The 115,343-nt window shown below is 60.5% G+C and carries 99 protein-coding genes (2 of these 99 running past the window's edge); 48 read left to right on the top strand and 51 right to left on the bottom strand.

Translation table 11 applies throughout. The annotated features are described in order from the left end of the window. From LOY50_RS22665 to LOY50_RS22700, 8 genes are all read left to right on the top strand, one after another. Positions 1 to 83, top strand: partial view of an EAL domain-containing protein gene (locus LOY50_RS22665; RefSeq protein WP_258689244.1) — the 3' end only. The gene continues 2,209 nt to the left of window position 1, outside the view; 83 of the gene's 2,292 nt are visible here — the last part of the coding sequence; its start codon lies beyond the left edge, outside the window; it ends in the stop codon at positions 81 to 83. Continuing rightward, a complete protein-coding gene (locus tag LOY50_RS22670; RefSeq protein WP_258689245.1) occupies positions 80 to 1,954 on the top strand; it encodes a bifunctional diguanylate cyclase/phosphodiesterase in 1,875 nt (624 codons plus the stop codon). Before LOY50_RS22665 ends, LOY50_RS22670 begins: the two co-directional genes overlap by 4 nt. A 42-nt stretch (positions 1,955 to 1,996) precedes the next feature. Continuing rightward, positions 1,997 to 2,956, top strand: coding sequence for a cytochrome-c peroxidase (locus LOY50_RS22675; RefSeq protein ID WP_253477675.1), 960 nt, complete (start codon positions 1,997 to 1,999; stop codon positions 2,954 to 2,956). Next, positions 2,953 to 4,755 (top strand): DAHL domain-containing protein, encoded by a 1,803-nt coding sequence (locus LOY50_RS22680; protein WP_253477678.1) that lies wholly within the window; start codon positions 2,953 to 2,955, stop codon positions 4,753 to 4,755. Before LOY50_RS22675 ends, LOY50_RS22680 begins: the two co-directional genes overlap by 4 nt. Further along, positions 4,752 to 6,158: an ATP-binding protein gene (locus tag LOY50_RS22685; protein WP_253477681.1), complete on the top strand. Its 1,407-nt coding sequence runs from the start codon at positions 4,752 to 4,754 to the stop codon at positions 6,156 to 6,158. Before LOY50_RS22680 ends, LOY50_RS22685 begins: the two co-directional genes overlap by 4 nt. A 1,661-nt stretch (positions 6,159 to 7,819) precedes the next feature. Next, on the top strand, positions 7,820 to 8,767 hold the full coding sequence (locus LOY50_RS22690; RefSeq protein ID WP_258688304.1) for an IS110 family transposase: 948 nt from the start codon (positions 7,820 to 7,822) through the stop codon (positions 8,765 to 8,767). Between the two features lie 602 nt (positions 8,768 to 9,369). Continuing rightward, positions 9,370 to 10,989 carry an FMN-binding glutamate synthase family protein gene (locus LOY50_RS22695; protein WP_253477684.1) on the top strand — a complete coding sequence of 540 codons (1,620 nt, stop codon included), beginning with the start codon at positions 9,370 to 9,372 and terminating at the stop codon, positions 10,987 to 10,989. 337 nt (positions 10,990 to 11,326) lie between these two features. Beyond that, positions 11,327 to 13,744, top strand: coding sequence for a glycoside hydrolase family 3 N-terminal domain-containing protein (locus LOY50_RS22700; RefSeq protein ID WP_258689247.1), 2,418 nt, complete (start codon positions 11,327 to 11,329; stop codon positions 13,742 to 13,744). Positions 13,745 to 13,790: 46 nt separating this feature from the next. Here LOY50_RS22700 and LOY50_RS22705 read toward each other — a convergent pair whose 3' ends face one another. The 6 genes from LOY50_RS22705 to LOY50_RS22730 form a co-directional block, all read right to left on the bottom strand. Beyond that, positions 13,791 to 15,350: a glycosyltransferase family 39 protein gene (locus LOY50_RS22705; protein ID WP_258689249.1), complete on the bottom strand. Its 1,560-nt coding sequence runs from the start codon at positions 15,348 to 15,350 to the stop codon at positions 13,791 to 13,793. Beyond that, entirely contained in the window at positions 15,347 to 16,327 is a 981-nt protein-coding gene (locus LOY50_RS22710; protein ID WP_258689251.1) for a glycosyltransferase family 2 protein, read from the bottom strand. The genes LOY50_RS22705 and LOY50_RS22710 overlap by 4 nt, the downstream gene beginning before the upstream one ends. Next, entirely contained in the window at positions 16,324 to 16,710 is a 387-nt protein-coding gene (locus tag LOY50_RS22715; protein WP_253477696.1) for a GtrA family protein, read from the bottom strand. The genes LOY50_RS22710 and LOY50_RS22715 overlap by 4 nt, the downstream gene beginning before the upstream one ends. Then, positions 16,707 to 17,072: a GtrA family protein gene (locus LOY50_RS22720; RefSeq protein ID WP_253477699.1), complete on the bottom strand. Its 366-nt coding sequence runs from the start codon at positions 17,070 to 17,072 to the stop codon at positions 16,707 to 16,709. The genes LOY50_RS22715 and LOY50_RS22720 overlap by 4 nt, the downstream gene beginning before the upstream one ends. A gap of 175 nt (positions 17,073 to 17,247) precedes the next feature. Further along, on the bottom strand, positions 17,248 to 18,669 hold the full coding sequence (locus LOY50_RS22725; protein WP_253477702.1) for an amino acid permease: 1,422 nt from the start codon (positions 18,667 to 18,669) through the stop codon (positions 17,248 to 17,250). Positions 18,670 to 19,138: 469 nt separating this feature from the next. Further along, on the bottom strand, positions 19,139 to 19,600 hold the full coding sequence (locus LOY50_RS22730) for an REP-associated tyrosine transposase (RefSeq protein ID WP_253477705.1): 462 nt from the start codon (positions 19,598 to 19,600) through the stop codon (positions 19,139 to 19,141). A 992-nt stretch (positions 19,601 to 20,592) separates the two neighbouring features. Here LOY50_RS22730 and LOY50_RS22735 point away from each other — a divergent pair. Next, on the top strand, positions 20,593 to 23,700 hold the full coding sequence (locus LOY50_RS22735; protein ID WP_253477708.1) for a transglycosylase domain-containing protein: 3,108 nt from the start codon (positions 20,593 to 20,595) through the stop codon (positions 23,698 to 23,700). Between the two features lie 19 nt (positions 23,701 to 23,719). Here LOY50_RS22735 and LOY50_RS22740 read toward each other — a convergent pair whose 3' ends face one another. The 7 genes from LOY50_RS22740 to LOY50_RS22770 all read right to left on the bottom strand — a co-directional run bounded on the left by LOY50_RS22740 (position 23,720) and on the right by LOY50_RS22770 (position 31,548). Then, entirely contained in the window at positions 23,720 to 24,214 is a 495-nt protein-coding gene (locus LOY50_RS22740) for a CS1 type fimbrial major subunit (RefSeq protein ID WP_253477711.1), read from the bottom strand. Between the two features lie 149 nt (positions 24,215 to 24,363). Continuing rightward, the gene (locus tag LOY50_RS22745; protein WP_253477713.1) at positions 24,364 to 24,846 is read right to left on the bottom strand and encodes a CS1 type fimbrial major subunit; all 483 of its coding nucleotides are present in this window, start codon (positions 24,844 to 24,846) and stop codon (positions 24,364 to 24,366) included. 44 nt (positions 24,847 to 24,890) lie between these two features. Beyond that, on the bottom strand, positions 24,891 to 25,634 hold the full coding sequence (locus tag LOY50_RS22750) for a molecular chaperone (protein WP_258689252.1): 744 nt from the start codon (positions 25,632 to 25,634) through the stop codon (positions 24,891 to 24,893). A 59-nt stretch (positions 25,635 to 25,693) separates the two neighbouring features. Further along, positions 25,694 to 26,938, bottom strand: a complete 1,245-nt coding sequence (locus tag LOY50_RS22755; protein ID WP_258689253.1) for a hypothetical protein — start codon at positions 26,936 to 26,938, stop codon at positions 25,694 to 25,696. Between the two features lie 42 nt (positions 26,939 to 26,980). Continuing rightward, positions 26,981 to 28,228, bottom strand: a complete 1,248-nt coding sequence (locus LOY50_RS22760) for a hypothetical protein (protein WP_258689254.1) — start codon at positions 28,226 to 28,228, stop codon at positions 26,981 to 26,983. Between the two features lie 177 nt (positions 28,229 to 28,405). After that, positions 28,406 to 30,937, bottom strand: coding sequence for a CS1-pili formation C-terminal domain-containing protein (locus LOY50_RS22765; protein WP_253477720.1), 2,532 nt, complete (start codon positions 30,935 to 30,937; stop codon positions 28,406 to 28,408). A 125-nt stretch (positions 30,938 to 31,062) separates the two neighbouring features. After that, positions 31,063 to 31,548: a CS1 type fimbrial major subunit gene (locus LOY50_RS22770; RefSeq protein WP_253477722.1), complete on the bottom strand. Its 486-nt coding sequence runs from the start codon at positions 31,546 to 31,548 to the stop codon at positions 31,063 to 31,065. A gap of 433 nt (positions 31,549 to 31,981) precedes the next feature. On the opposite strand from LOY50_RS22770, the gene LOY50_RS22775 reads away from it, so the two are divergent. The 4 genes from LOY50_RS22775 (at position 31,982) to purT (ending at position 35,280) form a co-directional block, all read left to right on the top strand. Then, on the top strand, positions 31,982 to 32,557 hold the full coding sequence (locus tag LOY50_RS22775; RefSeq protein WP_258689255.1) for a helix-turn-helix transcriptional regulator: 576 nt from the start codon (positions 31,982 to 31,984) through the stop codon (positions 32,555 to 32,557). Continuing rightward, complete coding sequence (locus LOY50_RS22780; RefSeq protein WP_024618488.1) at positions 32,554 to 33,339, top strand: siderophore-interacting protein; 786 nt, start codon at positions 32,554 to 32,556, stop codon at positions 33,337 to 33,339. Before LOY50_RS22775 ends, LOY50_RS22780 begins: the two co-directional genes overlap by 4 nt. Before the next feature lie 205 nt (positions 33,340 to 33,544). After that, positions 33,545 to 34,021 (top strand): VUT family protein, encoded by a 477-nt coding sequence (locus tag LOY50_RS22785; RefSeq protein WP_024618489.1) that lies wholly within the window; start codon positions 33,545 to 33,547, stop codon positions 34,019 to 34,021. A gap of 77 nt (positions 34,022 to 34,098) precedes the next feature. Further along, complete coding sequence (gene purT / locus LOY50_RS22790; protein ID WP_018603333.1) at positions 34,099 to 35,280, top strand: formate-dependent phosphoribosylglycinamide formyltransferase; 1,182 nt, start codon at positions 34,099 to 34,101, stop codon at positions 35,278 to 35,280. Positions 35,281 to 35,488: 208 nt separating this feature from the next. On the opposite strand, the gene LOY50_RS22795 is transcribed toward purT, so the two are convergent. Continuing rightward, positions 35,489 to 37,903, bottom strand: coding sequence for a glucose/quinate/shikimate family membrane-bound PQQ-dependent dehydrogenase (locus LOY50_RS22795; RefSeq protein ID WP_258689258.1), 2,415 nt, complete (start codon positions 37,901 to 37,903; stop codon positions 35,489 to 35,491). Between the two features lie 497 nt (positions 37,904 to 38,400). Between LOY50_RS22795 and LOY50_RS22800 the strand changes: the two genes are divergently transcribed. Then, positions 38,401 to 38,631, top strand: a complete 231-nt coding sequence (locus tag LOY50_RS22800) for a VF530 family DNA-binding protein (protein WP_003205228.1) — start codon at positions 38,401 to 38,403, stop codon at positions 38,629 to 38,631. 3 nt (positions 38,632 to 38,634) lie between these two features. Next, positions 38,635 to 39,288, top strand: coding sequence for a Pr6Pr family membrane protein (locus tag LOY50_RS22805; RefSeq protein WP_258689260.1), 654 nt, complete (start codon positions 38,635 to 38,637; stop codon positions 39,286 to 39,288). Between the two features lie 162 nt (positions 39,289 to 39,450). Here LOY50_RS22805 and LOY50_RS22810 read toward each other — a convergent pair whose 3' ends face one another. The 3 genes from LOY50_RS22810 to LOY50_RS22820 are packed head-to-tail and all read right to left on the bottom strand — an operon-like array spanning position 39,451 to position 40,797. Continuing rightward, a complete protein-coding gene (locus LOY50_RS22810; RefSeq protein WP_258689262.1) occupies positions 39,451 to 39,660 on the bottom strand; it encodes a DUF1289 domain-containing protein in 210 nt (69 codons plus the stop codon). After that, on the bottom strand, positions 39,657 to 40,181 hold the full coding sequence (locus LOY50_RS22815; protein ID WP_214512414.1) for a gamma carbonic anhydrase family protein: 525 nt from the start codon (positions 40,179 to 40,181) through the stop codon (positions 39,657 to 39,659). The genes LOY50_RS22810 and LOY50_RS22815 overlap by 4 nt, the downstream gene beginning before the upstream one ends. A 16-nt stretch (positions 40,182 to 40,197) precedes the next feature. Beyond that, positions 40,198 to 40,797: a CoA pyrophosphatase gene (locus tag LOY50_RS22820; RefSeq protein WP_214512413.1), complete on the bottom strand. Its 600-nt coding sequence runs from the start codon at positions 40,795 to 40,797 to the stop codon at positions 40,198 to 40,200. Between the two features lie 145 nt (positions 40,798 to 40,942). Between LOY50_RS22820 and LOY50_RS22825 the strand changes: the two genes are divergently transcribed. The 3 genes from LOY50_RS22825 to LOY50_RS22835 all read left to right on the top strand — a co-directional run bounded on the left by LOY50_RS22825 (position 40,943) and on the right by LOY50_RS22835 (position 43,510). Further along, positions 40,943 to 41,494, top strand: coding sequence for an NUDIX hydrolase (locus tag LOY50_RS22825; protein WP_258689264.1), 552 nt, complete (start codon positions 40,943 to 40,945; stop codon positions 41,492 to 41,494). Between the two features lie 48 nt (positions 41,495 to 41,542). After that, positions 41,543 to 42,049, top strand: coding sequence for a murein L,D-transpeptidase family protein (locus tag LOY50_RS22830; protein WP_253477741.1), 507 nt, complete (start codon positions 41,543 to 41,545; stop codon positions 42,047 to 42,049). Positions 42,050 to 42,439: 390 nt separating this feature from the next. Then, positions 42,440 to 43,510, top strand: coding sequence for a hypothetical protein (locus tag LOY50_RS22835; RefSeq protein ID WP_258689265.1), 1,071 nt, complete (start codon positions 42,440 to 42,442; stop codon positions 43,508 to 43,510). 120 nt (positions 43,511 to 43,630) lie between these two features. Here LOY50_RS22835 and LOY50_RS22840 read toward each other — a convergent pair whose 3' ends face one another. The 5 genes from LOY50_RS22840 to purL form a co-directional block, all read right to left on the bottom strand. Beyond that, positions 43,631 to 43,969, bottom strand: a complete 339-nt coding sequence (locus tag LOY50_RS22840; protein ID WP_258691267.1) for a DUF6124 family protein — start codon at positions 43,967 to 43,969, stop codon at positions 43,631 to 43,633. 261 nt (positions 43,970 to 44,230) lie between these two features. Next, on the bottom strand, positions 44,231 to 44,683 hold the full coding sequence (locus tag LOY50_RS22845; protein ID WP_186652437.1) for a hypothetical protein: 453 nt from the start codon (positions 44,681 to 44,683) through the stop codon (positions 44,231 to 44,233). Further along, positions 44,667 to 45,305 carry a DUF6036 family nucleotidyltransferase gene (locus tag LOY50_RS22850; RefSeq protein ID WP_258689266.1) on the bottom strand — a complete coding sequence of 213 codons (639 nt, stop codon included), beginning with the start codon at positions 45,303 to 45,305 and terminating at the stop codon, positions 44,667 to 44,669. The genes LOY50_RS22845 and LOY50_RS22850 overlap by 17 nt, the downstream gene beginning before the upstream one ends. A 1,313-nt stretch (positions 45,306 to 46,618) precedes the next feature. After that, on the bottom strand, positions 46,619 to 46,930 hold the full coding sequence (locus tag LOY50_RS22855) for a YqfO family protein (RefSeq protein WP_046064858.1): 312 nt from the start codon (positions 46,928 to 46,930) through the stop codon (positions 46,619 to 46,621). Between the two features lie 4 nt (positions 46,931 to 46,934). Further along, on the bottom strand, positions 46,935 to 50,831 hold the full coding sequence (purL, locus tag LOY50_RS22860) for a phosphoribosylformylglycinamidine synthase (protein ID WP_258689267.1): 3,897 nt from the start codon (positions 50,829 to 50,831) through the stop codon (positions 46,935 to 46,937). A gap of 287 nt (positions 50,832 to 51,118) precedes the next feature. On the opposite strand from purL, the gene mltF reads away from it, so the two are divergent. Next, entirely contained in the window at positions 51,119 to 52,579 is a 1,461-nt protein-coding gene (gene mltF, locus LOY50_RS22865) for a membrane-bound lytic murein transglycosylase MltF (RefSeq protein WP_072345608.1), read from the top strand. Positions 52,580 to 52,761: 182 nt separating this feature from the next. Here mltF and pdxJ read toward each other — a convergent pair whose 3' ends face one another. From pdxJ to lptF, 8 genes are all read right to left on the bottom strand, one after another. Next, positions 52,762 to 53,505 carry a pyridoxine 5'-phosphate synthase gene (gene pdxJ / locus LOY50_RS22870; protein WP_046064861.1) on the bottom strand — a complete coding sequence of 248 codons (744 nt, stop codon included), beginning with the start codon at positions 53,503 to 53,505 and terminating at the stop codon, positions 52,762 to 52,764. Positions 53,506 to 53,554: 49 nt separating this feature from the next. Continuing rightward, positions 53,555 to 54,244 carry a DNA repair protein RecO gene (recO, locus tag LOY50_RS22875; RefSeq protein ID WP_003205262.1) on the bottom strand — a complete coding sequence of 230 codons (690 nt, stop codon included), beginning with the start codon at positions 54,242 to 54,244 and terminating at the stop codon, positions 53,555 to 53,557. Between the two features lie 170 nt (positions 54,245 to 54,414). Next, positions 54,415 to 55,317 carry a GTPase Era gene (gene era, locus LOY50_RS22880; RefSeq protein WP_253477758.1) on the bottom strand — a complete coding sequence of 301 codons (903 nt, stop codon included), beginning with the start codon at positions 55,315 to 55,317 and terminating at the stop codon, positions 54,415 to 54,417. After that, entirely contained in the window at positions 55,310 to 55,999 is a 690-nt protein-coding gene (rnc, locus tag LOY50_RS22885) for a ribonuclease III (RefSeq protein ID WP_003205268.1), read from the bottom strand. Before rnc ends, era begins: the two co-directional genes overlap by 8 nt. 183 nt (positions 56,000 to 56,182) lie before the next feature. Continuing rightward, positions 56,183 to 57,037: a signal peptidase I gene (gene lepB / locus LOY50_RS22890; protein ID WP_003205272.1), complete on the bottom strand. Its 855-nt coding sequence runs from the start codon at positions 57,035 to 57,037 to the stop codon at positions 56,183 to 56,185. A 5-nt stretch (positions 57,038 to 57,042) separates the two neighbouring features. Next, on the bottom strand, positions 57,043 to 58,842 hold the full coding sequence (gene lepA / locus LOY50_RS22895) for a translation elongation factor 4 (protein ID WP_003205274.1): 1,800 nt from the start codon (positions 58,840 to 58,842) through the stop codon (positions 57,043 to 57,045). A gap of 208 nt (positions 58,843 to 59,050) precedes the next feature. Next, complete coding sequence (lptG, locus tag LOY50_RS22900) at positions 59,051 to 60,112, bottom strand: LPS export ABC transporter permease LptG (protein WP_060740808.1); 1,062 nt, start codon at positions 60,110 to 60,112, stop codon at positions 59,051 to 59,053. Next, positions 60,105 to 61,226 carry an LPS export ABC transporter permease LptF gene (lptF, locus tag LOY50_RS22905; RefSeq protein ID WP_214512406.1) on the bottom strand — a complete coding sequence of 374 codons (1,122 nt, stop codon included), beginning with the start codon at positions 61,224 to 61,226 and terminating at the stop codon, positions 60,105 to 60,107. Before lptF ends, lptG begins: the two co-directional genes overlap by 8 nt. Positions 61,227 to 61,538: 312 nt before the next feature. Here lptF and LOY50_RS22910 point away from each other — a divergent pair, with 312 nt between their 5' ends. The 5 genes from LOY50_RS22910 (at position 61,539) to rlmF (ending at position 68,260) form a co-directional block, all read left to right on the top strand. Then, positions 61,539 to 63,029, top strand: coding sequence for a leucyl aminopeptidase (locus tag LOY50_RS22910; RefSeq protein WP_253477761.1), 1,491 nt, complete (start codon positions 61,539 to 61,541; stop codon positions 63,027 to 63,029). A 60-nt stretch (positions 63,030 to 63,089) separates the two neighbouring features. Further along, on the top strand, positions 63,090 to 63,518 hold the full coding sequence (locus LOY50_RS22915; protein WP_014340012.1) for a DNA polymerase III subunit chi: 429 nt from the start codon (positions 63,090 to 63,092) through the stop codon (positions 63,516 to 63,518). Between the two features lie 8 nt (positions 63,519 to 63,526). Then, entirely contained in the window at positions 63,527 to 63,892 is a 366-nt protein-coding gene (locus LOY50_RS22920; protein ID WP_253477768.1) for a DNA polymerase III subunit chi, read from the top strand. A gap of 241 nt (positions 63,893 to 64,133) precedes the next feature. Next, positions 64,134 to 66,980 carry a valine--tRNA ligase gene (locus LOY50_RS22925; protein ID WP_253477785.1) on the top strand — a complete coding sequence of 949 codons (2,847 nt, stop codon included), beginning with the start codon at positions 64,134 to 64,136 and terminating at the stop codon, positions 66,978 to 66,980. 254 nt (positions 66,981 to 67,234) lie between these two features. After that, a complete protein-coding gene (gene rlmF / locus LOY50_RS22930; protein WP_258689272.1) occupies positions 67,235 to 68,260 on the top strand; it encodes a 23S rRNA (adenine(1618)-N(6))-methyltransferase RlmF in 1,026 nt (341 codons plus the stop codon). Between the two features lie 189 nt (positions 68,261 to 68,449). On the opposite strand, the gene LOY50_RS22935 is transcribed toward rlmF, so the two are convergent. Further along, positions 68,450 to 68,731, bottom strand: coding sequence for an HU family DNA-binding protein (locus LOY50_RS22935; RefSeq protein ID WP_003205289.1), 282 nt, complete (start codon positions 68,729 to 68,731; stop codon positions 68,450 to 68,452). Between the two features lie 396 nt (positions 68,732 to 69,127). Between LOY50_RS22935 and yejK the strand changes: the two genes are divergently transcribed. Next, entirely contained in the window at positions 69,128 to 70,132 is a 1,005-nt protein-coding gene (yejK, locus tag LOY50_RS22940; RefSeq protein WP_253477790.1) for a nucleoid-associated protein YejK, read from the top strand. Beyond that, on the top strand, positions 70,132 to 70,488 hold the full coding sequence (locus LOY50_RS22945) for a glutaredoxin family protein (protein ID WP_253477794.1): 357 nt from the start codon (positions 70,132 to 70,134) through the stop codon (positions 70,486 to 70,488). Before yejK ends, LOY50_RS22945 begins: the two co-directional genes overlap by 1 nt. Before the next feature lie 187 nt (positions 70,489 to 70,675). Here LOY50_RS22945 and LOY50_RS22950 read toward each other — a convergent pair whose 3' ends face one another. The 5 genes from LOY50_RS22950 to LOY50_RS22970 all read right to left on the bottom strand — a co-directional run bounded on the left by LOY50_RS22950 (position 70,676) and on the right by LOY50_RS22970 (position 74,590). After that, positions 70,676 to 71,611, bottom strand: coding sequence for a glutathione S-transferase family protein (locus tag LOY50_RS22950; protein WP_253477797.1), 936 nt, complete (start codon positions 71,609 to 71,611; stop codon positions 70,676 to 70,678). 79 nt (positions 71,612 to 71,690) lie between these two features. Further along, entirely contained in the window at positions 71,691 to 72,014 is a 324-nt protein-coding gene (locus LOY50_RS22955; RefSeq protein ID WP_258689273.1) for a GIY-YIG nuclease family protein, read from the bottom strand. Positions 72,015 to 72,054: 40 nt separating this feature from the next. Next, entirely contained in the window at positions 72,055 to 72,525 is a 471-nt protein-coding gene (locus tag LOY50_RS22960) for a nuclear transport factor 2 family protein (protein WP_063324522.1), read from the bottom strand. Between the two features lie 87 nt (positions 72,526 to 72,612). Continuing rightward, positions 72,613 to 73,941, bottom strand: a complete 1,329-nt coding sequence (locus tag LOY50_RS22965; RefSeq protein ID WP_408980819.1) for a CynX/NimT family MFS transporter — start codon at positions 73,939 to 73,941, stop codon at positions 72,613 to 72,615. Further along, on the bottom strand, positions 73,931 to 74,590 hold the full coding sequence (locus tag LOY50_RS22970) for a FadR/GntR family transcriptional regulator (RefSeq protein ID WP_258689274.1): 660 nt from the start codon (positions 74,588 to 74,590) through the stop codon (positions 73,931 to 73,933). Before LOY50_RS22970 ends, LOY50_RS22965 begins: the two co-directional genes overlap by 11 nt. 156 nt (positions 74,591 to 74,746) lie before the next feature. Between LOY50_RS22970 and LOY50_RS22975 the strand changes: the two genes are divergently transcribed. Both LOY50_RS22975 and LOY50_RS22980 read left to right on the top strand, forming a co-directional pair. Further along, entirely contained in the window at positions 74,747 to 75,058 is a 312-nt protein-coding gene (locus LOY50_RS22975; protein ID WP_253477810.1) for a type II toxin-antitoxin system MqsR family toxin, read from the top strand. Next, positions 75,055 to 75,537, top strand: a complete 483-nt coding sequence (locus tag LOY50_RS22980; RefSeq protein WP_253477813.1) for a type II toxin-antitoxin system MqsA family antitoxin — start codon at positions 75,055 to 75,057, stop codon at positions 75,535 to 75,537. Before LOY50_RS22975 ends, LOY50_RS22980 begins: the two co-directional genes overlap by 4 nt. A gap of 60 nt (positions 75,538 to 75,597) precedes the next feature. On the opposite strand, the gene LOY50_RS22985 is transcribed toward LOY50_RS22980, so the two are convergent. From LOY50_RS22985 to LOY50_RS23000, 4 genes are all read right to left on the bottom strand, one after another. Further along, on the bottom strand, positions 75,598 to 76,362 hold the full coding sequence (locus tag LOY50_RS22985) for an amino acid ABC transporter ATP-binding protein (RefSeq protein WP_003205299.1): 765 nt from the start codon (positions 76,360 to 76,362) through the stop codon (positions 75,598 to 75,600). A gap of 11 nt (positions 76,363 to 76,373) precedes the next feature. Continuing rightward, positions 76,374 to 77,471: an amino acid ABC transporter permease gene (locus LOY50_RS22990; RefSeq protein ID WP_214512393.1), complete on the bottom strand. Its 1,098-nt coding sequence runs from the start codon at positions 77,469 to 77,471 to the stop codon at positions 76,374 to 76,376. A 10-nt stretch (positions 77,472 to 77,481) separates the two neighbouring features. Beyond that, the gene (locus tag LOY50_RS22995) at positions 77,482 to 78,663 is read right to left on the bottom strand and encodes an amino acid ABC transporter permease (RefSeq protein ID WP_214512392.1); all 1,182 of its coding nucleotides are present in this window, start codon (positions 78,661 to 78,663) and stop codon (positions 77,482 to 77,484) included. A 65-nt stretch (positions 78,664 to 78,728) separates the two neighbouring features. Continuing rightward, positions 78,729 to 79,760, bottom strand: a complete 1,032-nt coding sequence (locus LOY50_RS23000; protein ID WP_253477816.1) for an amino acid ABC transporter substrate-binding protein — start codon at positions 79,758 to 79,760, stop codon at positions 78,729 to 78,731. 473 nt (positions 79,761 to 80,233) lie between these two features. Between LOY50_RS23000 and LOY50_RS23005 the strand changes: the two genes are divergently transcribed. The 5 genes from LOY50_RS23005 to LOY50_RS23025 all read left to right on the top strand — a co-directional run bounded on the left by LOY50_RS23005 (position 80,234) and on the right by LOY50_RS23025 (position 85,865). After that, entirely contained in the window at positions 80,234 to 80,890 is a 657-nt protein-coding gene (locus LOY50_RS23005; protein WP_258689276.1) for an alpha/beta hydrolase, read from the top strand. A 98-nt stretch (positions 80,891 to 80,988) separates the two neighbouring features. Then, complete coding sequence (gene rhlB, locus LOY50_RS23010) at positions 80,989 to 82,452, top strand: ATP-dependent RNA helicase RhlB (RefSeq protein ID WP_258689277.1); 1,464 nt, start codon at positions 80,989 to 80,991, stop codon at positions 82,450 to 82,452. A gap of 473 nt (positions 82,453 to 82,925) precedes the next feature. Beyond that, positions 82,926 to 83,873, top strand: coding sequence for an ornithine cyclodeaminase family protein (locus LOY50_RS23015; protein ID WP_258689279.1), 948 nt, complete (start codon positions 82,926 to 82,928; stop codon positions 83,871 to 83,873). Between the two features lie 148 nt (positions 83,874 to 84,021). Continuing rightward, on the top strand, positions 84,022 to 85,149 hold the full coding sequence (locus tag LOY50_RS23020; protein ID WP_253477837.1) for an FAD-binding oxidoreductase: 1,128 nt from the start codon (positions 84,022 to 84,024) through the stop codon (positions 85,147 to 85,149). A gap of 89 nt (positions 85,150 to 85,238) precedes the next feature. Beyond that, entirely contained in the window at positions 85,239 to 85,865 is a 627-nt protein-coding gene (locus LOY50_RS23025) for a transcriptional regulator (protein ID WP_253477839.1), read from the top strand. Positions 85,866 to 85,971: 106 nt separating this feature from the next. Here the strand turns inward: LOY50_RS23025 and LOY50_RS23030 are convergent, their stop codons facing one another. From LOY50_RS23030 to LOY50_RS23060, 7 genes are all read right to left on the bottom strand, one after another. Continuing rightward, positions 85,972 to 86,748 (bottom strand): ABC transporter substrate-binding protein, encoded by a 777-nt coding sequence (locus tag LOY50_RS23030; protein ID WP_253477842.1) that lies wholly within the window; start codon positions 86,746 to 86,748, stop codon positions 85,972 to 85,974. A 267-nt stretch (positions 86,749 to 87,015) separates the two neighbouring features. After that, positions 87,016 to 87,468 (bottom strand): molybdopterin synthase catalytic subunit MoaE, encoded by a 453-nt coding sequence (moaE, locus tag LOY50_RS23035; protein ID WP_077505778.1) that lies wholly within the window; start codon positions 87,466 to 87,468, stop codon positions 87,016 to 87,018. 3 nt (positions 87,469 to 87,471) lie between these two features. Then, the gene (gene moaD, locus LOY50_RS23040) at positions 87,472 to 87,714 is read right to left on the bottom strand and encodes a molybdopterin converting factor subunit 1 (protein ID WP_053189805.1); all 243 of its coding nucleotides are present in this window, start codon (positions 87,712 to 87,714) and stop codon (positions 87,472 to 87,474) included. Beyond that, positions 87,711 to 88,184 (bottom strand): cyclic pyranopterin monophosphate synthase MoaC, encoded by a 474-nt coding sequence (moaC, locus tag LOY50_RS23045; protein WP_003205311.1) that lies wholly within the window; start codon positions 88,182 to 88,184, stop codon positions 87,711 to 87,713. Before moaC ends, moaD begins: the two co-directional genes overlap by 4 nt. A 248-nt stretch (positions 88,185 to 88,432) precedes the next feature. Beyond that, positions 88,433 to 89,827 (bottom strand): PhoH family protein, encoded by a 1,395-nt coding sequence (locus tag LOY50_RS23050; protein ID WP_018606162.1) that lies wholly within the window; start codon positions 89,825 to 89,827, stop codon positions 88,433 to 88,435. 86 nt (positions 89,828 to 89,913) lie between these two features. Further along, positions 89,914 to 90,135 (bottom strand): hypothetical protein, encoded by a 222-nt coding sequence (locus LOY50_RS23055; RefSeq protein ID WP_253477845.1) that lies wholly within the window; start codon positions 90,133 to 90,135, stop codon positions 89,914 to 89,916. Between the two features lie 28 nt (positions 90,136 to 90,163). After that, positions 90,164 to 91,294, bottom strand: a complete 1,131-nt coding sequence (locus LOY50_RS23060) for a polysaccharide deacetylase family protein (RefSeq protein WP_258689280.1) — start codon at positions 91,292 to 91,294, stop codon at positions 90,164 to 90,166. Between the two features lie 298 nt (positions 91,295 to 91,592). Between LOY50_RS23060 and yaaA the strand changes: the two genes are divergently transcribed. From yaaA to LOY50_RS23135, 15 genes are all read left to right on the top strand, one after another. After that, positions 91,593 to 92,372 carry a peroxide stress protein YaaA gene (gene yaaA, locus LOY50_RS23065; protein WP_253477851.1) on the top strand — a complete coding sequence of 260 codons (780 nt, stop codon included), beginning with the start codon at positions 91,593 to 91,595 and terminating at the stop codon, positions 92,370 to 92,372. 810 nt (positions 92,373 to 93,182) lie between these two features. Then, positions 93,183 to 94,499, top strand: coding sequence for a nucleotide sugar dehydrogenase (locus tag LOY50_RS23070; protein ID WP_214512381.1), 1,317 nt, complete (start codon positions 93,183 to 93,185; stop codon positions 94,497 to 94,499). A gap of 100 nt (positions 94,500 to 94,599) precedes the next feature. Further along, positions 94,600 to 96,081 carry a mannuronan synthase gene (gene alg8, locus LOY50_RS23075; protein WP_003205316.1) on the top strand — a complete coding sequence of 494 codons (1,482 nt, stop codon included), beginning with the start codon at positions 94,600 to 94,602 and terminating at the stop codon, positions 96,079 to 96,081. 35 nt (positions 96,082 to 96,116) lie between these two features. Then, positions 96,117 to 97,286: an alginate biosynthesis protein Alg44 gene (locus LOY50_RS23080; RefSeq protein WP_214512380.1), complete on the top strand. Its 1,170-nt coding sequence runs from the start codon at positions 96,117 to 96,119 to the stop codon at positions 97,284 to 97,286. Between the two features lie 15 nt (positions 97,287 to 97,301). Beyond that, complete coding sequence (gene algK, locus LOY50_RS23085; protein ID WP_309475803.1) at positions 97,302 to 98,786, top strand: alginate biosynthesis TPR repeat lipoprotein AlgK; 1,485 nt, start codon at positions 97,302 to 97,304, stop codon at positions 98,784 to 98,786. A 5-nt stretch (positions 98,787 to 98,791) separates the two neighbouring features. Beyond that, positions 98,792 to 100,282 (top strand): alginate export family protein, encoded by a 1,491-nt coding sequence (locus LOY50_RS23090; RefSeq protein WP_253478657.1) that lies wholly within the window; start codon positions 98,792 to 98,794, stop codon positions 100,280 to 100,282. A 26-nt stretch (positions 100,283 to 100,308) separates the two neighbouring features. Further along, positions 100,309 to 101,898 carry a mannuronan 5-epimerase AlgG gene (algG, locus tag LOY50_RS23095; RefSeq protein WP_253477854.1) on the top strand — a complete coding sequence of 530 codons (1,590 nt, stop codon included), beginning with the start codon at positions 100,309 to 100,311 and terminating at the stop codon, positions 101,896 to 101,898. An 11-nt stretch (positions 101,899 to 101,909) separates the two neighbouring features. Beyond that, entirely contained in the window at positions 101,910 to 103,358 is a 1,449-nt protein-coding gene (locus LOY50_RS23100; protein WP_214512377.1) for an alginate O-acetyltransferase, read from the top strand. Positions 103,359 to 103,369: 11 nt separating this feature from the next. After that, positions 103,370 to 104,506, top strand: a complete 1,137-nt coding sequence (locus tag LOY50_RS23105; protein ID WP_258689283.1) for a mannuronate-specific alginate lyase — start codon at positions 103,370 to 103,372, stop codon at positions 104,504 to 104,506. A gap of 219 nt (positions 104,507 to 104,725) precedes the next feature. Continuing rightward, complete coding sequence (locus LOY50_RS23110) at positions 104,726 to 106,291, top strand: MBOAT family protein (RefSeq protein WP_253477856.1); 1,566 nt, start codon at positions 104,726 to 104,728, stop codon at positions 106,289 to 106,291. A gap of 11 nt (positions 106,292 to 106,302) precedes the next feature. After that, positions 106,303 to 107,478 carry an alginate O-acetyltransferase gene (locus LOY50_RS23115; RefSeq protein WP_258689284.1) on the top strand — a complete coding sequence of 392 codons (1,176 nt, stop codon included), beginning with the start codon at positions 106,303 to 106,305 and terminating at the stop codon, positions 107,476 to 107,478. Between the two features lie 14 nt (positions 107,479 to 107,492). After that, complete coding sequence (locus LOY50_RS23120; RefSeq protein WP_258689285.1) at positions 107,493 to 108,158, top strand: alginate O-acetyltransferase AlgF; 666 nt, start codon at positions 107,493 to 107,495, stop codon at positions 108,156 to 108,158. 232 nt (positions 108,159 to 108,390) lie between these two features. Continuing rightward, positions 108,391 to 109,842 carry a mannose-1-phosphate guanylyltransferase/mannose-6-phosphate isomerase gene (locus tag LOY50_RS23125; RefSeq protein WP_253477864.1) on the top strand — a complete coding sequence of 484 codons (1,452 nt, stop codon included), beginning with the start codon at positions 108,391 to 108,393 and terminating at the stop codon, positions 109,840 to 109,842. Between the two features lie 172 nt (positions 109,843 to 110,014). Then, the gene (locus LOY50_RS23130) at positions 110,015 to 110,479 is read left to right on the top strand and encodes a multidrug transporter (RefSeq protein WP_258689286.1); all 465 of its coding nucleotides are present in this window, start codon (positions 110,015 to 110,017) and stop codon (positions 110,477 to 110,479) included. Between the two features lie 35 nt (positions 110,480 to 110,514). Beyond that, positions 110,515 to 111,339: an SDR family oxidoreductase gene (locus LOY50_RS23135; protein WP_258689287.1), complete on the top strand. Its 825-nt coding sequence runs from the start codon at positions 110,515 to 110,517 to the stop codon at positions 111,337 to 111,339. Between the two features lie 206 nt (positions 111,340 to 111,545). Here the strand turns inward: LOY50_RS23135 and LOY50_RS23140 are convergent, their stop codons facing one another. The 4 genes in view from LOY50_RS23140 to LOY50_RS23155 are tightly spaced (at most 10 nt apart) and all read right to left on the bottom strand, a layout consistent with a single transcriptional unit that may run on beyond the window. Next, complete coding sequence (locus tag LOY50_RS23140; RefSeq protein WP_253477873.1) at positions 111,546 to 112,409, bottom strand: HlyD family secretion protein; 864 nt, start codon at positions 112,407 to 112,409, stop codon at positions 111,546 to 111,548. Positions 112,410 to 112,419: 10 nt separating this feature from the next. Then, complete coding sequence (locus LOY50_RS23145) at positions 112,420 to 112,620, bottom strand: DUF1656 domain-containing protein (RefSeq protein ID WP_258689288.1); 201 nt, start codon at positions 112,618 to 112,620, stop codon at positions 112,420 to 112,422. Beyond that, positions 112,610 to 114,814, bottom strand: coding sequence for an FUSC family protein (locus LOY50_RS23150; protein WP_258689289.1), 2,205 nt, complete (start codon positions 114,812 to 114,814; stop codon positions 112,610 to 112,612). Before LOY50_RS23150 ends, LOY50_RS23145 begins: the two co-directional genes overlap by 11 nt. Positions 114,815 to 114,821: 7 nt before the next feature. After that, positions 114,822 to 115,343, bottom strand: partial view of an efflux transporter outer membrane subunit gene (locus LOY50_RS23155; protein WP_258689291.1) — the 3' portion only. 1,074 nt of this gene lie beyond the right edge of the window; the window shows 522 of its 1,596 coding nt (coding positions 1,075–1,596); the start codon falls outside the window, past its right edge; the stop codon is at positions 114,822 to 114,824.

The following is a 115,343-nucleotide window of genomic DNA, read 5'->3' on the forward strand; positions in this document are numbered from 1 at the left end:
AACTGCTCAAGGCCGGCACCATCATTCCCGCGACAGACCACTGGACCCGACCGGCGAGCCAGCTATCGGAGAGCAATCCATGAACCCCATGTCGGTACCTGCCAACCGGCGAATCCTGGTGGTGGACGACACGCCCGCGATCCACCAGGACTTTCGCAAGATCCTCAGCCCCAGCGCCGGCAGCGATGACTCACTGGACGACACCGAGAGCCTGCTGTTCGGCACCCCGCAGGTCAGCCGGCTGCAATTCCAGATCGACTCGGCCTACCAGGGCGAGGAGGCGCTGGAACTGGTCAAGCGCGCCCAGGCCGAAGGCCAGCCCTATGCGCTGGTGTTCGCCGACATGCGCATGCCACCGGGCTGGGACGGCCTGCAAACCATCGAGGCGCTGTGGGAGGCCGACCCGCGCCTGCAAATCGCCCTGTGCACGGCGTTTTCTGACTATTCCTGGGAAACCATGTCCGAACGGATCGAATTCGACGATCAGTTGCTGATCCTCAAGAAACCCTTCGACACCCTGGAAATCCGCCAGATGGCCAGTGCCATGACCTGGAAATGGCAGCTGGCCCAGGATGCGGCGAGGAAAATGCGCAGCCTGGAACGTACGATCGAAGAGCGCGTCCAGGAATTGCTCAAGGTGTCCCACCTGCTGCAATACGACGTGCTCACCGAGCTGCCCAACAGCATGTTGCTCGGCGATCGGCTGACCCAGGCCATGGCCCAGTGCCGCCGGCACGATCGGCAGCTGGCGGTGATGTTCATCGGCCTGGACCGCTTCAAGCGCATCAATAACGCGCTGGGCCATCCCGTGGGCGATGAAATGCTCAAGCGCGTGGCCCGGGCACTGGCGACCGTGGTGCGCGAATCCGATTCGGTGTTTCGCTACGGTTCCGATGAATTCGTGGTGGTACTGGGAGATGTGGTCGACCCGCAACAGACCAAAGGCGTGGCCGACAAACTGCTGGCGGCCATCAGTTCCCCGCAACCCATCGACGGCCATGACCTGACCGTCACCGCGAGCCTGGGCATCAGCGTGTATCCCTCCGACGGTTTCGACGCCGTGGCGCTGATCAAGAAAGCCGAGACAGCGATGCGTAACGTCAAGGAAACCGGCCCCAACGACTACCGGTTTTTCACCGAAGACATGAACCGCCGGGCCCGTCAGCAACAGACCATCGAATCCGGCCTGCGCCTGGGCCTGCAACGCAAGGAATTCGTGCTGCATTACCAACCCAAGCTCGACCTCAAGAGCGGCAAGGTGGTCGGCGTCGAGGCGCTGGTGCGCTGGAACAGGCCGGATCATGGCCTGGTCTATCCCTCGGATTTCATTCCGGTGGCCGAGGACAGCGGCCTGATCGTTCCGCTGAGCCAATGGGTGTTGCAGGAAGCCTGCCAGCAGGCCTGCCGTTGGCAAGCCCAGGGCATGCGCCCGCTGTACCTGTCGGTGAACGTCTCGGCCATCGATTTTCGCCAGCGCGGCTTCGTCGAAGGCATCGCCCGCACCCTCAAGGAAACCGGCCTGGCTCCGACACAGTTGGAACTGGAGATCACCGAAAGCGTCCTGATGCAGAACGTCGATACCACGGTCGCCATCCTCAAGGCCATCAAGCAGCAGGGGATTCGCCTGGCCATCGACGACTTCGGCACCGGCTATTCGAGCCTGAGCTATTTGCAGAAATTTCCGGTGGATGTGTTGAAGATCGACCAGTCGTTCGTCGGTGACCTGAGCATCGACAGCAACGACGCCAAGCTGGTGAGCACCATCATCAGCCTGGGCAAGAGCCTGAACCTGCACATCATTGCCGAAGGGGTGGAAACCCGTGAGCAGCTTGAGTTTCTCAAACAGCACCACTGCGAGGAGGTCCAGGGTTATTACTTCAGCAAGGCCGTCGAACCTCAGGCCTTCGCCGATTGGATGACCGAGTGGGAAAAACGCCAGAACCCGTTTTCGTGAACACCTGAGTGTTATCAACCAAAGTTTCAAGGAAAGCATCCCATGGCGTTACATGGACTGATTCTGGCTCTCGGCCTGCTCGTGGGATCAAGCGTGACCGCTCACGCCGAACCACTGGACGAACCCCTCAAACCCCTGCCCCCGATTCCGGCCCTGGACCCCAAGCGCGTCCAACTGGGGCTTCGGCTGTTCAATGACCCGCGACTGTCGGTCAACAACACCCTGTCCTGCGCCAGTTGCCATCACCTGGACAAGGGCGGCGCCGACGACAAGCCGTTTTCCCTGGGGTTCGACGGCAAGCCCGTGGAGGTCAATACACCCACCGTGTTCAATGCCGGGCTGAACTTCCATCAGTTCTGGGATGGCCGCGTCGAAACGTTGGAAGAACAGGTGCACTTCGTGGTGATCAGCCCCACGGAGATGGCCAATACCTGGGAATCGGTGGTCAAGCGCATCGCCGATGACCCGGGCTATGCCAAGGACTTCAAGGCGGCCTACCCCGACGGGGTGAACGAGCCCAATATCCGCAGTGCCCTGGCCGACTACGAGCGCACCTTGCAGACACCCAATTCGCGCTTCGACCAATACCTGCAGGGCAATACCGACATCCTCACGCCCCGGGAAAAGTTCGGTTACCAGCGCTTCAAGGAGTACGGCTGCATCGCCTGCCACCAAGGCGTGAACATCGGCGGCAACATGTTCCAGAAGTTCGGGGTCATGGGCGACTACATCAAGGACCGTGGCAACCCCACCCGAGCCGACGAAGGACGCTACAACATCACTGGCGATGAAGCCGACCGCCAGGTCTTCAAGGTGCCGAGCCTGCGCAACGTGGCCGTCACCGCCCCGTATTTCCATGACGCGTCGGCGCCGACCCTGGAACACGCGGTGGAGGTCATGTTCAAGTACCAACTGGGCCGTGAACCCCTCAAGAACGATACGACCCTGATCGTCGAGTTCCTCAAGACCCTGACCGGCGAATCGGAGGGCAAGCCTCTATGACCACTCTCCGTCGCCTCGGTCTTGCATTCATCGGTCTGTTGCTGGCATCGGTCCTGCTGTTCATGTACATCAATTCAGGGGCCCAGCAGGCTGCCTCGTACATTGAGTCCCGGGACCTGATCCGCCTGCTCAAGCAACAGGACGCCATCTGGGACAACGAAGTGCTCAAGTCGCGGATCGCCCTGACCCACAACTACGACCCCCTGGTCTCCCCCCTGCACGAAATGTCGCGCCTGTGGCAGCGCCTGGACGCCATCGAATCGGAACCGGGGCGCCATGGGCCGTCACTCTGGGAGGCCCAGCGCGACGAATACCTCAAGGCGGTCAAGGAAAAAACCCGTCTGGTAGAACAGTTCAAATCCCATAACGCGGTGTTGCGCAACTCCCTGGCCTTCCTGCCCACCGGCGAGGACGACATCCAGGGCCAGTTCGCCCGGCTGCCCGACACGTACAAACTGGAGTTGCAGAGCGTTGCCATCGACACTTACGACCTGCTGCTCAGCGCCATGGAGTTCGCGCAGCTCAGCTCCCCTGAGATCGCAGCCCAGGTCCTGTTGGGCTTGAACCAGCTGGATATCAACAAGGAGCGCCTGCCTGAGGGGTTGCTCAACTCCGTCGAAGTCCTGCGTAGGCACATCGGGGTGATCCTGCGCGAACAGCCACGGGTCAATGAGTTGTTACTGGGCATCGAAGCGATCCCCTTGGCCAATCGCCTGGACACCATCACCCAACTGCTTGAGAAAGACCAGGCAAAAGCCGCCGCCAAATACGAGCGCAACCACGTTTACCTCCTGGTGTTCGCCACGGTCCTGGTGCTGATCCTGATCTGGCTGGCAATCCGGCTGATACGCAGCTTCGCCGAGATCAAGCGGGTCAACAACGCCCTGCAAACCGCCAACGACGAGCTGGAGCAACGGGTCGAGGAGCGTACCCGCCAGCTCAAGGACACCCAGAGTGAATTGATGGACACCGCCCGCCAGGCCGGCATGGCGGAAATCGCGACCAACGTGTTGCACAACGTCGGCAACGTCCTCAACAGCGTGAACATCTCCGCCGACCTGGTCAGCCGTAAACTGCGCAGCAGCAAGGCCCTGGGGCTGGGCAAGGCGATGCAACTGTTCAACGAGCACGCCGATGACCTCGGGCACTTTCTCACCGAGGACGCCAAAGGCAAGCTGCTGCCCGGCTACCTCAACCAACTGGTCGAGGCCATCGCGCTCGAGCAACAGGGCCTGACCGACGAACTGGCCCAGTTGAGCAAGAGCGTGGACCACATCAAGGACATCGTCTCCACCCAGCAATCCTATGCCGGGGCCAACAGCCTGCTGGAACCTTTGGTAGTCAGCGAGCTGCTTGAAGATGCCCTGCGCATGAACTCCGGCGCACTGACCCGCCATCATGTTACGGTGATCAAGGAATACGGCGAAGTGCCGCGGATCATGGGTGACAAACACCGCTTGCTGTTGATCCTGATCAACCTGATCAGCAACGCTAAATACGCCATGGCCGGAGTGTCCAACCATGCGCGGAACATGACCCTGAAGGCTGCCGTCGTCGATGGCCAGACCCTGCAAATCAGTGTCAAGGATGAAGGCGAAGGCATCCCGGAGGAAAACATGACGCGTATCTTCGCCCACGGTTTTACCACGCGTAAGGAAGGCCACGGCTTTGGCCTGCACAGCTGCGCATTGGCGGCCATTGAAATGAACGGCCAACTCACCGCCCATAGTGAGGGGCCAGGCACGGGGGCAACGTTCCAACTGCAACTGCCCCTGAAACTTGCAGAAGGTGAGCCATGAATAGCATGAGTAACCGCCGTATCCTATTGATCGACGATACACCCGCCATTCATGAAGATTTCCGCAAGATCCTCACCCCGGAGGATGACAGCAACGCTGACTTGCTGGACATGGAAAGCGCGCTGTTCGGCGATGCGCCAAAACCTGCCGCCACGGTGTTCGAACTCGACTCGGCCTATGGCGGGCAGGAAGGCCTGAACAAGTTGCTGGAGGCATCGGCAAAAGGGCGTCCTTATGCCCTGGCCTTTGTCGACATGCGCATGCCCGAAGGCTGGGATGGCGCCAAGACCATCGAAGAACTGTGGAAACGCGACCCGTTGCTGCAAGTGGTGGTCTGCACCGCCTATTCGGATTATTCCTGGGATGAACTGCTCGACCGTCTGAACGGCCACGACCGTTTGCTGATCCTGAAAAAGCCGTTCGACAACATCGAAGTCCAGCAGATGGCCAACACCCTGACCACCAAGTGGGAAATGACCTCCCGTGCGCAACTGAAAATGAACAAGCTCGAAGACCTGGTGGAACAACGCACCCAGGCGTTCAAACAGGCCAGCGAGCTGCTGCAAATGGAGATCGACGAACGCAAGATGCTGGAAACCCAACTGGTGCAATCGGAAAAGCTCGCCTCGCTGGGCCAGTTGGCGGCCGGGGTGGCCCACGAAATCAACAACCCGATCGGTTTCATTTCTTCCAACCTGGGAGCGTTGGACGGCTACTTCGGCAAACTCCAGGAAATGCTCAGCGCCTACGGCAGCGCCGAGGAGGCCATCGCCTCGCCGGAACTGGTGGTGAGTTTGCGCAAGCTGCGTGAACAGGTGGAGCTGGACTTTCTCGTCGAGGACATCCCCCTGCTGATCAAGGAGTCCAAGGATGGCATTGGCCGGGTCGGGCAGATCGTCAAGGACCTGAAGGACTTCTCCCGCGTCGATTCCAGGCAGGAATGGCAGATGGCCAATTTGCAGCAGGGCATGGACTCGACGCTGAACATCGTCGCCAATGAAATCAAGTACAAGGCCGACGTGGTCAAGGAATACACGCCGTTGCCGGAAGTGGAATGCCTGCCGTCGCAGATCAACCAGGTGATCATGAACCTGATCGTCAACGCCGCCCAGGCCATCGGCCCCGAGCGCGGCACCATCACCCTGCGCAACGGCGTTGGTGACGAAACCGTCTGGATCGAAGTCGCCGACAACGGCTCGGGCATCCCCCCCGAGACCCTGCAGAAAATCTTCGACCCGTTCTTCACCACCAAACCCATCGGCCAGGGCACGGGGCTCGGGCTGTCGTTGTCCTACGGCATCGTGAAAAAACACAACGGCGAAATCACGGTACGCAGCGAAGTCGGCGTCGGCACTACCTTCCGCGTGGAATTGCCGGTGCGGCAGATGAAGCAGGCGAGCTGAACACGCCGGCAGTTCAAATTGTGGGAGCGAGCTTGCTCGCGATAGCAGTGGGTCAGTCAATGCAGGTGTTGAGTGTGCGACTGCCATCGCGAGCAAGCTCGCTCCCACAGGTTTTTCTGGCGCTCATAAACTGTGATTCCAGCCAAACGCAGCCCCTGTGGCGAGGGAGCTTGCTCCCGCTCGGCGGCGCAGCCGTCGCAAACCGGCTGACGCGGTCTACCTTAATGATCGCAGCGATCCAATTGGGGCCGCTTCGCAGCCCAGCGGGAGCAAGCTCCCTCGCCACAACGGCCCGCGTTTCACCACAAAACCAATTGTGGGATGAAGCAGGCGAGCTGAGCCCCCGGCAGTTCAAATTGTGGGAGCGAGCTTGCTCGCGATAGCGGTGGGTCAGTCAATGCAGGTGTTGAGTGTGCGACTGCCATCGCGAGCAAGCTCGCTCCCACAGGTTTTTCTGGCGCTCATAAACTGTGATTCCAGCCAATACGCAGCCCCTGTGGCGAGGGAGCTTGCTCCCGCTCGGCGGCGCAGCCGTCGCAAAACGGCTGACGCGGTCTACCTGAATGATCGCAGCGATCCAATTGGGGCCGCTTCGCAGCCCAGCGGGAGCAAGCTCCCTCGCCACAACGGCACGCGTTTCACCACAAAACCAATTGTGGGATGAAGCAGGCGAACTGAGCCCCCGGCAGTTCAAATTGTGGGAGCGAGCTTGCTCGCGATAGCGGTGGGTCAGTCGATGAAGGAGTTGAGTGTGCGACTGCCATCGCGAGCAAGCTCGCTCCCACAGGTTTTTCTGGCGCTCATAAACTGTGATTCCAGCCAATACGAAGCCCCTGTGGCGAGGGAGCTTGCTCCCGCTCGGCGGCGCAGCCGTCGCAAACCGGCTGACGCGGTCTACCTGAATGATCGCAGCGATCCAATTGGGGCCGCTTCGCAGCCCAGCGGGAGCAAGCTCCCTCGCCACAACGGCCCGCGTTTCACCACAAAACCAATTGTGGGATGAAGCAGGCGAGCTGAGCCCCCGGTAGTTCAAATTGGGGGAGCGAGCTTGCTCGCGATAGCGGTGGGTCAGTCAATGCAGGTGTTGAGTGTGCAACCGCCATCGCGAGCAAGCTCGCTCCCACAGGTTTTTCTGGCGCTCATAAACTGTGATTCCAGCCAATACGCAGCCCCTGTGGCGAGGGAGCTTGCTCCCGCTCGGCGGCGCAGCCGTCGCAAAACGGCTGACGCGGTCTACCTGAATGATCGCAGCGATCCAATTGGGGCCGCTTCGCAGCCCAGCGGGAGCAAGCTCCCTCGCCACAACGGCCGGCGTTTCACCACAAAACCAATTGTGGGATGAAGCAGGCGAGCTCACCCCCCGGCAGTTCAAATTGTAGGAGCGAGCTTGCTCGCGATAGCGGTGGGTCAGTCAATGCAGGTGTTGAGTGTGCAACCGCCATCGCGAGCAAGCTCGCTTGTATGGTAGGACTTGAAGGGAGGAAGAGGGACAAAGCTCGATTCTGACTGTTCGCGCAGTACAGACCGTGGGAGATTTCACCCCTCCTCCTTTCACCCAAGCGCCGATAAAGAATGCATCTGGCCTAGACCGACGATAGGAACAAGCCTGCGCCTCTGGGTGAACCCTTCAAGTGTTCAAACCTTAGCCCGGAGGATTTTCAATGGCAATGCCGGTTTCTGTCGCAAAGCCGATCGTGGGTGTTGATGTCGCCAAAGATGAGTTGGTGATTTATCACGCAGAAACAGATCGACTGGAAGCGATCCCCAACACCAAAGCTGCGATCAAGAAGTGGCTCAAGGAGCTGCCCGCGCCAGTGGATGTCGCCATCGAAGCCACCAATATCTATCACCAGGAATTCGCCGACCTGGCTTATGCGCAAGGTTGTGTGATCTACATGATTGGCGGCTACGAGCTCAGCCATTACCGCAAAGGTGTGAAAGTTCGCGCTAAAACCGATGCGCTGGATGCTCGGTTGTTGGCTCGCTACTTGAACAACGAAGGCCACCAGTTGCACCCGTGGACCCCGCCATCGCCCCTGTATTGCCGGCTTATAAGCCTTTTCCGGCGCCGGGCAGCCTTGGTTCAGGCGCGTGTCAGCCTCAAGCAAAGCTGGTCAAACGAACCGTTGCTCAAAAGTGCCTTTGAGAACCAGATAAAGGCCATGCAACGACTGGAGGTCTTGCTTGAAAAAACAATCCAGACGCAGTTGGAAGCAGCGGGCTTGGGTGCTCAACTCAAGCGTTGCATGAAAGTCGAAGGCATTGGCCTGTTGAACGGTGCTCGTTTGCTCACGTCGTTTCAGCGTGGGGATTTCAGAAACGCCGATGCCTTCATCGCTTTTCTGGGCCTAGACCTGCGTATATCGGATTCAGGGAAAAAGAAGGGCCGCCGCTGCCTGTCTAAGCGAGGTGACCCAGAGGCACGTCGACTGATGCACAACGCCGCAATGTCGGCGAGGCGCACAGCGGCATGGAAGGGTTTTTATGAGGCACTGAGGGCCCGGGGACTCAGCACAACCGAAGCATTAGTGGCACTGGCCCGCAAGCTTGCTCGAGTGGTATTCGCCCTGCTGAAGAACCAGAGCGAATACTTACCGAAAGGCATTTAAGGGGTAGCCCCGCACCATAGAATCTCCCACAGGTTTTTCTGGCGCTCATAAACTGTGATTCCAGCCAATACGCAGCCCCTGTGGCGAGGGAGCTTGCTCCCGCTCGGCGGCGCAGCCGTCGCAAAACGGCTGATGCCGTCTGCCTGACCCACCGCGGTGAACCAACTGGGGCCGCTTCGCAGCCCAGCGGGAGCAAGCTCCCTCGCCACAACGGCCCGCGTTTCACCACAAAACCAATTGTGGGATGAAGCAGGCGAGCTGAACACGCCGGCAGTCCAAATTGTGGGAGCGAGCTTGCTCGCGATAGCGGTGGCACAGTCGATGAAGGAGTTGAGTGTGCAACCGCCATCGCGAGCAAGCTCGCTCCCACAGGTTTTTCTGGCGCTCATAAACTGTGATTCCAGCCAATACGCAGCCCCTGTGGCGAGGGAGCTTGCTCCCGCTCGGCGGCGCAGCCGTCGTAAAACCGGCTGACGCGGTCTACCTGAATGATCGCAGCGATCCAATTGGGGCCGCTTCGCAGCCCAGCGGGAGCAAGCTCCCTCGCCACAAGCTGCATTCCAAGCTAATGTCTCGCCAATCGCTCCCCCCAAGGAAACCGTATGAGCCTGTCTTTGCTGAGTCGTTACGCCTTCTTTGCCGGCTGTGTCATCTTCACCCTGGCCAGCCTGCCGTTCCTGCAACACGACTGGCTTTGGCCGCTCGCGCTGGTGACCGGGCTGTTGAGTCTGCTGGGGCTGTTCGACCTGCTGCAAAGCCGTCACGCCGTGCGTCGCAACTATCCGATCCTGGGCAATATCCGCTACCTGGTCGAAGGCATTCGCCCGGAGATCCGCCAGTACCTGCTCGAATCCGACAGCGATGCCCTGCCCTTCTCCCGGGCCCAGCGCTCGCTGGTGTATTCCCGGGCCAAGAACGAAAGCGCCGACAAACCGTTCGGCACCTTGATCGACGTCTACCAGACCGGCTTCGAATTCATCGGCCATTCCATGCGTCCGGCACCGTTGAGCGATCCCAGCGGTTTTCGCGTGACGGTCGGCGGCCCGCAGTGCACCCAGCCGTACTCAGCGTCGGTGTTCAACATTTCGGCCATGAGTTTCGGCTCCCTGAGCGCCAACGCCATCCGGGCGCTGAACCAGGGGGCCAAGCTGGGCAACTTCGCCCACGACACAGGTGAAGGCAGTATCAGCCCCTACCATCGCGAACACGGTGGCGACCTGACCTGGGAACTGGGCAGCGGTTATTTCGGCTGCCGCACCAGCGACGGGCGCTTCGACCCGGAGCGCTTCGCCGCCCAGGCGCAGGACCCGCAGGTGCGGATGATTGAAATCAAGATGAGCCAGGGCGCCAAACCCGGCCACGGCGGGATCCTGCCCAAGCACAAGGTCACCCGGGAAATCGCCGAGACCCGGGGCATCCTCATGGGCGAGGATTGTGTTTCGCCGTCACGTCACAGCGCGTTTTCCACGCCGATCGAACTGATGCAGTTCGTCCAGCAACTGCGCGAACTGTCCGGCGGCAAACCGGTGGGCTTCAAGTTCTGCCTGGGGCATCCGTGGGAATTCATGGGTATCGCCAAGGCCATGCTGGAAACCGGGATCCTGCCCGACTTCATCGTGGTCGACGGCAAGGAAGGCGGTACGGGCGCGGCGCCAGTGGAATTCACCGACCACATCGGCGTGCCGTTGCGCGAGGGCCTGCTGTTCGTGCACAACACCCTGGTGGGCCTGAACCTGCGGGACAAGATCAAGCTCGGCGCCAGCGGCAAGATCGTCAGCGCCTTCGACATCGCCAGCGTCCTGGCCATCGGCGCCGACTGGGCCAACGCCGCGCGCGGCTTCATGTTCGCCATCGGCTGCATCCAGTCGCAAAGCTGCCACACCAACAAATGCCCCACCGGCGTCGCCACCCAGGACACCCTGCGCCAGCGCGCACTGGTCGTCCCGGATAAAGCCCAACGGGTCTACAACTTCCACCGCAACACCCTCAAGGCCCTGGCCGAAATGCTCGCCGCCGCCGGGCTTGAGCATCCGTCGCAATTGCAGCCCAAGCATCTGGTACGGCGCATGTCGGCCACCGAGGTGAAGTTGTTCTCTCAGTTGCATGTGTTTTTGAAGCCGGGGGAATTGCTGACGGGTGAGGTCAATGGGGCGTTTTATTCGCGGATGTGGCAGATGGCGCGGGCGGATAGTTTTGAGCCGCTGGAAATAGCCGCGGCTTAAGCACCGGATATCTGCCGGTGCGCACTAGCTTTTGTGGCGAGGGAGCTTGCTCCCGCTGGGTTGCGCGTAGGAGCTGCCGAAGGCTGCGATCTTTTGATCTTTCGCTCAGGACTCAATAGTCTGGGGAAAGATCGCAGCCTCGTTGCACTCGACAGCTCCTACAGAGCCGAGCGGGAGCAAGCTCCCTCACCACAAGGTCCTTACGCCTCTCAAGTGCACTGCATTACCCGACTTTTTACGCCGAACCCACAACGCACCTGTAAGTTCTGACAGTAGACGCCAACTTCCTCACGATTGACCATCCACCCCGATGGTTCGCTCGTCATGGAAGGTGCTTATGTTGACCCGACGCGATCTGGTTGGTTTTGCTTCGCTTTTTGTGGCATTGGGTTCGGTGAGGTTTGCCGTGCGGCGGCCGGACAATCGTCGCCAAGCGTACCTAAGGTCTAATCCCATGGACTGGACCCACCTGGTCTCGGCAATCTTGCTTGGTATGTTGATTGTCGCCACATGGCTTGCTTCCATTGCCCAAGCCAATGAACGCACTCAAAAATCACAAGAGGACGCGGCATTCATCGAACGGTTGATCGGGCAAATGACCCTTGAAGAAAAGGCCGATCAACTGACCCAACTGAGTGTACTCACCATACCCACCGGCCCAATCGAAGACGCCAATGACCCCAAAAAAATCGGCACCTCAAAGGCCGGTTCGCTATTAGGTGCCTATGGCGCCGAAAACACTCGAAGATTGCAGCACGAAGCAGTCCAAGGCTCGCGCCTGCATATTCCGCAGTTGTTCTCGTTCGATGTGATCCACGGTTTCCGCACGATATTTCCCGTCCCATTGGCCGAAGCGTCGGCCTGGGACCCAGACCTGTCGCAACGAACCGCCAGGGCCGCCGCAGTCGAAGCAACGGCCAGCGGCCTTCATTGGACCTTCGCCCCTATGGTCGATATCGCACGGGATTCGCGTTGGGGTCGAGTGATAGAGGGCGCCGGTGAAGATCCATTCCTGGGGGCTGCCCTCGCCGCTTCGCGTGTACGAGGATTTCGTGGTAAAGGTCCCCCCGACACCTCGTCAATACTGTCTACAGCCAAGCATTTCGTCGCTTATGGCGCGGCCGAAGGCGGCCTTGACTACAACATTTCCGACCTGTCCGAGCGCACATTGGAAGAAGTCTATCTCACGCCCTTTCGGGCCGCTGTCGAAGCGGGCGTCGATACGATCATGCCCGGTTTCAATGAAGTGGACAGTATGCCGATGCACGCCAACAGGAAACTGCTCAAACAGAAGCTGCGCGATGAATGGGGCTTCCAGGGAGTCGTCGTCAGTGATTGGGCGGGCATAAGGGAATTGATACCGCACGGCGTTGCCTCCGTTCCCCGAGAGGCTGCGAGACTTGCTCTCAATGCGACTGTTGATATCGACATGGTCAGCGGTGACTACAACGCTGAACTACCGGCACTGGTGCGCAGCGGTCAACTTTCACAAGACGCTATTGATGGAGCCGTGCGTCGAGTGCTTCAAGCGAAGCAGCGTCTGGGCCTGTTCGACGACCCATATCGCTACAGCGACCCTACCCGCGAAAAAACGCAGTTGCTCCAGCCCCCCACACGCGCGCTGGCACGAGAGGCCGCGCAAAAATCCATCGTATTGCTAAAAAACGACGATGCGTTGCTGCCACTCTCAAAGAATCTACGCAAGCTCGTCGTGGTGGGAGCTCTCGCAAATGACGGTGTGTCCAGCTTGGGCTCCTGGAGCGCTGACGGTCGTGCCAGCGAATCAATCACCGTACTGGAGGGGATAAAGCGCGCCGTATCGCCCATGACGGAGGTTGTCTATGTCCCGGCGGCCTCTCCCGGCAGTACGGACACCTCCGGCATTGAAGAGGTTCAGCGTGCGGTCGTGGATGCCGATGTGATCGTGGCTGCGCTGGGAGAAACGGCAGACATGAGCGGCGAAGCACGAAGCCGTACTTCCCTTGGCCTGCCAGGAGCGCAAGATGCACTGGTCGCGCAACTGATCAAAACAGGCAAGCCTGTGGTAGTCGTCCTAATGAATGGACGTCCGCTGGCCATTCCCACCGTGGACGAACATGTTCCCGCGATACTCGAGGCTTGGTTTTTGGGTACCGAAATGGGCCACGCAGTGGCGGACGTACTTTTCGGTGATGTGAACCCCAGCGGAAAGCTACCTATTACCTTCCCGCGCACGGTGGGGCAAGTTCCTATCTATCTAGCCCGCAAAAACACTGGGCGACCGCCGAGCGGCACCAATGCATACGCCTCAAGCTACATCGATTCCAAGTGGACGGCTCTCTACCCGTTTGGTCATGGCCTGAGCTACACCACATTCACCTATGAAACCCCGAGACTCAGTAAACAGCGCTTGGCCTTCGATGAAACATTGACCGTCCAAGTAGATGTTCAGAACAGCGGTCAACGAGCCGGAGAGGAAACCGTGCAGTTGTATCTACGGCAAGACGTCGCAAGCATCACGCGCCCGGTGCGCATGCTGCGCGGTTTTTCCAAAGTCAGACTCGCTCCAGGAGAAAGCACAACCGTCAGCTTTCTGCTCGATCAGGACGACTGGGCGTTGCTCAACCATGACCTCTTGCGATTCGTGGAGTCAGGCATTTTTACGGTGTTCATCGGCGGCACTTCTGCCACTGATAATCAGGCGAAGTTTGAAGTCATCACCAGTGCACAACTGACCGGCCCCGGTCCAGCCATCCCACGCACCTTGCGTGATTAATCGATGCGCTGAATGAGCCATCACGGCGTTTGCTGAGTTGCACGAACTAGTGACCGGCTGAACTCGTCTCGACCTGGGCGGGTGCCGCTTTAAGGGTAAACAGAGAGGCATTCATCCGCCCATCCACAAAGGTAACGGTCTTTTCCCAATCTTTTTCCGGGAGTGGGCTGGCATCAACTGACATCCCTACCCACCAAACCCTGTTTCCACCTTGAGTTAACACCTTCAACTGATTGAAATATATCCACTGACTTCCTTCGGAAATGAGCGCGTTCCCCCCCTGTTCCAAGGCGTCCAGATCATTGGCTTTGAATGATGAGATATAGAACTTCGGCTGTATGCCCGTGTGATTGTAATAAGCGAATGGCAAATACCAGATGGCATTATCCAATACGATCTGGTCGCCCGGCCGAGCCGCTTGCCTAACCTCAGCTGCCAATCCGTCAAGTCGGAAATCCGTTCTTAATTCAGTTCCATTCAGGCCGTCCGCTTGCCGATACACCGTCAGCAGTCCCTGTACTTCTGCTGCTGCCATAATCATGATGGCCAAGCACAAGGTCGTAGGTCGCAGCCCCACTGCATCCAGCGCGGCTGAGAGCAGAAGCGACAACCCGACTGCAGCGAAGACCAAGTAGCGCGGAATGAATAGCGGGGCAATCAACGACATGAAGGCCAGCGCGAGGACGGGAATAAAAAAGTAACCGGTCAATAACACACTGAAGCGATGCAGACCGGTGTCTTTCCAGACCAGCAGCGCTGCGCAGGCGATCACCACCAACCAAGGCAAAACGCGAGTAAGCGACGATTGCCCCTCCCAGATTGTCATCACAGTGAACTGCCAGACAACATTCACAACCGCCTGCCAAGTGATAGCCGGTATCCAACCAAGCCCCGGCCGGCCTGAGAGATGATCGATGAAATGAGGTAGCCAGGGCAGAAACAGGACAAGGATTGCACAGCAGACCAAAATCCAGAGGCGCGCGGAGAGTAAATTTGGACCCGCCTTCAAGCGACTCAGCCAATAGCACCCATGAACCAGCACGCCCAATGCGGCGAAATAATGCGTGTAAAAAGCGGCCGTCATCAACAGCACATAAATGGCTGGGAACCGCTTTTTTTCTGGTTCTTTAACCCAGCACACCAACGCCACGGTTGCGCCCATCAGCCAGAATCCGAGCAGGGTGTACATGCGCGCTTCCTGGCTGTAACGAATCGAAATCGGCAGCAACACCAATAGCAACGCAGCCATCCAGGTTGCTCTTCGCGTGGCAACCAGGCTCATCAACTTTATGCTCAGCAAAACCGAGCCCACGTCGGCTATCACACTGAGCGATCTAACAGCCAAGACCCCGTCGCCAAACAAAATCATCCAGTAGTGCAGCGCGAGGTAATAAAGCGGTGGGTGAATATCTCGTGCCGTAATAGACCAGATCTGCCACGGCTCGTGCCTGGCAAGCAGGATGCTAAAGGCCTCGTCGTACCAGATCGCCGGTGTTGTGATGCCGTAAAAACGTACGCACAGCGCCAGGACCACAACGGCTGCCAAGGCTGCGCCGTCGACGAATCGGCTGGGAGGCTTTCCTGAATAGGCTCGAAAGTTAGTCACGAATAATCACCGACCCGTTCGCCAATGCTCTCGTCAGTTCCACGCACGCCCGACTCTCCCCGAACTATTTCCCTGATGACGTACCTCGGACGATGCTTTGTCTCTAAATAGATCCGTCCGACGTACTCACCCAACACACCAATACCAATCAGCTGCACACCACCCAAAAACAAAATCGCGGTCATCAAGGATGGATAACCGGGCAGATCGTTTCCAAAGATCAGCTTGTCCAGCACCATGTACCCGGCATACACCAGCGAAACCAATGAAATGAAACCGCCGAGGTAAGTCCACAACCGCAACGGCACAGTGCTGAACGACGTGATGCCTTCGAGCGCCAAATTCCATAACTTCCAGCCGTTGAATTTGCTGCTACCAGCGGCGCGACCGGCGCGGTCGTATTCGACAATGACAGTGGTAAAACCGGCCCACGACAGCACACCCTTCATGAACAATTGATATTCGGGAAGGGTCTTGATCACCTCCACTACCTTACGGTCCATCAATCGGAAGTCCCCTACGTTACGCTCGATATGGGGAGAAGCGATCCGATCCAGCAAGCGATAAAACAGCGCAGCACATCCACGCTTCAGGTAACTGTCGGACGAGCGATCACGACGCTTGGCCAGCACTACCTCGGCGCCCTTTTCCCATTCGGCAACAAGCTTGGGAATAACCTCGATGGGGTCTTGCAGGTCGACGTCCATTGGAATGACCACGTCCCCGCTGGCGTGCTCGATCCCGGCAAACAAGGCGGGCTCCTTGCCGAAATTTCGGGAAAAACTGATCAACACAACCAGGTTATCGACCAGCACGATGTCACGGGCAAGCGCATCCGTCTGGTCAGCGCTGCCATCGTTTATGAATATGATTTCGACGCTGTAGCCGGCCAACGCCGGATGCTGACGGACACTCTTGTAGAACAGTCCCAGGGTCTGCTCTTCATTGAACACCGGAACGATCAGCGAGATCTTCATGGACGGTATCCACGAAACACCACGAACCGGGAGAGCAAAAATCCGAACACCAAGCTCAACAGCGAAAATACCGCCACCGTCAGCAATCCATGGAGCCGCCAGCGGTCTCCCAGATAACCCACGGCATAACTGAGCGCTCCAATGACACATAGGAAAGTGACATACCCCGTTACCGAGAGTTTGGCCTCGAAGGTATAGAGCGCATTGAGGTAATAGGAAAAGGAAGCCGCCACACAGAACGCAGCAAGATTGCTGGTCGACTGATCGAGACCGACCGCTACGCGCAGCACAAAAAATATCTGCCAATGAAGCAGCGTATTGGCGAGGCCGACCAGTGAATAAGTAAAAAAAGTGCTCCATCTTGCTTTTCGGGATTCGTTCATGGCTGCTGAGAGGCACGAAGCGGTTTGAACCGGAACAAGCTGTACCCCATCGCCAGGTTCAATAGGCAATACAAAGCCACCGTCACCCATCCAGGCGAACCCAGGCCATCGCCCATCGAGCCGACCGCGTAACTCAATATCCCCATCAAACCATTGCACAGCAAATAGCTGCGCCATGACTCTCCGGGCTCGAAGATGTACAACGCATTCACATAAAACGAAAACGCCGCCGCCACGCCGAACGCCGCGAGGTTACTGCTTCCCTGAGTCAGTCCAACAGCGCCATACAGCACGAAAAAAACCTGGCAATGAATCAATCCATTGACCAGTGCGATAACCATCAACGCAGAAAAACCGTTCATTGTGCAGCCTTGCCATTCGCCAATTGGCGGGCTTCCAAGCTAGGCCAGGGTCCTGCGGTGGTCTACTGTCAGATCTTACAGGTCGGGTACTGACTCCGACGGACGGTCAGGCTGACGCCTACAAAAAAGCCCCGGTCATCTGACCAGGGCTTTCTTTTTTACCTCGCGCTTTATCTTACGAAACCGAACGCACACCTCCCCGCACATCCTCAGTCGGTTGCAACTTGAAGGTATAAAACAACACCGTCAGCAACACCAGGAACGCCGGGCCGACATACAACGCCACGCGGGTATCCGGGAAGTACGCCATCAGGCCCACCACCAGCACCAGGAAGGCCAGCGCCAGGTACGAGCTGACCGGGTACAGCCACATGCGGTATTTCAGCGCCGCACGCTCTGAAGCGTTCAGGCTTTTACGGAACTTGAGTTGGGCCAGCAAGATCATCACCCAGGTCCAGATCGCGCCGAAGGTGGCAATGGACGTCACCCAGACGAAGACTTTCTCCGGCACCAGGTAGTTGAGCAGCACGCCCAGCAGCAACGCGGCGATGGACAGCAGCAATGCGCGGCGCGGTACACCGTTGGTAGAGGTCTTGGCGAAACCGGCCGGGGCCTGGCCGTTCTGCGCCAGGCTGTAGAGCATCCGCCCGGTGCTGAAGATCCCGCCGTTGCAGGACGACAGCGCGGCAGTGATCACTACGAAATTGATGATGCCGGCGGCGGTCTTGATGCCCAGGCGCTCGAAGGTCATCACGAACGGGCTGCCCTGGGTGCCAATTTCGTTCCACGGGTAGATCGACAGGATCACGAACAGCGCGCCGACGTAGAACAGCAGGATCCGCCAGAACACCGAGCCGATGGCGTTGGGGATGGTTTTCTGCGGGTTCTTCGCCTCACCGGCAGTCAGGCCGATCATCTCCACGCCCAGGTAGGCGAACATGACCATTTGCAGCGACATCAACACGCCTTGCACGCCATTGGGCATGAAGCCGCCGTGGGTCCAGAGGTTGGAAATGCCCAGGGCCACGCCGTCGTTACCAAAGCCGAAGGCGATAATGCCGACGCCGCCGATGACCATGGCGATGATGGTGACGATCTTGATCAGGGCGAACCAGAATTCGAACTCACCGAAGGCCTTGACCGCGATCAGGTTGATCGAGCCCATGCTGACCAGCGCGGCCAGGGCCCAGATCCAGCGGGGTACATCGGGGAACCAGATGCCCATGTACACCGCCACCGCGGTGATTTCCGCCACGCAGGTCACCAGCCACAGGAACCAGTAGTTCCAGCCGGTCAGGAAGCCTGCCAGTGGGCCGAGGTAGTCCTGGGCATAGCGGCTGAACGAACCGGCCACCGGGTTATGCACGGCCATTTCGCCGAGGGCGCGCATGATCACCAGGATCGCCAGGCCGCCAATGATGTAGGACAGCATGATCGCCGGACCGGCCATTTCAATGGCCTTGGCCGAACCGAGGAACAGCCCGACACCGATGCAGGCGCCGAGCGCCATCAGGCGGATATGCCGCTCACCGAGTTCACGTTTGAGCGGACCGCCCTGAGCGGTCTCGCCATGGGGCAGATGATTGCCGACAGGCATAGGGATACAACCTCGTCTTGTTATTGGATTAGCCCCCGAGCGTCCAAAGCCACAGGCCGATAGGCCTGCCACCTTGCCGAAGCCGGGTCTGTCTTGTGGACAGACCGTCCTGTGGAACGACAACCTCAGGATCAGCGGGCCATGCAGTATAAAAAGCCAGGGATAGAGAGTTTCACTGTAAAACCTGTGAAATTCAGGGATAAGCCTGCGCCACGAGTGGCTTTTGGAGAGGCGTTGTCTGGGATGACAGGTCATACGGAAACGGCGCCGAGTATTGCACAGCATTGGTGCAGCGTCATGTACGGACGCAGACCGATGGCTCTAGCACAAGGCTTTCAGGCACCACTTCACCTTGTGGCGAGGGAGCTTGCTCCCGCTCGACTGCGCAGCAGTCGCCAACTTTTAAAAGCTCAAAAACGAGGGCGGCTTCGCCACCCAGCGGGAGCAAGCTCCCTCGCCACAAGAGCTGCTAGAGCCATACTGTGTCCCAGAGCGGGTAATCGCCAATGCGATCCACCAGCCCCGCCCGAAGCGGATTGGCGATGATGTAGCGGGCGGAGGGCTTCAGATCTTCGTTGTCGCGGATCGCGCGGTCATGGAAGCCGCTTTGCCAGAAGGCGCCTTTTCTATTCATTGCTCGATTGATTGTGAGGGTGCTGCGGGATTTGACTACCTGCATCACATGCGTGAGCTGAGCTTGCTCTAGCTGCACCAACCAATGCAAGTGGTCCGGCATCACAACCCAGGCCAGCGAATTGACCTGACCTCGCTCATGAACCAGGCGCATTTCTGCCACCAATAAGCGGCCCAGTTGCAAGTCGTTGAAGATCGGTGTGCGTTGGTGAACGACCGCAGTGACGAGGTAGCCTCGCCCCGGTTCCGAAGAGCGTCCGTGACGCAAGCGATGAGAGTTTGGGCGTGAAGGATGCATTCCTTGGCTTCCTACGCTTGGGGGATCTACCTACGGTAGCTTCGCCTGCGACGATCCGACGCGATGATGGTTGAGCGACTTTTCCGAAAACGACGTAATCCCCGTGGCGAGGGAGCTTGCTCCCGCTGGGGGGCGAAGCCGCCCTCGCTTTTCAACCGCTGAAGCTCTTCAACCATGCCACCGTTGCGTCTGCTGCGCAGCCGAGCGGGAGCAAGCTCCCTCGCCACAAAAGCGCCTCAGACCAGGACAGCCGCAAGCACCTGTGCATTCTTCGCACAAGGCTGGCAACTCCCCATCCTGAAGGCACACCGACCGTGGCGAGGGAGCTTGCTCCCGCTGGGGGGCGAAGCCGCCCTCGCTTTTCAACCGCTGAAGCTCTTCAACCATGCCACCGTTGCGTCTGCTGCGCAGCCGAGCGGGAGCAAGCTCCCTCGCCACAAAAGCGCCTCAGACCAGGACAGCCGCAAGCACCTGTGCATTCTTCGCGCAAGGCTGGCAACTCCCCATCCTGAAGGCAGACCGACCGTGGCGAGGGAGCTTGCTCCCGCTGGGGGGCGAAGCCGCCCTCGCTTTCAACCACTGAAACTCTTCAACCGTGCCACCGTTGCGTCTGCTGCGCAGCCGAGCGGGAGCAAGCTCCCTCGCCACAAAAACTCCTCAGACCAGGACAGCCGCAAGCACCTGTGCATTCTTCGCGCAAGGCTGGCAACTCCCCATCCTGAAGGCAGACCGACCGTGGCGAGGGAGCTTGCTCCCGCTGGGGGGCGAAGCCGCCCTCGCTTTTCAACCGCTGAAGCTCTTCAGCCATACCGCCGTTGCGTCTGCTGCGCAGCCGAGCGGGAGCAAGCTCTCTCGCCACAAAAGCTCGTTGGCCAATGGCATCTCACAAATGCTCGTGTATGGGCTTCCCCATAATTTCCCCTCCTCCCACGCCAACCACCGTCTAAGCTTCAAGCAAGTCCGATCAATCTGCGTGAATGGATCAGTCGACTATGGGCGCTTTGTGGCAAACCGATTCGAATGAACCTGTGGTCCCGACTGAACGTATGGAAGAAGCGCCTTTACCTCAAAAAAAACGCCGCGCACGGCATGGCTGGCGGGCATTCTGGTTGTTGCTGCTGATTATCGTGGTGGTGGTCGGCCTGGCGGTGGCCAAGGAAATGCGCACCTCGCGGTTTCAGGCCCGGGAGATCAGCAAGTACGCCACGGCCCTGAGCTATGCGGTGCAGCCGGGGCCCAGCGATGCCATCGTCTATCCGGGCGCAGGCCCGTTCGACCGGCGCTTGGGCTACAGCGCGCTGGGGGAATTCCTGCCGCGCCTGCTCAAGCGCGACTACGTGATCCAGGCCCAGGCGCGGTTCTCGCCGGCCTTGATGGGCTACGTCGAGAAAGGCCTGTTCGTGCCCTATTCGGAAAAGATCCAGGCCGGCCTGACCATCACCGACTGCCGCGCCGCGCCGGTCTATCAGTTCAAGTACCCGCAGCAACTGTATGCGAACTTCGAAGCGATCCCGCCGGTGGTGGTGCAGAGCCTGTTGTTTATCGAGAACCGCTTCCTGCTCGACCCCAAGCAACCTCTGGCCAACCCGGCAGTGGACTGGCCGCGTTTCGGCATGGCGGCCTGGTCGCAAGTCGCCAAGCTGTTGAGCCTGCCGGGGCAGTCCGCCGGGGGCAGCACGTTGGCGACACAACTGGAGAAGTACCGTCACTCGCCTGAGGGCCTGACCGTGTCCGGCGCGGAAAAAATCCGCCAGATGATTTCCGCCAGTGTCCGCGCTTACCAACCCGGCCCGCAAACCCTCGAGGCGCGGCAGCGGATCATCCGCGACTACCTCAACAGCGTGCCGCTCTCCGCCGTGCCCGGGCATGGTGAAGTCCATGGCATGGCTGAAGGCTTGCGGGTCTGGTACGGCGCCGATTTCAAGCGGGCCAATGAACAGCTGTTCAGTACCGCCACCGACCCCAAGAGCCTGGCGGAAAAAGGCTTGGCCCTGCGGGAAATGCTGTCGTTGATGATCGCCCAGCGCCGCCCCTCCCATTACCTGTCCAAGGGTCACGATGAACTGGCGCGCCTGACCGACAGCCACATCCGGCTGTTGGCGCAGAACGGCGTGATCGATGCGGCGTTGTCCGAGGCGGCCCTGGCGAGCCAGGTCAGTTATCGCGACTGGATCCAGGACCCGACCGTCCAGCCCAACGAAACCAACAAAGGCATCAGCGCCGCCCGCAGTCGCCTCGCCGCCCTGCTCAATCGTCCGCTGTACGACCTCGATCGCCTCGACCTCTCCGCCACCAGCACCTTGCAAAGCGACTTGCAGGCCCAGGCCACCGACTACCTCAAGCGCTTGGCCGACCCGGCCTTCGCGACCGAGATCGGCCTGATGGGCGAACGCCTGCTGACCCCCACCAGCACCACCCAGGTGCGGTACAGCTTCACCCTGCTGGAACTGACCCCCGACGGCTCGCGCGTGCGAGTGCAGACCGACAGCACCGACCAGCCCTTCGACATCAACGAAGGCAGCAAGCTGGAACTGGGCTCCACCGCCAAGTTGCGGGTGCTCACCACGTATCTGCAGATCATCGCCGAGCTGCACGAGCGCTATGCCCAGCAAACCCCGGCGGCATTGAATAAAGTCGACATCGCCGAGCCGGACCGCCTCTCCCGCTGGGCCGTGGACTACCTGATCCAGAACACCGACCGCAGCCTGCCGAAAATGCTCGAGGCCGCGCTGGACCGGACCTATTCAGCCAGCCCCGGAGAAGCGTTCTTTACCGGTGGCGGGCTGCACACCTTCCACAACTTCCGTAACGAGGACAACGGCCGCATCCCCACGCTGCGCGACGCCCTGCGTGAATCGATCAACCTGCCGTTCATCCGCCTGATGCGCGACCTGGTGCGCTACGCCACCTATGCCGGCCCCAATAACAGTTCCGAGCTGCTCAAGGACGACAAGGACCCGCGCCGCCAGGAATACCTGGCCCAGTTCGCCGACCGCGAAGGCACCTCGTTCCTGCTCAGGTTCTGGAAGAAGTACCAGAAAAAGGACACCGGCCAACGCCTGGAAACCTTCCTCGACGGCATGCGCCCTACGGCGATCCGCCTGGCCGCCGTACACCGTTATTTCTTTCCCAACGACAGCCAGGAAAATTTCAACCGCTTCGTACGCGCGCACTTGAAATCGGCCAAGAGCGCCGAAAAACTCACCGACGAACGCCTGGAACGGCTCTACCAGAGTTACGGCCCCGGCGCCTATGACCTGCCGGACCAAGGCTTTATCGCCAAGGTCCACCCGCTGGACCTGTGGTTGATGGGTTACCTGCTGAACAACCCCGACGCCAAGTTCAGCCAGATCGTCAAGGCCAGTGAGTTCGAGCGCCAGGAAGTCTACAGCTGGCTGTTCAAGAGCCGGCACAAGAGCGCCCGCGACAGTCGTATCCGCACCATGCTGGAGATCGAAGCCTTCCTGGATATACACCAGCGCTGGCAACAAGTCGGCTACCCCTTCGACCACCTGGTGCCGTCGCTGGCCACCGCCATTGGTAGCTCCGGCGACCGCCCCGCTGCGTTGGCGGAACTGGTCGGCACTATCCTCAACGATGGCATCCGCAAGCCCGCGCTGCGCGTCGACAGCCTGGACTTTGCCGTCGGTACGCCTTACGAGACACGGCTGGTGAGCAATCCGGATAACGGCAAGCGCGTGATGCCGGTGGAAGTGGCCCAGGCCTTGCGCGGTGCGCTGTCCCAGGTGGTGGATGCCGGCACCGCGAAACGCGTGGCCGGCAGTTTCAAACTGGCCGATGGGACACCGTTGGCCATGGGTGGCAAGACCGGTACCGGCGACAACCGCATCGAAGCCATCGGCTCCGGTGGGCGGGTGATCAGTTCCAAGTCGATCAACCGCACCGCCACCTTCGTGTTCTACATCGGCGACAGCCATTTCGGCACCCTCACCGCCTTCGTGCCAGGCGCCTCGGCGCAGAACTTCAAGTTCACCTCGGCCTTGCCGGTGCAGGTTCTCAAAGGCATGGCGCCGTTTCTCTCGCCCTACTTGCAGCCGGGGACTCATACCCAGTGCAAGCCGTTGGTGGCGAGCGAATGACGTGTACAGGGATCCTGGATTAAAGAGTTACGCGAGGAACTGCATCGAAGATGACAGTGAAGTTCGCGGTGTACAGCCCCCCGGACCAGTGAGGGATGCCATAATTAACCGGGTTGATGACCATTTCCACCTGAGTCCCTGGCGTAGACGTGGCATCATCTACTACTTCTTGAGGCGCATAGCCCAACAATACGTTATTGAACCAGACGCGCAAAGGTCTGATCACGCTACCATTAGACAGATCAGGGCGTCCCTCAAGGTAAGCATGAACCGAGCCGTCGGTATTCTTTACATCAAAGGTATGGCGTATGGAACTCAACTCGTAGGTTACAGGGTTGTAATACATGTACTCATCGTTACCAAAATCCGGATTGCGTGGCTGCACATGAAACTGTTTATTAGGAATGTTCGCTGTAATATGAATAGCCGTCTGTGCGTTATCGGCAGCGAATATTAAAGAGGTATTCAAGGCCGCGACGCCAAGTACGGTCGCGCAGAGCAATTTTCCAAACATGTTTAACTCCTGTTGATAATATTTTAAACAATGAAAGGTACACACCCGCCTAAACGGCCAGCACCTTTTAGTTTTGACCTGCTTTGCAGGCCGGCGGGAGCAAGTGCTCTCGCCACGTGGGGCCAGATAGGCCAACGTTCTTCAAAGGGCTACGGCGCCACCGCATCGAACACCATGTGCACCGTGCCGTAATAGTCACCCGGTTTGTATTCATCGTCGGGCTTGATGGCGGCGATTTCCAACGGCACCTGACGTCCAGGCCGGGCCTCGATGGCCGATACGACCTGGGTCGAATCCAGGGTCAGTTCAACGTTGTTGAACTTCACCCGCAGGTCGATTCGTTCACGGCCATTGGACAAATACGCCTCTTCACTCAAGCGTGCGCCGATGGAGCCATTGCTGTTCTTCACCTCGTAGGTCGCCCGCAGTGGGCTGAGCTCATTGGTGATGGTGCTGAACGGCAAGCGTTGTTCGCGCTGGACTAGCTGCGGGTCGAGGGGCAGCACATAAAAATCCGCCGTCGGAATGGTCACGTAGAGCTCGAACGTCTCCCGCTCCACCGCCCCCCAAGCCGAAACCCAGGGTAACGTCAACGCCATCACTGCAAGAGGGCATACCGTTTTCTTGAACATTTTGATTACCTTTGGCATCAGCCTGGGTTCGACGAAGGTGATCGTCACCCCTTGATCTCGATGTTTTTGGTCACGCCGCCTTCGATCAACGTGAAGCGATATTCACGGCCCGCCTCCTTGTCGAACGAAAACGTGCGCCCGGCCATGACGTGGTGTTTGGTGGTGGGCCGGCAGTCGTTTTCCTGCTTCGCGACACAATCCTTGAACTCATCGATAATCAGGACGCTATTGCCGTTGTTGCGCATCAGGTAACGATCGGGGTTGTCATCGATCACGGTCTCGAAACGGGTATCCTTGGGCCGCACGAAAAACACCGTGCCGTAGCCCGCCAGGACCTTGACCCCCGCCTCCACGCGTTCCTTCTTGTACGCTTCGCGCTCTTGCTCGCTGACCGCGAACTCATCCTCCGCCTCCGGCACTACCGGCACAAAACGCACGCGGAAATAGCGCTCCTTGTCGCGGTTGCCCATGAACAGCAACCGCGTGCCCTGCACCCCGTTGGCCGGTACGATCAGCCGCGCCGGGCTGGCCATCAGGCCGTCCCTGGCCGTGACGCTGGCCTGGTTCTGCAAGGGAACTTCCTGATAGGTGCCATCCTGGTTGTAGATGATTTCCAGGATGTTGACCTTGACGAACGCCGTGGACGTCCCGCCGTTGAACACCCGTTTCATGTAGGTGCTTTTGTCGCCGTCGAGGTAGTCGTAGACCACCCCGACACCGATCTGCGGCCCGGCCTGGGCCACGCCGCAAAACAAAAAAACACCCATCCATGCCAATAACCGTTTCATCACTTTTTCAACCTCTGCACTAAACACAATTCACTGAATATTGCCGGCCCGCGGGCCCATCAAACTTCCGAATCCCAGATCACCGTGATATTGCCGATGTAGGTCCTGGCGCCACCGTCCAGCATCTCCTCGACACTCGCTTGGGCGATCTCGAAAGAAAGATTTCCCGGCTGGCGATCGACATAAACATTGGGCAAAAACAACTCTGTACCGCTGCCATCTCGCAGCAGGCGCCGTCGGTTGACCGGTTGACCGGCGAAGTCGGTCAACCCATCAGGCAGGCTTACCCGGACATCCACCGGTACGGCATGACCGGAGCCGGCTTCGGAGATCGCACACGTATTGCCACTGATGTATTGGCACTCGAGCGCCATCTTGAAGCGTGAGGACGTCGAGATATGAAAGCGCTGCTCACGAAACAGCCGAGTCGGTTTGTGCCCGCTGTTCAGCCAGGCTTGCCAGCCTTCCGATGGCACCAGTTCGACCCGGTTGCCGCCGGGCGGGATTTCCACTTTGAAGGCATGCTCCACATCGAGCTTGAAATTGAGCGTGAGCGCCGAATCGTTGGGCAGCATGACATCGCCCATGTCCAATTCCCGACCCGGCCCAATACCAATCGTCACATCTCCCGTGTACTGGCCTGCGGTCATTCGCATAGGGTTGGGCATGCGCAGTTCATAGGCAAAGTCCACGTAGGAATAGGCCATGCTGGGAATCAGATATTGGGCTTTTTTGGCGCACACAGTTTCCATCGGCGTCCTCCAGAAGAACTCGTAATAGTTCTCCCCGAAACGGCCAAAACCGCTCCAATGACAGCCTGTCGGGGGGTAACCCCAGTTGTCGGTCCACAATTTGGTGTGAGCGGTGCCTGGATCCACGCCCCCGCCCACCAGATCGACGACACTGCCGGGGAATTGGTATCGAGAGCCTATGCCGACCCAACGCACTTGAACGATCTCGGTTTCGCCCGTACCTGAATGAACGATTTGCGCCGTGCGCCAGTTGGCGGGCACTTGAAACATTGCCCCCTGCCGAGGATCTGTGTGCCCGGCCTGAATAGCCCTGATGGAATTGACACTCAGCGGCAGCCGGACACTGAACATCTTCCACATCTGGCATTGCGAAGGCAGTTCTGCACAATAACCACTCATAGGGGTGGTATTGAGAAAAGCAGCCTCCTGAGGCTTCGACGGATCCGGCCTGAACACCGCGCTGATGTCTTGGGTAACGGCATTGGCCATGGGCACGCAAGCAAACAAAAACGTTGAAACCACACAGCGCTCGACTAGCGGTGATCCTTTCATTGGTACGACCTCATTCAATTCCGTTGAATAGACCAAGTTCTTTTAAATCTCTGAATCCCAGATCACCGTGACGTCACCGGTATAGGCCTTGGCGCCGCTGTCCAGCATCTCTTCGACGCTGCTACGGGCCACTTCAAAGTGCAGGGTGCCCGGCCTACGATCGACGTAGAAACCCGGCAGGAACAGTTCGGTACCGCTGCCGTCACGCAGCAACCGGCGACGATTGACCGGTTGTCCGGCGGCGTCGGTCAAGCCATTGGGCAGGGTCACGCTGACGTCCACTGGCACGGCATGGCCGGTGCCGGCTTCGGAGATCGCGCAGGTATTGCCGCTGATGTATTGGCATTCGAGGCCCATCTTGAAACGTGATGAGGCGGAGATATGGAAGCTCTGGTCACGGAACAGGCGCGTGGGTTTGCGACCGCTGTTCAGCCAGGATTGCCAGCCTTCCTGGGGGACCAGTTCGACCCGGTTGCCGCCGGGGGGGACTTCGACTTTGAGGGTGTGTTCGACGTCGAGCTTGAAGTTGAGCGTGAGCGCCGAATCGTTGGGGATCATGACATCGCCCATATCAATGTCCTGCCCTGGCCCAACGCTATAGGTCAGCGACCCGGTGTATTGGCCGGACGACATTTTCAGTGGGTTGGGGGTGCGCAGCTCGTAGGCAAAGTCCAGATAGTTGTAGCTCATGGCAGGGATCAAGTATCGGGCCGTTTTCCCACACACACCTTCTGTCGGCACCTTCCAGAAAAAGGCATAACTCGTAATGTTATAGAGTGAAACACCGCTGTATTGACATGGCAAAGGCGCATACACCCATTCAAGACCGCTCCATAACGCCCGGTGGGCTCCCCAAACGCTCGCGCCGCCACCTACCAATTCGATCACACTATTGGAGAACAATTGTCTCGACCCAAAGCCGGACCAGCGCACTTCAACAGTTTCTATTTCGCCCGTCCCCGTATGGGTAACTTGTACCGGACGCCAACTGGCAGGCACTTTAAACATCGCACCTTGCCGAGGATCTTCATGATTCGCCTGGATAGGACTGATCGTATTGGCAGAGAGACGTAATCGAACGCTGAACATTCCTGTCGCCCTGCAGTCCGACGGTCTATCTGCGCAGTAACCACTGATAGGCGTGGTATTGAGAAAGGTATTCTCATTGGGCTTCGATGGGTCAGGCCTGAACAGAGCGCTGATATCCTGGGTCAAGGCATTGGCCGCAGGCACGCACGAAAACAACAACACCGAGACCACGCTGCGCACTGCAACCGATAAGGGTTTCATTTATACAACCTCATACATCAAGACAAATCACTGCAAATAGGTAGGTGAGCAATTCACTTGTGGGAGCAAGGCTTGCCCGCGATGCAGGCGCCTCGCTCTTCAGGTGAATTGCGTTATCGTTCATCGCGAGCAAGCTTTGCTCCCACATTTTCAGGAGCAAGCTGTGCTCCCACACTCTCATGAGCGCTGCTTCGCCCCGGCCTCGGCCAGCGTGGTATCGGCCAGGGTGTCCGGCGTGCAGCGCAAGTCACCGATCATCAACACGTCGCCTTCGCGATCGGCGTTGTCCGGGTCGAGGCGGAACCGGCAGAACAACTCGCTGCCATAACGCACCTCCAGGGTGGGCGAGCCGGCATTCATTTCCATGGAGAAGAACCCGTCCGCCTCGCTGACACCGCGACTGGCGTGATTGATGACGTGATGCCCCTTGAGCGGCTGCCCTTGTTCGTCCAACAGACGACCCAGCACGGTCACGGTTTTCATCACGCTGACCTTGCGGTAGTCCACCCCGCCCTTGTTCAGGTGATAACGGGTGCGGGACGGCTCGATGTTCGCCGCCGGCGGATGCACGCCGTCGAAATCGAAGGTCACCATGCTGTTCTTGTAGGCGGTGATCGGCACGAAATTGCGGCCCGGGTGCAAGGTGGTGCTGCCGCCGGTCAAGTCGTCGGCCCGCAGGATGATGTCGTCCAGGTCGGTTTCCACGTCGACGATCATGCCGGCACCGCGTCCCTGGGGCACGCCGGTGAAGGCGGCTTTCTGCCCGCCCACCGCCACCGTGCTGCTCAGGTTCAAACCGCCGGTGAGGTTGTCGTTGTAGGAGGAACGCTGGATGAAGCCATCGCCGTACATCGACTCGGTCATGAAGCTGGCGATACCCGACAGCCCCACGCCATAGGTGTCGGCCAGCGCCGTGGCGGAGACGCTTTGCAAGACGTGGTCTTCCAAGTTGCGGCGATATGAAACCGAGGCATTGTTGTCCCGCGCGCCATCGCGCGAAGTGCGGGTGCCAACGCTGCCCGACCAGTACTCACCCGGCCCGCCCAACGCCACGCTGACGCTCAGGTCCACGCCTCGATTGCGTCGGTCGTTGGTACTCGACGTGCCGGGGCGGTCGAACACGGACAGCCGCCAGTTGGCATCGCTGCCACGCAGCGCGGTGCGTTGGGTCCAGCCCAAGTCCAGGCCGGTGCCCTGGACGTTGCCTTCGCTGTAGGCCAACCGGCCGTTGATGGAGTTCTTGTTGCTCAAGCGATGATTGACCGACAGCGATGAATTGCTGGTCTGGCCGACGTAGACGTTGCGCTGGCGGATACGGGTGCCGTCCGACAAGGTTTCGTAGGTGTTGCGGGTGTCGAGCCAACTGCGGTTGTGACTGGCGACGATGCTGCCATGGCCGTAGCTGTACAGGCCTTGCAAGTCCATGCCGGTGCCGTACTGCTGGGTCTGGTAGACGTTGGCGTACAGGCTGGTGTTGCTGGCGAGCGTCCAGTCGATCGAAGTGCCCACTTGCAGTTTGTCCTGCACCTGGCGCGTGGACGCACCGAGGATCACCCGTGGGTGCAGCAGGTAGTTGACGCCGACGCCGGCGGTCGTGAAACCCGAGGGCTGATCTTCCCAGTTGCTCCACAGCCGGGTTTCGCGACCGGCGAACAGGTTATAGCGCCAGCGGTCCTCGGTACTGTTCCAGTTGTTGGGCTTGTAGACCAGCTCCTGGCTGGTGGCGGTGGTTTGCCCATCTTCAATCAGCCGCACTTCCACTTCATAGATACCGCCGGGCAACGGGCGGGTGTCCAGGCTCTGCAAGCCTGCGCTGACGGCCTGGGTATTGATCAGCAGGCCGCTGCGATAAATTTCCACCGACGCCTGGCGGCTGGCGGTGACATAAATGGGGTAGACGCTGGGCTTGGGATTGTCGATCACCAGGCTGTCGGAGCTGCCGTACATCACCCCCAGCGCGGTGTCCGGGTTGGCGCCGAACGAACGGATCTGGCGATTCAAGCCATCGGAACTGGGCGTGAAGTAACCCAGGCGGAAGAAATTGCCTTCCATTTCCCGTTGGGTATAGAGCTCATGGACCGCGTGGTAGAGCTTGTCGTCCGGCCCGCCAAGACGCGAGAGCTGAAGGTCCAGCGACTGGCTCCAGTTGCCCACGCTGGAACTGGCGTTGAGGCCATAACGTCCGCCGGTGTCCTGTTTCTGGCCACCGTTGATATTGAGTTGGTTATTGAAGATCAGGCCGAGGCTGCCGCCTTCCGGCTGATCGTAGAAACGCTTGGCTTCAGTTGCGCGCTCGACATCCTGGGTCAGGATCGACACCAATGAATTCTCGAGGCTGTAATGCACGGCCAACAGCCCGCCGGTGCAGTTGGTTTCACACGCGCCCAGCACTTGTCCCTGCTTGAGGCGTTGCTCCCATTGTTCGCGCTCGACGGCCTTTATCGTGCTGTCTTGCGTTTCGGTGAATTCCAGCAAGGTAATACGATCATCCCGCGTCAAGACCACCATGGCTTCACCGAGATACTGTTGATTGAGTTCAATACGAACCGCGAGTGGCACATCGAAGAAGTGGGCTTCAAACTCCGCCGGCAGGCCCTTGGCCTGGGACAACAGGCTTCTTGGCGTCGTACCGGGGGCGATTGGCGCGGCCAATGCTGTCGCGCACAAAAACAGCGCGAGCGCACCTGCGATGGGTGTCATCGGAAACATCAACGGATTCTCATATTCAGCGTGCTATCGGGGCGTTTCAGGTACAGGCCGACCGGCTGGGGAGGGCCGGTCGGCCTGCGGCGATGCCCATGGGCGAGGAGAGACTCACCGGGCAGCGAATGGCCTTACGGGCGCGGCACGGCGTCGAAGATGACGGTCATGTCAGCGGTGTACAGGCCGTTCTGGGTGTCCAGGGGCCTGGCCGGGACGATGGTCATGTCGGCCTGGGTGCCTGGCGTGGAGGTCGCATCGTCCACCACTTCCTGCGGTGTGGCGGTCAGGATGACGCCGTTGAAGGCGGTGGTCAGGGCGATGGAGTTGCTGCCGTTGTACAGCGCAGCCGGGCCGCCTTCGATGTAGGCGTTTACCGAACCTTCGGTGTTTTTCACGTCGTAGGTCTGGCGCAACGAAGTCAAGGTGCCGCTGACCGTGTTGTAGCTCATGACTTCGTTTTCACCGAAGTCAGGGTTGCGTGGCTGCACATGGAACTGCTGGGTCGGGATGTTCGCAGTGATGTGGATCGACGAGCGAGCATCACCGGCAGCAAATGCCAGCGAAGAACCCAGGGTGGCGGCGACCAGGGCAGTACTGGATACGAGTTGTTTGAGCATGTTGTTAACACCTGTTCTTGGCATAAAGAGAAAGGTTGAAGTAGCAGCTCAACAACAACTTGATCTGCTCCTCCAACGCCGGGGCATGATCGACTCTTTGCAACTAAAAAAAAGCAGGCAGATTCCCACAAGCGTGTAGTAAATCCGGCACACGAATGCGCGAAAAATACCCGACCTTTTATAAAACTTAAGTTTGTATGTCAGAAACTACCCACACGCCCAGCAGCAGCGCGGCGTCCTTCAAAGTCAAGAAAAACCGCAGCAAAATCCCATCATCCGCTGCCATATCGTATTCAGGTAAGGTCTTGTTTCATCAGAATTAGCCGGCAACGAAACTAGATATATCTTAGTTCCAAGGCATATCCAGCTTCAAAGATATATCTCACGGCAAAGTTATATCTCAGCCCTATCTTGCGCAGAACGGAGAACGCATATGACAGACCCTTATTCCCATTTCAAACGCGAATACGAACACGACGGTTTCGAACAACACCCGGCGCGCCGTGAACGTAACAGCCGTGCCCCCCGGGTCTTTGCCGCCGGTGACCTGAAGTTGCTGTCTCTGGCGCTGATTGCCGAACAACCTTGCCACGGTTATGACCTGATCCGCCGGATCGAAAACATGTTCGACGGCGCCTATAGCCCCAGCCCCGGTGTGATCTACCCGACCCTGTCCTTCCTGGAAATGAGTGCAATGGTCACCTGCGGTGTCGAAAACGGAAAAAAATGCTACAGCGTGACCGATGCCGGACGTCTATCACTTGAGGACCAGGCCCAAACGCTGGATGAGGTGCGCACGCGCATTGAAATCAGCAAGCGCATATTGCGCGGCCATGATCGTCCCCCGGAAATCCATGAAGCGGTGTATAACCTGCGCCATGCCCTGCAAAAGCACCCTGGCCACTGGAGCCCGGAAGAAATCCGGCGGGTGCGCGACCTGCTCAACGACACCGCCAAAGCCATCATCGACGGCCCCGACCGTCCACCTGTCTCGGAGTCAAGCCAATGACCGAAGTCGATCCAAACACCATTCACCGTGTCAGCCACGAGATTAAACGCCGTCGCCTGCAAGTGTTGCGTGTGGAAGACCTGACCCCACGCATGCGCCGCATCACCGTCGGCGGGCCGGAACTGGCCGGGTTCGCCAGCCTGGGTACGGACGATCACGTGAAATTGCTGTTCCCGCAGAACGCCGAGGAACACGCCGCCCTGGAAAACTTCAGCCCCAGCATCGACAAGGCCCAGGGCCCGATGCCCCAGATGCGCGACTACACCCCGCGCCGCTATGACCTCGATACCCTGGAGCTGGACATCGATTTCGTGCTCCACGGCGACGGCCCCGCCGCGACCTGGGCGGCCCAGGCAACGCCCGGGCAATACCTCTACATCGCCGGGCCACGGGGCTCGATGATCGTGCCGGACATCTTCGACAGCTACCTGCTGATCGGCGACGAAACCGCCCTGCCCGCCATCGCCCGTCGCCTCGAAGGCCTGGCGTCCAACCGGCGTGCCCTGGTGGTGGTGGAAGTGGAAAACGGCGCCGAGCAGCAGATTCTCCAGAGCCCGGCGCAGGTGCACGTGATCTGGGTGCTGCGCGAGGGGCGCCAGGACAACCTGCTGCGCACCGTGCAACAGCTGGACATGCCCGGCGGCAAGCTGTACGCCTGGGTCGCGACCGAGAGCAAGGTGTCGCGGCAGATTCGCAAGGTGTTGCTGGAAGAGAAAGGCCTGGACCAGGATTTCGTAAAGGCGGTGGGGTATTGGAAGCTGGATGACAGTGAGGAAGATTGAGGGACTGACGGCGGCTGTAGGAGCTGTCGAGTGCAACGAGGCTGCGATCTTGTCCCAGACAGTTGAGTCGCAAGCGAAAGCTCAGGGTCAAAAGATCGCAGGCTTCGCCAGCTCCTACAGAGCCCAGCGCGAGCTTGCTCCCTCGCCACAGGGCCATCGCGGTCCTTTAATGTCTTGATCAACCTTCCACCAGGTACCCCGCCCCATGCTTTTCCTGCTCGCCTACATCAGCAGCGTCGTGCTGATCAACTTCGCGTTTTCCGCCGCGCCGCACCTGGACGTCATCTGGTCGGCCTGGGGCGGCCTGGTGTTTATTCTGCGGGACATGGTGCAGACCCGTTTCGGCCACGGCGCTATCGCGGCGATGCTGGCGGCGCTGGTGTTGTCCTATGCCACCTCGGACCCGACCATCGCCCTGGCCAGCGCGACGGCGTTCGCGGTGTCCGAGTGCATCGACTGGCTGGTGTTCACCATCACCAAGCGCCCACTGCATGATCGGTTGTGGATCAGTTCGGCCCTGAGCATTCCCCTGGACACGTTCATCTTCTTCGGCCTGATCGACGCCCTGACGCCCGCCGTGGTGATCACCGCCCTGCTCTCGAAATTCGCCGGGGTCACGGCCGTCTGGCTGATCATGGCCTGGCGTTTACGCAAACAGGCCATCGCCGGGCGGTTCATGTAAAATGCCGCGCTTTCTCCCATGGGAAGCTCGCCCGGCGCGCAACCCGCGATGATCCGCTCCTGTTTGAGGACCTTCAGATGACCCGTATCGGAACCCCATTGTCGCCCACCGCGACCCGCGTTTTGTTGTGTGGCAGCGGTGAGCTGGGCAAGGAAGTGGTAATCGAACTGCAGCGCCTGGGCGTCGAGGTGATTGCCGTGGACCGCTACGCCAACGCGCCGGCCATGCAAGTGGCCCACCGCAGCCATGTGATCAACATGCTCGACGGTGCTGCCCTGCGTGCGGTCATCGAGGCCGAGAAGCCGCATTTCATCGTGCCGGAAATCGAAGCCATCGCCACCGCCACCCTGGTGGAACTGGAAGCCGAAGGCTTCACCGTGATCCCCACCGCCCGCGCCGCGCAGTTGACCATGAACCGTGAAGGTATTCGTCGCCTGGCCGCCGAAGAGCTGGGTCTGCCGACCTCGCCGTACTTCTTCGCCGACACCGTGGAAGACTACCGCAAGGCCGTGGAAACCTTGGGTTTCCCATGCGTGGTCAAGCCGGTGATGAGTTCCTCGGGCAAGGGCCAGAGCCTGCTGCGCAGTACCGATGACGTGCAAAAAGCCTGGGACTACGCCCAGGAAGGCGGCCGTGCCGGCAAGGGCCGGGTGATCATCGAAGGGTTCATCGATTTCGACTACGAAATCACCCTGCTCACCGTGCGTCACGTCGGCGGCACCACGTTCTGCGCGCCGGTCGGCCACCGTCAGGAAAAGGGCGACTATCAGGAATCCTGGCAGCCACAAGCCATGAGTCCGGTGGCCCTGGCCGAATCCGAGCGCGTCGCCAAGGCAGTGACCGAGGCCCTGGGTGGTCGCGGCCTGTTTGGCGTCGAGCTGTTCATCAAGGGTGACCAGGTGTGGTTCAGCGAAGTCTCGCCGCGCCCACACGACACCGGCCTGGTGACGCTGATCTCCCAGGACCTGTCGCAGTTCGCCCTGCATGCCCGCGCCATTCTCGGCCTGCCGATCCCGCTGATCCGCCAGTTCGGCCCGTCGGCCTCGGCGGTGATCCTGGTGGAAGGCCAATCGACCCAGACCGCTTTCGCCAACCTGGGCGCGGCCCTGAGTGAACCGGACACCGCCCTGCGTCTGTTTGGCAAACCGGAAGTCAATGGCCAGCGCCGCCTGGGCGTGGCCCTGGCCCGCGATGAGTCCATCGAAGCGGCCCGTGCCAAGGCGACCCGCGCCTCGCAGGCCGTCAAGATCGAGTTGTAAAAACCCAAGGCTGAGCACAGTCCCCTGTGGCGAGGGAGCTTGCTCCCGCTGGATGCGTCAGCATCCCCTGCGGTGTGATGGCTGGCAAAGCAGGGGGCCGCTTCGCAGCCCAGCGGGAGCAAGCTCCCTCGCCACAAAAGCTCAGCACTGCGACAAAAAAAGGCGACACCCGCAAGGGTGTCGCCTTTTTCATGGTCGCCGGTTGAGCTTAATCCGGCAGTTTGTAGGCAATCACATAATCGCCCTGCTTGGTGCCCAGGGAACCGTGGCCACCGGCAACAACCAGCACATATTGCTTGCCGTCCTTGCCGGTGTAGGTCATCGGCGTGGTCTGGGCGCCGGCTGGCAGGCGGCCTTCCCACAATTGCTTGCCGTTTTTCACGTCATAGGCACGCAGGTACTGGTCGAGGGTGCCGCTCAGGAACGCCAGGCCGCTGGCGGTGGTGAACGTGCCACCCAGGCTCGGAACGCCCATGCTCAGCGGGATCGGTACCGGCGAGCTGTCACGCACGGTGCCGTTCTTGTGCTTCCACAGGGTCTTGTTGGTGGTCAGGTCCACGGCCGCCACATAACCCCACGCAGGCGCCTGGCAAGGCAGGCCCATTGGCGAGAGCAGCGCTTCGAGGATCACCCCATATGGCGCGCCCTTGTTCGGCTGCACGCCTTCGGTTTCGCTCTTGCGCCCCGGGCCACCAGCCACTTCGGCGGCCGGCACCAGCTTCGACTTGAACGCCATGTAGCTCGGGTTGACGAAGGCGATCTGGCGCACCGGGTCCACCGAAATGCCGCCCCAGTCGAACACGCCGAAGTTACCCGGGTAGACGATCGAGCCTTGCAGCGACGGCGGCGTGTACATGCCGTCATAGCGCAGCGACTTGAAGTCGATCCGGCAGAGCATCTGGTCGAACGGGGTCACGCCCCACATGTCGCGTTCCTTGAGGACCGGCGGCACGAAGTTCAGGTCGGACATCGGTTGGGTCGGCGAGGTGTGGTCGCCTTCCACCGCGCCCTGGGGCACCGGGATTTCCTTGATCGGGATGATCGGCTGGCCATTGCTGCGGTCCAGCACGTAGATGCTGCCCTGCTTGGTCGACGCCAGGACGGCCGGTTTCACGCCATCGGCAGTCTTCATGTCCATCAGGGTCGGTTGACCGCCGACGTCCATGTCCCACAGGTCGTGGTGGGTGAACTGGAAGTACCAGCGCACTTTACCGGTGGCGATGTCCAGGGCGGTCAGGCCGGCGGAGTATTTTTCCGATTCCGGCGTGCGCAGGCCTCCGAACTGGTCGGGGGTCTGGTTGCCCATCGGCAGGTAGAGCATGCCGAGTTTTTCATCGACGCTGAACATGGACCACATGTTCGGCGAATTGCGGGTGTAGGTCTTGCCCTCGGCAATCGGCGTGGTGTCGTCCGGGTTGCCGCTGTCCCAGTTCCACACCAGCTTGCCGGTATGCACGTCGTAGGCACGGATGACACCGCTTGGCTCGTCGGTGGAGACGTTATCGGTGACGTGGCCGCCGATCACCACCAGGTTCTGGGTGACCGCCGGTGGCGACGTGGAGTAGTAACCGCCGGCCGTGAAACCGCCGATGTTGGCGGTCAGGTCGACCTGGCCCTTGTCGCCGAAGTCTTCGCACATCTTGCCGGTGTCGGCATTGAGGGCGATCAGACGGGTGTCGGCGGTCGGCAGGAAGATCCGCCGTGGGCATACGGTGCTGGCCGGCGTGGTGCTGGCGGCACCCGTAGGGCTCTGCTCGGCAGAGGCGTACGCGGCGTCATCGTGATAGGTCACGCCACGGCAGGTCATGTGGGCCCAACCCTTGAAGTTCTGCGCTTTTTGCGTGGAAAGCTTCGGATCGAAACGCCAGATTTCCTTGCCGGTATCTGGCTCCAGGGCAATCACCTGGCTGTGAGGCGTGCACACGTAGAGCATGCCGTTGGCCTTCAGCGGGGTGTTTTCGGCAGTGGTTTCACCCGGATCGTTCGGCCCTGGCAGGTCGCCGGTGCGATAGGTCCAGGCCGGCACCAGTTTGCTGACGTTCTCGGGGGTGATCTGCGCCAACGGCGAATAGCGGTCGCCATGGGCACTGCGCCCGTAGGAGTTCCAGTCGCCGTCCGGCATGGCCGGTGCGGTGTTGGCCATGCCCGGCACGCTGTCGCGGTCCAGTTGACCCTTGACCTCACCCGGGGTGGTGAACTGGCTGGCGAGAGCGGCGATACCGGCGATGACCACGGCGGCGCCCAACGTGCGGGTGCCCATGGCCGAGGCATCGGCGGTCAACAGCGGGCGGCGGAACCACGGCAGCAACATGACGATGCCCAGGGCAAACAGCATCGCCAGGCGCGGTACCAGTTGCCACCAGTCCAGGCCCACTTCCCACAACGCCCACACGGTGCTGGCGAACAGCACCAGCGCGTACAGGCCCAGGGCCGCGCGACGGGCCATGATCAGCAACACGCCGGTCAGCGCCAGGCCGATACCGGCCAGCAGGTAGTACAACGAGCCGCCAAGCGTGCTCAGCTTGACTCCCCCGGCCAGCAGGGCCAGGCCCATCAATAGAAGCAGAATGCCGAGCAGACTCGGTAGCAGACGGCTTCGACTCAAAGCACCCTCAGTGCTCATAGTGTGTTTCTCCGTGACGTTTTAAGGAGTCCCGCGCAAGTAGTCACTGTAGATGACGATCTTGCGGGGGCATGGTTCAGTTGAAAAAAGGCAAATTCGGTTGCCGCGATCCCCGTGGGAGCGAGCTTGCTCGCGATGGCGGCGTGTCAGTTGGCTTCGATGTTGAATGTGCAATGGCTATCGCGAGCAAGCTCGCTCCCACAGGAAGTCAACGAGACAGCGCTGTCTTTCAGGGTCAGGACATTGAGCATTCATCAGATCGTTTAGTGGGAATAAGCTGGACGCAGAGGCTTCGGCACAACAGAAGAAGCGTTTCAGCAGGCGGCGCAAGGATAATGTCCTGTTCTCAATAGAGAAAGGGCTTTTGCTGACATGAATCATCTCGGATTCGGTAACAGTGCGCCTGGCGCTGGCGGCCATGATGAAGGCTATGCTTCCACCAAAGGGGCACCTCGGCTAAGGTGCGCGGCTTTACACCTTTAGCGCGAAGGCCTCCCATGACCGAACCCAACAACAACCCGCTGCACGGCGTGACGCTGGAGCAGATCCTCAACGCCCTCGTGCAGCACTACGAATGGTCGGGCCTGGCCGAACGCATCGACATCCGTTGCTTCAAGAGCGACCCGAGCATCAAGTCGAGCCTGACCTTCCTGCGCAAGACGCCGTGGGCGCGGGAGAAGGTCGAGCGCCTGTACATCAAGTTGATGCGCACCAAACGGCCGGTCTGAGCCGTGGGAAGTGACCAGGGTCGTCACCTCACGCTGCGACAGCGTTTTGTCTGCGTGACGGCACTGCTGGGCTGGGTGGGATTGAGCATCCAGCTGTACCTGATCCTGCTGGGACGCTGGGAACTGGACGCGAGCCTGCTGGGCGGGCTGGTGAGTTTCTTCAGTTTCTTCACGGTCCTGACCAACACCCTGGTGGCCGTGGTACTGACCTGGGAACTGACCCCTCGGGAGTCGGCGGCCCGGCGCTGGTTCCTGCTACCCAGCGTGTGCAGCGGCATCGCCGTGAGCATCGCCCTGGTCGGCCTGGCCTACAACCTGCTGCTGCGCCACCTCTGGCAGCCCGAAGGCTGGCAGTTCGTGGCCGACGAGTTGCTGCACGACGTGGTGCCCTTGCTGTACATCGCCTATTGGTGGCTGTGGGTGCCCAAAGGCACCTTGCGCCTGGGCCACGTTGGGCTTTGGGTGATCTACCCCTTGGTGTATTTCGCCTATGTCCTGCTGCGCGGGGATCTATTGGCGGCTTACCCCTACCCTTTCATCGATGTGGCGAACCTGGGTTATCCACAGGTGCTCATCAATGCCGGGGGGATATTGCTGGGGTTTATCGCGATTGCGCTGGGGGTGGTGGGGGTGGATCGGTGGGCATCGTTGAAATAGAGGCCTGCAGAGCACATAGCTGTGTGAGCCAAACCTGTGGGAGCAAGGCTTGCCCGCGATGAAGATCACGCGGTTTACCTGAAGACCACGGCGCCTGCATCGCGAGCAAGCTTTGCTCCCACAGGTAGGTGTCCCACAGGGGTTTGTATTCCATCTCCGGTATCACCGCCTTGCCGGCAACATCCACACCAACCCACTGGCCTTGGCCCGTTCATGACACAACGCCAAGACACCGCGGCGCTCCTCGTTGTCCATCCGGCTCCACCGGGTGATCTCCGCCACGGTGCGCTGGCAACCGGTGCAGACGTCGTCATCGTCCAGCGCGCAGATGTTCACGCAGGGCGAAGGCACCGGGCGTTCAGGGGCGCTCATGGTTCCTGCTCGAACAGGTCGCGGGCGTAGCGCTGGGAGTTGTGCACATAGTGCGCCGCGCTGGCCTCAAGCATGTTCTTCTGGGCCTCGGTCAGTTCACGCACCACCTTGCCGGGCGAGCCCATCACCAGCGAACCGTCGGGAATTTCCTTGCCTTCGCCGATCAGCGAGTTGGCGCCGATGATGCAGTTCTTGCCGATCTTCGCGCCGTTGAGAATCACCGCGTTGATGCCGATGAGGCTGTAGTCGCCCACCGTACAGCCATGGAGCATGGCGTTGTGGCCGATGGTCACGCCGGTGCCGATGGTCAGCGGATAACCCATGTCGGTGTGCATCACCGTGCCGTCCTGCACGTTGCTGTTCTTGCCGATCAGGATCAGTTCGTTGTCACCGCGCAATACGGCGTTGAACCAGACATTGGCGCCCTCTTCGAGGCGGACTTTGCCCACCAGCGTGGCGTTGGGCGCGACCCAGCTCTGTGGGTGGGTTTCGACACGGGCATCGCCCAGGCGGTATTTCATGAGGGTCCTCGGGTCATCAGGTATTGATGTAGCTTTTGGGCGGTGTGTGCAGGTCGATGTCGGCGTCGTACAGCAGGTTGACCAGTTCGACGATCATGATCGCCGTCAGGCCCCAGATCTTGTACTCGCCAAACCGATAGCTGGGCACGTACCAACTACGGCCCTGGTAATCGATCCGGTGCGTGTGTTCACGCGGATCCTTGCGGAAAAACTCCAGCGGCACACTGAATACCGCAGCGATCTCGGCATCGTTGGCCTGGTATTCGACGTAGTCCGGAATCACCCCGACATACGGCGTGACCTTGATACCGTGCAGCGAGATCAGCGGGCTGAGGGGACCGATCACCTCCACCAGGCCGGGCGGCAGGCCGATTTCTTCCTCGGCTTCGCGCAGGGCGGTGAAGATCAGGTCCGGGTCTTCCGGGTCACGGCGCCCGCCGGGGAACGCCACCTCGCCGCCATGGGTCGAGAGGCCGCTGGCGCGCAGGGTCAGTACCAGCTCCGGTTCATCGCTGCGGGTAATCGGCACCAGCACCGCGGCTTCAGGGAAACGTTGGTCGGTCTGCAGATCGTGCGGGGTATGGTTGCTTACTCGATGCAGTAGCTCGTCCAGCATGAGACTTCTCGATTTGTTCGCTACCTTGCATCATGCACCAATCGTTCAAGCGGCCCAACCCCCGCACCGCGCCGTGTCGCGAAACGACAACTTGCCGCACCGGCCTACGCACGCCAAGATAGGCGCAGCATTCAGGAACCCAAGCATGAAATTCTGCAGCCAGTGCGGTAACCCGGTGACCCAACGCATACCCGAAGGCGACTCGCGCCTGCGTTTTGTTTGCGACACCTGTCACACCATCCATTACCAGAACCCCAACATCGTGGCCGGTTGCGTACCGACCTGGGGCACTAAAGTCCTGTTGTGCCGGCGTGCCATCGAGCCGCGGCGCGGTTACTGGACGCTGCCAGCGGGCTTCATGGAGAACGGCGAAACCATCGAACAGGCCGCCGTACGCGAAACCGCCGAAGAAGCCTGCGCCCGGGTGCGAAACTTGAGCATCTATACGCTGATTGACGTACCGCATATCAGCCAGGTACATGTATTCTTCCGCGCCGAACTGGTGGACGAGGATTTCGCCGCCGGGCCCGAGAGCCTGGAAGTGCAGTTGTTCGAAGAAGCGGACATTCCTTGGGACGAGTTGGCTTTCCGTACGGTGGGCCGCACCCTGGAATACTTCTACGCGGACCGCCGGGCGGAGGATTACCCCGTGCGATCCGAATCGATCCCACCGCTGGCCCAAACTGCCAACACCTGAAAAAACCAATCCAATATAGCCGCGACACCTCCTAGGGATATCGTTTCAATGCGCTGGTTGCTTGTCCTGTTCTGCTTGTCGTTCACTGCTATGTCCCAGGCCGCTGCGGTGGGAACCTACAACGGCAAGGTCATCGAAAAAGTGCTGGTGCTCAAGTCCGCCCATCAATTGCAATTGATCAACGACGACAAGCCGCTCAAGACCTATCGCATCTCCCTGGGCAAGGGCGCCAAGAAAGGCCCCAAGCTGATCGAGGGCGACAAGCGCACCCCTGAAGGCTTCTATTGGCTGGACTGGCGCAAGACCAGCGACCGGTTCTATCTGTCGATGCACATTTCCTACCCCAACATCAGCGACGCCGCCCGCGCCCGCCGCGAAGGCGTGGAACCGGGGGGCATGATCATGATCCACGGCACGCCGGATTCGGAAGAGAACCCTGAGCAGTTGTTCCATACCCTGGATTGGACCGATGGCTGCATCGCCATGCGCAATGTGGACATCCGCGAGGTGTGGAACCTGGTGCCGGATGGGACGATGATCGAAATCCGACCGTAACACCCTTTGTTGTGGCGAGGGAGCTTGCTCCCGCTGGGTTGCGCCTGTAGGAGCTGTCGAGTGCAACGAGGCTGCGATCTTGTCCCTGGCTATTGAATCGCAAGCGAAAGAGCAAGATCAAAAGATCGCAGGCTTCGCCAGCTCCTACAGAGCCCAGCGGGAGCAAGCTCCCTCGCCACAGGGAACGGTGTCGACCAGCCTTTTGTTACAAGTCCAAGAACCGCAACGCAATCCCCTCCCCCAGCCTTGATCTACCCTCAGAACTGATGCGGTGGTTCGGCTCGCTGTGCCCCGCAGAATCCAAAGTGAGACGTGTCACGTCGAAGCATAGGTAGTCATGACGTATGTGATTCGACAGGGCTTCACCTGCTCCAGATGAGACATCAAATCATGACAACTCATAACAGTTTTATACGGACGACAGCGGTTGCGGTGGTGGCGTTGACGGGTGTGTGGCAACCAGGCTCCGACGCGTGGGGGGCCGATGGAAAAGAGGAGCCGTGGTATACCGCCTGGCTTCAGGTCGCGGCGGATTCGAGCGTGCCGATCCGCGATACCAAGCCATCGTTGCATTGGCGTACCGACATGGGCACGCTCTATCGAGGAGACACTACGGATCAGGGACTCGGGGCCTTCCAAGACGGGATCTTACCCAAAGCCGCAGGCTTTCCCATACCCGAGTGGATGTATGACTGGTGGAGCCACGGAGCTGGGGCAGGGAAATCGGTCTACAGCAGTACAACCCGCGACCAGAGTCTCGCCCAACGTTTCGCCAAGGAATGGGTGTATGAGATCAAAGCCCCTCATGGTATTGACCAGGATGCATCTGGTGGAGCTGTCAGCGAGCAGGAAATCAGCTTTCCGGGGGGAGTCAAGCGCGAGTTCATCAGGCAAGCATGCAAGAAAGACAACCTTGCCGATTGTGAAGCGAACCAGAACTACCGCGAGCCGACCGGCCATGAAAGCCCACTGGAGGTCGCGGCGGTCAGCATAGAATGGAGCCGGATCACGCCTCCAGAAGGTTTGGCGTGGGTAAAAAGCAAAGAGTCCCTCTGGGCGGTCGGTTCCCAGACAATCAATCCAGTACAGGGGGCGGCTGCGCTTGCCCAAGGGTTACGGGGCAGGAGCTCGCTGCCACCCATTCTCAGATGGGCCAGCCAGCCGGAGTCCCCCTACATTCAATCGGTCGTTGTGGCATTTCGCGACTATAGCGAAGCCAAGGTCTGGGCTGTCGTGGAAGCACAAAACGGTGGATGGGTATATGAAGTCAGACCCAACAGCGTGGCAGTGGATCTATCAGGGCGTAACACCGGCGCACGCGAAGGCGCCTTCGCGTTCATCGGCGGTATCAAGGGAGGCCTGTTGATGAACGCCCGCCGTTTCGAGAAAGGCGTGGGCGAACCGGTCGAGTGCATTGGCATCGAAAAAGAAGCTTGCCGCCTCGATAATCGTCATCAATAGTTTTCGCAGTGCAGGCTGGCTAATGCTAACTCCCACAATGGTGTTGTGAACGCCACTAACCACTGTGGGAGCGAGCTTGCTCCGGGTGGCGATCCGACGATGGGGCCGGCACTTATGGCATCAAGTCCGAAGCTCTACCCGGTCCAAGGCCTTGTTCGCCAACAACGTTCCCAGCTCGATCATCTGCGCCACGCCCAACGCCACATGCCGCCGCGAACCGTCCAAGTCAAACAGGAGGTCGCTAAGCACCGCATTGGCCGAGGCCAGGGTTTCGCTGAGGTTGGCCAGTAAGGTTTCGGTGTCAACGTTGTCCGATACGCTGAACAACTGCACCGAGGGTTGGGGGTCTGGTTCGCTGTCGTCGGGCTTGAGGTAATGGTCCATCGCGCGGTCGGCGGCTTCTTTCAGCTTTTCGGGGGCGTAGTCGCCGTAGGGGAAGGTGGAGGCGGGTTTTGGCATGTCAGAATTATTTTTCAATTGAAGCTCCTTTAAATTAATGGAGCCCAGGACAAAACGTCCGGGCCTATTGCCCCTTGATTTTTTTCGGACGGTCAAACCCGGTCGCTGAATTGGCAGCGACACCCAAAGGCTAGAGCCCTACCTTCCGAGGGACAACCTTAAAAACATGTCGGAAACTTCGGTGCGTCTGACAGACCAAGCGGTGATCATTCACACAACAAAAAACCGGCCGAAGCCGGTTTTCGAGGATGGCGTTTGGGCTTACACAAACGCCGCGCGCTGCTCAGCCTCATAATGCCGGGTCTGGAAAGGCAAGAGGGTTTGCACCTTCAAGCCAAGACCTTCATTCAATCCCCAAGAGAGAGCGAGTTCATCACGGCGTCTGCGAAGCGCAACAGCGGTTTGTGAGGTTATGGCTTGCTTGGGTGTCGAGCGTAAAAATAGCTCGAGGGCTTTGAAGACTTCCAATGCACGACTGTCCGTGACACACGAAAATCGGGTGAGTCGTTCGAGCAGATAGCCTGCACGACGCAGCTCGATCTCATCAGTGTGCTGACTCAGAAAAGCTTGAGCTGCGCTTATCAAGTCCGAGTTGGAATACCAGACAGCCTTGGCCGCGCTCACGAGTGCGGCATCATCTGCGTGATCCAACGGGCTTTTGACCAATGTGTCCAGAGCGGCTGAGAGGACGTGGCCGTTAGCAGGCTTCGCCATCTGTATTCTCCAAATAATCTTGCAAAATTTGAGTAAGAACAGAAATTGGAGGCTCTTTGTTGCCAACATATACATCAATTGCCTGCAATGCCAGTCGACGCAGCTCAGTGGTCAATATGAAGCCGGCCCTTAGGAGCGCCATGATGTCGCCAATATCCTGATCCGTTGCTCTGCCCAACTTCGAAATCGCAATATCTACAGGGGCAGCAACGTGAACGTGTAGAGGAGACTCTACCGGGAACTCTTCAAGAGGGAGGCTTCGAGCCCAATAGTCCTCGTGAATCGGACCAAAGCTAGTGTTGTATTGGAGGTCGTAGTTGAGCTCCATCAATCGGCCGGACTTTTCGTCGACAAATTGCTCAGGCACTTCCGCAAGTAACGTTCGAAGATGAAAGCCTTCTGGAAGGCTAGCCTCATAAATTTCGGCGTCAACGTCCGTGGAGACACGATGGTTTGTATAAAGGTGCACTGCACACCCACCAAAAACGATGACTCTGACCACCCCAGGCACTGCATTCTCAGAAGTCAGCTCCGCTTCGACGGACTTGAACATTGAAACCAAAGCCTGTCCCAGCGCGGTACTTGTATTGAGGTGGGGGGCGATCGTATCCGGCATTTCCATGTTTGAACCTCAGAGGCTGATGTTGCTCCTTGAAACTGGGATCTGCCACTTGGCCTTGCCAAAGAGCAGTGAGCGATCCCTGCGTTTGGAGATGTAGGCCCCGAAAACTAGAGCCCCCGTTTCTGAGGGACAACCTTAAAAACATGTCGGAAACTTCGGTGCGTCTGACAGACCAGCCATCTGATCAGGGATGTTTCGCACAAATTCAGATTGGCTTTTTTTGGATTGAATTGGGTACATATCCGTTGCTGCGGTAACGGCCACTTAGGGTTCCGCCCTGACGGCGGGTCACTTTTGGAAAGAGCGCCAAAAGTAACCAAAAACGCTCTGCCCCACCACTCGGTGCCTCGCCTAGGCTCGGCATGCCCTCACTCCGGCATTGTTCCGTGGGCCCGCCGCGAAGGGCCATCCATGGCCCAGCGCGGCTATCCCGGCATCCATGCCGGGATGCCCACTGCACAATGCCTGCGTTCGGCCAGCGTAGTTAACGGGGCGCCGAGATCAACATCCACCACGAGGCGGCCTGGTAGCCGACCTGGTTCTTGGTGGGACCGCGTTTCTCCTGTGGGAGCGAGCCTGCTCGCGATGAGGCTTGCAGACCAACATCCATGTGACTGAACCACCGCCTTCGCGAGCAGGCTCGCTCCCACATTGGATCTTCAGCAGACACAATATTCGTGTGCACCCGGAGTTCCTTTGTGGGAGCGAGCTTGCTCGCGATAAGGCCAGCAGCCCAACATCCATTTGACTGAACCACCGCCATCGCGAGCAAGCTCGCTCCCACATTTAATCTCCAGTGAACACAAAATTTATGTGGGCTTGCTCGCGAAAGCGGTGGGTCAGCTTGCATCAGTATTGGGTGTACCGCCGTCTTCGCGAGCAAGCTTTGCTCCCACAGATCTGACGGGTGTACGACCAGGAGAGCCAGGCCGGCTACTAGGCCGCCTCGGCGTGGACGTTGATCTCGGGCGCCCCGTTAACCACGATGGCCGAACGCAGGCATTGCGCAGTGGGCAACCCGGCATGGATGCCGGGTTAGCCGCGCTGGGCCATGGATGGCCCTTCGCGGCGGCCCACGGAGCAATGCCGGAGTGAGGGCATGCCGAGCCTAAGCGAGGCACCGAGTGGTGGGGCAAAGCGCTTTTGGTTACTTTTGGCGCTCTTCCAAAAGTGACCCGCTGTAAGAGCGGAACCCTAAGCAGCCGTGACCGCAACAACGGATATACACACAAAACCCACACCCAATAAAAAACCCGCTGATCCACTCAGCGGGTTTTTCATTTAGCGATTCAAGCGATTCAAGCGCAGGAAGATCAAAAATCCTCCAACCGCCACACCTCATACGCCGGCGTCTCATAGGGATGGCTGAGCTTCAAAGCCACCACCACCGCACGAATCAACTCATCAGCAACGACAAGCTCCACCTTCCACTCCTCGACCTGCTCAACCTGCCCCGCCTCGCCAATGAACGGCTGGCTGCCGTCCAGAGGGCGAAACTGGCCCAGGCCCAACACTTGCCAGGCGCAGTGCTCATAGTCGCCGATTCGCCCGCCACCGGCAGCGAATACGGCGCTTTTGACCACGTCCAGATGGCTGGCCGGGACGAAGAAGCAGAGCTTGTACACCGCCTTAGTTCACCCAGACGCGCGCGTTGCGGAACATGCGCATCCAAGGTGCGTCTTCGTTCCAGTCATCCGAACGCCACGAGTTCTGCACCGTGCGGAACACACGCTCCGGGTGCGGCATCATGATCGTGACGCGGCCGTCGCGGCTGGTCAGGCCGGTGATCCCGCGCGGCGAGCCGTTCGGGTTGGCCGGGTAGGTTTCGGTGACCTTGCCGTGGTTGTCGACAAAACGCAGCGACACGCAACCGGACAAGTCGGCTTCGAGCAGCGCTTCTTCGCTTTCGAATTCCGCGTGGCCTTCGCCGTGGGCGATGGCGATCGGCATGCGCGAACCGGCCATGCCCTGCAGGAAGATCGAATTCGACTCCTGCACCTGGACCATCGCCACGCGGGCTTCGAACTGCTCGGAACGGTTACGCACGAAGTGCGGCCAGAACTCGCTGCCTGGGATCAGCTCGTGCAGGTTGGACATCATCTGGCAACCGTTGCACACACCGAGGGTGAAGCTGTCGGTGCGTTCGAAGAAACCCTGGAACGCATCGCGGGCGCGGCTGTTGAACAGCGCCGACTTGGCCCAGCCTTCACCGGCACCCAACACGTCACCGTAGGAGAAACCGCCACAAGCGACCATGCCCTTGAAGTCGTTCAGGTCGACACGACCAGCGAGGATGTCGCTCATGTGCACGTCGATCGCGTTGAAACCGGCGCGGTCGAATGCCGCCGCCATTTCCACCTGACCGTTGACGCCCTGCTCGCGCAGGACCGCCACTTGTGGGCGAATGCCTTTCTTGATGTAAGGCGCGGCCACGTCGTGGTTGACGTCGTAGCTGAGCTTGGCGCTCAGGCCCGGGTTGTCTTCTTCCAGCAGCGCGTCGAATTCCTGCTCGGCGCAGTCGGCGTTGTCGCGCAGGCGCTGGATCTGGTAGCTGGTTTCCGCCCACTGGCGCTGCAACAGGCTGCGCTGGCCTTCGAAGACGGTGTCGCCGTTGAAGGTGATGTTGATGTGGGCGTTGTTGATCGGCTGGCCGATCACCGAGACGCAGTCGGCCAGGCCAGCTGCGCTGAACTGGGCGAGGATGTCCGGGGTGGCGTCCTGGCGAACCTGGATCACCGCGCCCAACTCTTCGTTGAACAGGATGGCCGGGATTTCGGCCTTGGACTCGGCAACGCTGTCGAGGGTCAGGCTCAGGCCGCAGTGGCCGGCAAAGGCCATTTCCACCACGGTGGTCAGCAAACCGCCGTCGGAACGGTCGTGGTAGGCCAGCAGGTGACCGTCGGCGTTGAGACCCTGGATGACGGCGAAGAACGCTTTCAGGTCTTCGGCATCGTCGACGTCCGGCGCTTGCGAGCCGAGCTTGCCATGCACCTGGGCCAGGATCGAGGCGCCCATGCGGTTCTGGCCACGGCCCAGGTCGATCAGGATCAGGTCGGTGGTGCCCTTGTCCATGCGCAGTTGCGGGGTCAGGGTCTGGCGGATGTCGGTGACCGGGGCGAAACCGGTCACGATCAGCGACAGCGGCGAGGTCACGCTCTTGTCCACGCCTTCGTCGTTCCAGCGCGTGGCCATGGACATGGAGTCCTTGCCCACCGGAATGGTGATGCCCAGCTCAGGGCACAGCTCCATGCCGACGGCCTTGACGGTGTCGTACAGACGGGCGTCTTCACCCGGGTGACCGGCGGCGGACATCCAGTTGGCCGATAGCTTGATGTCGGAAATCTTGCCAATGCGCGAAGCCACGATGTTGGTCAGGGTCTCGCCGATCGCCATGCGGCCCGACGCCGGGGCGTCCAGCAGTGCCAGCGGCGTGCGCTCACCCATCGCCATGGCTTCACCGGTGTAGACGTCGAAGCTGGTGGCGGTCACGGCAACGTCAGCCACCGGCACCTGCCACGGGCCAACCATCTGGTCACGGGCCACAAGGCCGGTGATGGTGCGGTCGCCGATGGTGATCAGAAAGCTCTTGCTCGCCACGGCCGGGTGATGCAGCACGCGCTCGATGGACTCGGCGACATCGAGGGTCGACGGATCGAAATCGTCGCCCAGCTCTGCTTCGCGAACGGCCGAACGGTGCATGCGCGGGGCCTTGCCCAGCAGCACTTCCAGCGGCATGTCCACCGGGCTGTTGCCGAAATGGCTGTCGGTGACGGTCAGTTGCGGCTCGGCGGTGGCTTCACCCACTACCGCAAACGGGCAGCGCTCGCGCTCGCAAATGGCCTGGAAACGTTCGAAGTCGGCCGGGCCGACCGCCAGGACGTAACGCTCCTGGGATTCGTTGCTCCAGATTTCGTGCGGGGCCATGCCCGGCTCGTCGTTCGGAATGTTGCGCAGTTCGAAGCGGCCACCGCGGCCACCGTCGTTGACCAGTTCCGGGAAGGCGTTGGACAGGCCGCCCGCGCCGACGTCGTGGATGAAGCTGATGGGGTTGTGTTCACCCAACTGCCAGCAACGGTCGATGACTTCCTGGCAACGGCGTTCCATTTCCGGGTTTTCCCGCTGGACCGAGGCGAAGTCCAGGTCTGCCGAGCTGGTGCCGGTAGCCATGGAGGAAGCGGCGCCGCCACCCAGGCCGATGAGCATGGCCGGGCCACCGAGGACGATCAGCTTGGAGCCGACCAGGATCTCGCCTTTCTGCACGTGTTCGGCGCGGATGTTGCCCATGCCGCCAGCGAGCATGATCGGCTTGTGGTAACCACGGACTTCCTCACCACGCGGGGTGGTGATGGACTGTTCGAAGGTACGGAAATAGCCGGTCAGGGCCGGACGGCCGAATTCGTTGTTGAACGCCGCGCCCCCCAGGGGGCCTTCGATCATGATGTCGAGGGCGTTGACGATGCGCTCAGGCTTGCCGTACGGCTTTTCCCACGGCTGTTCAAAGCCCGGGATCTGCAGGTTCGACACGGTGAAGCCGGTCAGGCCGGCCTTGGGCTTGGCGCCGCGCCCGGTGGCGCCTTCGTCGCGGATCTCGCCACCGGAACCGGTGGATGCGCCCGGGAACGGGGCAATCGCGGTCGGGTGGTTGTGGGTCTCGACCTTCATGAGGATGTGCACCGGCTCCTGGACCGCACCGTACTGGCGGGTCTCAGGGTTCGGGTAGAAACGACCGGCAACGTTGCCGACGATCACCGCCGCGTTGTCCTTGTAGGCCGACAGCACACCTTCGTTGTGCATCTGGTAGGTGTTCTTGATCATGCCGAACAGGCTTTTTTCCTGGTCCTGGCCGTCAATGTCCCAACTGGCGTTGAAGATCTTGTGGCGGCAGTGCTCGGAGTTGGCCTGGGCGAACATCATCAGTTCGATGTCGTGCGGGTTGCGCTTCAAGCCCTGGAAGGCGCTGACCAGGTAATCGATCTCGTCTTCGGCCAGGGCCAGGCCCAGCTCGACGTTGGCTTTTTCCAGCGCGGCACGGCCGCCGCCCAGTACGTCGATAGCGGTCAGTGGCTTGGGTTCGGCGTGGCTGAACAGGCCGGCAGCCTGCTCCAGGTTGCCCAGGACGACCTGGGTCATGCGGTCATGCAGGCCGTCGGCGATCAGTTGGGCCTCGGCCTCGCTGAACTCACCGGCGACATAAAAGGCAATACCACGCTCCAGGCGCTGGATTTTCGCCAGGCCGCAGTTGCGGGCGATGTCGCTGGCCTTGCTCGACCACGGCGAAATGGTGCCGAAACGCGGCAGTACCAGGAACAGGCGTCCGGCCGGCTCCTGGACAGGAACACTGGGACCGTACTTCAGAAGGCGCGCGAGCACCTGCTGTTCGTCGCCGGTCAAACCGCCGGTGACTTCGGCGAAGTGAGCGAATTCAGCATACAAGCCACTGACAGCCGGAACCTTCTGGCTCAGTTGCTCAAGGAGTTTGCTGTGGCGAAAGGCAGAAAGGGCAGGAGCGCCGCGCAGGATCAACATCTTCGGGACAGCCTCGGGAAGGGGTGTGCTTTGAGGCCGTGCATTCTAGCCTAAACCGCCGGCAACGGCACCCGAAACGGCACGCGCAGTGCTGGCCGAATGTCGGTCTTTGCGCGCACGGCGCAATTGGACACCCGCGCCAAGGTTTTCGCAGAGATATTTTTCAGCGATGCAAAGCCCTGCGCACCCCGGCCGGCCGGTGCTGCGGACATGTTTTGCAATGGCTAGCAGACTGGCCTTTTGCTGTCGAGATATGGCGGTAGGGGCCGTTTGCGTATACTGCGCAGATGTTTTCCCCAACGGCTTTGCGTCCGCGATATGCCAGATGGCTGATCGCAACCGGACTCTTCCTGGTGCTCAGTGGTTGTGTTGAGAAACCCAACACACTGGAGCGCGTAAAGGAGGATGGCGTGCTGCGGGTGGTTACCCGAAACAGCCCCGCCACCTACTTTGAGGATCGTAACGGTGAAACCGGCTTCGAATACGAGCTGGTGAAGCGTTTCGCCGACGATTTGGGGGTGGAACTGAAGATAGAGACCGCCGACAACCTCGACGACCTGTTCAGCCAGATCGGCAAGCCCAACGGTCCGGTACTCGCGGCCGCGGGCCTGGTCAGCAGCGAACAGCGCAAGAAGCAGGTACGGTTTTCCCGCTCCTACCTGGAAGTCACCCCGCAGATCATCTACCGCAACGGCCAGTCACGCCCCACCGACGCCGCCGCCTTGGCCGGCAAAAAGATCATGGTGCTCAAGGGCAGCACTCACGCCGAACAACTGGCACAGCTTAAACAGCAGTACCCGGGCATCGAATACGAAGAGTCCGACGCAGTCGAGGTTGTCGACCTGCTGCGCATGGTCGACGAGGGCCAGATCGACCTGACGCTGGTGGACTCCAACGAAGTGGCGATGAACCAGGTGTACTTCCCCAACGTGCGCGTGGCTTTCGACCTGGGCGATGCCCGCAGCCAGAGTTGGGCGGTCGCCCCCGGCGAGGACAACAGCCTGCTCAACGAGATCAACAGCTATCTGGACAAGGTGCAGAAGAACGGCACCCTGCAGCGCCTCAAAGACCGCTATTACGGGCACGTCGATGTCCTCGGCTACATGGGCGCCACCACGTTCGCCCAGCATTTGCAGCAACGCCTGCCCAAATACGAACAGCACTTCAAGGCCTACGCCAAGCAAGAGAAAGTCGATTGGCGCCTGCTGGCCGCGATCGGCTATCAGGAATCGTTGTGGCAACCGGCGGTCACGTCCAAGACCGGCGTGCGCGGCCTGATGATGCTGACCCAGAACACGGCCCAGGCCATGGGCGTGTCCAACCGCCTGGATCCGAAGCAGAGCATCATGGGCGGCGCCAAGTACCTGGCCTACATGAAGGACCAACTGGACGAAAGCATCCAGGAGCCCGACCGCACCTGGTTCGCCCTCGCCGCCTATAACGTGGGCAGCGGTCACCTGGACGACGCCCGCAAACTGGCGGCCAAGGAAGGGCTGAACCCGAACAAGTGGCTGGATGTGAAAAAGATCCTGCCGCGCCTGTCGCAGAAACAGTGGTACAGCAAGACCCGCTATGGCTACGCCCGGGGCGGCGAGCCGGTGCATTTCGTGGCGAACATCCGTCGCTACTACGACATCCTGACCTGGGTGACGCAGCCGCAGCTCGAAGGCAACCAGGTGGCCGAGGGCAACCTGCACGTGCCGGGTGTCGACAAGAGCAAGCCTAACCAGGAATCCCCGCAGCTATAACAGCCGTACACAACCCTTAATGTGGTAGCGGACCTGTGGGAGCAAACACTCCTTAATGTGGTGCCTGTGGGAGCAAAGCTTGCTCGCGATAGCGGTTTGACTGTCAGTCCGCTATCGCGAGCAAGCTTTGCTCCCACAGGCTGGCTCTCACAGGCTACCTCCCGCAGGGTGTGGTGGCAGGGTCAGGATCTGGCGGCAGCCAGGATCAGCGCTTTCATTTCCGACACAGCCGACTTGAACCCGACGAACAACGCATGGGCCACCAGCGCGTGGCCGATATTCAGCTCGTTGATGCCCTTGATGGCCGCGACGGCTTCGACGTTGTGGTAATGCAGGCCATGGCCGGCGTTGACGATCAAGCCCTGGGCCAGGCCGAAGGCGACGCCGTCAGCGACTCGCTGCAGCTCGTCGGCTACGTCCGTGGGGGTCTCGGCATCGGCGTAACGGCCCGTGTGCAGCTCGATGGCTGGCGCGCCAACACGCTTGGACGCCTCGATCTGTCGTTCGTCGGCATCAATGAACAGCGATACCTCGGCGCCGATCTTCGACAGACGCTCCACTGCCAAGCTGATCCGCGCCTCCTGCCCCGCCACGTCGAGGCCGCCTTCGGTGGTCAGCTCCTGGCGCGTCTCCGGCACCAGGCAGATGTGCGCCGGGCGGATGAGCTCGGCGAACGCCATCATTTCTTCGGTCACGCCCATTTCGAAGTTCATGCGGGTTTGCAGCACATCCTTGAGCAGCAGCACGTCACGCTCCTGGATGTGACGACGGTCTTCACGCAGGTGAACGGTGATGCCGTCGGCGCCCGCCTCTTCCGCGTCCAATGCGGCCTTGACCGGATCCGGGTAACGCGTACCGCGGGCCTGGCGCAGGGTGGCGACATGGTCGATGTTCACGCCGAGAAGAATGCGATTGCTGGTGCTCACGAAAAGGCTCCTGAATGGACGAATAGTCGGCCCACAGCATACGGGTTGATCAGGGCTTGCGAAACAACTCGCGACTGACCAGTGGCCGCCCGCCCAGATGCACGGCCAGGGCCTGGCGCATCAGCCGCTTGGCTGCCGACAAGGCGCCTGGCGCACTCCAGTCGGCCTCGGCCATCGCCAGCAGCTCGGCACCGTTGAACAGCCCCGGTTGCAACAGGTAGACCTGCTCCAGGCCGGCATCCACCTGTAAGCGGTAAAGACCGTCCGCCGCAATGGGTTCGCCGTGCAGATCAGTGTTCAGGGCGAAGCCGTAGCCCAGGTCATCCAGCAGACGCCATTCGAAGGAGCGCAGCAGCGGCTCCAGCGGCCGGCCTTCAGCCAGGGCCAGCAGCGTGGCGGCGTAGTGGTCGAAGACGGCCGGGTGGGGATCTTCGGCGGGCAGCAGGCGGATCAGCAGTTCATTGAGGTACAAGCCGCTGAACAATGCCTCGCCGTTGAGCCACGCCGCGACGCCATTGCTTTCCATGCGCCCGACATTTTTCAACTCGCCCCGGCCACGGAACTCGACTTCCAGCGGCACGAACGGCCGCGCCAGCGTCCCGGCCTTGCCCCGCGCCCCACGCAACACCGCCCGCAGCCGCCCTTGCGGCGTGAGGAAGTCCACCAGGGCGCTGCTTTCGCGGTAGGCGCGGCTGTGGAGGACGTAGGCGGATTGGCCGGTGGGTTGGGTTGGGGGCATGGGAATCAGAGTTCTCAATGGACGAGCAGAGTTTTAAACAGCCCCAAACCAATGTGGGAGCGAGCTTGCTCGCGATAGCGGTCTGTCAGTCAACATCCATGTTGAACATCAGGCCCTCATCGCGAGCAAGCTCGCTCCCACAATGGTTCTCGGTACATCCAGTCAGCTGATCAGAGGTCGCCGTAACCCAACGAACGCAACGCCCGCTCGTCGTCGGACCAACCGCCCTTCACCTTGACCCACAGGTTGAGCATGATCTTGGAGTCGAACAGCAGCTCCATGTCCTTGCGCGCCTCGGTGCCGATGCGCTTGATGCGCTCGCCCTTGTCGCCAATGATGATTTTCTTCTGGCCGTCACGTTCGACGAGGATCAATGCATGGATGTGCAGGGTCTTGCCCTGCTGCTTGAACTCTTCGATCTCGACCGTGATCTGGTACGGCAGCTCGGCACCCATCTGGCGCATGATTTTCTCACGCACCAGCTCGGCGGCGAGGAAACGGCTGCTGCGGTCGGTGATCTGGTCTTCGGGGAAGAAATGATCGTTTTCCGGCAGGTGTTCGGCAATCACCCGCTCCAGCGCGTCGAGGTTATGGCCGTGCTGGGCAGAAATCGGGATGATCTGGGCGTTCGGCAACTGTTCCTGCAACCAGGTCAGGTGCGGCATCAGGTCAGCCTTGTCTTCGATGCGATCGGTCTTGTTCAGCGCCACGATCAAGGGACCTGTCACGTACTGGACGCGTTCGAGGACCATCTGGTCCTCTTCGGTCCACTTGGTGCGGTCGACCACGAAGATCACCACGTCGACGTCTTTCAACGCCGCCGAGGCAGTCTTGTTCATGTAGCGGTTCAAGGCCTTTTCGCCGCCCTTGTGCATGCCCGGGGTGTCGACGTAGATCGCCTGCACGGCGCCTTCGGTCTTGATGCCCAGCATGTTGTGGCGGGTGGTCTGGGGCTTGCGCGAGGTGATCGCCAGCTTCTGGCCCAGGATGTGGTTCAGCAGCGTGGACTTGCCCACGTTCGGCCGACCGACAATGGCGACATAGCCGCAGCGGGTGACGGTTGTATCAGTCATTGCCATTCTCCACACCCAGGGCAATCAGTGCTGCGGCGGCCGCTACCTGTTCGGCAATACGACGACTCACACCCTGACCCCGGCTTTTTTCATTCAATAGGACCACTTCGCATTCGACGAAGAAGGTACGGCAATGCGGCTCACCCTGGATATCCACGACTTCGTAGCGCGGTAGCTCGCAACTGCGCGATTGCAGGAATTCCTGCAAACGGGTCTTCGGATCCTTGTTGGTGTCCACCAGCGTCAGGCTGTCGATCTCGGAGGTCAGCCAGGCCAGCACGCGTTCGCGCGCCATTTCCATGCCCGCATCCAGGTAGATCGCGCCAATCAACGCTTCCAGGGCATCGGCCAGGATCGACTCACGACGGAAACCGCCGCTTTTCAACTCACCGGAACCCAGGCGCAGGTAGTCGCCCAGGTCGAAACCACGGGCCAGTACGGCCAGGGTCTCACCTTTTACCAATCGTGCGCGCAAACGCGACAACTGGCCTTCGCGGGCCAGCGGGAAACGCTCGAACAGCGCCTCGCCGGCCACGAAGTTGAGGATGGCATCACCGAGGAATTCCAGGCGTTCGTTGTTGCGCCCGGCAAAACTGCGGTGAGTGAGGGCCAGGAGCATCAGGTCCTGATCCTTGAAGGTGTAGCCGAGCTGACGCTCGAGACGACTTAGAGAAACGCTCACGGTTTACCCACGCTGAGTTCGTGGCTGGATTCCACCGCCACGGCGGCAAGGCGCCGTTGGCTTGGGACAATTAACGCTGTGTTCAAAAATACGTCCTGACTATCGTTGGCTTCATGCCTTCGGGCAACCTTGCGCAGGCTCCAGAAAAGCATTCGGCGCTGTGTTCAACAGCGCCGTGGGTGATTACTTGATCAGGCCAACCCGCGAGAAATTCGGCAGGTGACTGAGTTTGGGTTCCGGCCAGCTCATCCAGACCGCAAAGGCCTTGCCGACGATGTTCCGGTCCGGGACCATGCCCAGCAGGTCCTTGGGAATGTTCGGATCATCCCAGTACCGGCTGTCGTTGGAGTTGTCGCGGTTGTCGCCCATCATGAAGTAGTGCCCCGCCGGTACGGTCCACGAATGGTCCGGTGTAGCGCGGTAGCGGCTCATTTCCTTGCGGATCAGGTGCTCGGCCTCGCCGAGTTTTTCCCGGTAGAGCTCGGCACTGCCCAGCGTACCCGGCTCGGAGCCGAGCAACTGTTCGGCCACCGATTCACCATTGACGAACAGGCGCTTGTCGGCGGTGTAGCGAACCGTGTCGCCCGGCAGGCCGACGACACGCTTGATGTAGTTGACGTTCGGGTCGCTCGGGAAGCGGAACACCATGACATCGCCGCGTTGCGGGTCACCGACTTCGATGACTTTCTTGTCGATCACCGGCAGGCGGATCCCGTAGGAGAACTTGTTCACCAGGATGAAGTCGCCCACGTCCAGGGTCGGCTTCATCGAGCCGGACGGGATCTGGAAAGGCTCCACCAGGAACGAGCGCAGCACCAGCACGATGAACAGCACCGGGAAGAACGACTTGCCGTACTCGACCAGCAGCGGTTCCTTGTTGAGCTTTTCGACCACTACACCATCAGGCTGGCTGACGCTGCCCTGATAAGAGGCGATGGCCGCCCGGCGCCGAGGCGCCAGGAACAACAGATCAAGCAACGCCAACAGGCCGCAGACAAACACGGCGATAACCAGCAACAGCGGGAAATTTAGCGACATAGGACCTAACTATCCAACCTGAGCACCGCAAGGAAGGCTTCCTGTGGAATTTCCACGTTACCGACCTGCTTCATGCGTTTTTTACCGGCCTTCTGCTTTTCCAACAGCTTGCGCTTACGGCTGACGTCGCCACCGTAGCATTTGGCCAATACGTTCTTTCTGAGCGCCTTGACGGTTGTACGCGCCACAATCTGCCCGCCAATGGCGGCCTGGATTGCCACATCGAACATCTGCCGCGGAATCAGTTCCTTCATCTTCTCGGTCAATGCACGACCTTTGTAGTGCGCGTTGTCACGGTGCACGATCAATGCCAAGGCATCGACTTTCTCACCGTTGATCAGCACATCCAGCTTCACCAGATTAGCCGATTGGTAACGATCGAAATGATAGTCCAGCGAAGCATAACCGCGACTGGTGGATTTGAGGCGGTCGAAGAAGTCCAGTACCACCTCGTTCATCGGCAGGTCGTAGGTCACCTGGACCTGCGTGCCGAGGAACAGCATGTCGTGTTGTACGCCACGCTTCTCGATGCATAACGTAATGACGTTGCCCAAGTGCTCCTGAGGCACAAGGATGTTGGCCCGCACGATCGGTTCGCGCATGTCTTCGATGGCAGACAGGTCCGGCAGCTTGGACGGGTTGTCGACGTAGATGGTTTCGCCGTTCTTGAGCAGCAGCTCGAAGATTACGGTCGGTGCCGTGGTAATCAGGTCCAGGTCGTATTCGCGCTCCAGGCGCTCCTGGATGATTTCCATGTGCAACATGCCCAGGAACCCGCAGCGGAAGCCGAAGCCCAGGGCATCGGAGCTTTCCGGGGTGTATTGCAGGGACGAGTCGTTCAGGGTCAGCTTTTGCAGGGCTTCGCGGAAATCCTCGAAGTCGTCGGAGCTGACCGGGAACAGGCCGGCATAGACCTGCGGCTGGATGCGTTTGAAACCTGGCAGCACATCGACGTCGGGGGTGGAGCTCAAGGTCAGGGTGTCGCCGACCGGCGCCCCGTGGATGTCCTTGATACCGGCGATGATGAAGCCCACTTCACCGGCCTTCAGGTCTACGGTGGCGGTGTGTTTCGGGTTGAATACACCGACGCTGTCCACCAGGTGGATCTTGCCGGTGGACTTGACCAGGATCTTGTCGCCCTTCTTCACGCGGCCATGGCGCACGCGAACCAGGGACACCACGCCCAGGTAGTTGTCGAACCAGGAGTCGATGATCAACGCTTGCAGCGGATCTTCGATGTTGCCGGTCGGTGCGGGAATGGTGTGCACCAGGCGCTCGAGCACTTCGTCCACGCCCAGGCCGGTCTTGGCACTGCAGGTGACCGCGTCGGTGGCATCGATGCCGATGATTTTCTCGATTTCTTCCTTCACGCGGTCCGGATCGGCCTGGGGCAGGTCGATCTTGTTCAGTACCGGCATGACTTCCAGGCCCTGCTCGATGGCCGTGTAGCAGTTGGCAACCGACTGGGCTTCGACGCCCTGGCCGGCATCGACCACCAGCAGCGCACCTTCGCAGGCCGCCAGCGACCGGCTGACTTCATAGGTGAAGTCGACGTGGCCTGGGGTATCGATGAAGTTCAGCTGATAGGTGATGCCGTCGCGGGCCTTGTAGTAGAGGGTAACGCTGTGGGCCTTGATGGTGATCCCGCGTTCACGCTCCAGGTCCATGGAGTCCAGGACCTGGGCTTCCATTTCACGCTCGGCCAGGCCGCCGCACATCTGGATGAAGCGATCGGCCAGCGTCGACTTGCCATGGTCAATGTGGGCGATGATGGAGAAATTGCGGATATGACTCAAATCACTCACGGATCAACACTCAAAAAGGCTGCAGGCATAGCCCGCCGAAAAATAGCCGGGAATTGTACCTGATACACCGCGCGAGTGGGAGCAAAGCTTGCTCGCGAAACGGCCGCCCCGATCCATGAAAGACCGCAGGGCCTTCATCGCGGGCAAGCCTTGCTCCCACAGATTGCCACACAGCCTTGCTTCCACAGCCCCCTCGCTACACGTGCAATCAACCGGCCCGACGCAACAGCCAGAGCCCGGCCAACGCGCAGACACCGGCCGGCACCAGCACCGCAAACAGCGGCGAGAAGCCGAACACCAGGCTCGACGGCCCCAGCAGATCCTGGGCAATGCGGAAAGTGAAGCCCACCAGTACGCCGGTAAACACCCGCTGGCCAAGGGTCACCGAACGCAGCGGACCGAAAATGAAGGAAATCGCCATCAACACCAGGGCGGCGGTGACCAACGGCTGCAACACCTTGACCCAAAAAGCCAGCCAGTAGCGGCCGTTATTCAAGCCCTGGTCCGCCAGGTAGTGGATATACCCCCACAAGCCGGTAATCGACAGGGATTCAGGCGCCATCACCACGGTGCTGAGCAGCTGCGGGCTGATCGACACGTCCCAACGCTCCTGCGGGGCGGCGACCACCTCGGTGCGCTTGTCATGGAACAAGGTGGTCGTGACATCGCTCAACTGCCAGTGGTCCTCGGCGAAATTGGCGCGCTTGGCAAAGCTCGACGACAGCATGTGCCGCTGGTCGTCGAAGCGATAACGGGTCACGCCGTACAGAATGCCGTTGGGCTGGACCGAGTTGATATGGATGAACTCGTCGCCCTGGCGGTGCCACAGGCCGTGCTTGGCGCTTTGCGCATCGCCGCCGCCCTGGGCCAGGGAACGGTTGGCCTGGGCAGTATTTTCGGTGGCTGGGGCGATGTATTCGCCGATCAACACACCCACCAGCATCAACACCAGCATGGGCTTCATCACCGCCCAGACGATCCGACCAATGGACACGCCGGCGGCGCGCATGATGGTCAGCTCGCTGTTGCTGGCCAGGCTGCCCAGGCCGATCAGGCAACCGATCAGCGCGGCCATCGGCAGCATGTCGTACAAACGCCGTGGTGCCGTCAGCAGCACGTAGCTCGCCACGTCCGTCAGCGTGTAGGTGTCGCTGACATCGCTCATTTCATCGATGAAGGCAAACAGGGTCGCCAGGCCGAGGATGATCCCCAGCACCGCGAGGATCGCCATGAACACGCTGCTGCCGATGTAGCGATCGAGTTTAACCACGGGCCACCTCCAGCGCGCTGCGACGACTGGCCAGCTTCAGGCGTAGCGGCTCCCAATAGAGCAGCCCCAGGCCGATGGCCAGGAAGATCGAGTGCACCCACCACAGGCCCAAGGCTGGCGGGATCTTGCCTTTTTCCAACGCACCGCGAGCGGAAATCAGGATGGTCAGGTAAGCCATATACAGAAGAATCGCCGGCAGCAGCTTGAGGAAACGCCCCTGGCGCGGGTTGACCCGCGACAGCGGGACCGCCATGAGGGTCACGATAAACACCAGCAGCGGCAAGGACAGGCGCCATTGCAGCTCGGTACGGGCACGAATGTCCTTGTTGCCCAGCAGGCTGGCGGTGGGCATCGCGTCGCGATCAGTGACTTCGTCGCTGACCTCGGGCTTGGGCAACAGCACGCCATAGGTGTCGTACTGGATGGCCCGGTAATCGGCCTGCCCGGGCTTGCCGTCATAGCGATAGCCGTTTTTCAGGATCAGGTAGCGGTTGCCGTCGGGACTGATTTCCTGCCGGCCCTTCTCGGCCACCAGCACGGAAATGCCGCGGTCCTTCTTGGTATCCGAAGACAGGTTCTTTTGGGTAATGAAGACGCCACCCAGGTCGATCCGGTCGTCCGAGAGCTGTTCGGTGTAGGTCACCCGCGTACCGTCGCGCAGGGCCTGGAAACGCCCCGGCACCAGGGTGTCGAACTCGGTCATGGCGTCCTGCTGGTTGATCAGCAACTGGAACTGGTTGGCGCCCTGGGGGGCCAGGCTCAGGCTCAGCCAGGCCACCACCAGCGCCACCAACGTGGCCGGGAACAGCGTCATGCGAAACAGGCGCTGTTGGCTCATGCCGGTGGCCGACAGCACGGTCATTTCGCTGTCCAGGTACAAGCGCCCGTAGGCCAGCAGGATGCCGAGGAACAACCCCAGTGGCAGGATCAATTGCAAGAAGCCCGGCAGGCGGAACCCCATGATCAGGAACAGCGAGCCCGGGTCCAGGGCGCCGGAGGCCGCCTGGGCGAGGTATTTGATGAAGCGCCCGCTCATGATGATGACCAGCAGCACGGCGCTGACGGCGCTCAGGGTCAGCAGGACTTCACGGGATAGATAACGAAAGACGATCAAACCAGACACTCCAGGGTTGTCAGGCTAAGGCGGCCAAACAAGAAACGTATCGAGTCGGCCCGCCAACGCGAGCCGCCGAAAAAAGAGCCGCATTATCCTGTGATTGGAGGCGCCTGTCACTTCGCACGCTTTAAGCCGGTGCTTAAAGCCAAAAGTTAGCGCCGTCGAGGGTTGTCAGGCTCGGGCGCCGGGGTTCAAACTGCGGCCTTTGTCGCCGGCAAGCACCGGCGCTTCTTTTATATAGAAGAAGCTCGCTCAGCGCGCCATTGTGTCGGCGCCTGGCCTCTTGACCATTGACTCAGGGATCCGGACATGGAACTGGTTGTAAAAAGCGTCAGCCCAGAAACGTTGAAAACCGCCACACTGGTAGTCGCCGTCGGTGAAAACCGCAAGCTCGGCGTAGTCGCCACCCAGCTCGATACCCTGAGCGGCGGGGCCATCAGCGCCGTACTCAAGCGCGGCGACCTGGCCGGCAAGGTCGGCCAGAGCCTGTTGCTGCACAACCTGCCCAATCTCAAGGCCGAGCGCGTGCTGCTGGTGGGCGTGGGCAAGGACGCTGAACTGGGCGATCGTCCGTTCCGTAAAATCATTGCCGGCGTGCTGGGCACCCTCAAGGGCCTTGGCGGCGCTGAGGCCGCCCTGGCGTTGGACGAATTGGTGATCAAGGGCCGCGACAGCTACGGCAAGAACCGCTTGCTGGCCGAAACCCTGGTAGACGGCGAATACCAGTTCGACCAGTTCAAGAGCCAGAAAGCCGAACCCCGCGCCCTGAAAAAAATCACCGTGCTGACCATCAAGGCCGCCCAGGCTGAAGTCCAGCGTGCCGTGACCCACGCCACCGCGATTGCCAACGGCATGGCGTTCACCCGCGACCTGGGCAACCTGCCACCGAATATCTGCCACCCAACGTTCCTCGGCGAACAAGCCAAGGCACTGGGCAAGGAATTCAAGGGCCTGAAGGTCGAAGTCTTCGACGAGAAGAAAATCAAGGACCTGGGCATGGGTTCGTTCTACTCCGTCGGCCAGGGCAGCGCCCAGCCACCGCGCCTGATCGTCATGCAATACAACGGTGGCAAGAAATCCGAGAAGCCGTACGCACTGGTCGGCAAGGGCATCACCTTCGACACCGGCGGCATCAGCCTCAAGCCGGGCGCCGGCATGGATGAGATGAAGTACGACATGGGCGGCGCCGCGAGCGTGTTCGGCACCCTGCGCGCCGTGCTCGAACTGCAACTGCCGATCAACCTGGTGTGCATCCTGGCCTGCGCCGAGAACATGCCCAGCGGCACGGCCTCGCGCCCAGGCGACATCGTCACCACCATGAGCGGCCAGACCGTGGAAATCCTCAATACCGACGCCGAAGGCCGCCTGGTGCTGTGCGATGCCCTCACCTACTCCGAGCGCTTCAAGCCGCAAGCAGTGATCGACATCGCGACCCTGACCGGCGCCTGCATCGTCGCCCTCGGCTCCCACACCTCGGGCCTGCTGGGCAACAACGACGAGCTGATCGGCCAACTGCTCAGCGCCGGCCAACAAGCCGACGACCGCGCCTGGCAGTTGCCGCTGTTCGACGAGTACCAGGAACAACTGGACAGCCCGTTTGCCGACATCGCCAACATCGGCGGCCCGAAAGCCGGGACCATCACCGCAGCCTGCTTCCTGTCGCGCTTTACCAAGAACCTGAACTGGGCGCACCTGGACATCGCCGGCACGGCGTGGACCAGCGGTGGCAAGGACAAGGGCGCCACCGGTCGTCCGGTGCCCCTGCTGACCCAGTACCTGCTGGACCGCGCCAAGGCCTGACACCAATGACCGTCGTTGGCGTCACCCTCGGGTGGCGTCAGCGGCGGCTCAGGAACCGCAATGACCAAAGTCGATTTCTATATCCTGCCCAGCGCCGACCCGTCGGCGCGGCTGGATTTCGCCTGCAAGCTCGTTGAAAAGGCCTGGCGCATGGGGCACCGCATCTACCTGCATTGCAGCGATGCCGCCCAGCGCGAGGACCTGGACGCACGCTTGTGGGCTTTCAAGGGCGAGAGCTTCGTGCCCCACGGCCCGGCCGAAAACGAACCCGAAGGGTTGATCGTGCTTGGGCTGGGGGATGACTGCGGCCAGCACCAGGACCTGCTGGTCAACCTCGACCTGAAAGTACCGGCCTTTGCCCAGCGCTTCGCCCGTGTGGCGGAAGTGGTGGTCGAAGACCCGGCCATCCGACAAGCCGCGCGGGAGAGTTTCCGTTTCTACCGCGAACAGGGCTATCCTCTCCAAGACCACCGTTTACAGCGACTCTGAGCCCTACGATGGACACTCCAAAACCGCCACAAAAGCCCGCGCACCTGCTGGATGACCTCGAGTCGATCCGCCAACTGCTCGGCGACGACAACCTGCAACCGCCGCTGCTGACCGACACGGTCGTGCACGAGCCGGTGCATGACGAACAGATCCCCCTGCTGTTCGACCCGATCAACGGCCAGCCGGAACCCAAGCCTGCTGCCAAGACCGAAGCCAAAGGGCCCGACGCCCTGCTGCACCTGGACAGCGAACTGCGCGCTGCCGCGCAGTTGATCCTGCAAGACGTCATCGACGACTTCGCCCCGCACATCGAGACCGAGATCAAGCGTCGGCTGGATGCACGGATGGAGCGGTTGCTCAGCCAGTACGAGTAACCCCCAGACTTACTGACCACCGAACACCTTGTGGGAGCGAGCTTGCTCGCGATAGCCGTGTGTCAGTCAACATCAATGTTGCTGATCTGCCGTTATCGCGAGCAAGCTCGCTCCCACATCGTTCCGTTGCGCCCACAAGCCATCTGCCAAGCTTCCAGCTTGCTGCATGTGGCTTGCACCAGCCCCGCCCGCTATACTTCCCGGCTTTTCCTGAATAAATGCCAATAGGGTCCCGCCGCGCATGGATAAGACCTACCAGCCGCACGCCATTGAAACTTCCTGGTACAACACCTGGGAGTCCGAGAATTATTTCGCTCCGCAAGGCGCGGGCGATTCCTACACCATCATGATCCCGCCGCCAAACGTCACTGGCAGCCTGCACATGGGCCACGGTTTCAACAACGCAATCATGGACGCGCTGATCCGTTTCCGGCGCATGCAAGGTCGCAACACCTTGTGGCAGCCGGGCACCGACCACGCCGGTATCGCCACGCAGATGCTGGTGGAACGCCGCCTCGAAGCCCAGGGCCAGAATCGCCATGACCTGGGTCGCGAGAAATTCCTCGAGAAAGTCTGGGAATGGAAAGACGAGTCCGGTGGCAACATCAGCCGCCAGATCCGTCGCCTCGGCTCGTCCGTGGACTGGAGCCGCGAACGCTTCACCATGGACGACGGTCTCTCGGAAGCGGTGAAGGAAGCCTTCGTGCGCCTGCACGAAGACGGGCTGATCTATCGCGGCAAGCGCCTGGTCAACTGGGACACCAAGTTGCACACGGCCATTTCCGACCTCGAAGTGGAGAACCATGACGAGAAAGGTTTCCTGTGGAACCTGAAGTACCCTCTGGCCGACGGCGCCAAGACCGCCGAAGGCAAGGATTACCTGATCGTTGCCACCACGCGTCCGGAAACCATGCTGGGCGACTCCGCCGTGGCGGTGAACCCGAACGATGAACGCTACCAGGCGCTGATCGGCAAGTTCGTCGAACTGCCGCTGGTTGGCCGTCGTATCCCGATCATCGGCGACGACTACTGCGACCCTGAATTCGGTACCGGCTGCGTGAAAATCACCCCGGCCCACGACTTCAACGACTACGAAGTCGGCAAGCGCCACAACCTGCCGCTGCTGAACATCTTCGACAAGAACGCCAACATATTGCCGGCAGCCCAGGCATTCAACCTCGACGGCACGCTGAACGAAAGCGTCGACGGCCAGATCCCGGCCGAATACGCCGGCCTGGACCGCTTCGAAGCACGCAAGCAGATCGTCGCGGCATTCGATGCCGCCGGCCTGCTGGTCAGCGTCGACGACCATGCCCTGAAAGTTCCGAAAGGCGACCGCTCCGGCACCATCATCGAACCGTGGTTGACCGACCAGTGGTACGTGTCCACCAAGCCGCTGGCTGAACCTGCGATTGCCGCCGTGGAAGACGGCCGCATCCAGTTCGTGCCCAAGCAATACGAAAACATGTACTTCTCGTGGATGCGCGACATCCAGGATTGGTGCATCAGCCGCCAGCTGTGGTGGGGCCATCGCATTCCGGCCTGGTACGACGAGTCGGGCAAGGTCTATGTCGGCCGCGATGAAGCCGAAGTCCGCGCCAAGCACAACCTCGGCCCGGACGTTGCCCTGGCGCAGGACAACGACGTCCTCGACACCTGGTTCAGCTCGGGCCTGTGGACCTTCTCGACACTGGGCTGGCCGCAGCAGACCGAGTTCCTGAAGAAATTCCACTCCACCGACGTCCTGGTCACCGGCTTCGACATCATTTTCTTCTGGGTCGCCCGGATGATCATGATGACCATGCACCTGATGAAGAACGAAGACGGCACGCCGCAAGTGCCGTTCAAGACCGTCTACGTCCACGGCCTGGTGCGCGACGGCCAGGGCCAGAAGATGTCCAAGTCCAAGGGCAACGTCCTCGACCCGCTGGACATCATCGACGGCATCGACCTGGAAACCCTGGTGCAGAAACGCACCTCCGGCCTGATGCAGCCGAAACTGGCGAAGAAAATCGAGAAAGCCACCCGCGAAGAATTCGCCGAGGGCATCGCCAGCTACGGCACCGACGCCCTGCGCTTCACCTTCTGCTCACTGGCGTCCACCGGTCGCGACATCAAGTTCGACATGGGCCGCGTCGAAGGCTATCGCAACTTCTGCAACAAGATCTGGAACGCCGCGCGCTACGTGCTGGACAAAGGCGAAGACTGCGGCCAGAACGGCGAAGCCTTTGAGCTGACCCTGGCCGATCGCTGGATCATTTCGCAGTTGCAACGCACCGAAGCCGAAGTGACCCGCCAGCTCGATCAGTTCCGTTTCGACCTGGCCGCGCAAGCCTTGTACGAGTTCATCTGGAACCAGTATTGCGACTGGTACCTGGAGCTGTCCAAGCCGGTGCTGTGGGACGAAAACGCACCGGTCGAACGCCAGCGCGGCACCCGTCGCACCCTGGTGCGCGTACTGGAAGTGGCCCTGCGCCTGGCGCATCCGTTCATGCCGTTCATCACCGAGGAAATCTGGCAGCGCATCGCACCGCTGGCAGGCGTCCAAGGCAAGACGATCATGCTGCAACCTTGGCCAGTGGCCAACGAAAGCCGCATCGATCCGGCGGCCGAAGACGACATCGAGTGGCTCAAGACCTTCATGCTCGGCCTGCGTAACATCCGCGCCGAAATGAACATCGGCCCGGGCAAACCACTGGCCTTGTTCCTGAAGAACGCCAGCGCCGAAGACCTGCGCCGCCTCAACGAAAACGAGGCGCTGCTCAAGAAACTGGCGAAGCTTGAATCGGTGACGGTCCTGGCCGCCGGCGAAGAAGCACCACTGTCGGCCACCGCCCTGGTTGGCGAGATGGAAGTGCTGGTGCCGATGGCGGGCCTGATCGACAAGGCCGCGGAACTGGCGCGCCTGGACAAGGAAATCCTGCGCCTCAAAGGCGAAGTGCAGCGGGTCGGCGGCAAGCTGTCCAACGCCGGCTTCGTCGACAAGGCGCCGGCCGAAGTCATCGAGAAGGAACGGGCCAAACTGGCCGAGGCTGAACAGGCCTTGGGCAAGCTGGCCGAGCAGCATGGGCGGATCTCCAGCCTGTAACGGCGGTTCGCAATGAAAAAGGAGGTCCTATTGGACCTCCTTTTTTATGCCCACCCCTTTCCTTTCAAGTACCGCAACCCCTGTGGGAGCGAGCTTGCTCGCGATAGCGGCGGGTCAGCCAACCCATATGCCAACTGACAAACTGCTATCGCGAGCAAGCTCGCTCCCACATTTAAATCGCGCAGTCATCAAGACCGGGCCGGATGTGGGACAATGCCCGCCACTTTTTGAACCATCCCCGAATCGACTTGCCCATGACCGCCCCCCGCACACCCAAACCTGCCCGCCAGAAGCCCAAGCCCACCCCAGCGGCTAAAACCGTGGCGCCGCGTGAGAAGGCCAGCCTGCATCCGCGCAACCGCCACCAGGGCCGCTACGACTTCCCAGCGTTGATCAAGAGCACGCCGGAACTGGCAAAGTTCGTGATCACCAACCCCTACGGCAAGGAAAGCATCGACTTTGCCAGCCCCGACGCCGTACGGGTGTTCAACCGGGCGCTGCTCAAGGCTTTCTATGGCATCGCCCACTGGGATATTCCGGCCGACTACCTGTGCCCGCCGGTGCCAGGTCGGGCGGACTATGTGCACTTTCTCGCCGATTTGCTCGCCAGCCACAACGCCGGTGAAATCCCCCGCGGGGCGGCAGTCAAGGTGCTGGACATCGGCACCGGCGCCAACTGCGTCTATCCGTTGATCGGCTACAGCGACTACCGCTGGCACTTCCTCGGTTCGGAGATCGACCCGACGGCCATCGCTTCGGCCAAGGCCATCGTCCAGTCCAATGGTTTGAACAAGGCCATCCAGTTGCGCCAGCAAGCCAACCGCAAGCAGATCCTCCTGGGCCTGTTGGAGGATGGCGAACGGTTCGACCTGACGATGTGCAACCCGCCGTTCCATGCGTCCCTGGAGGAAGCCACCAAGGGCAGCCAGCGCAAGTGGCGGGCACTGGGCAAGGCCGATCCGAAGCGCAAGCTGCCGGTGCTGAATTTCGGCGGTCAGGCTGCGGAGTTGTGGTGCGAGGGCGGGGAAGCCCGGTTCGTGACGCAACTGATCGGCGAAAGCGCGCAGTTGGCCGGGCAAGTGCTGTGGTTCAGCACCCTGGTGTCGAAGGCGTCGAACCTGCCGGCGATTCAAACCGCGCTGAAAAAGGCCGGGGCGCTGCACAGCCAGGTGGTGGAGATGTCCCAGGGCCAGAAGCAGAGTCGTTTCGTGGCCTGGACCTTCCAGACCGAGGCCCAGCAACAAGCCTGGCGCCAGTCGCGTTGGGTTCGCAAGGATTAGAAAGACGCTGCTCTACTGTAGGAGCTGCCGAGCGAAGCGAGGCTGCGATCTTTTGATCTTTCACTTGAGATTCAACTGCCAGGGGAAAGATCGCAGCCTCGCTTCACTCGGCAGCTCCTACAGGTGGTTTCAAGGCAATAAAAAACCGTGCCCGGATCGCTCCGAGGCACGGTTTTTTTTACTTCGGTCTTACTTGTTGACCGCGTCGGTCAGGCCTTTGGCCACAACCAGCTTGATCACTTTCTTGGCAGCGATTTCGATGGCAGCGCCAGTCGAAGGGTTGCGGCCGGTACGGGCAGGACGCTCGGTGACTTTCAGCTTGCCAACACCTGGCAGAGTGATTTCGCCGCCATTTTCCAGCTGATCGGCAACGACTTGGCCCAGTTGGTCCAGCAGCGAACGCACGGTAGCTTTTGGTGCGTCTACAGATTCAGCCAAATCAGCGATCAGTTGGTCTTTAGTAAGAGCCATGTAGTGTTCCTTCCCTATCAAATTCATATGGATTGCAGAGTGCAGTGTCAGCCATCGAGCCCGATCTCTCTTGATCAGGCACCCTCGGCAATCACCGCGACGGATCGGGGTAATAGATGCCGAAAACCGGGTTTGGTTCGACCTGACAGATGCTGAATGCACGCTTAACGCAGTGACTTCGCGTAAGACCGGGCAAAACTAGCACAACGCCTCTGAAATATCCGCCTCTAGCTACCCATTTGGTCAGCTTTCTTGCGCTAAAACGTTAAAAAAATGCATATAGGGTGTCGGACGGGTCTGAAAGGGCCTTTGCCGGATTCCAAAACCAGTGATTGCGGTACACTGGGCCCTTTTTCGGGGAGCGCGCCCTCCTCTCTTTCAACAGCCGAGAAATCCATGCCGATCCGTCATTGCATCGTCCACCTGATCGACAAAAAACCCGACGGCACCCCAGCAGTGCTCCATGCCCGCGACTCCGAACTGGCAGAGTCCTCGGCCATCGAGAACATGCTCGCCGACCTCAACGAGAGCTATAACGCCAAGCAAGGCAAGGCCTGGGGCTTTTTTCATGCCGAGTCCGGGGCGCATCCGTTCAGCGGCTGGCTGAAGGAGTACCTGGACGGCGGCAAGGACTTCACCGCCTTCAGTCGCGTGGCGGTGGAACACCTGCAAAAGCTGATGGAAGAGTCCAACCTGTCGGTGGGCGGCCACGTGCTGTTCGCGCATTACCAGCAAGGCATGACCGACTACCTGGCCATCGCCCTGCTGCACCATAGCGAAGGCGTGGCGGTGACCGATGAGCTGGACGTGACCCCGTCCCGCCACCTGGACCTGGGCCAGTTGCACCTGGCGGCGCGGATCAACGTGTCGGAATGGCAGAACAACAAGCAATCGAAGCAGTACATCTCGTTCATCAAGGGCAAGAACGGCAAGAAGGTCTCGGAATATTTCCGTGACTTCATCGGCTGCCAGGAAGGTGTCGACGGCCCCGGCGAGACCCGCACCCTGCTCAAGGCCTTCAGTGACTTCGTCGAAAGCGAAGACCTGCCGGAAGACGATGCCCGGGAAAAGACCAAGACCCTGGTCGACTACGCCAGCAGCCAGGCCAAGCTCGGCGAGCCGATGGGCCTGGAAGAACTGTCCGGGCTGATCGATGAAGATCGCCCGAAAGCCTTCTACGATCACATCCGCAACAAGGACTACGGGTTGTCGCCGGAAATCCCGGCGGATAAACGCACCCTCAACCAGTTCCGCCGCTTCACCGGCCGCGCCGAGGGCTTGTCCATCAGCTTCGAAGCGCACTTGCTGGGCTCCAAGATCGAGTACGACGAAGAGGCCGGCACGCTGATCATCAAGGGCCTGCCCACGTCGCTGACCGACCAGCTCAAGCGTCGCAATTGATGTTTGGTGGGGTGCTGAAGAAATTCCTGCTGATTCTGCTGGTGGTGGTGGCCTATCAGAACTGGGGCAAGATCGAGCGGGTGTTCAACCCGTCACAGATGGTTTCCGAGCAGGTTCGCAGCAACGCCCGCGTCGTGCTGTATGCCACCGACTGGTGCGGCTACTGCAAGGCAACCCGGCGGTTCCTGGATGAGAAAGGCGTGCCGTTTCGCGAGTTCGATATCGAAAAGGACATCCAGGCGCGCAAGGCCTATGAGGCTCTAGGCGGTCGAGGGATTCCGATCCTGGACGTGAACGGCACGTTGATTCGTGGGTATGAGCCGGAGAATATTCTCAGGGCGTTGTCCGCGATATAGGTTTGAGGGCCTCATCGCGAGCAAGCTCGCTCACGCACAGTGATTGGCGGCAAACGCAGATCCAGTGAACCACACACTGCCCCTGTGGGAGCGAGCTTGCTCGCGATAACGGACCGATATTCAACATCAATATCGACTGATCTGGCGCCATCGCGAGCAAGCTCGCTCCCACAGGGTCATTCGTTGTTCATCGAGCTTCGATCCGGAAGCCAAACCGCGGAAAGTGCACATGCACCACCCCGCCCCGCGCGTCTTCGCGACGCAGAATCAATTCTTCGCTGCCAGCAAACAACAACTCCCCGACCACCGGATCGACGCCATAGTCGGTCGCAGCGATACTCACCTGTTGCCCTGTCATGAACCCGTTCGGATCGTCGAATGCCTCATCCGGCAGCGCTGCCGGCGTAGCGTTGCGGGCAACGTCCAAGGCTTCTTCGGCGCTCATCTGGCTCGAGGCACCATGGCCGAAACCCAACACCCGCGCCAGCCAGGCCGAGACAGCCGGATACGCATCCACCAGCGACGAGGTGACCGGAGTGCCCTTGAGGAACCACAGTGGATGGGCCATGGCGAAGTCGGCAATCGACGGATCACCCAACAGGAAATCGCCCTCCTCACGCTGCAACTGTTGCTCCAGCCGGGCCATGATCGTCGGCCATTGGTGCTTGGCCTGCTCGGCGGCCAAGCGTGTAGTCGTGCCGCCACTGAACAGCCCGGCACGATCACTGATGAACGCCTTGATCGCTTCGGGCGATAGCTTGGCGAACCGCACCGCCACCGACTCCGGCTGGAACACCAGGCTCACCGTATGCTGGAACACCACCGAATCGGCCCAGGCCGCAAAGGACGCGGCAAGCATTTCCCGGCCTTCGGGGAACAGTGCCGGCGAGGCTTTTTCCTGCTCCAGGCGGCGGGCCATCAGCGACGTATCGCAATAGATATCCGCGCCGACCTGCAATACCGGCGTCTTGCGGTAGCCACCCGTCAGCGCCGTCAGGTCAGGCTTGGGCATCATCGGCGGGATGCTCACCGAACGCCAGGACAGCCCCTTGAAGCCCAGCAGCAGCCGGGCTTTTTCCGCGAAAGGAGACGTTGGGTAATGATGAAGGATCAGCTCTGACATGAGATTAGCCACTGCAGGAATGAAGTCCTACAGCTTAGCGCGCCTGATCGAGACAGCCTACCGGCCTGATAAAGGCCTATCAGCCCGGCTGATCGAGCAACAGCGCACTGGCCACCAGGCATTCCTTGGCGCTTTTCTTGAGTTTTTTGATCAGCCGCTCCTGGCGCAGGGCCTCGCCCTTGTCGCGACAGGCCTCGGTGTACACCAAAGCCACTGCCGGGCTGGACAGGAAGAAGCGTGCCCCCTTGCCGCTTTGATGCTTGGCGAAACGCCGCACCGGGTCATCACTGATGCCGCAGTACAGCGAGCCGTTGGCGGCCCGCACCAGGTAGACAAACCAGGGTTTGTCCGCTTCGGTTAGGCCTTGTGCAGGCAGATCGGGAGAGGGGGTGGCGGTCGTCACTAGATGTTCAACAGATCGGCAAAGACAAGCCGCGATCTTATCAGCGACTGGCCTGGAACGCCCGCAGCCCCTTGAGCGCCTGGGCCCTGACGGCGTTGCGCACCAGTGGTGTCCAGCCCAGCAACAGGCCCTTGGCACCTAATGCCTGGCGAGACCAGCGCCACAGATCGAAGCTGTCGTGGTGCTCGCAGATCTTGCCGTCGCGAAAAACGAAGCGCGCCTGAATGTCATTGATCACGACGTTGCCGGTCTGGCTGAACAAGTACGTCGCCACCCAATGAGCACCACCGGTACGCTCATCGCTGCGCACGTTATCGAAGGTCAGGGAAAAATCCTTGGCCCGGGTCGTCAGCATGCGCCACATGTCGCCGGCATCGCGCCCGCGCAGCTCGCCGAACGCCGGGTCGCTGAACAGCACGTCGTCGGTGTAGCAAGCGCTCATGGCTTCGGCGTCCAGGCGTTGGAAGGCCTGATAAAAACGGCTGATCAAGGCGTTGTGGGCATCACTCATGGACAGGCTCCGAAAAACGTTTCAGTAGGCCAGTACGATAATCTGCCGCCGCAGGGAAGACTATCGTCATTCGCCATGAAAATGATATCAACGAAGGTCAGTGACCCTTTCGCTGCTGACCCCGACGTAAAACGCCCGGCCTGCGCCGATGCCCGCGACGATCGCCCCCAGGCCAACCAGGCCGAAGATCCAGCCCAGGGCATTCCAGCCGCCGGTCAAGTCGTGGACCACACCCACCGCGAACGGCCCCAGGGACGCCAGCGTATAGCCGAAGCCCTGGGCCATGCTGGAAAGGTTGGCGGCCACGTGGGCGTCCCGCGAACGCAGCACGATTAGCGTGAGCGCCAGGCTGAATGATCCGCCCTGCCCCAGCCCCAGCAGGATCGCCCAGCCCCACAAGCCATCGAGCGGAGCGTAGAGGCAACCGAACAACCCGCCCAGGACCATGAGCATGACGATCACGATGGCCAGGCGTTGGTCCTTGCCACGTGTTGCCAACCAGGGCGCCGCGAGGGAACTGATCAACTGCACGATGACCGAACCGGACAGCACCAGCCCGGCCTGGGTTGGCGTCAGGCCGCGTCCAATCAGGATCGACGGCAGCCAGCCAAAGACGATGTAGGCCAGGGACGATTGCAGCCCCATGTACAAGGTTACTTGCCAGGCCAGGGGATCTCGCAGCAAACCGCGGACCCGGTACGCCACTTGGTGGGCACCGTGTTTCTCGCCCACTTGCGGTAACCAGAACATCGCGGCCAGGAGCGCCGGGACCACCCAGAAGCCCAGGCCCAAGGCCCAGCTGTGGCCAAGCTGCTCGCTCAGCGGCACGGTCGCCCCGGCCGCCATCGCCGCGCCCAGGCACAAAGCCATGGTGTAGACACCGGTCATGGTGCCAGCCTGCTTGGCGAAGTCACGCTTGACGATGCCCGGCAGCAGCACGCCGATCACACCGATACTCGCGCCGGCCAGGATGCTGCCGACAAACAGCCCGACCTGACCGAAGGCGCTGCGCAAGACAATCCCACCCGCCAGCGTCAACAAGATCCCCAGCACCACGCGCTCGGCACCGAAGCGCCGCGCCAGCACCGGCGCCAGCGGCGCGAACAGGCCCAGGCAAAGCACAGGCAATGTGGTCAGCAAACCGGCCTGGGCAGCCGACAGGCCGAGGCTTCTTGATACTTCGCTGAGCAACGGCGCCATGCTCGACAACGCCGGGCGCAGGTTCAGCGCCACCAGGATCAACCCGAGCAGCAACAGCCAGGGACGACGCACCAACGGATGGCGCTGCTGGGCCTGCTCATCGTCGGCCTCGGCGTCAATCAACAGTTCTTCGAGTTCGGCGGCGCGTTTGGGCGCCGTCGAAGTGGCAGGGTCAAGCAGATCGCGGGACATGGAAAGCTCGGGTTCAGGGTTCATTGATCAACTGCCGGCAAAGGGCCTTGGCCTGCTCCGGATCCTGTCGTTCGACGGCCTCAAGGATTTCGACGTGCAGGTCGAACACATGTTGATGGCGGGGAATGATGTTGAGGCTCTGGCGCAGCTGTGCGCCGATGACGCTCGAAAAGTAGCGATACAGCTCGCTAAGTGCGGGGTTGTGCGCGGCATCCACCAATAGACGGTGGAACACCAGGTCGCAGGCGATGTAGTGCTCCAGGTCCCCGTGGTAATGCTCGGCACTGGTTCGCAACGCCTGGCGCAAGGCAAGCAAATCCGCCTCGGTGCGCCGTAGCGCCGCCAGGCCAATGGCTTCAACTTCGAGGATGTGCCGGGTTTCCCGGGCCTGTTCCAGAGAGCAGCGCGACAGCACCTTGAGGGTATCCAGCGGATCGACCACCGCACGCACGTAGCTGCCGTCGCCCTGACGGATCTCGATCAAACCGGAAAACGCCAGCACACGCATGGCTTCGCGCACGGTGTTGCGGCTGATCCCCAGCTCCGCGACCAACTCCGGTTCGGTGGGCAAGCGCTGGCCGACAGCCCATACCCCGTCGCTGATACGCCGACGCAATTGCTCCAGGGCCTGATCGACCAGGGAGCGTTTTATTAATGGAGAAATATCTGACATGGAGTTCGCCCTTTCATCCAATCATGGGATGAATTTTCTGACATGTTAGTCAGCTTCGCGTAGGACAACAACCGCCTAGGGTCAATGGAGGGAAAAGAAGCTAAATTTTTGATTAGTAAAAACTACCCTATAAGGGTAATTTTGGAACAAGACCTCATGGAAAAGAGCACACCCCATTACGACCTAGGCGTGATCAAGGCGGATATCAAGCGGCTTGGAAGAAAGGCGTTCACCATCACCGCGACAAAAACCGCCGGGACGCTGGGTTTGGCAGTTTCGGACATGTTGGAGGTCGCTTGTGGGCTTCGGCGCCAGCAGTTCTACAAGTCCGTAACGACCTACGATGACCATCGGGTCTGGCACGACGTTTATCACACCGACTCACAGGGTCTGGAAATTTACATCAAGGTGACCTACCGCCCAAGCGGCGGCCCACCGGTGATTTCATTCAAGGAGAAAACCCCATGAAAGCTCAGCAGTGTTTCAGCTGCGGCGCTCCGCAGGGCATGTTGCATTTCGAGGGGCGCGCAGAGACCCTGTGCGTCAAGGGACTGGAACGCCGGATCGATGATTTGTCTGGCTGGGAATGCCAGATGTGTGGCGAGGTCGAACTCGACCCCGGTTGCTCGGATCGTTACACAGATGCGGGGGATGAACTGGTCATCGCCGCCAGGAAGATGATTGGCGAAGAGATGAAACGCATCCGTCGCAAACTGCATCTGTCGCAAAAAGAAGCGGTGTCGTTTTTGTCAGGTGGCGGGCACAACGCGTTTTCCCGCTACGAGCGCGGTGAGGTGTTGCCGCCAAGAGCGTTGATGCTGCTGATGCGCCTGCTTGATCGCTACCCGCATTTGCTTGCAGACGCGCGAGCCCTGGCTGAAGGTGCGGACTTGAGAGGGTTCAAGACTACGGTGCACAAAGAGCACGAGACCCTCACGACTCACTGAGTCTGCTGCAAAAAAATAAACCCGGACAAGTCCGGGTTTATTTCACTGCCTAAGGCCGGATCAATGCAGGATCTGGCTCAGGAACAGCTTGGTGCGGTCATTCTGCGGGTTGTCGAAGAAGTCGTTCGGCGCGGCCTGTTCGACGATTTCACCCTTGTCCATGAAGATCACGCGGTTGGCCACGGTACGGGCGAAGCCCATTTCGTGGGTCACGCAGAGCATGGTCATGCCGTCTTCGGCCAGACCGATCATGGTGTCCAGCACCTCTTTCACCATTTCCGGGTCGAGGGCCGAGGTCGGCTCGTCGAACAGCATGATTTTCGGCTTCATGCACAGGGCACGGGCGATGGCCACACGCTGTTGCTGACCGCCGGAGAGCTGGCCCGGGTACTTGTTCGCCTGCTCTGGAATGCGTACGCGCTCCAGGTAATGCATGGCGATTTCCTCGGCCTTGCGCTTGGGCATCTTGCGTACCCACATCGGCGCCAGGGTGCAGTTCTGCAGGATGGTCAGGTGCGGGAACAGGTTGAAGTGCTGGAACACCATGCCGACTTCACGGCGGATCGCTTCGATCTGCTTGAGGTCGTTGGTCAGTTCCACGCCGTCGACCACGATGCGACCCTGCTGGTGCTCTTCCAGGCGGTTGAGGCAGCGGATGGTAGTGGACTTGCCGGAGCCCGACGGACCGCACAGCACGATACGCTCGCCCTGCTTGACGTTCAGGTTGATGTCTTTCAACACGTGGAACTGGCCGTACCACTTGTTGACGCCCTGCATCTGAATAATGCCTTCAGGGCTCACAGGCTGTTTGATCGCTTCACTCATAAACTACGCTCCTAACGCTTGTGGCCAGTGTCCAGCTTGCGTTCCAAATGCATGGAATAGCGGGACATACCAAAACAGAAAATCCAGAACACCAGGGCGGCGAACACATAGCCTTCAGTGGCCATGCCCAGCCATTTCGGGTCGGCGGCAGCTTGTTTCACGCTGTTGAGCAGGTCGAACAGGCCGATGATGATCACCAGGCTCGTGTCCTTGAACAACGCAATGAAGGTGTTGACGATACCCGGAATCACCAGCTTCAGGGCTTGCGGCAGAATCACCAGGCCCATGCTGCGCCAGTAACCCAGGCCCATCGCTGCGGCCGCTTCGTATTGCCCCTTGGGAATGGCTTGCAGGCCACCACGCACCACTTCGGCAATGTAGGCCGACTGGAACAGAATCACCCCGATCAACGCCCGCAGCAGCTTGTCGAAGTTCATGCCTTCAGGCAGGAACAGCGGCAACATCACCGAGGACATGAACAGCACCGTGATCAACGGCACGCCGCGCCAGAACTCGATGAAGGTCACGCAGACTACACGAATCGCCGGCATGTTCGAACGACGGCCCAAGGCCAGGACGATACCTAGCGGCAGTGCACCGACGATACCGACGGTGGCGATCACCAGGGTCAGCATCAGGCCGCCCCATTGGCTGGTCGCCACGGCGTCCATGCCGAACACGCCGCCGTGCAGCAGGCACCAGGCGATGATCGGATACAGCACCAGGAAACTCAGGCCATAGATCGCCTTGCGCGGGAAGCGCGAGATGAACAACGGCGCCACACCGATCACTGCCAGCCACACGGTCAGGTCGACGCGCCAGCGCAGATCCGTCGGGTAATAGCCGTACATGAACTGACCGAAACGCTGCTGGATGAACACCCAGCAGGCGCCTTCCTTGGTGCAGTCGGCGCGGGTGGTACCGACCCAGTTGGCATCGAGGATCGCCCAGTGCAACAGCGGTGGAACGATCAGGTAGATCAGGTAGAACGCAAACAGGGTCAGCAGCGTGTTGATCCAGCTGGAGAACATGTTGGCGCGCATCCACGCCACCACGCCGATGCTGCTGCCCGGCGGGGGCATGTCTGGTTTGAAAGTATGAGTCGTCATGCGCGTTTCCTCACCGCTCGATCAGCGCAATGCGCTTGTTGTACCAGTTCATCAGCAACGAAATGCTGATACTGATCGCCAGGTACACACTCATGGTGATCGCAATCACCTCGATGGCCTGGCCCGTCTGGTTCAACACTGTGCCAGCAAACAGCGAAACCATTTCCGGGTAGCCGATACCGGCCGCCAGGGAGGAGTTTTTCGCCAGGTTCAGGTATTGGCTGGTCAACGGTGGAATGATCACACGCAGGGCCTGCGGGATGATCACTTTGCGCAGGGTCGGACCGTTGCGCAGTCCCAGGGAACGGGCGGCTTCGGTCTGGCCGTGGCTGACCGACTTGATGCCCGAGCGCACGATCTCGGCGATGAACGCCGCGGTGTACACGGTCAAGGCCAGGGTCAAGGCCAGCAGTTCCGGGATCAGCACCCAGCCACCGACGAAGTTGAAGCCCTTGAGCTCCGGCATTTCCCAATGCACCGGCGCACCAAAAAGCAGCGCGCTCAACGCCGGGATCACCAGGAACAACGCCAGGCCGACCCAGAACTTATGAAACGGCTCGCCAGTCGCTTCGAAACGCTTGTTGGCCCAACGCGTCATCAGCACGATGGCGACGATCGCCAGCACAACACTGATCACGAACGGCCAGAAGCCTTCGGCCATCAGCGCGGCAGGCATGTTCAGGCCCCGGCTGCTGACAAAGAAGGTATCGCCGAAGTTATGGGCGGCCCTCGGTCCTGGCATGCTCAGGAATACCGCGAAGTACCAGAACAGGATTTGCAGCAGTGGCGGGATATTACGGAAAACCTCGACATAAACGGTTGCCAGCTTGGAAATGATCCAGTTCTGCGACAGCCGTGCCACACCGATGATGAACCCCAGGATGGTTGCCAGGATCACACCGATGAACGTGACCAACAGCGTATTGAGCAACCCGATGAGAAAGACCCGGGCATAGCTGTCCGCTTCGGTGTAGTCGATCAGGTGTTGGGCGATGCCGAAACCGGCACTGCGTTCCAGGAAACCGAAACCGGAGGTGATGCCTCGGTGCTGAAGATTGGTTTGTGTGTTATCGAACAGAAACCAGCCCAGCGCGATAACCGCCACGACAGTGACGATTTGAAATACCCACGCACGCACTCGTGGATCGCTGAGGCTGAGCCTCTGCTTAGGTGCGCCGATTGAATTTTGCATGAAGTGCCCCGCAAAGAATGGAACAGAACATCACCCGGTGGTTGGCCCACCGGGTGATAGAACCATCAGCGCACTGGTGGTGCGTATTGAATGCCGCCAGCGTTCCACAGAGCGTTCAGGCCGCGATCGATTTCCAGCGGAGTGCCCTTGCCGAGGTTGCGCTCGAACATTTCACCGTAGTTGCCGACCTGCTTGACGATCTGCACAACCCAGTCTTTCGGCAGTTTCAGGTCTTTGCCGTATTCACCGTCAGCGCCGAGCATACGCGCGACGTCAGGGTTCTTGGTGGACTTGGCTTCGGCCTCGACGTTTTTCGAGGTCACGCCGGCTTCTTCTGCGTTGAGCATGGCGTAGCCAGTCCAACGGACAATGGCCAGCCACTCGTCGTCACCGTTACGCACGACTGGGCCCAGAGGCTCCTTGGAAATGGTTTCCGGCAGAACCACGTAGTCCTTTGGCGAAGCCAGCTTGCTGCGCTGGGCGAACAGCTGGGATTTGTCCGAGGTCAGTACGTCGCAACGACCGGATTCCAGCGACTTGGCGCTTTCATCGGAGGTGTCGAAAGTGATCGGGGTGTACTTCAGGCCGTTGGCGCGGAAGTAGTCGGAAACGTTCAGTTCGGTGGTGGTACCGGCCTGGATGCAGATGGTTGCACCGTCCAGTTCCTTGGCGCTCTTGACGCCCAGCTTGTTGTTGGCCAGGAAGCCGATGCCGTCGTAGTAGGTGATGAAGCCTGGGAATTTCAAGCCCATGCCCGCGTCACGGGAGCTGGTCATGGTGGAGTTGCGCGAGAGCATGTCGATTTCGCCCGACTGCAGCGCGGTGAAGCGCTCCTTGGCGTTCAACTGGCTGAACTTGACCTTGGTCGCATCGCCAAATACAGCAGCGGCCACGGCACGGCAGAAGTCAGCGTCGATACCGACGATCTTGCCGGTCGAATCAGGCACCGAGAAACCCGGCAGGCCATCACTCACACCACATTGCACAAAACCTTTTTTCTGCACGGCATCCAGAGTTGCACCCGCCTGAGCGAACCCGCTGACACCAAGGACTGCTGCTGCAGTCATGACGGCCAGGGTGGATTTCAGTAACTTCATTCAAACCTCCAGTTTTGCTCTTGTTGTGTCGGAGCTCGAGTCCTGTCGCACCCTTTTGGGGCGTTGCCGACCCTTGTTGGCTTTTTTTAGGGTCAACCGACGTCTGGACCTTCGCTATGAGTCTAATAATGAGGATGTCCGTAAACAGTGGTCATGCCCATCTCTCACCAATCGGCCGAACGGGCTGTAGCCCTTCACGTTCGCGAAGCCCGTAGCGGCTGCTGGCGAACATTCATCACCGGATTTCTGATATCCCATGCGTAGCGGTGAACTGATAGTGTTACCGCACAGCGTAAGAATCATCACTCAGGTACACCCATAGCAAAGCCCGTACCAGACCGCTGCGCTTAGCCCTTGTAAAACACGTCAAGACAAAAACTTTCAATTTTGCGACATCTAATTAACTGAGACACCGGGCACGCACTGTAATCACGCACTGATAGGGCGCGCCCGCACAGATTTGGAGCACAACCATGACCGACCCCCTGATTCTCGAGCCCAGCAGCACTGCCGACGTGTGCGTTATCTGGCTTCACGGCCTGGGCGCCGATCGTTTTGATTTCCTGCCAGTCGCCGAAATGTTGCAGCAAAGTTTGCTCACCACACGTTTCCTTCTACCCCAGGCACCGACCCAACCAGTAACGATCAACGGCGGCTATGCCATGCCCAGTTGGTACGACATCCGGGCCTTGAGCCCGGCGCGGGCCATTGACGAACAGCAACTCGAAGCCTCGGCACAACGGGTCATCGACCTGATCGAAACCCAGCGAGCCAGCGGAATAGACGCCTCGCGGATTTTCCTGGCGGGTTTTTCCCAGGGTGGCGCAGTGGTCTATCACACGGCATTCGTGAAATGGCAGGGCCCGCTGGGCGGCGTGGTCGCGCTGTCTACTTATGCACCGACTTTCAGCGATGAGCTGCAATTGTCGGCCAGCCAGCAACGCATTCCGGTCCTGGCGCTGCACGGGCAATACGACGAAGTGGTACTCAACCCCATGGGGCGGACCGCGAAAGAGTATTTAAAGCAGCATGGTGTCACCGTGACATGGCAAGAATACCCAATGGGCCACGAAGTGTTACCCGAGGAGATTCGCGACATCGGTACCTGGCTGGCCGAGCGGTTGCGCTAAGAGGCAGATCGCCACGCCGGTCCTTTGACGATCACACTACGCCGCGCCCGTTTCTTGCATTACACTGGCCGGCGTACATTCCTTAACCAATCGATGAGATGACCGTGCTCAAAGCACTCAAGAAGATGTTCGGTAAAAGCGAGGCCGAGCAACTCGCGCCTGGCTCCACTGCGCCGACCCACGGCCCGAGCCGTACCGACGCGCAACAACCACGCCAGGCGGCACCCGTTGCACAAGCAACAAAAGAACCCGTCGCCCAGCCTGTTATGGCCCCCGAGCCCGAGAAACCACGCAACGAAGCCCCCAAGCCACGCCGCGAACGCGCACCAAAACCGCCGGTCGTCGCCTGGAAGCTCGAGGACTTTGCCGTAGAACCCCAGGAAGGCAAGACCCGCTTCCACGATTTCAAGCTCGCCCCGGAACTGATGCATGCCATCCAGGACCTGGGTTTCCCGTATTGCACGCCGATCCAGGCGCAAGTGCTCGGTTACACCCTCGCCGGCAAAGACGCCATCGGTCGCGCCCAGACCGGCACCGGCAAGACCGCCGCGTTCCTGATTTCCATCATCACCCAGTTGCTCCAGACCCCGCCGCCCAAGGAACGCTACATGGGCGAACCGCGGGCGCTGATCATCGCGCCGACCCGCGAGCTGGTGGTGCAGATCGCCAAGGACGCCGCCGACCTGACCAAGTACACCGGCCTGAACGTCATGACGTTCGTGGGCGGCATGGATTTCGACAAGCAGCTCAAGCACCTCGAGGCCCGTCACTGCGACATCCTGGTCGCCACGCCGGGCCGCCTGCTGGACTTCAACCAGCGCGGCGACGTGCACCTGGACATGGTCGAAGTGATGGTGCTGGACGAAGCCGACCGCATGCTCGACATGGGCTTCATCCCGCAAGTGCGCCAGATCATTCGCCAGACGCCACCGAAAAGCGAACGCCAGACCCTGCTGTTCTCCGCCACCTTCACCGAAGACGTGATGAACCTGGCCAAGCAATGGACCACCGACCCGGCCATCGTCGAGATCGAAGCCGAGAACGTCGCCAGCGAAAACGTCGAGCAACATATCTACGCAGTCGCCGGTGCCGACAAGTACAAGCTGCTCTACAACCTGGTCAACGACAACGGTTGGGAACGCGTGATGGTGTTCGCCAACCGCAAGGACGAAGTGCGCCGTATCGAAGAACGCCTGGTGCGCGATGGCGTCAACGCGGCCCAGCTCTCGGGCGACGTGCCGCAGCACAAGCGCATCAAGACCCTCGAAGGCTTCCGCGAAGGCAAGATCCGCGTATTGGTCGCCACTGACGTGGCCGGTCGCGGCATCCACATCGACGGCATCAGCCACGTGATCAACTTCACCCTGCCGGAAGTGCCGGACGACTACGTGCACCGCATCGGCCGTACCGGTCGTGCCGGGGCCGCCGGGGTTTCGATCAGCTTCGCTGGCGAAGATGACTCCTACCAGTTGCCGTCGATCGAGGCGTTGTTGGGGAAAAAGATCAATTGCGAAACTCCGCCGACGCATCTGTTGCGGCCGGTCGAGCGCAAGCGTCCCTGACGGCCAATAAAAACCCGCTGATCCAATCAGCGGGTTTTTCATTTAAGCGAGGAAGATCAGAAGTCCTCCAACCGCCACACTTCATAAGCGGGCGTTGGAGGCGGTGGTGCTGAGTCGTCAGGCGGATGTCAAAGCCTGAGCTTTCGTTGTCTGAAAGTCCGCTATCGCGAGCAAGCTCGCTCCCACAGTGGAGTTGTGTTGTTCACAAAACGTGTGATCCACACCAGACCCTGTGGGAGCGAGCTTGCTCGCGATGAGACCGGCACAAGCAAAACCAAATAACTGACACCCCCCAATCCCCGTGGCGAGGGAGCTTGCTCCCTCGCCACGGGTTTCGTCTTCACCCTGAATCGCGGCCAAACAGAAAGCGCAGCCACAAAGGCTGCGCTTTTTTTTCGCCCGGGATATTGCTCAAGAAAACTAAAAGTCCATAATGGACAAATTAGTTTATAAAAAGCGCTCCGGAGTACAGGATGTCCAGCACGCCTTATGTCATCACCCAAGCCCAGGCCCGAGCACTGCTCGCGCAAGTCGATGTGCCGCAAATCCTGCGCAAGCTGTTCCGCGACCTCGCCGCCGGGCAAGCGGTCCAACCGTCTCAGCAGCTTGTGGAATTTCCCAAGGGCGCCGGGGACTTCATCAACTATCTGGGTGTGCTGGCTGAAGACCAGGTCTACGGGGTCAAGACCTCGCCCTACATCGTGCGCGAGCAAGGCCCGCTGGTGACTGCCTGGACCTTGCTGATGTCGATGCAGACCGGCCAGCCGCTGCTGTTGTGCGATGCCGCCGAGTTGACCACCGCCCGCACCGCTGCCACCACGGCCGTTGCCGTCGATGCCCTCGCCCCGCACAACGCCCGGCGCCTGGCGGTCATTGGCAGCGGCGCCGTGGCGCGGGCACACGTGCAATACGTCAAGGGCCTGCGGGACTGGCAAGGTATCAGCCTCTATTCGCCAGGCCTGAAGACCAAGTCGGCAGAAGAACTTGCCTCCATCACCGATCTGGACCCGCGCCTGCACATCGCCGCCAGCCTTGAAGCGGCGCTGCACGACGCCGACGTGGTGATGCTCTGCACCTCGTCCGCCAAAGCGGTACTCGACCCGCAGACCCTGGGCAAACCGGCGCTGATCACCTCCATCAGCACCAACGCTCCGCGCGCCCATGAAGTCCCCCCTCAAAGCCTCAACGACATGGACGTGTTCTGCGACTATCGTCAGACCACCCCAGGCTCGGCCGGTGAAATGCTGATCGCCGGCGAACAGCATGGCTGGGACGCGTCGCGCATTGTCGGCGATTTGCCCGACCTGCTCAGCGAACGGGTGGCGCGCCCAAGCTATGGACGCCATGTGTTCTTCCGCTCCATCGGCCTGGGGCTGGAAGACGTTGCGCTGGCGAATGCCCTTTACCGGTTGCATAACTGACACACCCATTTCCCCTTGTGGGAGCGAGCTTGCTCGCGATGGCGGTGGGTCAGTCACCTTCAATGTCGACTGTCAGGCCGCCTTCGCGAGCAAGCTCGCTCCCACAGGGGCCTTCGAGTTCCCGGGCACATTCTTCGCAGGAGAATTCATGAAACAAGCAGATTTCATCATCATCGGCGGCGGCATTGCCGGTGCATCCACCGGTTACTGGCTCGCCCCCCACGGCCGTGTGATTGTGCTCGAACGCGAATCCCATCCGGCCTACCACTCCACCGGACGCTCGGCGGCGCTGTATACCGCCGCCTACGGCACCCCTCAAGTGCGGGCGCTGACCCAGGCCAGCCGGGATTTTTTCGACGCCCCGCCGGCCGGTTTCTGCGAACACCCCTTGCTGACCCCACGGGGCGAAATGACCGTGGACTTTACCGGTGACCCGGCCGAGTTGAACAACCAGTACCTCAGCGCCAAGGCCACGGTGCCGCAGATGCAACTGCTCAGCGCCGACGAGGCCTGTGTGCGGCTGCCGATCCTGCGACGGGACAAGGTCCACGGGGCGATCTACGACCCCACGGCCTGCGACATCGACACCGATGCGCTGCACCAGGGCTATTTGCGCGGTATTCGTCGCAATGGCGGTGAAGTGCACACCGACAGCGAAGTGCAGCAATTGAGCCGCGATGATCAGGGGCAGTGGCAGGTGAAAACCGCCAACCAGACATTCACGGCACCGGTCCTGATCAATGCAGCCGGCGCATGGGCCGATCACATTGCCGAAATGGCCGGCGCCCGGAAGCTGGGGTTGCAGCCCAAGCGGCGTGCAGCGTTCATTTTTGCCGGGCCCGAGGGCGTGGATATCCATGACTGGCCGATGCTGGTGAGCCTGGACGAATCCTTCTATATGAAGCCCGACGCTGGCATGTTCCTCGGCTCGCCGGCCAACGCCGACCCGGTGGACCCCCACGACGTGCAGCCGGAAGAGCTGGACATCGCCATGGGCATCTACCAGATCGAAGAAGCCACCACCCTGACCATCCGCCGCCCGACGCGCACCTGGGCCGGCTTGCGCAGTTTCGTACACGACGGGGACCTGCTCTCCGGTTTCGATCCACTGGTGCCCGGGCTGTTCTGGGTCGCGGCCCAGGGCGGCTACGGCATCCAGACCTCGCCGGCCATGGGCCAGGCCAGCGCGGCACTGGTGCGTGGCGAACCGCTGCCCGAGGCCCTGGCCCGCTTTGGTCTGAACAGCGCCATGCTGTCACCCGAGCGCCTGGGCTGAGCCACCTTGAGGTGACGCATCGCCGCGATTGCGGCACACTCCCCCGCGCCCCTGTTTCACGGGGCGCTGACGCTGCCTGGAGCCCTGTCATGACTGCCTCGCCACCCGATCCGGCGCTGGAAAACTTCCGCACCATCGCCGACGCTATCGCCACGCTGTTCTACCCCCACGCCGAAGTGGTGCTGCACGACCTGCGCACCCAGAAGGTCGATTACATCGCCAATAACCTGTCCAAGCGCGAGATTGGCGATGACTCGTCCCTGGAGGACATGCTCAGCGAGGACATCAGCGAACGTAACATCGGGCCCTACGAAAAATTGAACTGGGACGGACAGAAGATTCGCAGCCTCAGCAGCGTACTGCGCGACGCCGACGGGCATCCGCTGGCGGTGCTGTGCATCAACCTGAATATTTCGCTGTTCGAGAATGCCAAGGCCGCGCTGGATCTGTTCCTGTCGCCGAGCAAGTTGATCCCCCAGCCGGACTCACTGTTTCGCGATGACTGGCAGGAGCGAATCAACACCTTCCTGCATGCCTGGATGCGCGAACGTCAGCTGAGCCTGAACCTGCTGACCCGCGACCACAAACGCGAGCTGGTGCTGGCGCTGCATGCCGAAGGCGCGTTCAAGGGCAAGAGCGCGTCCAACTATGTGGCCAATGTGCTGAATATGGGGCGGGCGACGGTGTACAAGCATTTGAAGGAGTTGAAGGGCTGAGGTTTGTGTTACCTGGCCTGACGCCATCGCGAGCAAGCTCGCTCCCACAGGGGACCTGGGTACAAAGATCCAGTGTGGGAGCGAGCTTGCTCGCGAAGGCGATGTATCAGTCGCCGTAGATGTCCGACTTGAAATACTTGCCCTGGATCTTCTGATACTCCCCATTGGCCCGAATCCCATCGATGGCCTTGTTCAAATCCGACACCAGTTGGGTATTGCCCTTGCGCACCGCAATACCGGCGCCTTCACCGACGTATTTGGGGTCCTTGAGCTCGGGCCCGACAAAGGCGTAGCCCTTGCCACGGGGCATCGACAGGAAGTCTTCCAGCGGGATGGTGTCGGCGAAAATCGCGTCGAGGCGACCGGACGCCAGGTCCATGTAGATTTCTTCGTTGTTGCTATAGCGCTTGACGATCACACCCTTGGGTTCGAGGACTTCAGTGGCGTAGCGGTCAGTGGTGGTGGCCCGCTGCACACCGACGGTCTTGCCCTTGAGGCTGGCGTACTGGTCATCGACCACCGCCCCTTCCTTCATGACCAGGCGCGATGAGGTGAAGTAGTACTTGTGGGTGAAATCCACCGACTTCTTGCGCTCTTCGGTGATGGTCATGGACGACAGCGCCAGGTCGATCTTCTTCACCTTGAGCGCCGGAATCAGCCCGTCGAACTCACCTTCGATCCACTCGCACTTGACCTGCATCTGCGCGCACAGGGCATTGCCGATGTCGTAGTCGAACCCCTCGATCTTCCCTTCCGAGGTCTTGGAAGCAAACGGCGGGTACGCCGCCTCGATGCCGATGCGCAAGGTTTTCTCAGCGGCGAACAGGCTGCTGGAGGCCAACAAGCTCAAGGCCAGGCCGGTGATAAGGGGGAGTTTCTTCATGATCGATCTCTCGCGGGTTGTTGTTGGTTTGGCAGAGAAAGGTGGAGCGGTGACTTTATGTATACTTATAAATCCATACTGGACTTTAATGTACACATCGTCAATCGGTAGGCAGGGGAATGTGATGGGAGGTTGATGGCCTCATCGCGAGCAAGCTCGCTCCCACAGGGGCCCTGGGTACAACGAAGATCCACTGTGGGAGCGAGCTTGCTCCGGGCGGCGATCCGACGATGGCGACTTATGGCTTGCGAAAAAACAACAGGTTGCTTACTGCTTCCAGCGATCCGCCGCCGCATGATCACTGTCCCGCCCTTCAACCCAGCGCGGGCCGTCGACGGTGTTTTCCTTCTTCCAGAACGGCGCTCGGGTCTTGAGGTAGTCCATGACAAAGGCGCAGGCGTCGAACGCCGCCTGGCGATGGGCACTGGCGGCCCCGACGAAGACGATCGGCTCGCCCGGTTCCAGGGCGCCGATGCGGTGCAGCACCTCCAGCTTGAGCAATGGCCAGCGCTGCTCGGCCTCGCTGGCGATCTTGCCCAGGGCTTTTTCGGTCATGCCTGGATAATGCTCCAGGAACATCCCGGACACATCGAGGCCGTCATTGAAGTCACGCACGTAGCCGACAAAACTCACCACCGCCCCCACGCCGACATTGGCCGCGTGCATCGCGTTGACTTCGCCCCCTGCGTCAAACGGTTCGACCTGCACACGAATCGCCATGGTTCAGCCTCCGGTCACGGTGGGGAAAAACGCCACTTCGTCGCCGTCCGCCAGCGGTTCGTCGAGCTGGCAAAGGTCTTCATTGCGCGCGCACATCAGGTTTTGTTCCTTCAGCACTTCGGCCCCATCACGCTGGGCAAGCAGCACGCGCACATCGTCGACCGTGGCGAAATCACCTTCCACCTTTACCGAATCCACACCAAGCGCTTCACGGTAACGGGCAAAGAACTTCACGTTGATTTTCATGACGCATCAGCCTGGAAATGGCCGCTCTTGCCGCCGAGTTTTTCCAACACCCGCACGCCTTCGATGGTCATGCCACGGTCGACGGCCTTGCACATGTCGTAGATAGTCAGCGCGGCGACGCTGGCGGCGGTGAGGGCCTCCATTTCCACGCCGGTCTGCCCCGAGAGTTTGCAACGGGCGACGATGCGTACCCGGTCCTCGCCTTCGGCATTGAGCTCGACCTTGACGCTAGTGAGCAGCAGTGGATGGCAGAGCGGAATCAGGTCACTGGTTTTCTTGGCCGCCTGGATGCCGGCAATGCGTGCGACGGCGAACACATCGCCCTTGGGGTGACCGCCGCTGACGATCATCTGCAGCGTGTCGGGCAGCATGCGCACAAAGGCCTCGGCCGTGGCTTCACGGAACGTCACGGCCTTGTCGGTCACGTCGACCATGTTGGCGCGACCTTGGGAATCGAGATGAGTCAGCACAGGGTTACTCCTGATCGGGAGTGTCGATTGTAAACCCGTGGGTCAAATTCCGGCAGGGCTGATTGTCGCACCTGCAATTTGCAGAACACCGGAGATCCCTTGTGGGAGCGAGCTTGCTCGCGATGAGGGTGTGTCAGATAAAAATAGGGGCCTGACTCGCCGCCATCGCGAGCAAGCTCGCTCCCACAGGGGTTATGTGTCAGGCATGAAAAACCGGGCGACCATAGGGTCGCCCGGTTTGGCTGGGGTTACAGGTGGGATTCGGCGTATTCGGCCAGGATCGAACGCGGTACGCCCTGCAGGGTGATGTGGACCCCGTTGGGGAAGTCCTTGAAGCGTTCGGTCAGGTAGGTCAGCCCGGAGCTGGTCGCGGACAGATAAGGGGTATCGATCTGCGCCAGGTTACCCAGGCACACCACTTTGGAACCGGCACCGGCACGGGTGATGATGGTTTTCATCTGGTGCGGGGTCAGGTTCTGGCATTCGTCGATCAGGATCAGGCTCTGCTGGAAGCTGCGCCCGCGAATGTAGTTGAGGGATTTGAACTGCAACGGCACTTTGCTGAGGATGTAGTCGACGCTGCCATGGGTGCTTTCGTCATCCATGTGCAAGGCTTCGAGGTTGTCGGTGATCGCCCCCAGCCACGGCTCCATTTTTTCCGCTTCGGTACCGGGCAGGAAACCGATTTCCTGGTCCAGGCCCTGCACGCTGCGGGTGGCGATGATGCGCCGGTAGCGTTTGCTGACCATGGTCTGCTCGATGGCAGCGGCCAGGGCCAGGATGGTCTTGCCGGAACCGGCGGCGCCGGACAGGTTGACCAGGTGGATATCCGGGTCGAGCAAGGCGAACAGCGCCAGGCTCTGGTAGATGTCACGGGGCTTGAGGCCCCAGGCTTCCTGATGCAGCAAAGGCTCCTGGTGCAGGTCGAGGATCAGCAGCTTGTCGACCTGGATTTCCTTGATCCAGCCGACGAAGCCTTGTTCGTCGATGATGAACTCGTTGATGTGCACCGCCGGCAGGTTGTCGATCAATTGCACCTGGTGCCAGGTGCGGCCGTGGTCCTGACGGGTCTCGACCTTGCTCACACGGTCCCAGAAGGAGCCGGTCATGTTGTGGTAGCCATTGGGCAACAGCGAAACGTCGTCGACCAACTGGTCGGTGCTGTAGTCCTCCGCCGCGATCCCGCAGGCGCGGGCCTTGAGGCGCATGTTGATGTCTTTGGTCACCAGCACCACGGCCTGGTCCTTGGTGCGCGCGTGCAGATCGATCAACTGGTTGATGATGATGTTGTCGTTCAGGTGTTCAGGCAGCACCAGGTTGGGTTCGGTGCGCTTGCTCATCAGGATCGAAAGCAGGCCCTTGGGACCACTTTTGCCACGCTGGATCGGCACGCCGAGCTCAACGTCCTCCGGAGAGGCGTCACCCAGGGTCTTGTCGATCAGGCGGATCGCCTGCCGGCATTCGGCCGCAACGCTGTGGTGTCCGCTCTTGAGTTTGTCCAGCTCCTCAAGCACGGTCATCGGGATGGCAACGTGGTGTTCTTCGAAGTTCAGCAGGGCGTTTGGATCGTGGATCAATACGTTGGTATCGAGTACATAGAGGATTGGCTGGTTGGAGGAAGGGCTACGTCCGTGGTCATCCATACTCGGTCACCTATGTGGGGGCCATTCGACGCAATACCATGACAGTGCTGCGCCTCGAGGTAGCCACCGAATTCACCCGCGAGGATTCAGGTGAACTGCACACAATCTGGGTCTTGGAAGACGCCACCTGTGTTGCAGGTTTCGGCGGTCTGACTTCTTGATACTCCAAAAACCATGACAGGAAAAAGCACTTTGACGCTTTTTTGAAATTTATTTTTCAGAGTGACGAATAACGCTTGGCGTACCGCCGTTGCGCCGTTAAAGTCGGAAGTCCGGTTGTCATGAATGTGTACCGGTTTTTCCGCCATCCCCAATGTTTCCGGGCCTTTTCAGGTTTCAGCGAAACGCTTCCTGGCAGTCCGCCCAACCGATCCCGCTTTGCGCCGTCTGCGTCAGCAACCAGGGCATCGCCGTTTTCACCCCATCCTGCTTGGCATTGAAATTGATCACCCCGTGGCGCCACAGCAGCATCAGGGTGAGCACACGCTGGGCGCTTTGCTCAGGCTTGAGTCGATTGTTGCTGTCCTGGGGATCGATGTCCCACAGCGCCACTTGCAAGCCCTGCTGCTCAAAGAACGCTTGCGCATCGCCACGACGCTGGCCCTGGGGCGGACGGAACAGCGGCACATAATTTTCGGGCAGCTTGCCCTTGACCAGCTCGACACTGCGCCGGACCGAGTCTTGCCAGTCCTGCCAATAACTGTGGGAGCGGAACTCCCAGCCCTGCACGCCCACGCATTGTCTCGAATACAACGCCTGGAGATTGTTGACCGAGCCCTCTTGCAGCCGCGCCTGGATGTCCTTGCCCAGCACGAAGAAGGTGCCGTTGATGTTCGCCTTGCGCAGGTATTCGGTTAGCCACGCAGTGTTGTCCGGCACAACGTTGGCGGCGCTGTCGAAGGTCAACAGGAACAGGCGGTCGTTCATGTCTTCGCCGTTGCGTTCGTAATCGCCAAAACGTGCGATTTCGCTGCTGGTTTGCGGAAAAAGCGCGGCTTTACGCAGCAGTTCGTCGCGGTATTGGGTATGAAATATCTGGCTCGGCGCGGCCCACTTGATGTAGTAGGAGTTGTCATCCAGATGAAACCTGCGCGCCTCTTCGCGCAGGGTCGCCATGTCCTCGACCAGGTAACAGAAGGACGCGTCCTGATCGCAACTGCGTTGGGCAAAGTTGTAGCTGGCCAACAACCGCTGCCACAGCCGGGCGCGAAGCGCGTCGATCGCAACCATGTTGACCGAGCGCAGCCCCAGGTACTGCTTGAGCGCGATCTCGTCCATGGCGTCGACGTCCAGCAGGACCCGGGCGAACATCAGGATCTCGGCCCGCGAGGCCACGTCGAACAGCGTCGGGCTGGTGAGTTGTTCCGGCCAGGTGCTGCGGTCCAGGGTCGCGGCATCATTGGGCGCGGGCGCGGCCATGGCACCCAGGCTCAACAGCCAGGCCGATAACAGAAGAACGATACGCAAAAGGGATGTCTCCATAACGAAACCCGCGCGGCATCATAGCCGATCCTGGCCCAATACCCTTGTGGTCAGCGGACTTAGGGAGCAGACCTGTGGGAGCAAAGCTTGCTCGCGATGCAGGCGACAAGGTCCATCTGCAAGATTGCGTCATCGTTCATCGCGAGCAAGCTTTGCTCCCACAGACTTTGCTCCCACAGCTCCCTCGCCACAAAAGCACCACCACCGATCACCTATCACCCCAATAGCTGGAGTCCACCCGGACAACCCCCTAGAATCGCCGCACCCTCAAGGAGACGATTTCATGCTGATGGTGATTTCCCCCGCCAAGACCCTCGATTACGAAACACCGCCGGCCACCGAGCGTTTTACCCAGCCGCAGTACCTGGATCATTCCCAGGAACTGATCGAGCAACTGCGCGAACTCTCCCCGGCACAGATCAGCGAGCTGATGCATGTCTCCGACAAGATCGGCGGCCTCAATGCCGCGCGATTCGGCAGTTGGACACCAGCGTTCACCCCGGCCAATGCCAAACAGGCGCTGCTGGCCTTCAAGGGCGACGTGTACACGGGTCTCGATGCGCAAAGCTTTGGCGAAGCCGACTTCGACTACGCCCAGCAACACCTGCGCATGCTCTCTGGCCTCTATGGCCTGTTGCGGCCACTGGACCTGATGCAACCCTATCGCCTGGAAATGGGCACGAAGCTGGCCAATGCCCGGGGCAAGGACCTGTATGCCTTCTGGGGCACGCGCATCAGCGAATGGCTGAACGAAGCCCTCGCCGACCAGGGCGACGACGTACTGCTGAACCTGGCTTCAAATGAATACTTCTCGGCGGTCAAGCGCAGCGCACTGAAAGCGCGCGTCATCGATACCGAATTCCGCGACTTGAAAAATGGCCAGTACAAGATCATCAGCTTCTACGCCAAAAAAGCCCGGGGCCTGATGAGTCGTTTCATCATTGAAGAACGGATCAACGACCCTGCGGCACTTAGCCAATTCGATGTTCAGGGCTATCGTTTCAACGCACAACAGTCGAGCCAGGACAAACTAGTGTTCTTGCGCGATCACGCTCCCGAATAAAGCATAACCTTATATCGCCCCTGATCGGGGGCTTCGATCAAGCCCCGATCTATCATCTTAGTTCCCCGCCTGTTTCGACAGTTTCATGACGTCAATAAATCGCCCCACTCCCCCGCTAACTTTTCTTTCACTCGACACTCGTCAGTTTTTTGCGTAGTGGCACCAAAAATTTTTATCCGTAGTGGCACAAAACTATCTCACCCCCCTAACTCCCCATTAATAAAGGGCGAAACGGCAAGTGCCATCATATTGAGGGCAGTGCCATCTCCGATAATATTTCGAAAAATTACGAAAATCGCGATGAGCGGATCGGAACTATGTGAAATTGCACGGCTCATACCACCCGTAACGATTCTCACGGAGCGTGTAAGAGATGACTTACACAGGCCGTCGATCCAAGTAACCAAGTTGTCATGGCAATTTAGCGAAACGGTCGCCTATTTGGATCCACCTTATAAAGGACAGGAGATAACGCACCATTACTATCCCCTACAAGGCCAAGGCTGCGCCCCTATAACGTGCTCACCCGAGCACACAAGCTTCTGATTTTGTGGGCTTTTGCCAGGGATCAGGGGTGAAAGACTTTTTGCACGAGCGTTCTTGATTTACAGGGACTGGCTGCATAACAGGGCAGGTCATAACAACTAGGCCGCTTTGCGCACAACTTGAGTGCACTTATTTAGACACTCGGAACTTAGTATGCCTGCACACGGCACTGTGGCGCCTGCATTCCACACTTCCGAGTGCTCGATGACCGCTGAACACTATTAACTCCGGCCATTTAATGGCGTGAAAACAGAGGTAAATGCGATGCGCATTAGCATATTTGGTTTGGGTTACGTCGGTGCAGTATGTGCCGGTTGCCTGTCTGCACGGGGCCATGATGTAGTTGGCGTAGATGTCGCCAAAGACAAAATCGACATGATCAACGCTGGCAAATCGCCAATCGTTGAACCAGGTCTTGGTGAGCTGTTGGCGCAAGGCATTCAAACAGGCCGACTGCGCGGCACGACCAACTTCGCCGAAGCCATTCGCGATACTGACTTGTCGATGATTTGCGTCGGTACTCCGAGCAAAAAGAACGGCGACCTGGAACTGAACTACATCGAGGCAGTGTGCCGCGAGATCGGTTTTGTCCTGCGTGACAAGACCACCCGCCACACCATCGTAGTGCGCAGCACCGTATTGCCGGGCACTGTGGCAAACGTTGTCATCCCGATCCTGGAAGACTGCTCCGGCAAGAAAGCCGGCGTCGATTTCGGTGTCGCAGTGAACCCTGAGTTCCTGCGCGAAAGCACCGCGATCAAAGACTACGACCAGCCGCCGATGACCGTTATCGGTGAGTTCGACACCGCCTCCGGTGACGTTCTGCAGTCGCTGTACGAAGAGCTCGATGCGCCGATCATCCGCAAGGACATCGCCGTCGCCGAGATGATCAAGTACACCTGCAACGTGTGGCATGCCACCAAGGTGACCTTCGCCAACGAGATCGGCAACATCGCCAAGGCCGTCGGCGTCGATGGTCGTGAAGTGATGGATGTGGTCTGCCAGGACAAGACTCTGAACCTGTCCCAGTACTACATGCGCCCAGGCTTTGCCTTCGGCGGTTCCTGCCTGCCCAAGGACGTTCGCGCCCTGACCTACCGCGCCGGCACCCTGGACGTGGAAGCGCCACTGCTCAACTCGCTGATGCGCAGCAACGAGTCCCAGGTACAGAACGCCTTCGACATCGTTTCCAGCCACGACAAGCGCAAAGTCGCCCTGCTGGGTCTGAGCTTCAAGGCCGGCACCGACGACCTGCGTGAAAGCCCACTGGTAGAACTGGCGGAAATGCTGATCGGCAAGGGTTTCGACCTGAAGATCTACGACAGCAACGTCGAATACGCCCGCGTCCACGGTGCGAACAAGGATTACATCGAGTCGAAGATCCCTCACGTCTCGTCCTTGCTCAACTCCGACTTCGACTCGGTGATCGACAGCTCCGACATCATCATCCTGGGTAACCGCGACGAGAAGTTCCGCGCGCTGACCGAAAACGTACCGGAAGGCAAGCAGGTCATCGACCTGGTCGGCTTCATGTCCAAGGCCACCAACCCGAGTGGCCGGACCGAAGGCATCTGCTGGTAAGTCTGTTTGCCGGCCGGGGCATGCTCCGGCCGGCCTTTCGCCTGCCTTAACCCATCGGGCCGCCCACAAGGCCCGCCCGAGATAGAGACGGATGCAGATTATGCACAGGCTAAAGCACGGCCTGCTTCAGGCCGCCGGTTGGCTGTTTTACTTGAGTTTATTGATGGGCATCGCCATGGCGCTGCCCACGTCCACGTTCGACTCCGAATCCAAGGACTTCATCTTCCTGATCGGCGCCGTGGGCATCTGGCGTTACTCCATGGGAGCAACGCATTTCGTGCGCGGCATGATCTTCCTGTACATCGTCTACCCGCACCTGCGCCGCAAGGTACGCAAGCTGGGCAAGGCGGCGGATCCGTCCCATGTGTACCTGATGGTCACCAGCTTCCGGATCGATGCGCTGACCACCGCCCAGGTGTATGGCTCGGTGATTCGCGAGGCCATCGAATGCGGGCTGCCCACCACCGTGGTCTGCTCCATCGTGGAAATGTCCGACGAACTGCTGGTCAAGAGCCTCTGGGCCCGCATGAACCCGCCAGCGCGGGTCAAGCTGGACTTCGTGCGTATCCCTGGCACCGGCAAGCGCGACGGCCTGGCCTACGGTTTCCGCGCCATCTCCCGCCACTTGCCGGACGACCGCGCCGTAGTAGCGGTGATCGACGGTGACACCGTGCTCGCCGAAGGCGTCGTGCGCAAGACCGTGCCGTGGTTCCAGCTGTTCGGCAACGTCGGCGGCCTGACCACCAACGAGTTCTGCGAAGTGCGCGGCGGCTACATCATGAGCGAATGGCACAAGCTGCGTTTCGCCCAGCGTCACATCAACATGTGCTCCATGGCCTTGTCCAAGCGCGTGCTGACCATGACCGGCCGCATGTCGGTGTTCCGCGCCACCGTGGTCACCAACCCGGACTTCATCGCCGACGTGGAAAGCGACTCGCTGCAACACTGGCGCCTGGGTCGCTTCAAGTTCCTGACCGGCGATGACAAGTCGAGCTGGTTCAGCCTGATGCGCCTGGGCTACGACACGTTCTACGTGCCCGATGCGGCAATCAACACCGTTGAACACCCGCCGGAGAAGAGCTTCATCAAGGCCAGCCGCAAATTGATGTTCCGCTGGTACGGCAACAACCTGCGGCAGAACTCCCGGGCACTGGGCCTGGGTCTGCGTCGTCTGGGCCTGTTCACCTCGGTGGTGCTGTTCGACCAGCGTGTGTCGATGTGGACGTCGCTGCTGGGCCTGACCGTGGCACTGATCGCCAGCTTCAAGTACGGCACCGCGTTCATCCTGGTGTACCTGCTGTGGATCGGCATCACGCGGTTGATCCTGACCCTGTTGCTGTCGTGTTCCGGACACCGGATCGGCCCTGCCTACCCGGCGATTCTCTATTACAACCAGATCGTCGGTGCCCTGGTGAAGATCTACGTGTTCTTCCGCCTCGATCAACAGTCCTGGACCCGCCAGCCCACCCACCTGACCCGTGATCTCGCCAGCTTTCAACGTTGGTTCAACACTTGGTCGTCTCGGACCATGACCTTCTCCGCCGGCAGCATTTTTGTTGCCGTGCTGCTGACGATGGTCTGACCGGACTTGAATGAATTAACTAGGAAATCGCCCCTATGAACACCGCCGTGAATGTCAACGTAGTGCATGAATCCGAAGCCCAGCGCCAACACGCCCGGGTCAAAATCCCGGCCAAGCTGCGCTTCTTCGGTCCTGACCGTACGCCGATGGAAGTCAAGGTCCTGGACCTGTCCGCCGGCGGCCTGAGCTTCAACGCCGGCCAGATGCCCCTCAAGACCGGAGAGTCCTACAAAGGTCGCCTGCAGTTCGTCATCGACAACCTTGGCCTGGCCATGGACGTTGAATTGCAGATCCGTTCCTACGACCGCCAGACCGGCCGCACCGGTTGCCAGTTCCAGAACCTGGAGCCTCGGGACATCTCGACACTGCGTCACATCATCACCTCGCACCTGGCCGGCGACATCGTCGGTGTCGGCGACGTGCTGGCGACCCTGCAGCGCGATAACTTCACCAAGGCTCGCAAGCAGAAAGACGCAAACGGTGGCATGAGTGCCTTTGGCCGCCTGCGCGCCGTGACCTTCAGCCTGGGGGTCTTTGTCGTTGGCCTGGCGGCGTTCGGTTTCGTTTTCAAGTCGGTGTACGGCATGTACTTCGTCAGCCACGCCCAGGCCGGCCTGGTGAACGTACCGGGCATGGCCATCACCATGCCGCGCGACGGCACCGTGCAGAGCCTGGTCAAGGCCGACGGCGTGGCTGCCAAGGGCGCCCCGCTGGCGACCTTCAGCACCAGCATGCTCGACGTGCTCAAGGGTCACCTGGACGACAACCAGTTGCAGCCGGCCAAGGTCGAGGAGCTGTTCGGCAAGCAAATGACCGGCACCCTGACGTCGCCGTGCGACTGCATCGTGTCCCAGCAACTGGTCGCCAACGGCCAATACGCCAGCAAGGGTGACGTGATCTTCCAACTGGTCCCACGGGGCACCGAGGCCAACGTCGAAGCGCGCTTCTCCTATCGCCAGTTCGGCGACGTGCGCCCAGGTACGCCTGTCAGCTTCCAGGTTGCCGGCGAAGACACCACCCGTACCGGCAAGATCGTCAGCAGCACCAGCCTGAAAAGTGCCGACCTGTCCTCCGATATCCGTGTGCTGATCCAACCTGACGAACCCCTGGACAGCTCGCTGGCCGGCCGTCCGGTGGAAGTCACCAGCTCCCGTGGCCCTAACCTGAACTGGCTGATCGACAAAGCCATGGCCGTCGGTATTTAAGTCGAGGATATGCCCGTGACCATTATAAAAATCCTGAACACCCCACAGACTCTGTGGGAGCGAGCTTGCTCGCGAAAGGATCAACGCGGTCAGGATGCTATGCCGCAAACTCGTTCCCACATGGGCACACTGTGTGCCCTGGCACTGGCCGTCAGCCTGGCCGGTTGTGCCGGCCTGCCCGATCAACGCCTGGCCAACGAAGCCCTCAAGCGCGGCGACACGGCGCTGGCGCAGCAGAACTACCAGCAACTGGCCGACCTGGGCTACAGCGAGGCCCAGGTGGGCCTGGCTGACATCCAGGTGGACAGCCGCGACCCCGAGCAGATGAGAAAAGCCGAGGCGACTTACCGCGCCGCGGCCGACATCTCGCCACGGGCCCAGGCGCGCCTGGGTCGCCTGCTGGTGGCCAAGCCCGGTTCCACTGAAGCGGAAAAACACGAAGCCGAAGGCCTGTTGAAGAAAGCCTTCGCCAACGGAGAAGGCAACACCCTGATCCCGCTGGCGATGCTGTACCTGCAATATCCCCACAGCTTCCCGAACGTCAACGCCCAGCAGCAGATCAGCCAATGGCGCAGCGCCGGTTACCCGGAAGCGGGCCTGGCGCAGATTCTGCTCTATCGCACCCAGGGCACCTACGACCAGCACCTGGACGAAGTCGAGAAGGTCTGCAAGGCCGCGCTGGCGACCACGGACATCTGCTACGTCGAACTGGCCACGGTCTATCAGAAACGCGGCCAGCCGGAACAGCAGGCCGCGCTGCTCAAGCAAATGCAGGACGGTCACGCCCGTGGCGTCGTATCCGCCCAGCGCGTGGACAGCGTCGCCCGTGTCCTGGCCGATGCCAGCCTGGGCAAGACCGATGAAAAGACCGCCCAGTCGTTGCTCGAAGGCATCGCTCCTGGCTACCCCGCTGCCTGGGTCAGCCTGGCGCAACTGCTCTACGACTTCCCGGAACTGGGTGACGTCGACAAGATGATGCAGTACCTGGAAAACGGCCGCGCCGCCGACCAGCCGCGCGCCGAGCTGTTGCTGGGCAAGCTTTACTACGAAGGCAAGTGGGTCCCGGCCGATGCCAAGGTCGCCGAGGCGCATTTCCAGAAAGCCGTTGGCCGCGAAGTGGCCGCCGACTACTACCTCGGCCAGATCTATCGCCGCGGTTACCTGGGCCAGGTGTACTCGCAAAAAGCCCTGGACCACCTGCTCAAGGCCGCTCGCAACGGCCAGAACAGCGCCGATTTCGCCATTGCCCAGCTGTTCTCCCAGGGCAAGGGCACCAAGCCCGACCCGGTCAACGCCTATGTGTTCAGCCAGCTGGCCAAGGCGCAAAACACCCCACAAGCCACCGAGCTTGCCCAAACTCTCGAAGCACAATTACCGCCGCAGCAACTTGCACAAGCCAAACGCCTGCTACAACAAGAGCAGGCCATTCGCGGCGCCATGAGCCCCGATACGCTTGAACTGCAAGCCCTAAAAGAAGATGACGGCGAGGAACCTCTATGAAGCTTTTGAAGCTCAATCCTTTTGTGCAGGCTGGTATTGGCCTGTCGTTTGCCCTGCTGTGGTCCTGTCCGACCCTGGCGGCACTGACCGATAGCAAGAATTTCGGCCTGGAAGTGAAGATCACCGGGCAGTCCGAAGATGACCGTGACCTCGGCACCCAGAGCGGTGGCGACGTCAACGGTGTCGGCCTGGACCTGCGTCCATGGGTCTACGGTGAAAGTGAAAGCGGCGCCTGGAGCGCCTACGCCATGGCCCAGGCCGTGACGTCCAGCGACATCATCGAGACCGACACCCTGCAACAGTCCGATGGCAGCACCCAGCAAACCGACAGCGGTGACCGCGAAGCCAAGAAAAGCTACCTGGCCATGCGCGAGTTCTGGATTGGCTACCGTGGCCTGACCCCCTACCCGGGCGAGCAGTTGAAGTTCGGTCGCCAGCGCCTGCGCAACGACGACGGCCAATGGCGCGACACCAACATCGAAGCCCTGAACTGGACCTTCGACACCACCTTGCTGCGGGCCAACCTCGGCGTCGCCGAACGGTTCAGCGAATACCGCACCGACCTCAAGGAATTGTCCCCCAAGGACAAGGACCGCCTGCACGTCTATGGCGACGTGGGCTACCAGTGGATGCCAGGCCAATGGGCCGGTATCCGTGCCCACCACTCCCATGACAACGGCAGCCTCGACTACCCGACCCCGGGCGAGCCCACCGACACCCTGGACAAGACCCAGAACGGCGACATCTCCTGGCTGGGCCTGGAAGCCAACAGCGACGCCTACAACTGGCGCAACACCAACACCGTCAACTACTGGGCCAGCATCACCGGCATGAGCGGCGAGCGCGACACCGTCAACCCGCTCAACGCCGATGGCACACGCCCGGCGCAAGCCAAGCACAGCGATGACGTGGACGGCTGGGCCACTGACCTGGGTATCCGCCTGCGCCTGGACCCACAATGGCAAGTCGGTGCGGCCTATGCCCGCGCCAGCGATGAGTACCAACAGAACGGCCTGCAAAGCAACCGCTCGAACTTCACCGGCACCCGCTCGCGCGTGCACCGTTTCGGCGAAGCGTTCCGTGGCGAAATGGCCAACACCCAGAGCGCCAGCCTGTTCGGTTCCTGGCAGCTGCGTGACGAATACGACGCCAGCCTTGTGTACCACAAGTTCTGGCGCGTGGACGGCAACAAGCCAGTGGGCAGCAACGGTATCAATGCCGTGGAAAACAACACCGACGACGTGACCGGCGCCATCCTGTCCACCTCGACCCTGCCGCTGAATGATGGCGACAAGGACCTGGGCCAGGAAGTCGATCTGGTCGTCACCAAGTACTTCAAGCAAGGCCTGCTGCCGGCCGCGCTGAGTCAGTCAATTGATGAGCCGTCGGCGCTGGTGCGCTTTCGTGGCGGCGTGTTCAAGCCAGGCGACGCCTACGGCAAAGAGGTCGATTCGTACATGCATCGCGCCTTTGTCGACGTGATCTGGCGCTTCTGATGCGAATGGCCATGGGAGTGCCCGAAATGAACCGCTACCTCAGGAACAGCCAGGCGATGAAAGGTTCGATCAGCCTGTTGGTCGCAGCGATGCTGCTGGCCGGCTCGCCGGCGTTCGCCAACGTTGAACCGGTGGTCAAGCCGGGCAACGTGGCCAAGGGCCTGCAACGGGCCAAGACCTACACCGTCAACAGTGCACCGACCGCGCCACTGGAGCTGGCCAAGCCAACCTTGCCCGACCTCTCCGGCTACACCGCCGAAGCGGCCGCGGCAAAAATTGTCCGCTCCAAGCCCGGCAAGGTCAGTGTGCGCCGGATGATGCAGGAAGACGCCTTGAAGGACTTCATCGGCGGCGACAACAAGATGGCCGAGTGGGTCGTGCGTCAGCACGGCATCCCACAGGCCATCTTCGTCGACGATGGCTACATGAACCTCAAGGAGCTGGCCAAGAAACAGCCCAAGTACATCATCGAATCTTCGCCAGGTGTCTACCTGGCGAAGATTCCGATCGTGGTCGGCCGCAAAGGCATCCTTGAAATCGACAAACAGACCCAGGAATTGCGCATGTCCCAGGAGGGCGGCGCGTTCCTGGTCAACGATGGCCAGATGTTCATCCGCGACACCAAGGTCACCGGCTGGCGTGAAAAGGACAACGGCCCTGCGACCTTCCGTTCACCCAAGGAATTCCGTCCATTCCTGCTGGCCTGGGGTGGCACCGAGACCTACATCGTCAACACCAAGATGGCCAGCTTCGGCTACGCCAACAGTAAGTCGTACGGGGTGAGTATTTCCCAGTACACGCCGAACATGGCCAAGGTCCTCAAGCGCCCGGAACCGACCGGTTGGATCATCGGTTCCGAGTTCTCGGACATGTGGTACGGCTTCTACTGCTACGAAACCCGCGACTTCGTGGTCAAGGGCAACACCTACAAAGACAACATTGTCTACGGCATCGACCCCCACGACCGTTCCCATCGGCTGATCATCGCCGACAACACCGTCTACGGGACCAAGAAGAAGCACGGGATCATTATTTCCCGTGAGGTCAACGACAGCTTCATTTTCAACAACCGCAGCTATGACAACAAACTCTCGGGCCTGGTGATCGACCGTAACAGCGTGAACAACCTGATCGCCTACAACGAGATCTACAAGAACCACACCGACGGCATCACGCTCTATGAGAGTGCTGACAACCTGTTGTGGGGCAACAAGGTGATCAGCAACCGCCGCCACGGCATCCGTATTCGTAACAGCGTGAACATTCGCCTCTACGAAAACGTGTCCATGGCCAACGGCCTGACCGGTATCTACGGTCACATCAAGGACCTGTCCGACACCGACCGTGACATCAAGCTCGACCCGTTCGACGCCGAAGTCTCGCTGATCGTGGTCGGCGGCGAACTGGCTGCCAACGGCAGCGGCCCGCTGTCCATCGACTCGCCGTTGAGCGTCGAGCTGTACCGCGTGTCCATGCTCGCGCCGACCAAATCCAGCGGCATCAGCTTCACGGGAATCCTTGGCGAGCGCCAGGATGAAATTCTCGACCTGCTGGTGCGCCAGCAGAAAGCCGTGCTGATCGACCCTGTCGAACGCCAGACCGAAATGCGGGACTGAGGATGACCTTTATGAACCCAAAGATGATCAAACTCCTGGGCCTGTCCGCCCTGACTGCCGGCATTCTCGCCGCCGCAAGCGGCGCTCGCGCCGATGAAATCAAGGCCCCGAGCTTCACCGCCGAGCCATGCTGCAACCTGTGCCCCGAAGCCCACGACGCGAAGAACTACACCACGCGCTACCAGCAGAACTTCACCACGCTGGTGCAGGCCCAGGGCGACTGGTTGTTCCGGACCCAGGAAGACCTGCGGACCGAATTCAACACCACCCCGGCCGGCTACAAGCGCCTGCAGCAGTTGCACGATGCGTTCAAGGCAAAAGGCGTCGAGCTGGTGCTCGTCTACCAGCCGACCCGGGGCCTGGTGAACCGCAACAAGCTCAACCCACAGGAGAAGGCCGCTTTCGACTATGAGAAAGCCCTGACCAACTACAAATCCATGCTCGGCCGTTTCGCCCAGATGGGTTACGTGGTGCCGGACCTGTCGCCGCTGACCAACGAAAACCTGCCCGAAACCCTGCCGGCCCACGATTTCTATTTCCGTGGCGACCAGCACTGGACGCCATACGGCGCCCAGCGCACCGCCAAGATCGTCGCCGAGAAGGTCAAGCAGCTCCCGGCCTTCGCCGACATTCCCAAGCGTGAGTTCGAGACCAAGAAGTCCGGCCGCATGGGCAAGACCGGCACCCTGCACAACATGGCCGGGCAGTTGTGCGGCACCAGCTATGCGATCCAGTACATGGACCAGTTCACCACCGAGCCTAAGGGCGAGGCAGGTGACGGCGACCTGTTCAGCGATTCCGGCAACCCGCAGATCACCCTCGTGGGCACCAGTCACAGCGGCAAGAACTACAACTTCGCCGGCTTCCTGGAAGAGTCCATCGGCGCCGACATCCTCAACGTAGCCTTCCCCGGCGGCGGTTTCGAGGGCGCGATGATCCAGTACCTGGGCAGCGAAGAGTTCCAGAAGAACCCGCCGAAAATCCTCATCTGGGAATTCTCGCCGCTGTATCGCCTGGACCAGGAAACCATCTATCGCCAGATGATGGCGCTGCTGGACAACAACGGTTGCGAAGGCAAGCCGGCATTGATGAGCAGCAAGACCGCGCTCAAGCCAGGCAAAAACGAATTGATGGTCAATAGCAAGAACATGGATCTGCGTAACGGCAGCCACCAGGTCGACATCCGCTTCGCCGATACCTCGGTGAAAACCTTGCAAGCCACCCTCTGGTACATGAATGGGCGCCACGAGGATATCAAGATCGAAAAACCGGATACCTCCGAAACCGACGGACGTTTCGCCTTCCAGCTGCGCACTGACGAGGACTGGGCTTCGCAAAACCTTCTGGCTGTCGAAGTCCAGGGCCCTGAAGCCGGTAAAGAGCCGCAGCAGATCGAAGCGAAAATCTGTAAACGCAACGCATCTCCGCAAGCCGAACAAACGGCTCAAATCGGACAATGAGGTCTCGTCTCATGACCAGTACCACGCGCACCCGAACGTTGAAAACGCTGCTGGCGCCCTCCCTGCTGACCCTGGCGATGTTCGCCGGGGCCACGCAGGCCGCGGCCCCGCTGCGCCCGCCACAGGGTTACTTCGCACCGATCGAAAAGGTCAAGGCCGGCGAAGCGGCCCAAGGCTGCGACGCCACGCCGACGCCCTACACCGGCTCCCTGCAATTTCGCAGCAAGTACGAGGGCTCCGACAAGGCCCGTGCGACCCTGAACGTGCAGTCGGAAAAAGCCTTCCGTGACAGCACCGCCGACATCACCAAGATCGAGCGTGGCGTCAGCAAGCAAGTGATGCAATTCATGCGTGACGGCCGTCCCGAACAATTGGAATGCACCCTCAACTGGCTGACCGCGTGGGCCCAGGCCGATGCGCTGATGTCCAAGGACTTCAACCACACCGGCAAGTCCATGCGCAAATGGGCGCTGGGCAGCATGGCGTCGGCCTATGTACGCCTGAAGTTCTCCGAGTCCCGCCCACTGGCCAATCACCCGGAGCAGGCGCAACTGATCGAAGGCTGGTTCAGCCGGATGGCCGACCAGGTGGTCAGCGACTGGGACAACCTGCCGCTGGACAAGACCAACAACCACTCCTACTGGGCCGCCTGGTCGGTGATGGCCACCTCCGTGGCAACCAACCGTCGCGACCTGTTCGACTGGGCCGTCAAGGAATACAAGGTCGGCGTCAACCAGATCGATGCCGACGGTTTCCTGCCCAACGAACTCAAGCGCAAGCAACGCGCCCTGTCCTACCACAACTATGCCCTGCCACCACTGGCGATGATCGCCAGTTTCGCCCAGGTCAATGGTGTGGACCTGCGCCAGGAAAACAACGGCGCCCTCAAGCGACTGGGTGACCGGGTGCTGGCCGGGGTCGAAGATCCGGACATCTTCGAAGAGAAGAACGGCGACAAGCAGGACATGAAGGACCTGAAGATCGATTCGAAATTCGCCTGGCTCGAACCGTTCTGCAGCCTCTACACCTGTAGCGAGGATGTGCTGGAGCGCAAGCACGAGATGCAACCGTTCAAGACCTTCCGCCTCGGCGGTGACTTGACCCGGGTGTACGACCCTTCGCGGGAAAAAGGTGAAAAAGGAAGCTGACACCGTGTTCCCTGCCTGGCAGGGAACCTGTGGGAGCGAGCTCGCTCGCGATTGCGGTCTGACATTCACCATGGATGTCGACTGACACTCCGTCATCGCGAGCAAGCTCGCTCCCACAGGGAATGTGGTCTGTTTCGAATGCATTAGCCCCCCGGCTTTCATGGGGGGGTTTGGGGGGGCTCTGGCCCTTGACTGTTGATTCAACATGGAGAGATCGGGATGGTATTTTCATCCAATGTGTTCCTGTTTCTGTTCTTGCCGATCTTTCTCGGCTTGTACTACTTGAGCGGGCAACGCTATCGCAACCTGCTGCTGCTGGTCGCCAGCTATGTGTTCTATGCCTGGTGGCGGGTGGACTTCCTGTTGCTGTTCGCCGGCGTCACCCTGTGGAACTACTGGATCGGCCTGAAAGTCGGCGCCGCCGGCGTGCGCACCAAACCGGCCCAGCGCTGGCTGTTGCTCGGCGTGGCGGTGGACTTGTGCATCCTGGGTTACTTCAAGTACGCCAACTTCGGCGTGGACAGCCTCAACGCGATCATGACCAGCTTCGGTCTCGAGCCGTTCATCCTGACCCACGTGCTGTTGCCGATCGGGATCTCGTTCTACATCTTCGAGTCCATCAGCTACATCATCGACGTCTATCGCGGTGATACCCCGGCAACCCGCAACCTGATCGACTTCGCAGCGTTCGTGGCCATTTTCCCGCACCTGATCGCCGGCCCCGTGTTGCGTTTCCGCGACCTGGCCGACCAGTTCAACAACCGTACCCACACGCTGGACAAGTTCTCCGAAGGCTGCACCCGCTTCATGCAGGGTTTCATCAAGAAAGTGTTCATCGCCGACACCCTGGCGGTGGTGGCCGACCATTGCTTCGCCTTGCAGAACCCGACCACGGGCGATGCCTGGCTCGGCGCCCTGGCCTACACCGCGCAGCTGTACTTCGACTTCTCCGGCTACAGCGACATGGCCATCGGCCTGGGCCTGATGATGGGTTTCCGTTTCATGGAAAACTTCAAGCAGCCCTACATCAGCCAGTCGATCACCGAGTTCTGGCGTCGCTGGCACATCAGCCTGTCCACCTGGCTGCGCGACTACCTCTACATCACCCTGGGCGGTAACCGCAAAGGCACGCTGATGACCTATCGCAACCTGTTCCTGACCATGCTGCTCGGTGGTCTGTGGCACGGCGCGAACATCACCTACATCATCTGGGGTGCCTGGCACGGTATCTGGCTGGCCATCGAAAAAGCCGTGGGCATCAACACCACGCCACGCAGCATCAACCCGATCCGCTGGGCGCTGACCTTCCTGCTGGTGGTGATGGGCTGGGTGATTTTCCGCTCCGAGAACCTGCACGTGGCCGGTCGCATGTACGGCGCCATGTTCAGCTTCAGCGACTGGTCGCTGTCGGAACTGACCCGCGCCAACCTCACTGGCCTGCAGATCGCCACGCTGGTGGTGGCCTACATCACCCTCGCCTTCTTCGGCCTGCGGGACTTCTACACCAACCGTCCACCGGTCAAGACCAAGCCTGAGGTCAATACCGAGGCCAACGGCCCGGCCACCGCACAGCCGGGGATGATCAAGGCCGTACCGGGTGACAATCCATCGACGATCCATGAACCGGGCTACACCGTGGGTGTCGAAGCCCAGGTGCAACCGGCCTACTGGACCGTGGACTGGTCACGCTACGTGATGCGCGCCCTGGTGCTGCTGCTGTTCATCGCCTCGATTCTCAAACTCTCGGCGCAAAGCTTCTCGCCGTTCCTTTACTTCCAGTTCTGAGGGATCTGAACATGACCCGCTCATTACGCATCTTTTACATCGCACTGTTCATGCTGATCCTGACAGCACTGGGCCTGTGGTCGATGCGCAGTTTCTTCGGCTTCAGCACCAACCCCGACGCCACCGTGCTCAACGGGCGCTGGGCCAAGGCCGTGGAAACGCACTACGACGACCAGTTCCCGATCAAGCGCCTGGGCACCAACATCTGGGCTGCGCTGGACTACAAGCTGTTCAACGAAGGCCGCAAAGGCGTGGTCCTGGGCCGCGACCAGTGGCTGTACAGCGACGAAGAGTTCAACCCGATCGTCAACGAAGAGCTGAACCTGCAAGGCAACTACGCGCTGGTCGAAGGCGTGCGCCAGAAGCTCAAGGAACAAGGCGTGACCCTGGTCATGGCGATCGTGCCGGCCAAGGCGCGGCTGTACCCCGAGCACCTGGGTGACGTGAAGCCATCGAGCATTCACGCCAACCTCTACCAGGATTTCCATGCTCGCGTAGCGGCCGACAAGATCCTCGCGCCAGACCTGCTCGGCCCGCTGCAACAGGCCAAGCAAGGCGGCCAGCAAGTGTTCCTGCGCACCGACACCCACTGGACTCCGGAAGGAGCCCAGGTCGCTGCCGAGAACCTGGCCAAGGCCATTGCCGAAGGCACACCGCTCAACGGTGAGCCACAACGCTTCGTCACTGAGCCTGCGGAAAAAATCACCCACAAGGGTGACTTGCGCCAGTTCCTGCCCCTGGACCCGCTGTTCGAAAACCTGATGCCAGCCCAGGAGCCACTGGTCAAGCGCAACACCCGCGAAGCCGACGACAAGCCGGCCGGCGACGACGCGCTGTTCGCCGACGCCCAGGTGCCCGTGGCCCTGATCGGCACCAGCTACAGCGCCAACCCCAACTGGAACTTCGTCGGTGCACTCAAGCAAGCCCTGCACAGCGACGTCGTCAACTACGCCGAGGACGGCCATGGCCCGATTCTGCCGATGCTCAGCTACCTCAAGAGCGATGCCTTCAAGAACAACCCGCCACAGGTGCTGATCTGGGAGTTCCCTGAACGTTATCTGCCCGTGAACAACGAAATCGGCGACGCCGACCCACAGTGGGTCGCAGAGCTCAAGCAAGCCGGCGCGCGCCAACAGAACGTCGCCGCCAACACCCCATCCGAGACGCCCGACCGGGCGCAAAACTGAAAGAGAGGTCCACCATGACTTTCAACACTACTCCTCGCCGTCTCGCTGCTCGCTCCTTCAAGGCCATTGCCCTCGTCGCCAGCATGAGCGCCCTCTCACTGTCGGCCTTTGCCGGTGATTCGGCCCTGTACGGCCCGGTCGCGCCAAAAGGCTCGAGCTTCGTGCGGGTCTATAACGCCGCTAACGCCGAAGTCAGCGCCACCGTCGGCAGCACCAACATCAGCGACGTAGCCCCCTTGGCCAGCAGCGACTTCAGCTTCATGCCCGGTGGCGACTACAGCGCCAAGGTCGGCAGCCAGACCGTGCCGGTGAAACTGGCTTCCGATCACTATTACACCCTGGTCAACAACGCCAGCGGCCAGCCGCAACTGATCGAAGAGCCGCCGTTCAAGAACAAGCAGAAGTCCCTGGTCCGCGTACAGAACCTCAGCGACAAGGCACTGACCCTCAAGACCGCCGACGGCAAGACCGAAGTGGTGCCGAACGTGGCCGCCAAGGGCCGTGGCGAGCGTGAAATCAACCCGGTGAAAGTGACCCTGGCGCTGTTCGAAGGCGACAAGAAAGTCGGCGACCTCAAGCCCGTGGCCCTGGAGCGCGGCGAAGCGGCCGTGCTGTACGTCACCGGTTCAGGCAGCAGCCTGTCGCCAGTGTGGGTGAAACGCCCAGCGTCGACCCGCTGATGAATTCACCTGAGGGCTGAACGCCTATTTGTGTAGCAGCTGCCGCAGGCTGCGATCTTTTGATCTTGATCTTTCGCTTGGGATTCAAGTGTTAGGGGAAAGATCGCAGCCTCGCTTCACTCGTCAGCTCCTACAACAAAGATCAGCCATTCGGGTACGGAACAAGAACAAGAGAGTGAAACGACAGAACGCAGTAGCTCTAACAACCATTTCGCTTCAAGGAGTAACAAACATGATTCCGGTGATCTTGTCAGGTGGTAGTGGCTCACGTCTTTGGCCGCTTTCGCGCAAGCAATTCCCTAAACAGTTCCTGGCCCTGACCGGTGAACACACCCTGTTCCAACAGACCCTCGAGCGCCTGGTGTTCGAAGGCATGGACACACCGATCGTGGTCTGCAACAAAGACCACCGTTTCATCGTCAACGAGCAGTTGAGCAACCGTAAGCTCGAAGTCCAGCGCATCCTGATGGAGCCGTTCGGACGCAACACCGCACCGGCCGTGGCGCTGACCGCGATGATGCTGGTCAACGAAGGCCGCGACGAGCTGATGCTGGTGCTGCCGGCCGACCACGTGCTGGAAGACCAGAAAGCCCTGCAACGCGCCCTGGCCCTGGCCACCGTGGCCGCCGAGCGTGGCGAAATGGTGCTGTTCGGCGTACCGGCGACCAAACCGGAAACCGGCTACGGCTACATCAAATCGACCAACGACGCGCTGCTGCCTGAAGGCGTGAGCCGCGTTTCGCACTTCGTCGAAAAACCCGACGTCAAGCGCGCCACCGAGTTCGTCGAGGCCGGCGGTTACTTCTGGAACAGCGGCATGTTCCTGTTCCGCGCCAGCCGTTTCCTCGAAGAGCTGAAAAAGCACGATCCGGACATCTACGACACCTGCCTGCTGACCCTTGAGCGCAGTGAGCAGACCCCGGACACCATCACGCTCGACGAAGCCACCTTCGCCTGCTGCCCGGACAACTCCATCGACTACGCCGTGATGGAAAAAACCCAGCGCGCCTGCGTGGTGCCACTGTCGGCAGGTTGGAGCGATGTCGGCTGCTGGTCGTCGCTGTGGGAAGTCAACCCCAAGGATGCCAACGGCAACGTCACCAAAGGCGACGTGGTCGTCCAGGACAGCCGCAACTGCATGATCCACGGCAACGGCAAGCTGGTGTCGGTGATCGGCCTGGACAACATCGTGGTGGTCGAAACCAAGGACGCCATGATGATCGCCCACAAGGACAAGGTCCAAGGCGTCAAGCAGATGGTCAACACCCTCAACGCACAGGGCCGCACCGAGACTCAGAACCACTGCGAGGTCTATCGTCCGTGGGGTTCCTATGACTCGGTGGACATGGGCGGTCGTTTCCAGGTCAAGCACATCTCGGTCAAGCCGGGCGCGTGCCTGTCGCTGCAGATGCACCACCACCGCGCCGAACACTGGATCGTGGTCAGCGGCACCGCCGAAGTGACCTGCGACGAGAACGTGTTCCTGCTCTGCGAAAACCAGTCGACCTACATCCCGATCGCGTCGGTCCACCGCCTGCGCAACCCGGGCAAGATCCCGCTGGAAATCATCGAAGTGCAGTCCGGCAGCTACCTGGGTGAAGACGACATCGAGCGTTTCGAAGACATCTACGGTCGCTCCACTCCGATCGAACGCGGCGTCTCGGTGAAGACCATCGCGCAGTAACAACTAGCAACGATCAGCCGTACAAGAAGCCCCCATCCAGCCCACTGCGTCCCCTATCCGCAGTGGGTTGGGTGGGGGCTTTTTTTTGCAGTCGGTGATGGGCAGGCATCATTGCTTCAACATTGCCCGCCCCCTTCGGTAGGATGTACCTACGGTAACGGAGGCTTCCACCATGCTTATCGGCGTCTTGCTGATCATCACCTGGCTCATCCTGCTGTTGCGCTACCCGGCCAAGGCCTTGCCGGTCTCCCTGGCGGCGTTCATCGGGCTGGGGCTGGTCGCCGCGTGGGTGCTCTGGCAGGAAAACCGCGAGACCCGGCAATTGGAGCGCCTGGAAATGCGCATTACCTATGCCCCCGGACAATGCCCCGCCGACCGACCGCTGTCGCTGAACCTGAAGAACACCAATGACGTGCCGCTGATCGAACTGCGCTGGCGGGTCGCGGCCTATGCACCTGGCGACACCATCAACCTGGCCGACACCCCCTACGACGCACCGCGCTACCGGGGCCCCGGCCAATTGCAGGCCGGCGCCGACTGGCAAGACTGCCTGCCGCTGCCGCCCCTGCGTCCGGGGTATCGCCCGCAGACCCTGGAGTTTCGCGCCGAGCGATTGCACGGCAGCTTTTCCAACTGATTACCTTCCCCCACTTTTTGCACAAGGAATGCGCCATGCCTGTTGCGCTGATTACCGGATGTTCCAGCGGCATTGGCCGCGCCCTTGCCGACGCCTTCAAGACTGCGGGTTATCAGGTCTGGGCCACGGCGCGCAAGGTTGAAGACGTAGCGACACTCAGCGCCGCCGGATTCACCGCCGTGCAACTGGACGTCAACGACGGCCACGCCCTGGAACAACTGGGCGAACGGATCAACCAGCAGCACGGCGGCCTGGATGTGCTGGTCAACAATGCCGGCTACGGCGCCATGGGCCCGTTGCTGGACGGCGGCGTACCGGCCATGCAGCGTCAGTTCGAAACCAACGTGTTCGCCATCGTCGGGGTCACCCGCGCGCTGTTCCCGGTGTTGCGCCGGGCCAAGGGGCTGGTGGTGAATATCGGCAGCGTTTCCGGGGTGCTGGTCACGCCGTTTGCCGGGGCCTACTGCGCCTCGAAGGCCGCGGTGCATGCCTTGAGCGATGCCTTGCGCATGGAACTGGCGCCGTTCGGCATCCGCGTGATGGAAGTCCAACCGGGCGCCATTGCTTCCAGCTTCGCCAAGAATGCCGGCCATGAAGCCGAACAGCTGATCAGCGAACAATCGCCCTGGTGGCCCCTGCGCGACGGTATCCGGGCCCGGGCCAAAGCCTCCCAGGACAACCCGACCCCGGCCCACGAGTTCGCCGCCGGCCTGCTCAAGGCCGCACAACAACCCAAGCCCCCCCGCCTGCTGCGCCTGGGCAATGGCAGCCGGGCATTGCCCTTGATGGCCGGCTGGCTGCCCAAGAGGTTGCTGGAAAAAGGGTTGATGAAGCGGTTTGGGTTGGGGAAATCGCTGTAATCATCGCGATTTGGTTTTTTGCTGTTGTGGCGAGGGAGCTTGCTCCCGCTCGACTGCGCAGCAGTCGCAGGCTGACTCAGCTTACGGTGTCTGTTTTTTGGGGCGGCTTCGCCACCCAGCGGGAGCAAGCTCCCTCGCCACAGGGCTGAACTTCAATTGCTGTGGTGTGCATCAAATCTCCATCCCCCCATCAGTAGCCAGTGATCTCAGCGCTTGTCATGGGGTTCTACCACCACCGTGCAGGTCATCCCCGCCGCCAGCAGCACCCCGTCGGGCACTTCGTCGAGATGAATGCGCACCGGCACCCGCTGGGCCAGGCGAACCCAGTTGAAGGTCGGGTTCACGTCGGCGATCAGTTCGCGGCTTTCGGGGTTGTCCCGGTCGTAGATGCCGCGGGAGATGCTTTCCACATGCCCCTTGAGCATCTCTCCGCTCATCAACTGCAACTGCGCTGGATCGCCGACCCGCACCTTGGGTAATTTGGTCTCTTCGAAGAAGCCATAGACCCAGAACGAATTCATGTCCACCACGGCCATCTTCGCCTCGCCGATGCGGGCGTAGTCGCCACGGTGCACGTTGAGGTTGGTGACGTAGCCGTCCACCGCCGCGCGGACTTCGGTGCGCGACAGGTTCAGCTCGGCGGCTTCCAGTTGCGCCTGGGCCTGCTGGTAATCGGCCAGGGCCGAGTCGGCGATGTTGCTGGCGTCGTCGCGGTTTTCCCGGGAGATCACCAGGCTGTCCAGGTCGGCACGCCGATGGGCGTTGACCTTGCGCATCTCCCAAGTGGCCTTGCGCGACGCCACCTGGGAGCGCGCCTGCTTCACGGCGATGCGGTAATGCTCAGGATCGATGCGCATCAACAGGTCGCCCTTTTTCACCGATTGGTTGTCGCGCACCGGCACTTCGACCACCTCGCCACTGACATCGGCGGCCACATTGATGATGTCGGCCCGCACCCGCCCATCGCGGGTCCAGGGCTCGTTCATGTAATGGACCCATAACGTACGGCCGATCCACAGCGCCAGGGCCAGAACCAACAGCGTCGCCAGCAGGCTGAAAAACTTTCTCATCGCATCGATCTCAACGGTAGACCGTCAGCGCCAGCGCGCCGAACAGACAGATAAACAGACTCAGGCGCAGCAACGCCGGGTGCCAGAAGAAGCGGTACAGGTCCAGCCCCGACAGGAAGCGGTCCAAGGCCCAGGCCAGGCCGGCGGCGATGAAAAACATCAAGGTCATGGTGGGCATGTACACACCATGGAAAGCGATCTCACGGGGCATGTTCAGGTTCCTGGGGAAGCGGTGTGGCATGCGGTATGACATAGCCGGCCAATGGCGATTGCGGGTCCAGCAACGAGGTGCGGATGAAATGCAGGTAGCTTTTCACCCGGCGCAGGGCCGAGGTGTCGAAATGCGGGGCGAAGGGTTCGTCGGAGGCCTGCACGCGGCCGATGGCGTGGTCCACCGCCACCAGGGCACGCTCCAGATTGCTCTGGCTCGGTTGGCGGAACAGCCGCACCAGCGCCCGCCCCATCACACGAATCGCCTGGCGCCACGGCTGGCTTTCGGCATACGCCGGATGCACCGGCAAAATCGCCTGCTCCTTGCGCAGCTCGATAATCGCGTGGCCGACCTCCAGCACCACGAACATCCAGCGCAGCAAGTCCCGTTGCACCCGGGGCTGCCCCGCTGCCAGCCCGTAGGCCTGGTGCAGCAAGTCGCGGGTACCACTTTCGAAGCTCGATGCCAGGCCCTTGAGCTTGCCACTGATGGCAAACACCACTTGCTCGCGCAAATCCTGTTCGAGCCGGCGCCACAACCAGCGACTGTTGGGCGGCAGAATGATTGCCCCGGCCGCGGCACACACCAGCATGCCGAGGATCATCGCGATGTAATCGTTGATGAAGGCGTAGGGGTTGTAGACCGTCAGGTTGTCCGGCACCGAACCGGTGCTGAAAAAGATCAGCAGCCCCAGCCCGACCCCGGCGTATTTCGGCCGCGAGCTGAGGAACGAACCGAGCATGATCACCGGCGCCAGCATCACGCAGAGCAAAGGGAAGCCGTCGATCAGCGGGAAGATGAAGAACATCTCGACAAAACCGATCAACGCCCCGAACAACGTGCCGCAGGCCATCTGGAAAGCCATGCGCTTGGGGTTCGGCGTCGCGGCCGACAAGCCCACGGTGGCAGCGGCGATCATCGTCATGGTCGCGCCGCTCGGCCAGGCCGTGGCGACCCAGTAACTCCCCAGCACCAACAGGATGAAGGCGGCGCGAACACCCGATGCCGTGGCGGCCAGCCAGTTGGTCTGCGGCACGAACGGTTCGTCCCAGCGCTCACGTTCGTGGCGATGATCGGCCAGCGAGGCGTGGGTCAGGGCATAGCCGTGCAAGTCGTCGACGAAGCGATAAAGCAGCTCGTAGGCGGTATGGAAATCCAGCTGCTGCCCATCACTGGGCGCCGTTTCCTGGAACAACGCCCGCAGCCTTCGTACCTGGGCCGGCAGCTCGGCCTTGTACTCGGCCAGCGCCGCCGCCAGACGGGCCGCATCGGCATCGGTCAGGGCGCGGCCACTGAAACCGTCGAGCAGTTCGGCCAACGTTTGCAAACCTGGCTTGATGGCATTGACCACGTGATCCGCCGCACTGCTGCGCAAGCGTTCCAGCAACTGGTGCAAGGCGTTGAAGCGGGTGGTGATGCCCATGAACTCGCTGTTCAAGCGACTGAGCCGGCCGTTGCGCCGACGCATGTGCGGGTCTTCGAACACGGTCACGCTGCGCAGGCTTTCCAGGCCCACCGCCTCGGCAATGAAGCCCACGTTGCGCGCTTCGAATGCCTCCCGCTTGCTGCGCCCACGCAGGTCATCGGTGACAAACAGGGCAAATACCCCAAAGCGCTGGTACAAGGCATTGCGCATGGCGGCACTGGCGGTTTGCGGCAGGATCGCGGCGCTGACCAGGGTGGCGCAGAGGATCCCCAGGGAAATCTCCAGCACCCGCCAGACCGCCGCCATGAACGCGCCTTCCGGATGGGCCAGGGCCGGCAGGCCGATCATCGCCGCGGTGTAGCCGGCCAGCACAAAACCATAGGCCCGGAAGTTGCGATAACGCGCCGCCCCTGCCGAACAGAGGCCAACCCAGACCGCCAGGCAAGCGAGGAACGGCTCGGTGTTCTGGGCAAACAAGGCGATCAGCGCCACCATCACCGCCGAGCCGGCCAGGGTGCCAAGCAAGCGATAGAAACTCTTGGCGAACACCTGCCCGCTCTGGGGCTGCATGACGATGAACACGGTGATCATGGCCGTGCGCGGTTGCGGCAACTCCAGGCGCATCGCCAGCCACAAGGTCAGGAACGCGGCAAACAGGACCTTGAAGATATAGACCCAGGTCACCCCGTCGCTGCGGGCCCAGTCGAAGAAACCCCGGCGCCATTCGAGACGGTACAGCCAGCGTGCGGGGGCAAGTAAAGACATCACAAAAGGCCTACTCAACATTGTGGCGAGGGAGCTTGCTCCCACTTAGGTTGTGCCTTGTAGACGCTATGCGGGTGCTATGTAGGAGCTGTCGAGTGCAACGAGGCTGCGATCTTTCCCCAGACACTTGAGTCTCAAGCGAAAGATCGCAGCCTTCGGCAGCTCCTACAGTCTCAAGCCCGCCACCCAGCGCCGTCACCAGGTCGGCATGGGCACTCAAGCGCGCCGCCTGCACTTGCTGTTGCACCTGTTGCTGCTTGAACAACAGGCTTTGGGCATTGAGCACGTTGAGGTAGTCGGTGAGCCCGCGCTGGAACGCCACCATTGCGATGTCGTAGGTGCGCTGGGCAGCGGCCACCGATTCGGCGGCGAAAGCCTGCTGCTTGTCCATGGATTGGCGGCGGATCAGTTGATCGGAAATGCCCTTGAGGGCGTTCACCAGGGTCTGGTTGTAGTGCGCCACGGCGATGTCATAACCGGCCGCCGCCTCGCCCAACTGTGAACGCAAGCGTCCGCCGTCGAAGATCGGCAA

The sequence above is a fragment of the Pseudomonas sp. B21-010 genome (genome assembly GCF_024749325.1).
Lineage (GTDB): Bacteria > Pseudomonadota > Gammaproteobacteria > Pseudomonadales > Pseudomonadaceae > Aquipseudomonas > Aquipseudomonas kilonensis.

Coding starts and splice junctions, on each gene's coding strand:
- LOY50_RS22670 (WP_258689245.1), top strand. CDS start 80: ATGAACCCCATGTCGGTACCTGCCAACCGGCGAATCCTGGTGGTGGAC.
- LOY50_RS22675 (WP_253477675.1), top strand. CDS start 1,997: ATGGCGTTACATGGACTGATTCTGGCTCTCGGCCTGCTCGTGGGATCA.
- LOY50_RS22680 (WP_253477678.1), top strand. CDS start 2,953: ATGACCACTCTCCGTCGCCTCGGTCTTGCATTCATCGGTCTGTTGCTG.
- LOY50_RS22685 (WP_253477681.1), top strand. CDS start 4,752: ATGAATAGCATGAGTAACCGCCGTATCCTATTGATCGACGATACACCC.
- LOY50_RS22690 (WP_258688304.1), top strand. CDS start 7,820: ATGGCAATGCCGGTTTCTGTCGCAAAGCCGATCGTGGGTGTTGATGTC.
- LOY50_RS22695 (WP_253477684.1), top strand. CDS start 9,370: ATGAGCCTGTCTTTGCTGAGTCGTTACGCCTTCTTTGCCGGCTGTGTC.
- LOY50_RS22700 (WP_258689247.1), top strand. CDS start 11,327: ATGTTGACCCGACGCGATCTGGTTGGTTTTGCTTCGCTTTTTGTGGCA.
- LOY50_RS22710 (WP_258689251.1), bottom strand. CDS start 16,327: ATGAAGATCTCGCTGATCGTTCCGGTGTTCAATGAAGAGCAGACCCTG.
- LOY50_RS22715 (WP_253477696.1), bottom strand. CDS start 16,710: ATGAACGAATCCCGAAAAGCAAGATGGAGCACTTTTTTTACTTATTCA.
- LOY50_RS22720 (WP_253477699.1), bottom strand. CDS start 17,072: ATGAACGGTTTTTCTGCGTTGATGGTTATCGCACTGGTCAATGGATTG.
- LOY50_RS22725 (WP_253477702.1), bottom strand. CDS start 18,669: ATGCCTGTCGGCAATCATCTGCCCCATGGCGAGACCGCTCAGGGCGGT.
- LOY50_RS22730 (WP_253477705.1), bottom strand. CDS start 19,600: ATGCATCCTTCACGCCCAAACTCTCATCGCTTGCGTCACGGACGCTCT.
- LOY50_RS22735 (WP_253477708.1), top strand. CDS start 20,593: ATGGGCGCTTTGTGGCAAACCGATTCGAATGAACCTGTGGTCCCGACT.
- LOY50_RS22740 (WP_253477711.1), bottom strand. CDS start 24,214: ATGTTTGGAAAATTGCTCTGCGCGACCGTACTTGGCGTCGCGGCCTTG.
- LOY50_RS22745 (WP_253477713.1), bottom strand. CDS start 24,846: ATGTTCAAGAAAACGGTATGCCCTCTTGCAGTGATGGCGTTGACGTTA.
- LOY50_RS22750 (WP_258689252.1), bottom strand. CDS start 25,634: ATGAAACGGTTATTGGCATGGATGGGTGTTTTTTTGTTTTGCGGCGTG.
- LOY50_RS22755 (WP_258689253.1), bottom strand. CDS start 26,938: ATGAAAGGATCACCGCTAGTCGAGCGCTGTGTGGTTTCAACGTTTTTG.
- LOY50_RS22760 (WP_258689254.1), bottom strand. CDS start 28,228: ATGAAACCCTTATCGGTTGCAGTGCGCAGCGTGGTCTCGGTGTTGTTG.
- LOY50_RS22765 (WP_253477720.1), bottom strand. CDS start 30,937: ATGTTTCCGATGACACCCATCGCAGGTGCGCTCGCGCTGTTTTTGTGC.
- LOY50_RS22770 (WP_253477722.1), bottom strand. CDS start 31,548: ATGCTCAAACAACTCGTATCCAGTACTGCCCTGGTCGCCGCCACCCTG.
- LOY50_RS22775 (WP_258689255.1), top strand. CDS start 31,982: ATGACAGACCCTTATTCCCATTTCAAACGCGAATACGAACACGACGGT.
- LOY50_RS22780 (WP_024618488.1), top strand. CDS start 32,554: ATGACCGAAGTCGATCCAAACACCATTCACCGTGTCAGCCACGAGATT.
- LOY50_RS22785 (WP_024618489.1), top strand. CDS start 33,545: ATGCTTTTCCTGCTCGCCTACATCAGCAGCGTCGTGCTGATCAACTTC.
- purT (WP_018603333.1), top strand. CDS start 34,099: ATGACCCGTATCGGAACCCCATTGTCGCCCACCGCGACCCGCGTTTTG.
- LOY50_RS22795 (WP_258689258.1), bottom strand. CDS start 37,903: ATGAGCACTGAGGGTGCTTTGAGTCGAAGCCGTCTGCTACCGAGTCTG.
- LOY50_RS22800 (WP_003205228.1), top strand. CDS start 38,401: ATGACCGAACCCAACAACAACCCGCTGCACGGCGTGACGCTGGAGCAG.
- LOY50_RS22810 (WP_258689262.1), bottom strand. CDS start 39,660: ATGAGCGCCCCTGAACGCCCGGTGCCTTCGCCCTGCGTGAACATCTGC.
- LOY50_RS22815 (WP_214512414.1), bottom strand. CDS start 40,181: ATGAAATACCGCCTGGGCGATGCCCGTGTCGAAACCCACCCACAGAGC.
- LOY50_RS22820 (WP_214512413.1), bottom strand. CDS start 40,797: ATGCTGGACGAGCTACTGCATCGAGTAAGCAACCATACCCCGCACGAT.
- LOY50_RS22825 (WP_258689264.1), top strand. CDS start 40,943: ATGAAATTCTGCAGCCAGTGCGGTAACCCGGTGACCCAACGCATACCC.
- LOY50_RS22830 (WP_253477741.1), top strand. CDS start 41,543: ATGCGCTGGTTGCTTGTCCTGTTCTGCTTGTCGTTCACTGCTATGTCC.
- LOY50_RS22835 (WP_258689265.1), top strand. CDS start 42,440: ATGACAACTCATAACAGTTTTATACGGACGACAGCGGTTGCGGTGGTG.
- LOY50_RS22840 (WP_258691267.1), bottom strand. CDS start 43,969: ATGCCAAAACCCGCCTCCACCTTCCCCTACGGCGACTACGCCCCCGAA.
- LOY50_RS22845 (WP_186652437.1), bottom strand. CDS start 44,683: ATGGCGAAGCCTGCTAACGGCCACGTCCTCTCAGCCGCTCTGGACACA.
- LOY50_RS22850 (WP_258689266.1), bottom strand. CDS start 45,305: ATGGAAATGCCGGATACGATCGCCCCCCACCTCAATACAAGTACCGCG.
- purL (WP_258689267.1), bottom strand. CDS start 50,831: ATGTTGATCCTGCGCGGCGCTCCTGCCCTTTCTGCCTTTCGCCACAGC.
- mltF (WP_072345608.1), top strand. CDS start 51,119: ATGTTTTCCCCAACGGCTTTGCGTCCGCGATATGCCAGATGGCTGATC.
- recO (WP_003205262.1), bottom strand. CDS start 54,244: ATGCCCCCAACCCAACCCACCGGCCAATCCGCCTACGTCCTCCACAGC.
- era (WP_253477758.1), bottom strand. CDS start 55,317: ATGACTGATACAACCGTCACCCGCTGCGGCTATGTCGCCATTGTCGGT.
- lepB (WP_003205272.1), bottom strand. CDS start 57,037: ATGTCGCTAAATTTCCCGCTGTTGCTGGTTATCGCCGTGTTTGTCTGC.
- LOY50_RS22910 (WP_253477761.1), top strand. CDS start 61,539: ATGGAACTGGTTGTAAAAAGCGTCAGCCCAGAAACGTTGAAAACCGCC.
- LOY50_RS22915 (WP_014340012.1), top strand. CDS start 63,090: ATGACCAAAGTCGATTTCTATATCCTGCCCAGCGCCGACCCGTCGGCG.
- LOY50_RS22920 (WP_253477768.1), top strand. CDS start 63,527: ATGGACACTCCAAAACCGCCACAAAAGCCCGCGCACCTGCTGGATGAC.
- LOY50_RS22925 (WP_253477785.1), top strand. CDS start 64,134: ATGGATAAGACCTACCAGCCGCACGCCATTGAAACTTCCTGGTACAAC.
- rlmF (WP_258689272.1), top strand. CDS start 67,235: ATGACCGCCCCCCGCACACCCAAACCTGCCCGCCAGAAGCCCAAGCCC.
- LOY50_RS22935 (WP_003205289.1), bottom strand. CDS start 68,731: ATGGCTCTTACTAAAGACCAACTGATCGCTGATTTGGCTGAATCTGTA.
- yejK (WP_253477790.1), top strand. CDS start 69,128: ATGCCGATCCGTCATTGCATCGTCCACCTGATCGACAAAAAACCCGAC.
- LOY50_RS22945 (WP_253477794.1), top strand. CDS start 70,132: ATGTTTGGTGGGGTGCTGAAGAAATTCCTGCTGATTCTGCTGGTGGTG.
- LOY50_RS22950 (WP_253477797.1), bottom strand. CDS start 71,611: ATGTCAGAGCTGATCCTTCATCATTACCCAACGTCTCCTTTCGCGGAA.
- LOY50_RS22960 (WP_063324522.1), bottom strand. CDS start 72,525: ATGAGTGATGCCCACAACGCCTTGATCAGCCGTTTTTATCAGGCCTTC.
- LOY50_RS22965 (WP_408980819.1), bottom strand. CDS start 73,941: ATGAACCCTGAACCCGAGCTTTCCATGTCCCGCGATCTGCTTGACCCT.
- LOY50_RS22970 (WP_258689274.1), bottom strand. CDS start 74,590: ATGTCAGATATTTCTCCATTAATAAAACGCTCCCTGGTCGATCAGGCC.
- LOY50_RS22975 (WP_253477810.1), top strand. CDS start 74,747: ATGGAAAAGAGCACACCCCATTACGACCTAGGCGTGATCAAGGCGGAT.
- LOY50_RS22980 (WP_253477813.1), top strand. CDS start 75,055: ATGAAAGCTCAGCAGTGTTTCAGCTGCGGCGCTCCGCAGGGCATGTTG.
- LOY50_RS22985 (WP_003205299.1), bottom strand. CDS start 76,362: ATGAGTGAAGCGATCAAACAGCCTGTGAGCCCTGAAGGCATTATTCAG.
- LOY50_RS22990 (WP_214512393.1), bottom strand. CDS start 77,471: ATGACGACTCATACTTTCAAACCAGACATGCCCCCGCCGGGCAGCAGC.
- LOY50_RS22995 (WP_214512392.1), bottom strand. CDS start 78,663: ATGCAAAATTCAATCGGCGCACCTAAGCAGAGGCTCAGCCTCAGCGAT.
- LOY50_RS23000 (WP_253477816.1), bottom strand. CDS start 79,760: ATGAAGTTACTGAAATCCACCCTGGCCGTCATGACTGCAGCAGCAGTC.
- LOY50_RS23005 (WP_258689276.1), top strand. CDS start 80,234: ATGACCGACCCCCTGATTCTCGAGCCCAGCAGCACTGCCGACGTGTGC.
- rhlB (WP_258689277.1), top strand. CDS start 80,989: ATGACCGTGCTCAAAGCACTCAAGAAGATGTTCGGTAAAAGCGAGGCC.
- LOY50_RS23015 (WP_258689279.1), top strand. CDS start 82,926: ATGTCCAGCACGCCTTATGTCATCACCCAAGCCCAGGCCCGAGCACTG.
- LOY50_RS23020 (WP_253477837.1), top strand. CDS start 84,022: ATGAAACAAGCAGATTTCATCATCATCGGCGGCGGCATTGCCGGTGCA.
- LOY50_RS23025 (WP_253477839.1), top strand. CDS start 85,239: ATGACTGCCTCGCCACCCGATCCGGCGCTGGAAAACTTCCGCACCATC.
- LOY50_RS23030 (WP_253477842.1), bottom strand. CDS start 86,748: ATGAAGAAACTCCCCCTTATCACCGGCCTGGCCTTGAGCTTGTTGGCC.
- moaE (WP_077505778.1), bottom strand. CDS start 87,468: ATGGCGATTCGTGTGCAGGTCGAACCGTTTGACGCAGGGGGCGAAGTC.
- moaD (WP_053189805.1), bottom strand. CDS start 87,714: ATGAAAATCAACGTGAAGTTCTTTGCCCGTTACCGTGAAGCGCTTGGT.
- LOY50_RS23050 (WP_018606162.1), bottom strand. CDS start 89,827: ATGGATGACCACGGACGTAGCCCTTCCTCCAACCAGCCAATCCTCTAT.
- LOY50_RS23055 (WP_253477845.1), bottom strand. CDS start 90,135: ATGGCGGAAAAACCGGTACACATTCATGACAACCGGACTTCCGACTTT.
- yaaA (WP_253477851.1), top strand. CDS start 91,593: ATGCTGATGGTGATTTCCCCCGCCAAGACCCTCGATTACGAAACACCG.
- LOY50_RS23070 (WP_214512381.1), top strand. CDS start 93,183: ATGCGCATTAGCATATTTGGTTTGGGTTACGTCGGTGCAGTATGTGCC.
- alg8 (WP_003205316.1), top strand. CDS start 94,600: ATGCACAGGCTAAAGCACGGCCTGCTTCAGGCCGCCGGTTGGCTGTTT.
- LOY50_RS23080 (WP_214512380.1), top strand. CDS start 96,117: ATGAACACCGCCGTGAATGTCAACGTAGTGCATGAATCCGAAGCCCAG.
- algG (WP_253477854.1), top strand. CDS start 100,309: ATGAACCGCTACCTCAGGAACAGCCAGGCGATGAAAGGTTCGATCAGC.
- LOY50_RS23100 (WP_214512377.1), top strand. CDS start 101,910: ATGAACCCAAAGATGATCAAACTCCTGGGCCTGTCCGCCCTGACTGCC.
- LOY50_RS23105 (WP_258689283.1), top strand. CDS start 103,370: ATGACCAGTACCACGCGCACCCGAACGTTGAAAACGCTGCTGGCGCCC.
- LOY50_RS23110 (WP_253477856.1), top strand. CDS start 104,726: ATGGTATTTTCATCCAATGTGTTCCTGTTTCTGTTCTTGCCGATCTTT.
- LOY50_RS23115 (WP_258689284.1), top strand. CDS start 106,303: ATGACCCGCTCATTACGCATCTTTTACATCGCACTGTTCATGCTGATC.
- LOY50_RS23120 (WP_258689285.1), top strand. CDS start 107,493: ATGACTTTCAACACTACTCCTCGCCGTCTCGCTGCTCGCTCCTTCAAG.
- LOY50_RS23125 (WP_253477864.1), top strand. CDS start 108,391: ATGATTCCGGTGATCTTGTCAGGTGGTAGTGGCTCACGTCTTTGGCCG.
- LOY50_RS23130 (WP_258689286.1), top strand. CDS start 110,015: ATGCTTATCGGCGTCTTGCTGATCATCACCTGGCTCATCCTGCTGTTG.
- LOY50_RS23135 (WP_258689287.1), top strand. CDS start 110,515: ATGCCTGTTGCGCTGATTACCGGATGTTCCAGCGGCATTGGCCGCGCC.
- LOY50_RS23140 (WP_253477873.1), bottom strand. CDS start 112,409: ATGAGAAAGTTTTTCAGCCTGCTGGCGACGCTGTTGGTTCTGGCCCTG.
- LOY50_RS23145 (WP_258689288.1), bottom strand. CDS start 112,620: ATGCCCCGTGAGATCGCTTTCCATGGTGTGTACATGCCCACCATGACC.